The sequence below is a fragment of the Xanthomonas sp. NCPPB 2632 genome (assembly GCF_041228075.2).
Lineage (GTDB): Bacteria > Pseudomonadota > Gammaproteobacteria > Xanthomonadales > Rhodanobacteraceae > Luteibacter.
The window spans coordinates 4,722,844-4,837,835 of record NZ_CM192979.1 but is presented as its reverse complement, the minus strand read 5'-3'; the positions used below and the strand labels follow the sequence as shown (position 1 = coordinate 4,837,835).

98 protein-coding genes and 1 riboswitch (2 of these 99 only partly in view) are annotated in these 114,992 nt (G+C 67.1%); of the genes, 51 read left to right on the top strand and 47 right to left on the bottom strand.

Annotated elements, in window-relative coordinates; all coding sequences use genetic code 11:
• Positions 1-355, top strand: partial view of an IS5 family transposase gene (locus AB8808_RS20790; protein ID WP_369925597.1) — the 3' end only. It extends 626 nt beyond the left edge of the window; the window shows 355 of its 981 coding nt (coding positions 627-981); its start codon lies beyond the left edge, outside the window; the stop codon is at positions 353-355.
• 651 nt (positions 356-1,006) lie between these two features.
• Entirely contained in the window at positions 1,007-1,375 is a 369-nt protein-coding gene (locus AB8808_RS20785; protein ID WP_185754227.1) for a DUF4279 domain-containing protein, read from the top strand.
• A gap of 162 nt (positions 1,376-1,537) precedes the next feature.
• Here AB8808_RS20785 and rbsB read toward each other — a convergent pair whose 3' ends face one another.
• The 14 genes from rbsB to AB8808_RS20715 all read right to left on the bottom strand — a co-directional run bounded on the left by rbsB (position 1,538) and on the right by AB8808_RS20715 (position 12,706).
• On the bottom strand, positions 1,538-2,473 hold the full coding sequence (gene rbsB / locus AB8808_RS20780) for a ribose ABC transporter substrate-binding protein RbsB (protein ID WP_036138706.1): 936 nt from the start codon (positions 2,471-2,473) through the stop codon (positions 1,538-1,540).
• A gap of 20 nt (positions 2,474-2,493) precedes the next feature.
• On the bottom strand, positions 2,494-3,438 hold the full coding sequence (locus tag AB8808_RS20775) for an ABC transporter permease subunit (RefSeq protein ID WP_036138709.1): 945 nt from the start codon (positions 3,436-3,438) through the stop codon (positions 2,494-2,496).
• Position 3,439: 1 nt separating this feature from the next.
• Positions 3,440-4,927 (bottom strand): sugar ABC transporter ATP-binding protein, encoded by a 1,488-nt coding sequence (locus AB8808_RS20770; protein WP_369925593.1) that lies wholly within the window; start codon positions 4,925-4,927, stop codon positions 3,440-3,442.
• A complete protein-coding gene (rbsD, locus tag AB8808_RS20765; RefSeq protein WP_369925591.1) occupies positions 4,927-5,325 on the bottom strand; it encodes a D-ribose pyranase in 399 nt (132 codons plus the stop codon). The genes AB8808_RS20770 and rbsD overlap by 1 nt, the downstream gene beginning before the upstream one ends.
• Complete coding sequence (gene rbsK / locus AB8808_RS20760) at positions 5,322-6,218, bottom strand: ribokinase (protein ID WP_369925589.1); 897 nt, start codon at positions 6,216-6,218, stop codon at positions 5,322-5,324. Before rbsK ends, rbsD begins: the two co-directional genes overlap by 4 nt.
• A gap of 111 nt (positions 6,219-6,329) precedes the next feature.
• Positions 6,330-6,683 (bottom strand): gamma-butyrobetaine hydroxylase family protein, encoded by a 354-nt coding sequence (locus AB8808_RS20755; RefSeq protein WP_285403422.1) that lies wholly within the window; start codon positions 6,681-6,683, stop codon positions 6,330-6,332.
• Between the two features lie 144 nt (positions 6,684-6,827).
• Positions 6,828-7,445 (bottom strand): hypothetical protein, encoded by a 618-nt coding sequence (locus tag AB8808_RS20750; protein WP_036138719.1) that lies wholly within the window; start codon positions 7,443-7,445, stop codon positions 6,828-6,830.
• 39 nt (positions 7,446-7,484) lie between these two features.
• Positions 7,485-8,825, bottom strand: coding sequence for an ATP-dependent protease ATPase subunit HslU (gene hslU, locus AB8808_RS20745; protein WP_036138721.1), 1,341 nt, complete (start codon positions 8,823-8,825; stop codon positions 7,485-7,487).
• 4 nt (positions 8,826-8,829) lie between these two features.
• A complete protein-coding gene (gene hslV / locus AB8808_RS20740; RefSeq protein ID WP_285403419.1) occupies positions 8,830-9,363 on the bottom strand; it encodes an ATP-dependent protease subunit HslV in 534 nt (177 codons plus the stop codon).
• A gap of 91 nt (positions 9,364-9,454) precedes the next feature.
• Positions 9,455-10,369 (bottom strand): tyrosine recombinase XerC, encoded by a 915-nt coding sequence (locus AB8808_RS20735; RefSeq protein WP_369925585.1) that lies wholly within the window; start codon positions 10,367-10,369, stop codon positions 9,455-9,457.
• Positions 10,366-11,052, bottom strand: coding sequence for a DUF484 family protein (locus tag AB8808_RS20730; RefSeq protein WP_369925582.1), 687 nt, complete (start codon positions 11,050-11,052; stop codon positions 10,366-10,368). Before AB8808_RS20730 ends, AB8808_RS20735 begins: the two co-directional genes overlap by 4 nt.
• A gap of 82 nt (positions 11,053-11,134) precedes the next feature.
• Positions 11,135-11,962 (bottom strand): diaminopimelate epimerase, encoded by an 828-nt coding sequence (dapF, locus tag AB8808_RS20725; RefSeq protein WP_369925580.1) that lies wholly within the window; start codon positions 11,960-11,962, stop codon positions 11,135-11,137.
• A 7-nt stretch (positions 11,963-11,969) separates the two neighbouring features.
• Positions 11,970-12,191, bottom strand: coding sequence for an LPS translocon maturation chaperone LptM (gene lptM, locus AB8808_RS20720; RefSeq protein ID WP_285403415.1), 222 nt, complete (start codon positions 12,189-12,191; stop codon positions 11,970-11,972).
• A gap of 44 nt (positions 12,192-12,235) precedes the next feature.
• Complete coding sequence (locus AB8808_RS20715) at positions 12,236-12,706, bottom strand: GNAT family N-acetyltransferase (RefSeq protein ID WP_036138737.1); 471 nt, start codon at positions 12,704-12,706, stop codon at positions 12,236-12,238.
• Between the two features lie 239 nt (positions 12,707-12,945).
• Here AB8808_RS20715 and AB8808_RS20710 point away from each other — a divergent pair, with 239 nt between their 5' ends.
• Positions 12,946-14,430, top strand: coding sequence for a RimK family ATP-grasp domain-containing protein (locus tag AB8808_RS20710; RefSeq protein ID WP_369925576.1), 1,485 nt, complete (start codon positions 12,946-12,948; stop codon positions 14,428-14,430).
• Between the two features lie 8 nt (positions 14,431-14,438).
• Here the strand turns inward: AB8808_RS20710 and AB8808_RS20705 are convergent, their stop codons facing one another.
• On the bottom strand, positions 14,439-14,657 hold the full coding sequence (locus tag AB8808_RS20705; protein ID WP_036138742.1) for a hypothetical protein: 219 nt from the start codon (positions 14,655-14,657) through the stop codon (positions 14,439-14,441).
• Between the two features lie 108 nt (positions 14,658-14,765).
• Here AB8808_RS20705 and AB8808_RS20700 point away from each other — a divergent pair, with 108 nt between their 5' ends.
• Complete coding sequence (locus AB8808_RS20700; protein ID WP_369925574.1) at positions 14,766-15,314, top strand: lipocalin family protein; 549 nt, start codon at positions 14,766-14,768, stop codon at positions 15,312-15,314.
• A 77-nt stretch (positions 15,315-15,391) separates the two neighbouring features.
• Complete coding sequence (aroE, locus tag AB8808_RS20695; protein ID WP_369925573.1) at positions 15,392-16,222, top strand: shikimate dehydrogenase; 831 nt, start codon at positions 15,392-15,394, stop codon at positions 16,220-16,222.
• A gap of 34 nt (positions 16,223-16,256) precedes the next feature.
• On the opposite strand, the gene AB8808_RS20690 is transcribed toward aroE, so the two are convergent.
• Positions 16,257-17,756: a hypothetical protein gene (locus AB8808_RS20690; RefSeq protein WP_369925572.1), complete on the bottom strand. Its 1,500-nt coding sequence runs from the start codon at positions 17,754-17,756 to the stop codon at positions 16,257-16,259.
• A gap of 215 nt (positions 17,757-17,971) precedes the next feature.
• Between AB8808_RS20690 and AB8808_RS20685 the strand changes: the two genes are divergently transcribed.
• The 9 genes from AB8808_RS20685 (at position 17,972) to AB8808_RS20645 (ending at position 27,007) form a co-directional block, all read left to right on the top strand.
• The gene (locus AB8808_RS20685; RefSeq protein ID WP_506193236.1) at positions 17,972-18,229 is read left to right on the top strand and encodes a YkgJ family cysteine cluster protein; all 258 of its coding nucleotides are present in this window, start codon (positions 17,972-17,974) and stop codon (positions 18,227-18,229) included.
• A gap of 213 nt (positions 18,230-18,442) precedes the next feature.
• Entirely contained in the window at positions 18,443-20,743 is a 2,301-nt protein-coding gene (locus AB8808_RS20680) for a TonB-dependent receptor (RefSeq protein ID WP_369925571.1), read from the top strand.
• Positions 20,744-20,861: 118 nt separating this feature from the next.
• A complete protein-coding gene (locus AB8808_RS20675; protein WP_369925569.1) occupies positions 20,862-21,392 on the top strand; it encodes an energy transducer TonB in 531 nt (176 codons plus the stop codon).
• Positions 21,393-21,429: 37 nt separating this feature from the next.
• Entirely contained in the window at positions 21,430-21,963 is a 534-nt protein-coding gene (locus AB8808_RS20670; protein WP_036138753.1) for a gamma carbonic anhydrase family protein, read from the top strand.
• 92 nt (positions 21,964-22,055) lie between these two features.
• The gene (locus AB8808_RS20665) at positions 22,056-24,110 is read left to right on the top strand and encodes a M3 family metallopeptidase (RefSeq protein WP_369925566.1); all 2,055 of its coding nucleotides are present in this window, start codon (positions 22,056-22,058) and stop codon (positions 24,108-24,110) included.
• Between the two features lie 56 nt (positions 24,111-24,166).
• Positions 24,167-24,934, top strand: a complete 768-nt coding sequence (xth, locus tag AB8808_RS20660; RefSeq protein ID WP_369925564.1) for an exodeoxyribonuclease III — start codon at positions 24,167-24,169, stop codon at positions 24,932-24,934.
• On the top strand, positions 24,931-25,602 hold the full coding sequence (locus AB8808_RS20655; RefSeq protein WP_036138760.1) for a YecA/YgfB family protein: 672 nt from the start codon (positions 24,931-24,933) through the stop codon (positions 25,600-25,602). Before xth ends, AB8808_RS20655 begins: the two co-directional genes overlap by 4 nt.
• Before the next feature lie 92 nt (positions 25,603-25,694).
• Positions 25,695-26,525: a pirin family protein gene (locus AB8808_RS20650; protein ID WP_369925562.1), complete on the top strand. Its 831-nt coding sequence runs from the start codon at positions 25,695-25,697 to the stop codon at positions 26,523-26,525.
• A gap of 113 nt (positions 26,526-26,638) precedes the next feature.
• Positions 26,639-27,007, top strand: a complete 369-nt coding sequence (locus AB8808_RS20645) for a hypothetical protein (protein ID WP_369925560.1) — start codon at positions 26,639-26,641, stop codon at positions 27,005-27,007.
• Here AB8808_RS20645 and AB8808_RS20640 read toward each other — a convergent pair.
• The 10 genes from AB8808_RS20640 to AB8808_RS20595 all read right to left on the bottom strand — a co-directional run bounded on the left by AB8808_RS20640 (position 27,004) and on the right by AB8808_RS20595 (position 41,177).
• Positions 27,004-29,814, bottom strand: a complete 2,811-nt coding sequence (locus AB8808_RS20640) for a glycoside hydrolase family 15 protein (RefSeq protein WP_369925558.1) — start codon at positions 29,812-29,814, stop codon at positions 27,004-27,006. The two genes, AB8808_RS20645 and AB8808_RS20640, sit on opposite strands and share 4 nt — an antisense overlap.
• 4 nt (positions 29,815-29,818) lie before the next feature.
• A complete protein-coding gene (locus AB8808_RS20635) occupies positions 29,819-30,640 on the bottom strand; it encodes a carbohydrate ABC transporter permease (protein WP_036138768.1) in 822 nt (273 codons plus the stop codon).
• A complete protein-coding gene (locus AB8808_RS20630; RefSeq protein WP_369925555.1) occupies positions 30,637-31,515 on the bottom strand; it encodes a carbohydrate ABC transporter permease in 879 nt (292 codons plus the stop codon). Before AB8808_RS20630 ends, AB8808_RS20635 begins: the two co-directional genes overlap by 4 nt.
• The gene (locus AB8808_RS20625) at positions 31,512-32,753 is read right to left on the bottom strand and encodes a sugar ABC transporter substrate-binding protein (protein ID WP_369931299.1); all 1,242 of its coding nucleotides are present in this window, start codon (positions 32,751-32,753) and stop codon (positions 31,512-31,514) included. The genes AB8808_RS20630 and AB8808_RS20625 overlap by 4 nt, the downstream gene beginning before the upstream one ends.
• Positions 32,754-32,797: 44 nt before the next feature.
• Positions 32,798-34,282, bottom strand: coding sequence for a glucoamylase family protein (locus AB8808_RS20620; protein ID WP_369925553.1), 1,485 nt, complete (start codon positions 34,280-34,282; stop codon positions 32,798-32,800).
• Between the two features lie 232 nt (positions 34,283-34,514).
• Positions 34,515-37,550: a TonB-dependent receptor gene (locus AB8808_RS20615; protein WP_369925551.1), complete on the bottom strand. Its 3,036-nt coding sequence runs from the start codon at positions 37,548-37,550 to the stop codon at positions 34,515-34,517.
• 242 nt (positions 37,551-37,792) lie between these two features.
• Positions 37,793-38,782, bottom strand: coding sequence for a LacI family DNA-binding transcriptional regulator (locus AB8808_RS20610; protein WP_506193280.1), 990 nt, complete (start codon positions 38,780-38,782; stop codon positions 37,793-37,795).
• A 298-nt stretch (positions 38,783-39,080) separates the two neighbouring features.
• Positions 39,081-40,640 (bottom strand): PepSY-associated TM helix domain-containing protein, encoded by a 1,560-nt coding sequence (locus AB8808_RS20605; RefSeq protein WP_369925547.1) that lies wholly within the window; start codon positions 40,638-40,640, stop codon positions 39,081-39,083.
• Positions 40,641-40,644: 4 nt separating this feature from the next.
• Positions 40,645-40,908 carry a hypothetical protein gene (locus tag AB8808_RS20600; protein WP_369925545.1) on the bottom strand — a complete coding sequence of 88 codons (264 nt, stop codon included), beginning with the start codon at positions 40,906-40,908 and terminating at the stop codon, positions 40,645-40,647.
• Complete coding sequence (locus AB8808_RS20595; protein ID WP_369925543.1) at positions 40,908-41,177, bottom strand: hypothetical protein; 270 nt, start codon at positions 41,175-41,177, stop codon at positions 40,908-40,910. Before AB8808_RS20595 ends, AB8808_RS20600 begins: the two co-directional genes overlap by 1 nt.
• A 368-nt stretch (positions 41,178-41,545) precedes the next feature.
• Between AB8808_RS20595 and AB8808_RS20590 the strand changes: the two genes are divergently transcribed.
• From AB8808_RS20590 to AB8808_RS20550, 9 genes are all read left to right on the top strand, one after another.
• Positions 41,546-41,980, top strand: coding sequence for an SPFH domain-containing protein (locus AB8808_RS20590; protein WP_369925541.1), 435 nt, complete (start codon positions 41,546-41,548; stop codon positions 41,978-41,980).
• 82 nt (positions 41,981-42,062) lie between these two features.
• Complete coding sequence (gene rsmG / locus AB8808_RS20585) at positions 42,063-42,704, top strand: 16S rRNA (guanine(527)-N(7))-methyltransferase RsmG (protein WP_369925539.1); 642 nt, start codon at positions 42,063-42,065, stop codon at positions 42,702-42,704.
• Between the two features lie 55 nt (positions 42,705-42,759).
• Complete coding sequence (locus tag AB8808_RS20580; protein ID WP_369925537.1) at positions 42,760-43,275, top strand: ParC-related protein; 516 nt, start codon at positions 42,760-42,762, stop codon at positions 43,273-43,275.
• Positions 43,276-43,285: 10 nt separating this feature from the next.
• Positions 43,286-43,624, top strand: a complete 339-nt coding sequence (locus AB8808_RS20575) for a hypothetical protein (protein ID WP_369925535.1) — start codon at positions 43,286-43,288, stop codon at positions 43,622-43,624.
• 180 nt (positions 43,625-43,804) lie between these two features.
• Positions 43,805-44,647 carry a ParA family protein gene (locus AB8808_RS20570; protein ID WP_036138789.1) on the top strand — a complete coding sequence of 281 codons (843 nt, stop codon included), beginning with the start codon at positions 43,805-43,807 and terminating at the stop codon, positions 44,645-44,647.
• A gap of 9 nt (positions 44,648-44,656) precedes the next feature.
• Positions 44,657-45,532 (top strand): ParB/RepB/Spo0J family partition protein, encoded by an 876-nt coding sequence (locus AB8808_RS20565; RefSeq protein WP_285403392.1) that lies wholly within the window; start codon positions 44,657-44,659, stop codon positions 45,530-45,532.
• 24 nt (positions 45,533-45,556) lie between these two features.
• A complete protein-coding gene (locus tag AB8808_RS20560; protein WP_036138792.1) occupies positions 45,557-46,090 on the top strand; it encodes a sigma-70 family RNA polymerase sigma factor in 534 nt (177 codons plus the stop codon).
• Positions 46,087-46,824, top strand: a complete 738-nt coding sequence (locus AB8808_RS20555) for a DUF3379 family protein (RefSeq protein ID WP_285403390.1) — start codon at positions 46,087-46,089, stop codon at positions 46,822-46,824. The genes AB8808_RS20560 and AB8808_RS20555 overlap by 4 nt, the downstream gene beginning before the upstream one ends.
• Positions 46,825-46,905: 81 nt before the next feature.
• Positions 46,906-47,622, top strand: a complete 717-nt coding sequence (locus AB8808_RS20550; protein WP_369925529.1) for a glycosyltransferase — start codon at positions 46,906-46,908, stop codon at positions 47,620-47,622.
• A 301-nt stretch (positions 47,623-47,923) separates the two neighbouring features.
• Here AB8808_RS20550 and AB8808_RS20545 read toward each other — a convergent pair whose 3' ends face one another.
• Together AB8808_RS20545 and AB8808_RS20540 are read right to left on the bottom strand one after the other, a co-directional pair.
• Positions 47,924-48,904: a patatin-like phospholipase family protein gene (locus AB8808_RS20545; RefSeq protein ID WP_369925527.1), complete on the bottom strand. Its 981-nt coding sequence runs from the start codon at positions 48,902-48,904 to the stop codon at positions 47,924-47,926.
• 13 nt (positions 48,905-48,917) lie between these two features.
• Positions 48,918-49,910, bottom strand: a complete 993-nt coding sequence (locus AB8808_RS20540) for a helix-turn-helix transcriptional regulator (RefSeq protein WP_036138794.1) — start codon at positions 49,908-49,910, stop codon at positions 48,918-48,920.
• 194 nt (positions 49,911-50,104) lie between these two features.
• Here AB8808_RS20540 and AB8808_RS20535 point away from each other — a divergent pair, with 194 nt between their 5' ends.
• Both AB8808_RS20535 and AB8808_RS20530 read left to right on the top strand, forming a co-directional pair.
• Positions 50,105-51,031 carry a hypothetical protein gene (locus AB8808_RS20535; protein ID WP_285403387.1) on the top strand — a complete coding sequence of 309 codons (927 nt, stop codon included), beginning with the start codon at positions 50,105-50,107 and terminating at the stop codon, positions 51,029-51,031.
• 85 nt (positions 51,032-51,116) lie between these two features.
• Positions 51,117-51,995, top strand: coding sequence for a DUF481 domain-containing protein (locus AB8808_RS20530; protein ID WP_285403386.1), 879 nt, complete (start codon positions 51,117-51,119; stop codon positions 51,993-51,995).
• A 28-nt stretch (positions 51,996-52,023) separates the two neighbouring features.
• On the opposite strand, the gene hemC is transcribed toward AB8808_RS20530, so the two are convergent.
• The gene (gene hemC, locus AB8808_RS20525; RefSeq protein ID WP_285403385.1) at positions 52,024-52,944 is read right to left on the bottom strand and encodes a hydroxymethylbilane synthase; all 921 of its coding nucleotides are present in this window, start codon (positions 52,942-52,944) and stop codon (positions 52,024-52,026) included.
• A gap of 86 nt (positions 52,945-53,030) precedes the next feature.
• Positions 53,031-53,747 carry a LytR/AlgR family response regulator transcription factor gene (locus AB8808_RS20520; RefSeq protein ID WP_285403384.1) on the bottom strand — a complete coding sequence of 239 codons (717 nt, stop codon included), beginning with the start codon at positions 53,745-53,747 and terminating at the stop codon, positions 53,031-53,033.
• A 166-nt stretch (positions 53,748-53,913) separates the two neighbouring features.
• Between AB8808_RS20520 and AB8808_RS20515 the strand changes: the two genes are divergently transcribed.
• Together AB8808_RS20515 and AB8808_RS20510 are read left to right on the top strand one after the other, a co-directional pair.
• Complete coding sequence (locus tag AB8808_RS20515; RefSeq protein ID WP_369925523.1) at positions 53,914-54,978, top strand: hypothetical protein; 1,065 nt, start codon at positions 53,914-53,916, stop codon at positions 54,976-54,978.
• A 74-nt stretch (positions 54,979-55,052) separates the two neighbouring features.
• Positions 55,053-56,114: a hypothetical protein gene (locus tag AB8808_RS20510; protein ID WP_369925521.1), complete on the top strand. Its 1,062-nt coding sequence runs from the start codon at positions 55,053-55,055 to the stop codon at positions 56,112-56,114.
• Here AB8808_RS20510 and AB8808_RS20505 read toward each other — a convergent pair.
• Positions 56,098-57,180, bottom strand: a complete 1,083-nt coding sequence (locus AB8808_RS20505) for a sensor histidine kinase (protein ID WP_369925519.1) — start codon at positions 57,178-57,180, stop codon at positions 56,098-56,100. The genes AB8808_RS20510 and AB8808_RS20505 overlap by 17 nt on opposite strands.
• Before the next feature lie 40 nt (positions 57,181-57,220).
• Positions 57,221-57,886, bottom strand: a complete 666-nt coding sequence (locus AB8808_RS20500; protein WP_369925517.1) for an alpha/beta hydrolase — start codon at positions 57,884-57,886, stop codon at positions 57,221-57,223.
• A 175-nt stretch (positions 57,887-58,061) separates the two neighbouring features.
• Here AB8808_RS20500 and AB8808_RS20495 point away from each other — a divergent pair, with 175 nt between their 5' ends.
• Both AB8808_RS20495 and AB8808_RS20490 read left to right on the top strand, forming a co-directional pair.
• Positions 58,062-59,144: a hypothetical protein gene (locus AB8808_RS20495; protein WP_285403379.1), complete on the top strand. Its 1,083-nt coding sequence runs from the start codon at positions 58,062-58,064 to the stop codon at positions 59,142-59,144.
• Between the two features lie 129 nt (positions 59,145-59,273).
• Positions 59,274-62,108, top strand: a complete 2,835-nt coding sequence (locus AB8808_RS20490) for a TonB-dependent receptor domain-containing protein (protein ID WP_369925514.1) — start codon at positions 59,274-59,276, stop codon at positions 62,106-62,108.
• Positions 62,109-62,115: 7 nt separating this feature from the next.
• Here the strand turns inward: AB8808_RS20490 and AB8808_RS20485 are convergent, their stop codons facing one another.
• From AB8808_RS20485 to AB8808_RS20475, 3 genes are all read right to left on the bottom strand, one after another.
• A complete protein-coding gene (locus AB8808_RS20485) occupies positions 62,116-63,102 on the bottom strand; it encodes a FecR family protein (protein WP_369925512.1) in 987 nt (328 codons plus the stop codon).
• Positions 63,099-63,644, bottom strand: a complete 546-nt coding sequence (locus AB8808_RS20480) for an RNA polymerase sigma factor (RefSeq protein ID WP_369925510.1) — start codon at positions 63,642-63,644, stop codon at positions 63,099-63,101. Before AB8808_RS20480 ends, AB8808_RS20485 begins: the two co-directional genes overlap by 4 nt.
• 163 nt (positions 63,645-63,807) lie before the next feature.
• Complete coding sequence (locus tag AB8808_RS20475; RefSeq protein WP_369925508.1) at positions 63,808-65,922, bottom strand: prolyl oligopeptidase family serine peptidase; 2,115 nt, start codon at positions 65,920-65,922, stop codon at positions 63,808-63,810.
• 449 nt (positions 65,923-66,371) lie between these two features.
• Here AB8808_RS20475 and kdpF point away from each other — a divergent pair, with 449 nt between their 5' ends.
• The 8 genes from kdpF (at position 66,372) to AB8808_RS20435 (ending at position 75,955) form a co-directional block, all read left to right on the top strand.
• Positions 66,372-66,464, top strand: coding sequence for a K(+)-transporting ATPase subunit F (gene kdpF, locus AB8808_RS20470; RefSeq protein ID WP_081916356.1), 93 nt, complete (start codon positions 66,372-66,374; stop codon positions 66,462-66,464).
• Positions 66,461-68,182, top strand: coding sequence for a potassium-transporting ATPase subunit KdpA (gene kdpA, locus AB8808_RS20465; protein ID WP_369925506.1), 1,722 nt, complete (start codon positions 66,461-66,463; stop codon positions 68,180-68,182). The genes kdpF and kdpA overlap by 4 nt, the downstream gene beginning before the upstream one ends.
• 3 nt (positions 68,183-68,185) lie before the next feature.
• The gene (kdpB, locus tag AB8808_RS20460; RefSeq protein WP_369925504.1) at positions 68,186-70,264 is read left to right on the top strand and encodes a potassium-transporting ATPase subunit KdpB; all 2,079 of its coding nucleotides are present in this window, start codon (positions 68,186-68,188) and stop codon (positions 70,262-70,264) included.
• 17 nt (positions 70,265-70,281) lie between these two features.
• Positions 70,282-70,488: a hypothetical protein gene (locus AB8808_RS20455; RefSeq protein ID WP_369925502.1), complete on the top strand. Its 207-nt coding sequence runs from the start codon at positions 70,282-70,284 to the stop codon at positions 70,486-70,488.
• A gap of 61 nt (positions 70,489-70,549) precedes the next feature.
• On the top strand, positions 70,550-71,968 hold the full coding sequence (locus AB8808_RS20450; protein ID WP_369925500.1) for an outer membrane beta-barrel protein: 1,419 nt from the start codon (positions 70,550-70,552) through the stop codon (positions 71,966-71,968).
• Between the two features lie 10 nt (positions 71,969-71,978).
• Positions 71,979-72,554 carry a potassium-transporting ATPase subunit KdpC gene (gene kdpC / locus AB8808_RS20445; protein WP_036138824.1) on the top strand — a complete coding sequence of 192 codons (576 nt, stop codon included), beginning with the start codon at positions 71,979-71,981 and terminating at the stop codon, positions 72,552-72,554.
• A 42-nt stretch (positions 72,555-72,596) separates the two neighbouring features.
• Positions 72,597-75,254: an ATP-binding protein gene (locus AB8808_RS20440; protein WP_369925498.1), complete on the top strand. Its 2,658-nt coding sequence runs from the start codon at positions 72,597-72,599 to the stop codon at positions 75,252-75,254.
• A complete protein-coding gene (locus tag AB8808_RS20435) occupies positions 75,251-75,955 on the top strand; it encodes a response regulator (protein ID WP_369925496.1) in 705 nt (234 codons plus the stop codon). Before AB8808_RS20440 ends, AB8808_RS20435 begins: the two co-directional genes overlap by 4 nt.
• Positions 75,956-75,991: 36 nt before the next feature.
• Here AB8808_RS20435 and AB8808_RS20430 read toward each other — a convergent pair whose 3' ends face one another.
• A complete protein-coding gene (locus AB8808_RS20430) occupies positions 75,992-76,798 on the bottom strand; it encodes an AraC family transcriptional regulator (protein ID WP_369925494.1) in 807 nt (268 codons plus the stop codon).
• 144 nt (positions 76,799-76,942) lie between these two features.
• On the opposite strand from AB8808_RS20430, the gene AB8808_RS20425 reads away from it, so the two are divergent.
• From AB8808_RS20425 to AB8808_RS20405, 5 genes are all read left to right on the top strand, one after another.
• Positions 76,943-77,185 (top strand): hypothetical protein, encoded by a 243-nt coding sequence (locus AB8808_RS20425; RefSeq protein ID WP_369925492.1) that lies wholly within the window; start codon positions 76,943-76,945, stop codon positions 77,183-77,185.
• Between the two features lie 77 nt (positions 77,186-77,262).
• The gene (locus tag AB8808_RS20420; RefSeq protein WP_369925491.1) at positions 77,263-77,721 is read left to right on the top strand and encodes a MarR family winged helix-turn-helix transcriptional regulator; all 459 of its coding nucleotides are present in this window, start codon (positions 77,263-77,265) and stop codon (positions 77,719-77,721) included.
• Between the two features lie 23 nt (positions 77,722-77,744).
• Positions 77,745-79,208: an efflux transporter outer membrane subunit gene (locus AB8808_RS20415; RefSeq protein ID WP_369925490.1), complete on the top strand. Its 1,464-nt coding sequence runs from the start codon at positions 77,745-77,747 to the stop codon at positions 79,206-79,208.
• A 24-nt stretch (positions 79,209-79,232) separates the two neighbouring features.
• On the top strand, positions 79,233-80,447 hold the full coding sequence (locus AB8808_RS20410; protein WP_369925488.1) for an HlyD family secretion protein: 1,215 nt from the start codon (positions 79,233-79,235) through the stop codon (positions 80,445-80,447).
• A gap of 12 nt (positions 80,448-80,459) precedes the next feature.
• A complete protein-coding gene (locus AB8808_RS20405) occupies positions 80,460-81,986 on the top strand; it encodes a DHA2 family efflux MFS transporter permease subunit (protein ID WP_369925484.1) in 1,527 nt (508 codons plus the stop codon).
• Between the two features lie 685 nt (positions 81,987-82,671).
• Here the strand turns inward: AB8808_RS20405 and AB8808_RS20400 are convergent.
• The gene (locus tag AB8808_RS20400; RefSeq protein WP_036138845.1) at positions 82,672-83,205 is read right to left on the bottom strand and encodes an acyloxyacyl hydrolase; all 534 of its coding nucleotides are present in this window, start codon (positions 83,203-83,205) and stop codon (positions 82,672-82,674) included.
• A gap of 189 nt (positions 83,206-83,394) precedes the next feature.
• Here AB8808_RS20400 and AB8808_RS20395 point away from each other — a divergent pair, with 189 nt between their 5' ends.
• The gene (locus AB8808_RS20395; protein WP_369925482.1) at positions 83,395-86,400 is read left to right on the top strand and encodes a putative bifunctional diguanylate cyclase/phosphodiesterase; all 3,006 of its coding nucleotides are present in this window, start codon (positions 83,395-83,397) and stop codon (positions 86,398-86,400) included.
• A gap of 77 nt (positions 86,401-86,477) precedes the next feature.
• On the top strand, positions 86,478-87,878 hold the full coding sequence (locus AB8808_RS20390; protein ID WP_369925480.1) for an MATE family efflux transporter: 1,401 nt from the start codon (positions 86,478-86,480) through the stop codon (positions 87,876-87,878).
• 189 nt (positions 87,879-88,067) lie between these two features.
• Here the strand turns inward: AB8808_RS20390 and AB8808_RS20385 are convergent, their stop codons facing one another.
• The 5 genes from AB8808_RS20385 to AB8808_RS20365 form a co-directional block, all read right to left on the bottom strand.
• A complete protein-coding gene (locus AB8808_RS20385) occupies positions 88,068-91,232 on the bottom strand; it encodes an efflux RND transporter permease subunit (protein WP_369925478.1) in 3,165 nt (1,054 codons plus the stop codon).
• Positions 91,233-91,377: 145 nt separating this feature from the next.
• On the bottom strand, positions 91,378-93,276 hold the full coding sequence (locus AB8808_RS20380; RefSeq protein ID WP_369925475.1) for a TonB-dependent receptor domain-containing protein: 1,899 nt from the start codon (positions 93,274-93,276) through the stop codon (positions 91,378-91,380).
• A gap of 156 nt (positions 93,277-93,432) precedes the next feature.
• Positions 93,433-93,666, bottom strand: a riboswitch (cobalamin riboswitch).
• 42 nt (positions 93,667-93,708) lie between these two features.
• Positions 93,709-94,857 carry an N-acetylglucosamine-6-phosphate deacetylase gene (gene nagA / locus AB8808_RS20375; RefSeq protein ID WP_369925473.1) on the bottom strand — a complete coding sequence of 383 codons (1,149 nt, stop codon included), beginning with the start codon at positions 94,855-94,857 and terminating at the stop codon, positions 93,709-93,711.
• 27 nt (positions 94,858-94,884) lie between these two features.
• Positions 94,885-95,919 carry an SIS domain-containing protein gene (locus tag AB8808_RS20370; RefSeq protein ID WP_369925471.1) on the bottom strand — a complete coding sequence of 345 codons (1,035 nt, stop codon included), beginning with the start codon at positions 95,917-95,919 and terminating at the stop codon, positions 94,885-94,887.
• 16 nt (positions 95,920-95,935) lie between these two features.
• Positions 95,936-96,688: a GntR family transcriptional regulator gene (locus AB8808_RS20365; RefSeq protein ID WP_036138859.1), complete on the bottom strand. Its 753-nt coding sequence runs from the start codon at positions 96,686-96,688 to the stop codon at positions 95,936-95,938.
• A 234-nt stretch (positions 96,689-96,922) separates the two neighbouring features.
• Here AB8808_RS20365 and zwf point away from each other — a divergent pair, with 234 nt between their 5' ends.
• Genes zwf through eda form a run of 4 tightly spaced genes read left to right on the top strand, consistent with a single transcriptional unit; the run spans position 96,923 to position 101,627 of the window.
• Positions 96,923-98,395 (top strand): glucose-6-phosphate dehydrogenase, encoded by a 1,473-nt coding sequence (gene zwf, locus AB8808_RS20360; RefSeq protein WP_369925469.1) that lies wholly within the window; start codon positions 96,923-96,925, stop codon positions 98,393-98,395.
• Positions 98,392-99,093 (top strand): 6-phosphogluconolactonase, encoded by a 702-nt coding sequence (gene pgl / locus AB8808_RS20355; RefSeq protein ID WP_369925467.1) that lies wholly within the window; start codon positions 98,392-98,394, stop codon positions 99,091-99,093. The genes zwf and pgl overlap by 4 nt, the downstream gene beginning before the upstream one ends.
• Before the next feature lie 58 nt (positions 99,094-99,151).
• Complete coding sequence (gene edd / locus AB8808_RS20350; protein WP_285403353.1) at positions 99,152-100,963, top strand: phosphogluconate dehydratase; 1,812 nt, start codon at positions 99,152-99,154, stop codon at positions 100,961-100,963.
• A gap of 19 nt (positions 100,964-100,982) precedes the next feature.
• Positions 100,983-101,627, top strand: a complete 645-nt coding sequence (gene eda / locus AB8808_RS20345; RefSeq protein WP_369925466.1) for a bifunctional 4-hydroxy-2-oxoglutarate aldolase/2-dehydro-3-deoxy-phosphogluconate aldolase — start codon at positions 100,983-100,985, stop codon at positions 101,625-101,627.
• 206 nt (positions 101,628-101,833) lie between these two features.
• Here eda and AB8808_RS20340 read toward each other — a convergent pair whose 3' ends face one another.
• From AB8808_RS20340 to AB8808_RS20325, 4 genes are all read right to left on the bottom strand, one after another.
• A complete protein-coding gene (locus AB8808_RS20340) occupies positions 101,834-102,721 on the bottom strand; it encodes an EamA family transporter (RefSeq protein ID WP_369925464.1) in 888 nt (295 codons plus the stop codon).
• A gap of 52 nt (positions 102,722-102,773) precedes the next feature.
• Positions 102,774-104,264, bottom strand: a complete 1,491-nt coding sequence (gene proP / locus AB8808_RS20335) for a glycine betaine/L-proline transporter ProP (RefSeq protein ID WP_369925462.1) — start codon at positions 104,262-104,264, stop codon at positions 102,774-102,776.
• 188 nt (positions 104,265-104,452) lie between these two features.
• A complete protein-coding gene (locus tag AB8808_RS20330; RefSeq protein ID WP_369925460.1) occupies positions 104,453-105,493 on the bottom strand; it encodes a LacI family DNA-binding transcriptional regulator in 1,041 nt (346 codons plus the stop codon).
• Positions 105,494-105,560: 67 nt separating this feature from the next.
• Positions 105,561-106,850, bottom strand: coding sequence for a sugar MFS transporter (locus AB8808_RS20325; protein WP_036138879.1), 1,290 nt, complete (start codon positions 106,848-106,850; stop codon positions 105,561-105,563).
• A gap of 326 nt (positions 106,851-107,176) precedes the next feature.
• Here AB8808_RS20325 and glk point away from each other — a divergent pair, with 326 nt between their 5' ends.
• From glk to AB8808_RS20310, 3 genes are all read left to right on the top strand, one after another.
• Complete coding sequence (glk, locus tag AB8808_RS20320) at positions 107,177-108,202, top strand: glucokinase (protein WP_369925458.1); 1,026 nt, start codon at positions 107,177-107,179, stop codon at positions 108,200-108,202.
• Positions 108,203-108,319: 117 nt separating this feature from the next.
• Positions 108,320-111,052, top strand: a complete 2,733-nt coding sequence (locus AB8808_RS20315; protein WP_369925456.1) for a TonB-dependent receptor — start codon at positions 108,320-108,322, stop codon at positions 111,050-111,052.
• A 190-nt stretch (positions 111,053-111,242) separates the two neighbouring features.
• The gene (locus AB8808_RS20310; protein ID WP_369925455.1) at positions 111,243-113,519 is read left to right on the top strand and encodes a family 20 glycosylhydrolase; all 2,277 of its coding nucleotides are present in this window, start codon (positions 111,243-111,245) and stop codon (positions 113,517-113,519) included.
• Between the two features lie 189 nt (positions 113,520-113,708).
• On the opposite strand, the gene AB8808_RS20305 is transcribed toward AB8808_RS20310, so the two are convergent.
• Positions 113,709-114,992, bottom strand: partial view of a DEAD/DEAH box helicase gene (locus AB8808_RS20305; RefSeq protein ID WP_369925453.1) — the 3' end only. It continues 3,018 nt past the right edge of the window; 1,284 of the gene's 4,302 nt are visible here — the last part of the coding sequence; its start codon lies off the right edge, out of view; it ends in the stop codon at positions 113,709-113,711.

Below are 114,992 nucleotides of genomic sequence, written 5' to 3'. Positions count from 1 at the left end.
GTTGCTGCACGGCGAAGAACGAACCGTTTATGCCGATGCGGGCTACCGGGGAGCAGAAAAGCGTGTAGCGAAGCGGGGGCTTATGTGGCACATCGCAGCGCAGCGCGGGAGAGTCAAGGCGATGCCTGAAGGTGCATGGAAAGAAGCCACCAAGCATGTCGAATACCTCAAGGCCGCGATACGAGCCAAGGTCGAACACCCGTTCCGGGTGATCAAGCGACAGTTCGGCTATCAGAAGACACGGTTCAAGGGGCTGGCCAAAAACACGGCGCAGGTATTGACGTTGTTTGCGCTGTCAAATCTGTGGATGGTGCGACGAACCTTGCTCCTGTCCGCAGGGGAGGTGCGTCTGTGACGCCGAACACAGGCGTTGATCAGGGCTCAGGCTGAACCAGCGACAGGGAAAACAGTACTTCCGCTCCTTCTTTGCCCGGCATCAACTGATGTGCATGCCGTTGCGTATAGACGTCCGTTTTATGCTTCATAGATCAGAGTATCCCTAGCGGAAGCGATTCGCCATCTGCTCCTAAAAGCGTGACTCAGCTTCCGGTAGTCCCAGTAACAGTTACCCTTCCTAGGGCTACGAGGACAGTTCCGCGAGCACCCGTGATACCCGTACCAATGATTGTTGCTCAAGTTGCCGTAGCTGGGTTGTTCTTCGTCGACTCGAACACGTTTAACGAATGGGCCTTCGATCACCATAGCTGCTACGGATCAATCAGCTGCGGTACAAGTGTTTCTCCGCTGGTATTTAACCTGCCTCCGGGCGTCTGGCCTGCGGACAAGGGTGCCGAGGAATGGGGCCGACGTAGTGGGCTAGGTACGGCTGAAGGGCGTCGTCGTTTTCATGGAATAAAGCAGAGCGACGGTACACACGGTGGAGGTAAAGCCGACTGGGGTGTCAATCCAGATACTGGCGAGGTCTACGATCCTGAAGGAGAGGTCTATGGAAACCTTGGCGACTGAAGTCTTGCTCGAGGTGTCGTTGTACATAAGCGGAAGAACGATGAGCATCGACGACGTATCGCTTGCATTAGGGGCAGCCGCGTCTAAAGCAACCCTGCGTGGCACACCGCGGACACGTGCTCCCGATGCGCCTGTTTACAACACTACAACGTGGCAGTTGGCTCGAAAGTCTCGTCATGCTGACGTGAGTAATGAGCTCCTTGCCTTGCTTCAGCAAATTAAGAGCAATGTACGTCCCGGTGAGCTGAAAAATGTGGACGAGGCATTCGTCGACGTGTTTATGGCCCAGACGGTCGCAAACGGAACGTTGGGTTCATCCATCGAATGCGAGCTGTCGCCCGAGGCACTTGATGCCCTGTCCAGGCTTGGCGCTCCCGTGCGCTTTTCCATGTGCAACGTAGAGCCGTAGTGGTGTAACGGATCATAGTTGCGGAGCAAAAGAGGAACCGATAAAACTGCGATAACATTTCATCCATGACGTTATGTGGATCGCCCACATCGTGGGCTCCTACATGAAAAAGGCCGGGCATCTTGGGATGGCCCGGCCTTTTCATTTCACTTGCTGGCGCGCTTATTCTTTCGTCAGGAGCTTCAGCGGCACCGCGATGGACTTCTCCACCGGCTGCTTGTCGATGAGCTTCTTCGCGGTTTCCACGCCGAGCTTGCCGATCTCTTCCGGCTGCTGCGCCACCGTGGCGGCCATGCTGCCGTTCTGCACGGCGGTCTTGCCGTCCGGTGTGCCGTCGAAGCCGACCACCAGCACCTTCTTGTTCTTGCCGGCCAGCGCCTGTACCGCACCGAGGGCCATCTCGTCGTTCTGGGCGAAGATCGCCTGGACGTCGCTGTTGCCCTGCAGGAGGTTCTCGCTGACCGAGAGGCCCTGCGCACGGTCGAAGTTGGCCGGCTGCTGCGCGACGATCTTCATGCCCGTGGTGGCCACTTCGTCGTCGAAGCCCTTGCCGCGCTCACGTGCCGCCGAGGTGCCGGCCACGCCCTGCAGTTCGATGATGTTGCCCTTGCCGTTCAGCGCCTTGGCCAGGTAGTCGGCCGCCATCTTGCCGCCGGCGATGTTGTCGGACGCGATGTGCGACGCGACTTCGGCACCGTCGACACCACGGTCGAGCGTCACCACCGGGATGTTGGCGCGCTGCGCGGACTGCACGGCACCAGCCAGGGCGGAGGAATCGGTGGGATTGAGCAGGATGACCGAGACGCGCTTCTGGATCAGGTCTTCCACCGACGAGATCTGCCGGGCCGGGTCGTCCTGCGCGTCCACGACCACCAGCTGCACGCCGGCGTCCTTGGCGGCTTTCTCGGCGCCGTTCTTCAGTTCGACGAAGAACGGGTTGTTCTGCGTCGACAACGCGAGACCGACCACGGGCGTGCCCGAGGGCGCGGCACCGCCGGCGGTGGACGCCGCCGCCGGCGCGGATTCGCCGGGACCTTGCTGGGAGCAGGCGGCGAGCAGCGTGGCCGCGGCCGCTGCGAAGAAAGTGAGCTTGCGCATGGTGTGTGTCCTCGTGGGGGTTACTGCCGCCTGTCGAGCAGGACGGCGATCAGGATGACGATGCCCTTCACCACCTGCTGGTAGAAGGAGCTGACGCCGAGCAGGTTGAGACCGTTGTTGAGGAAGCCGATCAGCAGGGCACCCACCAGCGTGCCGAACAGCCAGCCGCGGCCGCCGGACAGGCTGGTACCGCCGAGCACCACGGCGGCGATCGCGTCCAGCTCGTAACCGGAGCCGGCGGTGGCCTGCGCGGAATAGAGGCGCGAGGTGAGTACCACGCCGGCAAACGCGGAGAGGAGACCGGACAAACCGTAGATCGCCAGTTTCATCGGCGAGATGCGCACGCCGGACAAGCGCGCGGCTTCTTCGTTGCCGCCGATGGCCACGACGTGGCGGCCGAACACCGTGCCGCGCAGGAGGAACGCGCAGACGACGAAGGCGACGAACATCCAGATGACCGGCAGCGGCACCAGGTTGGCGACGTAGCCACCGCCCAGCAAGGCGAATCCGGGATTGGTGACGGGGATGGGACTGCCCTGCGTGTACGACAGCGTGACGCCGCGCAGCAGGGTCATCGTGCCCAGCGTGGCGATGAAGGGCGCCACCTTGCCCCACGACACCAGCACGCCGTTGACGATGCCCAGCAGCAGGCCGAGGCCCAGGCCGGCGCCCACGGACAGCACCATGCCGTGGCCCGCCGCCATCAGGCCCGCCGTGACCGCGCCGGTGAGGGCGAGGATGGCGCCGACCGAAAGATCGATGCCGCCGGCCAGGATCACGAAGGTCATGCCGAAGGCGATCAGCGCATTGATCGACACCTGCCGCAATACCGTCAGCAGGTTGCCCGTGGAAAGGAAATCCGGGCTCATGATCGAGAGGACGATGAAGAGCAGGATCAGGCCGATCACCGAGCCGAGGCGCTGCATGAGCGTGGCGGCGCGGCTCCAGTCGAGGGGGAATGTCATGTCACTTGCCTCCGGTCGCGGCGGTCATCACGGCTTCCTGGGTGGCGCCGTGGGCATCGAGCAGGGCCGTGGCACGACCTTCGTGCATGACCAGGATGCGATCGCTCATGGCGAGCACTTCCGGCAGTTCCGAGGAGATCATGAGAATGGCCACGCCCTGTTCCGCGAGTTGATTGATGATGTTGTAGATCTCGGCCTTGCCGCCGACGTCGACGCCGCGCGTGGGTTCATCCAGGATGAGCACGCTCGGTTTCAACGCCAGCCACTTGGCCAAAACCACCTTCTGCTGGTTGCCGCCGGAGAGCGCGCGGACATCCAGTTCCATGTCGCGGGTGCGAATCTTCAGGGCGTCGATAAGGCCGCGCGTCTGTTTTTTCTCGCCCGGCCGATCGACCAGGCCGGCATGCGAGGGCACACGCGGCAGGCTGACGTTTTCGCGCAGGCTCATGTCCAGCACCAGGCCCTGGGCCTTGCGGTCTTCGGTGACGAAACCGAAGCCGGCCTGGATCGCTTCGGTGGGCGTCTTCGGGGTCATCGGCACGCCGTCGAGCGACACCGTGCCCGCCTCGGTCCGGTCCAGGCCGAACAGCAGGCGGGCCAGTTCGGTACGGCCCGCGCCGAGCAGGCCGGCCACGCCCAGCACTTCGCCCGCATGCAGGTCGAAGCTCACGTCCTTCACCATGCCGCCGGTGAGGTGCTCGATCTTGAGCCGGACCGCGCCGATGGATGCGCCGCGCGTGGGGAAGCGCGCCTCCAGGGTGCGCCCTACCATCATCTTCACCACCTCGTCGAAGGCCAGGCCCTCGACATCGCGCGTGCCGACGAAGTGGCCGTCGCGCAGGATGGAGATGCGATCGCACAGCGCGAAGATTTCTTCCATGCGGTGCGACACGTAGACGATGCCGGTGCCCTGCGCGCGCAGTTCGCGGATCAGGTTGAACAGTGTGCCGGTTTCGCTTTCGGTCAGTGCGGCGGTCGGCTCGTCCATGATCAGCACGCGCGCGTTCTGGCCAAGCGCGCGTGCGATCTCCACCATCTGCTGCTGGCCGACCGAGAGGCGTTCGATCCGTGTATCCGGATCGAGCCGGGGCATGCCGACGCGGGCCAGCCAGGCCAGTGCGGTGCGCGTCATCGCCTTGCGGTCGAGCAGACCGAACCGTTGCAGCTCGCGACCCAGGAACAGGTTGTCCGCGATGCTGAGCGACGGGATGAGATTCAGTTCCTGGTGGATGATGGCGATGCCGTGTTTCTCGGCATCGGCGGGCGAGGCGATCGTCACCGGCTGGCCGTCCACCTCGATGGTGCCCTGGTCCGGCGCGTAGATCCCCGTGAGGATCTTCATCAGGGTGGATTTGCCCGCGCCGTTCTCGCCCATCAACGCGTGCACTTCGCCGCGGACGAGTTCGAAGGCCACGCCTTCCAGCACCTTCACCGGACCGAACGCCTTGTGGATGTCCTGCATCCTTACCAGTGGTGCGGGTGCGCTCATCAGAAGGTCACGCCGGCATGCAGGATGATGTTGGCGTACGGCGCGGCTTCGCCCGTACGGACCACGGCGACCGCGCGACTGCACAGCCGCTTGAAATCCTCGTGGCTGACCTCGGAACGTTCGAGGCCTCCCTGCGAAAGGCGATCGGCCAGCGCGACCATGGCCGGGTTGCGCTCATGGATCTCTGCCGCCAGGGTGAAGGCCTCCACCGCCAGCTCCGTGTAGACCGCCTCGAACACATCCATGAAGCTCGGCACGCCCGGTAGCACCGCCAGGTCGATGCAGCGGACGCCTGGCGGCACGGGCAGGCCGACGTCGGCGATCACCAGCGTATCGGTGTGCCCCATGGCCGCGATGACGCGGTTGAGTTCGGCATGCAGCAGGCCGTGACGTCTCATCGATGGGTCTCCAGGAAGGTCGCCACTTCGTCGGCGCGGGGCATGCCACCCTGGGCGCCCAGCCGTGACACGGCGATCGCGGCGGTGGCGCAGGCCTTGCGCACCGCCTCGGCCAGCCCCTCGGCAAGGAACACGGCGAGCGCGGCGTTGAAGGTGTCGCCGGCGCCCGTGCTGTCCACTGCCTCGACCGCAAACCCGGCCTGGTGGTGCGGCGTGTCGTCGGTGTCGCGGAACCAGGCTCCCTCGGCGCCGCGGGTTAGCACGACCGGGCACGGCGCCAGGCGCATGAGTTCGCGGAAATCGGTGTCGCCGGGCTGGCCCAGCACCGTGGCCAGCTCGTGCTGGTTGGGCGTGAGGAAGCGCACGTGCGTCAGCCACTCGCGCGGCAGCGGTTGCGCGGGTGCGGGGTTGAGGATGACCGGTACGCCCTCGTCGTGCGCGATGCGCAGCGTGGCCTCCACGGCGTCCAGCGGAATTTCCAGCTGTACCAGCAGCGCGTCGGCACCGCGGAAGGTTTCGCGGGCGGCTTCGACATGGGCCGGCGTGACACGACCGTTCGCGGCGGGCACCACCACGATCTGGTTTTCGCCGCCGGCCACGGTGATGGAGGCGGTGCCACTGCCGATGCCGGCCACACGCGTGACGTGGGTGACATCGATACCTTCCGCGACCAGGCCGTCGTAGAGCTGCGTGCCGAACGCGTCGTCGCCCACGCAGCCCACCATGCTCACCGAAGCGCCCAGCCGCGCCGCGGCCACCGCCTGGTTGGCGCCCTTGCCGCCGGGAATGGTGAGGAAGCGTTCGCCGGTCAGCGTTTCACCCGGCGCGGGAAAGCGCGGTGCGAGCGTGACCAGGTCCATGTTGATACTGCCGACGACAACGATTCGCGTCATGCCTGAAGGTGCTCCGGGAAGTGACCGCGCAACGTCCGTGCTGTCGCCGGGTGGGATGGCGCGCAAATATACGCCTTTGCGCGTGTGTTGGCTTTCACACGCGCGCCGTCGTCAGCGCGACAGGCCCCTGGCGTCCAGTTCGGCGAGGTAGGCGGGCCACGACGTTTCGTAGGCGCGGCCGAGGTCGTAGAGGGTGTCCCAGCCGAAGATGCCGCTGGCGTGGCCGTCGTCGAAGCGGATCAGCACGCCGTAATGGCCGGTGGGCTCCAGTGCCGTGATCCCGACCTCGCGCTTGCCGTGCACCAGCACCTTCTGGCCCGGGCCATGGCCCTGGACCTCGGCGCTGGGGGAGTTCACGCGCAGGTATTCGCACGGCAGCTCGAAGCGCTCACCGTTGTCGAAGACCACGTCGAGCCGGCGAGACGCCGCGTGCAGGATGATGTCGAGGGGACGCGGGCGGGACATGGGCAGGGTACGAAAACCGTGTAGGAGCGCACGATGTGCGCGAATCAGCGTGTCCGATAGACAGACGGCCGGCACGTTACGCATACGTCCATCACGGACGTTTTATCGCGCACATCGTGCGCTCCTACATGGCCTATCGGGGCATCAGGGCGCGCGGCCGAAACCGTCGCCGGTGCCCTGCTCCAGCGGGGGCGGCGTGCCGGCCACGGCGAGCAGGGAGGTGGCGTAGGCGTCTTCCATGCTCACGGTGGAGACTTCATCCCACGAGAAGAACGACGGCTCGCGCAGCCATTCCGCGTCGGGGGTGATCTCCTGCATATTGAAGCCATCGTCTTCCACGCTGACCAGCCGGCCGATGTAGCAGACCTCCGACTCTTCCTCGCTGTCGACATGCACACCGATGACCGGCGCGTGCGCCGCGGCGGCCTGGATGACCTGCGAGATGTCGTCGAGGGGGAAGTCGGCCGGCGGCGTGGGCTGGATGCCCTTCAGTGCCAGCGCCTTCTCGAGGAAGCCGGCATGTTTGTCCGGCGCCTCGAATTCGGAGATGTCGCGGTGCCGCATGATGTACATGCCGTCGTAGCTGACACCGTCGCCGATGACCCACAACAGGAAGAACTCGCGGCCGACCCCGCCGACATAGCCGCAGAAGCTGCCATGCTCGAGTTCGCCGCGCCACAGACGTACCAACTGGCGGCTGTCCTGCGCTTCACGCAGGCTGGCTCGCTGGCCGTTCGTTTTGAGTTGAATAACCTTGCCCATATACGTCAACAGTTTAGCAGATGGGGTGCCGTTCGATGTTTAGAGGATGTAACGGCTCAAATCCTCGTCCTTGACCAGCGAAGCCAGGTTTTTATCGACATATTCGGCGTCGATCAAGTAATTTTCGCCGGATTTATCCGCAGCTTCGAAAGAGATCCGCTCCAGCAGCCGCTCCATCACCGTGTGCAGGCGACGGGCGCCGATGTTCTCGGTCCGCTCGTTTACCTGAAACGCCACGTCGGCCAGGCGATCCACGCCCGTGTCGGTGAACTCCAGCGTGACGCCCTCGGTGTGCAGCAGCGCAACATATTGCTTGGTCAGGGCGTTGTTCGGCTCGCGCAGGATGCGCTTGAAGTCGTCCACCGACAGCGCGCTCAGCTCCACGCGGATCGGCAGGCGCCCCTGCAGTTCGGGGATCAGGTCGGATGGCTTGGCCAGCGAGAACGCGCCCGACGCGATGAACAGGATATGGTCGGTCTTGATCGAACCATACTTGGTCGACACGGTGGAGCCTTCGACCAGCGGCAGCAGGTCGCGCTGCACGCCTTCACGGCTCACACCCGCCCCACCCCATTCCGAACGCTGCGCGACCTTGTCGATCTCGTCGATGAAGACGATACCGTTCTGCTCGGCGATATCCACGGCGCGGCTGCGCAGTTCCTCGTCGTTGAGCAGCTTGCCGGCTTCTTCTTCCACCAGCAGCGGCCGTGCCGCGCGAATGGTCAGCTTGCGCTTCTGCGACTTGGCGCCGCCCATGTTCTGGAACATCTTGCCCAGCTGCTGGCTCATTTCCTCCATGCCCGGCGGGGTCATGATCTCCACGCCCACGTTCACCGCGAAATCCAGTTCGATCTCGCGGTCGTCCAGTGCGCCCTCGCGCAGTTGCTTGCGCAGCTTCTGGCGGGTGTCGCTGTCGATGGCGGTGACGTTGGAACCGGTGTCGTCCCAGCCGGTGGCCGCCTGGCGCCTCGGGAGAAGTGCATCCAGCAGGCGATCCTCGGCGGCATCCTCGGCCTGGCTGCGCACGCGGGTCTTGGCCTGGTCGCGCACCAGCTTGTAGGACACATCGGCCAGGTCGCGGATGATCGATTCCACATCCTTGCCGACGTAGCCCACCTCGGTGAACTTGGTGGCCTCCACCTTCACGAACGGCGCGTTGGCCAGGGTGGCCAGGCGACGCGCGATCTCGGTCTTGCCGACGCCCGTGGGGCCGATCATCAGGATGTTCTTCGGCGTGACTTCCTCGCGCATGCCCGGTTCCAGCTGCATGCGCCGCCAGCGGTTGCGCAGCGCGATGGCGACGGCTCGCTTGGCATCGTTCTGGCCGATGATGAAGCGGTCCAGTTCGTTGACGATCTCGCGGGGGGTGAGTTCGGACATGGGTTCAGAGCTCTTCGATCGAGGTGTTGTGATTGGTATAGATGCAGATGTCGCCAGCGATCTTGAGCGCTTTCTCGACGATGGTGCGTGCGTCCAGTGCCGTGTTTTCCATCAGGGCCAGGGCCGCCGACTGGGCGTAGGGCCCGCCGGAGCCGATGGCGATCAGGCCGTGCTCGGGCTCCAGCACGTCGCCGTTGCCGGAGATCAGCAGGGACGCCTCCTTGTCGGCCACGGCCAGCATGGCTTCCAGGCGGCCCAGGCGGCGGTCGGTCCGCCATTCCTTGGCCATCTCCACCGCGGAGCGCGTGAGGTTGCCGCCGTGCTTGACCAGCTTCTCCTCGAACAGCTCGAACAGGGTGAAGGCGTCGGCGGTGGCGCCGGCGAATCCGGCCAGCACGTCGCCCTTGCCGAGGCGTCGCACCTTGCGGGCGTTGGCCTTCATCACGGTGTTGCCGAGGGTGACCTGTCCGTCACTGCCGATGACGACCTTGCCGTCGCGGCGGACGCAGACGATGGTCGTTGCGTGCATCGGGTCCATAGCGCGTTCCTTGGGGGAGTCGGCTAGAGGTGGGGATGGCGCGGGAGGGGTGCAAGGTCGGCCCTCGCGGAGGATGCGGGTCGGCGCGTGCCTAGTCGTGCTTGCGCTTGGCGCGCGGGTGCGCCGCGTCGTAGACCCGGGCCAGGTGCTGGAAGTCGAGATGCGTGTAGATCTGCGTAGTGGCGATATCGGCGTGGCCGAGCAGTTCCTGCACGGAACGCAGGTCGCCGGAGGATTCCAGCATGTGGCTGGCGAAGGTATGCCGGAGCATGTGCGGGTGCACGCGCTTGGCCTGACCGCTGGACAGCTTGACCATGCGCAGCTGCACGGCCCGCGGCCCGATCGGTCCGCCGCCACGGCCCTTGAACACCGGCTGTTCCGGCCCGGCCTCGCCCAGGGCGGCCAGGGCGCGCAGCGCCGCCACCGCGAAACGTCCCACGGGCAGGATGCGTGTCTTGTTGCCCTTGCCCAGTACGCGTACCTGGCCGTCGTCCAGGTCCAGGTCGCCCCAGCGCAGGCCGCACAGTTCGGACAGGCGCAACCCGCTGGAATAGAACAGTTCCAGCATGGCCGAGTCGCGCGGGGCCAGCGAACCGCCCAGCGTGGTCTCGACCAGCTCCTTGGCTTCGTCCGCATCCAGCACCACGGGCAGCTTGCGACGCACCTTGGGGCCGCGAACGCCGGCCGTGGGGTCGTGGGCGAGCTGGCCCTCGCGCGTGAGGTAACGGAACAGCGTGCGGAACGCGGACAGCAACCGTTGCAGGCTGGTGGGCTCCAGTCCCTTCGGCCGCTTGCCGTCCTTGTCCGGCGGCGGCCGGTGCAGGCGGGCGGTCAGCGAGCGCAGCCGGTCGGGCGTCAGCTCGTCGAACGAGGCCAGACGCTCGGCCTCCATGTACGCAACCAGCTTGTCGAGGTCGCGACGGTAGGCCGCCAGCGTATGCGGCGACGGCGCCCGCTCGGCCGCGAAGTGCCGCAGGAAGGCCTCCACCGCCTCGCGGGGGGTCACGCGGCCTTCCGCGCCCGTTCGATGGCGGAGCCGACCGTGGTCGAGATCATGTTGAGGAACAACGTGCCCATGCCGGGGTGGAAGCGATCCGCGTCGGCACTGCCGATCGCCAGGATCGCATCGGGTCCCACGCGCATGAGCGCGGCCGATCGCACCTCGGGGGCGTCGTCGCCAAACAGCCGCTGCAGTTTTTCCGGCGCGAGGCGCCCGGCTACCGGGTCGCCGTGCTCGAGGAACGAGGTGAATTCCGGCAGGCCGGCGGAGCCGCGCGGTTCGCGCAGCAGCCAGGGCTCGTCGGGCAGGCCGGCCAGGTTGCCGAAGAAGACCAGGCGGACGCGCTCCGACTGGAAATCCTCTTTCAGGCGGTGGACCACGTTGCGGACCGTTTCCTCGACATCGCGCGCGCTGAGCAGGGCCAGCATCAGCCCATGCACACGACGCATCAGGGTCTCGTTGTCGCCGGCGATACCGGTGAGCTCCTTCAGGCGGCGCTCCAGCTCGGCGTTCTTCTCGCGCAGCCCGCGCAGCTGGTGGACGGCCAGCGACGCGGCGGGGCCGTTGCTGCTGGGCAGCGTCAGCGCGTTGGCCAGGTCAGGATAATCGGCCAGGAAGTCCGGATGCCGCCGCAGGTAGGACGCGACGGTGGTTGGCTTGATGTCGCCGTCGATCGCGGTATCGGTCATGGGTGTTTCCTCGGTCGCATGCGTGCGGGTAGACAGGAGCCGACCCGGAATGGAAGCAGTGTGCCGCGTTATGGCGCGGGCGTCACACCTCGCCTTCGAAGACGAAGGCGGCGGGGCCGGTCATCCACAGCGTATGGCCGGGGCCTTGCCACTCGATGGTGAGCGAGCCGCCGGGCAGCTCCACTTCGACGACGGGCCCGGCCAAGCCGAGCGCGTGCGCCGCGGCGGCGGCGGCACAGGCGCCGGTGCCACAGGCCCGGGTCCAGCCGCTGCCACGCTCGTGCACACGCAGCCGGATGCGCCCCGGTCCCGAACGCTGGGCAAAGCCGATGTTGGCGCCCTCGGTGAACACGGCATGGGTGGTCAGTCGCGGACCGAGGCGATCGACACGGGGATCGTCGACATCGTCGACGAACACCACGGCATGGGGGTTGCCCATGGACACGGCGGCGAAGCTGACGTCCTCACCGTCCAGGGCCAGCGTATAGGTGGCCTGCGCGGGACGGTCGAGCGGCACGGCGGCGGGCAGGAAGTCCGGCTCGCCCATGTCGACGCGAACATGCCCTGTCGCCAGCACGCGCACCGTAACCGGGCCCGACGGGCTTTCCAGCCGGATATCCGTGTCGCGCTCGATCGCCCCGTCGCGGTAGAGCCACGCGGCGACGCAGCGCACGCCGTTGCCGCACTGGCCGGACGGGCTGCCGTCGGCATTCCATATGCCGTAGTAGAACGCGCAGGACGCGTCGCGCGGTGGCTCGATGCTGATCAGCTGGTCGAAGCCGATGCCGGTGTGGCGATCGGCCAGGGCGGCGATGCGGGAGGGCGCGGGCACGCGTCCCGCATCCTCGCGCCAGTCGACGATCACGAAATCGTTGCCGATCCCATGCATCTTGGTGAAGCGCGACGGCATGGCGGGATTACGGCTGGACGGAGGAGTTGAACGGTGTGCGTGCCGTGCTGGCCGGTGCCGGCGACCCGGCGGTGGTGGTCGCATGGGCGGGCTGCGCACCGGCTTGCGGCGTCACCGCCCCGGCGGGCGCGGGCGGTGGCGGGAAATAGAGGTTGCCCTTCTGGCCACAGCCGGACAGGCCGGCGGCGAGCGTGGCGGCGAAGGCGACGGGCAGGATCAGTCGGCGCATGGGCTTCTTTCCCGGAAACGGCGGCCAGTATAGCCCCGGCCCGGTCAAAGCGCCTTTTCGAAGCGCAGCGCGTCCGTGCCGTCGGCATAGTAGGCCGTGTACGCCCCGATCCGTTCGTAGCCGAGGTGCTCGTACAGGTCGATGGCCACGGTGTTGTCCGTGCGGACTTCCAGCCGCAGCACCCGGCAGCCGCGTGAGCGTGCGGTGTCTTCGGCGGCGTGGATCAGCGCCGACCCCACGCCCTTGCCCCGCGCCTGTGGCGTGGTCGCCAGCGAATACAGACGTGCCACCGTGGTGGCCTTGCGGAAGAACACCACGGCGGTTCCCAGGAAACGCCGATGGTTGGCACTGGCTACCAGCACCAGCGCAGTCTGCGAGTCCAGGTGCTTGCGGTACTGGGCACGGCTCAGCCGGTCCTGCGCGAAACTGGATGCCTCGAGTGCGACGAGATCGTCGAGATCGCTGACCTCGGCGCGTCGAACGCGCACCGCGGCGGTAACCGGGGGTGGACGCATGCGCTTGGGGACTCCGGCGCTGGAGGAAGGGGAACGGCTTGCGGCCGTGCGGGGATACGGCAAGCGCGGCACTGTAGACCTCGGGCTGCGGCGGATCAATGACTTTTTCATGAATTCGATCATAGGAACGCGCGTGCCCCGCTTGTGCGGGGCGGCACCGCGGCACACACTGCGCCACCGGTGAAACGCGCGGCTCCCGGTGGAGCCTGTACGAAGCCTTCGCCGTCCATCGAGGTCACATGAGCCGGCTCGTCATCGTCGTGGAAAAAGCCTCCGACTGGGGCTCGTACTATCCGTCCGCGAACGTCGTCAGCGCCATGGACTACCTGCGCGAGCCGATCGGCAGCGACGACGAGCGCGCCCACGTCATCAACCTGTGCCGCAGCTACAAGTACCTGGGCACGGGCTATTACGTATCGCTGCTCGCCGAAGCGCGCGGGCACAAGGTCATTCCGTCGGTGCGCACGGTGAACGATCTTCGTCGCCGCTCGCTCTACGGCCTGGACATCGACGACCTCAACCAGAAGCTGGCCAATTTCCTGCCCGCCGGCGGACGCGACACCACCGACTTCGGCGTGCTGGTGTACTTCGGCGAGACGGCCTACCCGGACCTGCAGGATCTTGCGAGGCAACTGTTCGAGATATTCCCCTGCCCGTTGATGCGCATCGAGTTCCATCGCGAGCGCATGTGGCAGGTGGCGGCGATCAAGCCGGTGGGCCTGCATACGCTGGACGACGCGCAGGAAGACGCGTTTGCCCAAGCGCTGGACAAGTTCTCGAAGAAGCTGTGGCGCAAGCCGCGCGCGCGACGTCGCTACCGTTACGACATCGCGATGCTGGTGGACCCCGACGAAGCGATGCCGCCGTCCAACAAGAAGGCGCTGAAGCAGTTCATCGAGGCGGGCAAGCACCTCGGTATCGAAGTGGACCCGATCGGCAGGAACGACTACCAGCGACTGGCTGAGTACGACGGCCTGTTCATCCGTGAGACCACCGCCAGCGACAACCACACCTATCGTTTCGCCCACCGTGCCGAGAAGGAAGGCATGGTGGTGATGGACGACCCGACATCCATCCTGCGCTGCACGAACAAGATCTTCCTGAACGACCTGATGGTGGCGCGCAAGCTGGCCACGCCGATCACCGAGATCATCTACCGCGACGACCCGCGGCGCCTGCGTGAACTGCCCGATCGGCTCGGGCTGCCCATCGTGCTGAAGATTCCCGATGGGTCGTTCTCCCGCGGCGTGGTGAAGGTGGAAACGCGCGAGGCGTTGCAGAAGGCCGCCGGCGAACTGTTCTCGCACAGCGCGCTGCTGATCGCGCAGGAATACCTCTACACGGAGTACGACTGGCGTATCGGCGTGCTCAACCACGAGGCGCTGTACGCCTGCCAGTACTTCATGTCACGCGGCCACTGGCAGATCTACAACCACGGCGCGAAAGGCACGGCCAAGTCCGGTGGCTTCCGCACCGTGCCCGTGCGCGAGGCGCCCCCCGAAGTCGTCAAGCTGGCGCTCAAGGCGACGCAGACCATCGGTGATGGCCTATACGGGGTGGACCTGAAACAGGTCGGCGACCGCCCGGTGGTGATCGAGGTCAACGACAACCCGTCGATCGACGCGGGGGTAGAGGACGCCTACCTGGGTGAAGACCTCTACCTGCGGATCATGCAGGAGTTCCTCCGCCGCCTGGAGCGCAAGCGGCTGGGCATCCACGCCTGACCCTCGGGTCACCGACGGAACAGCGACGCCAGCAGTTGCAGCGGCAGGCCCGGTTTCATCGCCACCAGCACGCTGGCCGGTGCCAGCAGCAGCCAGAACGCAGGCGTCCAGCCCAGCGTGTCGCTGTGCCCGGACAACGGCGTGACCAGCAAGACCAGGGCGCCCAGGCCCATCCAGGCCATGGCGATCAGTGCACGGATACGGCGGGGCGAGAGCGTGTCGTTCATGGCGGGCTTCCGGGGGACGAGGTGTCGATGGACAGGCTAGGTGCCGCCCGTCTCACAGGCCGCGACGCGTTGACCCGCTTTTGATCCCCTCGGGCGGAAGCTGGACCCATGAACAGAATCCCGATGGCGTTACTCATGGCGGCCGGCATGGCCACGGCTTCGTGCGCGGCCGACGCACCGCTCAAGGCGGTGGACCACGTCGACCTGCCGCGCTACATGGGCACCTGGCACGTGATCGGCGCCATCCCGAACATGTTCGAGAAGGGCAAGGTCGCCACGGCGGACGAATACCGCCTGAAGCCCGATGGCACCATCGAGAACATCTACCATTACCGGAAGGGCTTCGATAAACCGGAGAAGACCTGGAACGGCAAGGCCTGGCTGCCCGATCCCAAGGACACGGCCCGCTGGAAGGTGCAGCTGCTGTGGCCCTTCCGCTCCGACTACATCATCCTCGCGCTGGATCCGGAGTACCGCGTGACCATGGTCGGCCTGCCCTCGCGCAAGCTGCTGTGGATCATGTCCAAGGACAGGACGCTGGAAGAGGGTGCCTATCAGCGGCTGATCGACCAGGCACGCCAGCAGGGTTTTCCGGTGGAGCAGATGCGCAAGGTGCCCCAGCGCGCCGAGGATGTCGGCAAGCCGGGATTCCAGTGACGGTTGCTGACCGGTAACGGTTGCTAGACTGCGCCCCCACGGACGCGTGAGTCCGGATCGAGAGCCCAGGAGCCTCCATGAGCGCTGAAGCGCATCGTTACGCCGTGTTCGGTCAGCCGATCGCGCATTCGCTGTCCCCGCAGATCCATGTGGCTTTCGCCGAGCAACTGGGTATCCGGCTGGGCTATGAAACCATCGATGCGGCGCCGTCCGGGTTCGCGGACGCCGTGCGCCGTTTCTTCGACGACGGTGGCCTGGGTGCCAATATCACCCTGCCGCACAAGGAAGCCGCTTTCGCCCTGGCCCAGGAACATACGGAGGATGCCTCGCGTGTCGGCGCGGCCAATACGCTCACCTCGCTGGTCGGCGGCCGGGTCCAGGCGCACAACACCGACGGCAGCGGTTTCGTGCGCGACATCACCGAACGCCATTCGCTCGACCTGCGCGGTCACGACGCCCTCCTCCTGGGTGCCGGCGGCGCGGCTAAGGCGGTGGCCTGGGCCCTGCTCGATGCCGGCGTGAAGACGCTGACCATCGTCAACCGCACGCCGGAGCGAGCCGACGCGCTGGCCGATGCCATCGGCGAACCGGCGCGATGCCATACGCGCTACTGGGATGGCCTGGACGGCGAGTGCTTCGATCTCGTGGTCAATGCGACGTCCATCGGCGTCACCGGCGGCAGCTTCGACCTGCCGATGTCGATCCTGCAAGATCACGCCACCTGCTACGACCTGTGCTACGGCACGGCCTCGGCCAGCTTCAAGGGCTGGGCTACCGCCGCCGGTACGCACTATTTCTGCGATGGTCTTGGCATGCTAGTCGAACAGGCCGCCGACGCGTTCGAACGCTGGCATGGGCAGCGGCCGGATACCGATCCGGTGTACGAGGCGCTTCGCCAGCGCTTCTGAACGGGGACGTCGCAGCGTCTTTCGTGCCCGAGGCTTACTGCCCCTTCGCTTTGGCCGCCCAGCCGGCGGGCAACTGGCCCAGGCCATGTTTGTTGAACTTGCGCTGCACGTATTCGCCCAGATCGGACTTGCCCTTGGCCTGACCGCGGAGGGCGGCTGCCACGGCTGCGCTCATGCGCGACGTGGCAATCTGCCCGACGAGTGCGTGTCCACCCTGCTTACGCAGCTTCTCCACGGTGTCCATCTGCGGGAACAGAGACGTGAGGTGGGCACCTAGCCCCCTCATGTCCAACGCCGTGTTTTCCTGCTTGGCTTGCCACTTGCGCGCCATGGCCTCTGCCATGATGCCTGTCCCCACGTCGTGCGTCGGCACGTTGAGCGCCTCCTTTCCGAAGGCGGTCGTCGTTTCGTTGAAGCGGAGCAGGCTTGCCGTGACTTGCGCCTGATCGCTATAGGTCTTACCACGCCACGTATTCTTTCCCGGGGTGGGACTGAGCGAATCGCTGCCTCCTTTGACTAAGGCCTTGTTCGCTCGCCCGAGGTCGGAGGCGCCGTCCAGCCGTGGAAAGAGGTTCTTGTACGTGGTGCTCATGTCACCCGAGGGGGTGGCTATGTACTGCTCCCAGCTCGTACCCTTCGTCGGCGCTATCTGCGAGGTGCGGGTTTCGTACGTGCGCGCCGTGCTGCCTCCCGGACGAATCACGAAGGGCTGGGATTCCCACGTCGCCGACTGGAGGGTCTTCAGCTTTTTCACCCGCACCGTTTCCTCCGGATGGAAGCCGCCCCTGAACGAGGTGTCGGGCGTCGGCAGCTTCACGCCATCGGGGACTGGTCCCAGGCCGTGCTTGTCGAACTTGCGTTTCACGTAGCCCTCGACGTCCGCCACGCCCTTGTTGGTCGCGCGTAGACCTGCCTTGCGCGCAGCGAGCCGTCGCGACTTCTCCACTTGCTGAAGTACCGTTGTAACTCCGTGTTTGCGCATCTTCTCGACAGAGTCGAGTTGCGGATACTTCCGCTTGAGCCTGGTGTGCAGATGGCTCGTATCCAGCGTGGTCTGCCTGCTCCTGGCCGCCCACTTGCGCCCGAGCACCTCGGCCATCATGCCAGCGCCCACGTCGTGCGAGGGGTGGTCGATCGCCTCGCCGCCAAAGGCCGTTGTCGTCTCGTTGATACGAAACAAGCTGGCTGCCGTGCTTGCCGCCTTCTCAGCGAGCGTCGAAGGCGAGAGCCCCGTACCCGACACCAGCGCCTTGTTGGCGCGGGTCAGCTGGTTCACGGAATCCATGGTCGCGAACAGCTCGACGTACTTGGTGCTCAAGGTACGGAGCGGCGTCTTCGCCACGTGCTGGGTCCATGTCATGCCCTGACTGGGCATGGCATGCGTGGTGGTGCCTTCGTAGACGCCGAACAACGATCCTTGCGGCCGGATGACGAAGGGCTGCATCTGCTGGATGAAGTCGTGTGCCTGACTCAGACTCCGCGCCTGCGGCATTTGGGTCGGGTTGAGCGCACCCGTGAACGAGCGGAAATCCATGGTCCCCTTCCCTTTGCCCGGATCGGGCCATGCTGTGTCCAGCAACTAATCTAGGACAGACATGACCGGCCCGGGAAAGGTTGGCGCACGGATTGCCGAATTTACAGGACGGTCTCGTGCCCGCTAAGCCCCGGTGCCTTGGCCTGCGGTCGCCCGTGTGCCTGGCGGCCGCATTGCGTACCATGCCTGTCCACTCGCCACGTTTGCCTGCCTGGATGTCGATCCACTGTCGCCTGGGCTGCGGTGCCTGTTGCATCGCGCCCTCCATCAGCTCGCCCATTCCCGGCATGCCTCACGGCAAGCCGGCCGGCGTGCGTTGCATCCAGCTGACCGAGGACAACCTGTGCGCGATCTTCGGGCGGCCGGAGAGGCCGAAGGTGTGTGGTGGGTTGCGGGCGGAGGTGTCGATGTGTGGTGGTGATCGGCAGCATGCGTTGCGGTGGCTGGGGGAGCTCGAGGCCGCTACGCGTTGATCGCGGACATCGTCCGCTCCTACCGGGCTGCCGAGGGTTGATCGCGGACATCGTCCGCTCCTACGGGGATCGGTGCGATCTGGCTGGTGTCGGCGGGATGTGGGTGCAGGATATTGCGATGTTACGTCGTCAACCAGCCGTCATCTGCGGGTAAAGCGGCGTACATGCGCAACCGTGAGTCTCACGGGTTTACTCCTGAAGGGGATCGACCCGATGTCGTTCGCACGTGCCTCGCTTCGCCGTACCGCTCTCGCCACGGCGCTGGCCCTGTCCCTGCATGCCGGCCTGGCCCAGGCCGCCGATGACGACAAGGCGGCTCCGGCCGCGGATGTCGCCACCACCAGCAAGGATGCGAAGCAACTGGACGCCGTCTCCGTGATCGCTCCTGGTGAAACCCGCCAGGTGCAGAGCATCGGCACGGAGGAGATCCTTCGTCAGCAGACGCCGGGTAGCAGCGCGTTGAAAGCGCTGGACAAGTTGCCGGGCGTGCAGTTCCAGTCGGCCGACCCGTGGGGTGCGTACGAGTGGTCCACGCAGATCACGCTGCACGGCTTCGACCAGTCGCGCCTGGGCTTCACGCTGGACGGCATCCCACTGGGCACGATGAGCTATGGCGTCAGCAATGGGTTACAGGTGACCCGTGCGATCACCTCGGACAACCTCGCCACCGTGGAACTGGCGCAGGGCGCCGGCGCGCTTGGTACCGCGTCCAGCACCAACCTCGGCGGCACGGTGCAGTTCTATTCGGCCGATCCGGACATGACCCCGGGCGTGCGCTTCAACCAGGTGATCGGTTCCGACGCCACAAAGCGCACCTTCGTGCGCGCGGACAGCGGCGACCACGGCGGTTTCTCGATGTACGTGTCGTTCGACCATGCCGATACCGACAAGTGGAAGGGCTACGGCGACCAGAAATCCAACCAGGCGAACCTGAAGGCGCTGTACCAGTGGGGTGACGGCAACCGCGTCAGCCTGTTCGTGGACAGCAGCAAGCGTAAGGAATACGACTACATGGACCTGTCCCTCACCAGCCAGAAGGTGCTGGGCTGGGACTTCGACTACTCGCAGCCGGACTGGAACACGGCCGTGGGCATCGCCAATGCGCTGAACGGCAAGGGCGCGTACCCCGCCTCGCTGAACGGCCTGCCGGCCGACTACGACAAGGGCGACGCCACGTACTATGCGGGCGGCGGCATCCGTCGGGACACGCTGGCCGGCTTGTCGGGTTCGTTCAACCTCGGTGGCGCCACGCTCGACACCACGGGCTACTACCACGCCGACCGCGGCGAGGGTCAGTGGGCCACGCCGTACCAGGCCTCGTCGCCCACCGTGCCGCTGTCCATGCGTACCACGGACTATGGCCTGGACCGCTACGGCGTGACCTCGGCGCTGAAGTTCACGCTGGGCAACCACGATCTGGAAGTGGGCGTGTGGGGCGAGGACGCCAACACCAACCAGGAGCGCAACTTCTTCACGCTGACCGGCCCGTACACGGCGCTGTATACGTTCTACAACGACCAGGCGCCGTTCCTGCGCGGGTTCCTTCAGCATTATGAAACCCGCACCCGCATGGGCTACGCGGAGGATACCGTCCACCTGCTGGACGACGCGCTCACCATCAACTTCGGTGCGAAGTCGCTGAGCGTAACTACGGATGCGACCTCACTGGTGCCGACCAGCGCCTTCGCGCAGGGCCAGATGAAGGCGAGCAAGGGCTTCCTCCCGCAGGCCGGTATCGACTACAAGCTCGACGCCAACCAGGACGTCTACGGCTCGTATGCGAAGAACATCGCGGCCTACGGGTTCACGCCGTTCGGTACCTCGCAGGCGTCGTTCGATGCGGCCAAGAGCCAGCTGAAGCCCGAGGAGTCGCAGACCTGGCAGGCCGGCTATCGCGCCCATGGCGACACCTTCGAGGCGTCGGTGGGCGTGTTCTACACGCGCTTCGCGAACCGCCTGCTCGTGACCACGCCGTGCCCGGCCGTGGTCACCTGCGCCTCCTCGCTCAACAACGTGGGTGACGTGAAGAGCAAGGGCGCGGATCTCGCCTTCCTGTGGAAGCCGGTAGACGGCCTCAGCTGGCTCAACTCGCTCTCGTACAACGACTCGAAGTACCAGGACGACTACCAGAGCTCCGGCACGGTCCCCACCGCCGACAAGTACGTGGTCGGTGTGCCGAAGACCATGTTCTCCAGCTCGATCAACTACGCGTTCTCGGGCTGGCGCGCCAACCTCGAGGCCAAGTACACGGGCCGTCGCTACATCACCTACACCAACGATTCCTCGGTGCCTTCCTACTGGGTAGCCAACGCCGGCATCGCCTACGACTTCGGCGTCGTGTCGGTGTTCAAGGCGCTGAGCATCGGGGCCAACGTGACCAACCTGTTCAACAAGCACTACTTCGCGTCGACGGGCACCAACGGTTACCAGGCGTACGACGCGCAGGGTTACAACCAGACCTTGATGGCGAGCGCGCCGCGGCAGTATTTCGTCAACCTCGACGCGCGTTTCTGAGATAGCCGCGACCTGCCGTCGCGGTATTGCAACAGTCCGGCGGCACCATGGCCCGCCCGCGGGGGCCGTCCGACAGGGGGACGGCCTGGTTGCGGGCGGTCCTCCCCCGGATATCCCCATGTCTAAGCTATCCATCGCCGCGGTGCCCCGCCGCGCGATCCTTACCCTCGCCATCGCAGTCGCGGCGGTCGCGGGTACCTTGGTGTTCATCATGCAGCAGCGGTCGCATGCCATGTCCACCCCCAGCCTTGACGATATCGCGACGCCCGCCCCCACCGCGGGCGCCGACGCTTCAGGCGTGACCATTCTGCTCGGGCTGGCGCGCGATGCCACGCGTGACGGCCGGCTGATCGCTCCCGAAGGCAACAACGCCTACGAGTACTACCTCAGCGTGCTGCAGCTGGACGCCAACAACGCCACCGCCCAGGACGCGTTGCGCGAAACGCTGCCGTTCGCCTCCCAGGAAATCGAGCGGCAGATCAACCGTCGGGAACTGCAGGACGCCCGTCGCGAGATCGCCCTGCTGCGCGATTACGACCCGACCAACTACACGCTGATCATCCTGGGGGCCAAGCTCGATGCCCAGCAGCAGGTGGTCACCGCCGAGGACGAGGCGCGGGCCGAGCAGATGCGGCGCCGTAACGGCTGACCGCGCCGCGGACAGGGCGCGGGGTTAGAATCGCGCCATGTCGAATCCGATCCGGCCCTTCAAGGGCATCCTTCCCCGCCTCGGCGCCCGCGTGTATGTCGACCCGGCGTCCACCGTCATCGGCGATGTCGAGCTCGCCGACGATGTCTCGGTGTGGCCGGGCGCGGTGGCTCGCGGCGATGTGCACCATATCCGTATCGGCGCCCGCAGCAACCTCCAGGACGGCGCCATCATCCACGTCACCCACGATGGTCCGTACAGCCCGGGCGGTTTCCCGACCCTCATCGGCGAGGACGTCACCATCGGCCATGGCGCGGTGATCCACGCCTGCACTATCGAGGACGCCTGCCTGATCGGCATGCACGCCACCGTGCTCGATGGTGCCGTGGTGAAGAAACACGGCTTCGTCGGCGCGGGCACGGTCATTCCGCCCGGCAAGGTGGTCGGCGAGCGCGAGCTCTGGCTGGGCAATCCCGGCAAGCTGGTGCGCGTGCTGAGCGATCGGCAGGTAGAGCAGTTGTATTACTCGGCGGCCAATTACGTGCGCCTCAAGGACGACTACCTGGCCTGATCGCCCCTGAATGCCGGGGCGGGCCCCACGTGTTGCCGCTTGATTTGCCTCCGCGCGGGCTCCACGCTGGGCGCCTGAGAGGAGATGAACCCATGGATACCCGCACCAATCCGCTGTTGGACCCGCAGGCCCTGCCGACGTTCTCGGCCATTCGTCCCGAGCACGTCGAGCCCGCCATCGACAGCCTCATCGCCGCCGAGCGCGCCGCCATCGATGCCATCGCCGCGGCCGGCGCGCCGCGCGACTTCGAGCACGTGATCCTGGCCCAGGAACGCCTGGACCAGGCCATGTCGCGGGCCTGGTCGCCGGTAAGCCACCTGCACTCGGTGGCCGACTCGGAGGCCCTGCGCAAGGCGCACGGCGCCGCGGAAGAGAAACTCACCGAACACGGCATGGAAGTGGGCCAGAACCGCGACCTCTACGCCGCCGTGCAGGCCGTGGCCGACCGGCCGGATTTCGCCGGCCTGCCCGTCGCCGCGCGTGCGGCGGTCGAGCACGCCCTGCGCGACTTCCGCCTGTCCGGCGTGGCGCTGGAAGAACCGGCGCGCACGCGTTTCCGCGAGATCGGCGTGGAGCTTTCCCGCCTCACCACCGAGTTCTCCAACGCCGTGCTGGATGCGTCCGAGGCCTGGCACAAGCACATCACCGACGAGCGCGACTTGGCCGGCATCCCCGCTTCCGGACGCGCCGTGTTGCGTGAATACGCCCGCGAGGAAAAGCTCGACGGCTATCTGGTCACGCTCAAGCAACCCAGCGTCCAGGCGGTGCTCACCTACGCGGAGAACCGCGACCTGCGCGAGGCGGTCTACTACGCCTACCAGACCCGCGCGTCCGACCAGGGCCCGGACAAGGGCAAGTTCGACAACTCCGCGCGCATCGAAAAAATCGTCGCGCTGCGGCACGAGGCCGCGCAACTGCTCGGCTTCGCCAATGCGGCCGAAGAGTCGCTGGCGACCAAGATGGCCACTTCGACCGACGCGGTGTTGACCTTCCTGCGCGACCTCGCGGCCCGTGCCAGGCCGGTGGCGAAGAAGGAACTGGAAGAACTGCGCCGCTTCGCCGCCGACGAACTGAAGATCGACAACCTCGAACCCTGGGACGTGGGTTTCGCGGCCGAACGCCTGCGCCAGCAGCGCTATGCGCTGGACGAGGAACAGATCAAACCGTATTTCCCGGCCTCGGCCGCCATCGACGGCCTGTTCATGGTGGTGGAGCGCCTTTATGGCGTGCGCTTCGTGCCGCGCGACGACATCGACACCTGGAACAAGGACGTGAAGTACTACGACCTGGTGAACGCCGACGGCAGCGTGTTCGCCGGGGCCTACCTCGACATGTACGCCCGCTCGGGCAAGCGCGGCGGTGCCTGGATGGACGTGGCCGTGTCGCGCTTCCGCGACGGTGACGAACTGCAACTGCCGGTGGCGTACCTCACCTGCAACTTCCCGCCGCCCACCGACGGCGCGCCGGCCCTGCTCACCCACGACGACGTGCTCACGCTGTTCCACGAATTCGGCCACGGGCTGCACCACATGTTGACCGAGGTGGATATTCCCTCGATCAGCGGCATCGAGGGCGTGGAATGGGATGCCGTGGAGCTGCCCAGCCAGTTCATGGAGAATTTCGCCTGGGATCGCAACGCCCTGCGCGAGTTCGCCCGGCATTACCAGACCGGCGAGCCGCTGCCGGACGATCTGTACCAGCGGATGCTCGATGCGCGGCATTTCCATGCCGGCCTCTTCCTCGTCCGCCAGCTGGAATTCGGCCTGTTCGACTTCCTGTTGCACCGGGATTACGACCCGGCGGTGGGCGCGCGTCCCCTGGACGTCCTGGAGAAAGTGCGCCATGAAGTGGCCGTGCTGCATCCGCCGGCATGGCAGCGTTTTCCGCACGCGTTCACCCATGTCTTCGCGGGCGGCTATTCGGCCGGCTACTACAGCTACCTGTGGGCCGAGGTGCTTTCCGCGGATGCGTTCGAACCGTTCGAACCGTTCGAACAGGCCGGCGTGCTGGACCGGGCCACGGGCGAGCGCTTCCGGAAGGAAGTGCTGGCGGTCGGCTCCACGCGGCCGGCCCTGGACTCCTTCGTGGCCTTCCGTGGTCGCGAGCCGCGGCCGGACGCCCTGCTTCGCAGCTACGGCCTGGCCTGATCGCACGGCCCCGCGCGGCGTCATGGCGCCGCGCGGCTTTCCTTTACAATGGCGCCATGAAGATCGCTTCGTGGAACGTCAATTCGCTCAAGGTTCGCCTGCCCCACCTCCAGCAATGGCTGGCCGAGGTGCAGCCGGATATCGTCGCGCTGCAGGAAACCAAGCTCACCGACGATAAATTCCCCGTCGACGAGATCGCCGCGATGGGCTATCGCTCGGTGTTCTCCGGGCAGAAAACCTATAACGGCGTCGCCCTCCTCGCACGGGGCGAACTGGCCGATGTCGTCACCGATATCCCGGGCCTGGACGATCCGCAGCGCCGCATCCTGGCCGCCACGGTCGGCGATATCCGCGTGGTCGATCTGTACGTGGTGAACGGCAAGGCGCTGGGCGACGAAAAATACACCTACAAGCTCGAATGGCTGGCGCGGGTTCGCGACTTCCTCGAAGGCGAGCGTGCCCGCCACGAGAAACTGGTGGTCCTGGGCGACTTCAACATCTGCCGGGACGACCGCGACGTGTACGACCCGGTCGCCTGGGGCGAGGACATCTTCTGCTCGCCGCCGGAACGCGCCGCCCTGCAGGCCCTGTTCGATATCGGTCTGCATGACAGCTTCCGTCTCTTCAACGAGGACGCCGGTCTTTTCAGCTGGTGGGACTACCGGCAAGCGGCCTTCCGCCGCAACATGGGCCTGCGGATCGACCTCATCTTGATCAGCGATGCGCTGAAATCCCTGGCCACCTCGTCGATCGTCGACAAGGCGCCGCGGAAGTGGGAACAACCATCCGACCATGCGCCCGTCGTGCTGGAGCTGCAGCTTTGAATACCCCCAAATCCGAATGGCCGCGTTCGCTGGACGACGCGGAACTCGAAAAACTCGACATCTACCTGCGTGCCCACGGTAACGACGGCGACCTGATGCTCGACGGCGTGCATGGCCTGCTTTCGGCCATCGCCATCGGGCCGCTCGAGGTGAAGCCGGAAGAATGGCTGCACGAGGTGCTGCACGACGCCTTCGAGGACGAAGACGAAGGCAACGCCGTGCTGGCGCTGCTTGCCCAACTCAACGACTCCATCAGCGCGGAACTGGACGTCGACGCCTACGAGCCGATCCTCGGCGAGATCGACACCGACGAAGGCCCCATGCTGTCGGCGGGCGGCTGGTGCGAGGGCTTCAGCCGCGGCATCGATATGCGCGCGCAGCTGTGGGAAACCCGGCTGGCCGAAGATCCCACCCTGATGCAGCTGCTCGGCCCCATCATGGCGCTGGCAGTGGACGAGGGTGTGCTGCAGGCCGACGCGGAGTTCGAGAAACTCACCGACGAGGAATACGACGAGTGCCTGGGCCAGCTGCCCGAGGTGCTAAACGCGGTCGGTGAATACTGGCGTACCAACGGCCCCACGGAAGACGAGCTCAAGGCGATGACGCGCCCGCGCAGCGAAGCCGAGGACGGCCCACCCCGGCAGCGCTCCGGCCACTGGGTGCACTGACGACGCGGGCGAAACGGATCGTTCGCCCCACGAGGCTTGGTCTGGTGCCCGACAACCGGCATCTTGGTGGGCATCGACACCGGAGTACCGTCATGACCCAACGAACTATCGCGCGCCGCGTTCGCGGCATGGATACCGCCGACGGCGCCGGCGTGAAGCTCAAGCGTGTGATCGGCCAGCCGGCGCTGGACATGCTGGACCCGTTCCTGCTGCTGGATGAATTCCGTTCCGACCAGGCTGGCGACTACATCGAAGGCTTTCCCGATCATCCCCATCGCGGCTTCGAAACCGTGACCTACATGCTCGCCGGGCGCATGCAACACGGCGACAACCAGGGCAATCGCGGCGACCTGGGTCCGGGCAGCGTCCAGTGGATGACCGCGGGCAGCGGCCTGGTCCATTCGGAAATGCCGCAGCAGGAGGCCGGGCTGATGTGGGGCTTCCAGCTGTGGGTGAACCTGCCGGCCGCCGACAAGATGACCGCACCGCGCTACCAGGACATCCCGCCGGGCGACATCCCGGTGGTACAGCCGGCGCCCGGCGTGACCGTACGCGTGATTGCCGGTGAGCTGGAAGGTGTCAGCGGCCCCGTGGCGGGTATCGCCACGCAGCCGGTGTACCTGGACATCGCGTTGGCTGCCGGTGCGCACTACGACCTGGGCCTGCCCGCCGGGCACAGCGCGTTCGCCTATGTGTTCGACGGCACCGCCGCCCGGGTGGCCGGCGAGTCGCTGGCACGCAGCGAACTGGCGGTGCTCACGGAAGGCGAAGCCCTGAGCCTTGCCGCCGTCGAGGCCGCCCGTGTGCTGGTCGTGGCAGGGCGTCCCCTGCGCGAACCGGTGGCGCGCTACGGCCCGTTCGTCATGAACACCCAGGCGCAGATCCACGAGGCCATCGCCGATTTCCGTGCAGGGAAATTCTGATCGCACCGGCTGAAACTGAACGGCCCGGTGAAGTTCCCCGGGCCGTTTAGCCTTCAGACCGGATGCCATCGCTAGCATCGGCACCCTACGCATTCGCGAGGAATTCATTGCCCATGCGCTTTTTGCTCACGGTCGTACCGATTACCGCGGCGCTCATCATCGCCGCCTGTTCACCCTCGTCGCCTGACGCGGCCTCCGCCACTGCGCCGCCTGCGGCGTCGTCGGCCGCTGCCGATGCCACACCGGCCCCTGGTAAGAATGCGCCGGCGAACCCCGCGCTGGGCTCGCCCGGGTGGTACGCCTGGGTGGACAAGACCCTGGCGGTCAGCGACGACGGTCACGGCCCGCGGCCAGATACGCCTGCCTGGAACCAGGCCGTGAACGCGAAGCTGGGCCAGGAGGCGCCGCAGTCGGCGCCCGGGTCACTCGAGTGGCAGCAGGCGGTGGATGCCCTGCTGCGCACCCGCGTCGCCACGCACTAGGAGCGCGGCGGCTTCGTGGCCGTGCCGGTGGCTTCCATCGGCACGGTATACGTCGTGACGCCCCGCCGCAGCTTCACCTCGCCCGAAGGCAACGAGAGCACCAGGCCGCCGGGAGGGTCTATCGGTTGGGTCAGCGTCAGCGTGGCCGTTCCGCCGGTGGCCTTCAACGTATAGCCGAGACGTCCGTACGGCGTGCGCAGGTCGCGTAGCGCGATGCCGTCGCCGGCCAGCCACGCCGGCTGCACCCCCGCCGCGAGCACCATCGACTCGTCGGATGGGCGATCGTAGGCGAACAGGTCGAGCGCGGAACGGACATAGTCCGAGGCGATCCACGCGTGCGGCATGTCGCCGACGAAGCGCGGCTCGCGGGGGTCCCGCCCGACCACTTCAGCCCACTGGTTCCAGGCCTGCGGTCGCCGGTCGGCGAAGAAGAAGGCGATCAGGTCGCCCACGCGATTCCGCCAGCCGAGGCGGACGAAGCTGGCGATCGTGCGCAGTTCGTAGGGCGTGTAGTCCTTCCAGGCCACGCTGCCGTCGCGTCGCGCCACGAAGGCCCGCCAGTATTTCTCGAACGTGGCGTCCACCAGGGCCTTGGGCAACCGCGCCTGCTCGCCACCCGGCGACAGGGCAATGGTGGTGGATGTGGCGTCGAAGTCGCCCAGTTCGGCCGATCCCGGAATGAAGTCGATGCCTTTCTCGCGGACCGCCGCGACGATGGACGCATGCAGGTCGTCGCGGAACTGGTCGCGCGAGGCACGGAACGCCGTCTGCCGATCGGTCTGCCCGAGCACGCCGGCCAGTGCCACCGCATCGTCGTAGCCCTTGAGCGCCCAGAAATCGTCCCAGTACGAATGCATCGGCTTGGTCGAATAGCCTTCGTGGCTGATCGACGCCGGCATCAGGCCGTACAGAGCACGGTCGGGGCCCTGCAAACGCCCGGCCTGACGCTCGCCAGCGCGTAGCGTTTCCATGTAATCGACGGCGCGCACCACGTACGGCCACAGGCTTTCCAGCGTGGCGCGATCGTGCGTGTAGCGCCACAGCTCAGCCACGCTGAAGATCAGTTCGCCCTGGCTGTCGTTCTCGGGTACAGGATCCGACCCGCGCGCGTCGACGCAGCAGGGCACCTTGCCGTTGGTGAACTGGTGCGGTGCATACCAGCGGATGAACTCGCCGGCGACGTCCTCGTGGCCGGTACGCAGCAGGCCCTCCAGCATCATCGCGCCATCGCGCACCCAGGTGCGCGAATACGAGCGGGTACCCGGCTGCAACGCGGAGCCGTCACGCGAGATGAGGATCTGCGCGACACCGCTGCGCATCGTGTCGACCAGCGGCTGGGCCTGCGTCGGCACGCGTATCGCGACACGGTCCAGCTTGTCGCGCCACAACGCCGCCACGGCATCGGCATGGCTGGCCAGCCAGTGGCCGGCATCCGCCGGCAGCGGGATGTCGTCGTCCTGCTTGACGGGAATCACCAGGCCCAGATCGACATGGCCGTGGGCCGGCACGTGCACGTCGTATAGCAGGGCGCCCTGGCCGAAGCCGTCGTCGGCATGCAGCGAGCGTGTCGTCGGGCGCTCGCCCGCATCGAGTCGTTCGCTGAGCGTCTTTGGCGTGTTACCGCTGGCGACGAAGCTCGTGGTCGCCTGCAAGGGCACGACCTTGCGCGTGCCGTTCACCACCAGCGCATGGCCGTCCCAGGCGAGGTCATGGATCGGGCTGGTGCCCCCCGGCGCATTGAGGAACTGCGTGGGTGGATTGACCTGGAAGGGACGCGCGGCCAGGGCGAGCGTGACGTCACGCGCGGTGTCTCCCGCGTTATTCACGCGGTAGCCGACCACCAGCTGCGAGGCGCCGGCGGCGCCCTGCGCGAACGCGGTGGTGGTGAGCGAGAGGTCACCCTTCGTCCACTGCACGGACGGCAGCGGCAGGTAGCGGTCGCGCAACCACTGCGTGGTGCTGACGTCGGCCCATGTGACCAGCGCGCCGCGATCGATCAGGAACGGTTCGAGGGAGAAGCCGCCGCGGGTGACCTCCACCGCGCCGTCCTCCGAGATCAGCGCGGAATCGCGGCTGCCGCCATCCACACCGACGATCGTCCAGTACGACTGCTCGCCGGAAAAGCCGCGCGGGTAGAGCCCGCGACGCACGTGTTTGGCGCGCTCCTCGAACACCGCATTGGCAGTGGCTGCGGGCGTGGGCACGGCTTCGGGAGGCCGCGCGGTCAGGGTGAGGTTGTCGAAGCACACCGAGCCGCGGTTCGCGGTGGGCGGCATAGCGTCGCGCGCACCCGGTATAGCGGCCTGGCCGTGCGCCTCCTTGTAGACGACGAACTCCACCTCGCGCGTGTGGCGCAGCGTGCGGTCCGCAACCGGGCCCCAGGCGAAGGAGACCTGGCGACTGGTCGCCTGCATGGACTGCCAGGCATCGGTCGGGACGAAGCCGGGCTGCTGGAACCACCACACGTTGTCGCCGCTGTCGTCGATCAGTTTCAGCTGCAGCGTGTTGGGCGGCATGCTGCCGCGCACGTCGAAGCCCAGCGCGAAACCCGTGGGGAAATCCAGAGGCAGCGTCTTGCGGATCGAGGCCGCACCGGACACGCCGTTGAAATCGTAATCCAGGCAGATCGCCTGCCCGGTCTTGCCGGCCACGGTGCGCAGCGAGGCGGAGACGTCGTCGGTGTGCGTGGCGGTCCAGCCGGCGGTGGTGTCGAAACCGTCGAGCAGGCGGGGGGTGTCCTCGCCTTGCGCGGGCAGGGTGACGACGGCCGCCGACAGCAGCAGCGAAAGCGAGGCGAGGCGTGACATGGTCCTATCCCTTGACGCTGCCCATCAGCAGGCCTTCGAGGTAATAACGCTGCAAGGCGAGGAACAGCACCAGTACCGGCAGGATGGTGACGACGGAGCCGGCCATCATCAGCTCGCTGTCCTGCACGTGCTCGCGCGACAGCGATGCCAGGGCGATGGGCAGCGTGTAGTGCTCCTGCCCGGTCAGCGCGATCAGCGGCCACATGAAGTCGTTCCACGCGGCCAGGAAGGTGAAGATCGCCAGCGTCACCATGATCGGTTTCAACAGCGGCATGACGATGGTGGCGAAGATGCGGAACTCGCCGGCGCCGTCGATGCGCGCCGCTTCCATCAGGTCGTTCGGGATGCCGCTGGCGTACTGCCTGACCAGGAAGATGCCGAAGATGGTGGCCAGCGCGGGCACGATCACGGCACCGTAGGTGTTGACCAGGCCCATGTACTTCAACAGCAGGAACAACGGCAGCATGGCCACCTGCGCGGGAATCACCAGCGCGCCCAGCAGCAGCTGGAAGAGGCGCTGGCGCCCCTTGAACTCCAGCTTGGCGAAGGCATAACCGGCCATGAGGTTGAACGCCAGCGAGACCACGGTGATCGCCGTGGAGATCAGCAGGCTGTTGAGCAGGTAACGGCCCATGCCTGCGTTGAGGAACAGCTGGCGGTAGTTGCCCAGCGTCCAGTGCGTCGGCAGCACGGGCGGCGGCAGGGCGCTGGCCTCGCCGGGTGTCATGAACGACACCGACAGCATGTAAAGCAGTGGCGCGAGCGCGATGCCGGCCGCGCCGATCAGCAGTCCGTTGATGAGGGCCTTGGCGATACGCGGGCTCATGCGGGCTCTCCCTGTTTCGACAGCCGGAGCATGGCGGCGGTGACGGCGAACATGATGACGAAGAGGATGAACGCCACCGCGGAAGCGGAACCGAGGTTCCACCACTTGAAGCCTTCTTCGTACATCAGGTACAGCACCGAGGTGGTGCTTTGCAGCGGGCCGCCTTCGGTCATGACATACGGTTCGGCGAACAACTGGAAGTAGCCCGACACGGTGAGGATGCTCACCATCACCATCGTGGGCTTGAGCATCGGCAGGGTGATGTGGCGGAACTGCGCCATGGCCGAGGCGCCGTCGATGCGCGCAGCCTCGTACAGGTCACCCGGAATGGCCTGCAGCCCCGCCATGAAGATGATCATGTTGTAGCCGAAGTTCTTCCACACCGCGAACAGGATGATCGTGGGCATGGCCCAGTGCGGATCGCCCAGCCAGTCCACCGTGGGCACGCCCAGGTTGTCCAGCACGTAGTTGATCAGGCCGTACTTGGTGTTGAACAGGTAGCGCCAGATCACGGCCACCGCCACGACGGTCGTGACGACGGGCGCGAACAGCGCGGTGCGGAAGAACGGCTTGAACCGCGCCATGGGCGAGTTCAGCAGCATGGCCGAACCCAGCGAGGCCATCAGCGACAACGGTACGCCTACCACCACGAAATACACGGTGTGACCCAGCGCCGACCAGAACAACGGCCGCTGCAACAGCGACCAGTAATTCTGCAGGGCGACGAAGCGCAGGTTGCGGATGTCCGCCAGCGCGTAGAGGTCGTAATCGGTGACCGAAAGCACCAGCGCCGCGATCACCGGCAGCAGGAAGAACAATCCGAGGACGATCATCGCGGGTGCGATGAACAGCCAGGCGGCGCGGGACGTAGTCATGGGCTTGCCTTGTGGCCGTGGTCGAGCATCCAGCGGCGTTTTTCGAGGAGGCGGTCGGCACGGCGATCGATCTCGGCAGCGGCCTCGTCCACCGTGAGGTCGCCATGCGCGGCTTGCGCGGCGACGAGCTGCATCTCGGTGACGATGCGTTCCCACTCCGCCACGGGCGGGGTCGGCTTGGCGCGGTCCAGCTGGTCGCGGAAAGCCGTGGCCTTGTCGTCATCCTTCAGCGCCGGGGCCTCCCACGACGAGCGGCGCGGCGGCATGTCGCCGAGGATCTGGTAGAACCGCTCCTGGATGGCCGGACGCGACAGGAACTCGATCAACGCCCAGGCATCGTCCTTGTGTTGCGAGCGACGGAAGATCACCAGGCTGGAACCACCCGCGTTGGACGCGCCCGGACCGTTGGGCCCCGGTAGCGCCACCGTACCCCAGTCGCCTTGCTGCTCCGGCGGCAGGCGGTGGCGGAACTCGCCGATGTTCCACGGGCCGGACAGGTAGAACGCATAGAAACCCTGGCCGAACGCGGCCCAGGGATTACCCACGCCGACGTTGGTCATCATCGGCGCCTGCTGGTCCTTGAAGATCGACACGTAGAACGCCAGCGCCTTCCTGAACCCCGGGCTGCGGAAATTGCCGTAGCGTCCGCCGTCGCGCAGCAGCGGATCGTCCTGCTGCAAGGCAAGCGCCAGCAGCTGCTCGAACTCGTTGGTGGGCAGCAGCACGCCGTAGGTGGTGCCGCGCGGCTGAGCCAGCTTGACCATCATCGCCTGCCACTCGGCCCAGTCGCGTGGCGGGTGGTCGTAGCCCACCCTGGCCAGCAGGTCTTTCCGGTAGAACAGCAGGCGCGTGTCCACATACCAGGGCACGCCGTACAGGTGGCCGTCGATGACGTTGGTGGACCAGATCGCGGGGAAATAGTCCTTCGGATCGACCACCTTCGACATGGCGACGCGTGCATCCAGTGGCTCGATCGCCTCCAGCGCCACCATCTCCGGCACCCAGGTGTTACCCACCTGGGTGATATCGGGCGTGGAGTCGCCGGCATACGCCGTCAACAGCTTCTGGTGCGCGGCGGTGAGCGGCAGCTGCTGCACTTCCACGTGCAGCCCGGGATGCTCGCGCTCGAACTCGGGCAGCAGCTTGGCCACGGCTTCGCCTTCGCGCCCGATGGTCCAGAACTGCAGCGTGCGCGTGCCGGCCGGCGGCTTGGCGCACGCCAGCAGCGCGGCGGTCATCACCACGCAGGCCGCCGCTTGGCGCAGGTAACGGGTCGCGCGCTTCACCACAGGTCGGCGGCCGTTTCGGCGTCCAGCCAGCCGCCCGAGAAGCCCGCGCGCTGCAATCCCTTGCGGATGTACGGGTTCTTCTTCATCACGCTCCACACGAAGTCGCTGCGGTAGTTCTCGATCATCAGCACGATCGGGCCCTGGTCGATGCCCAGGTGCACGGTATCGGCCCAGCCGAAGCCCGGGATGATCCGGCCCGTACGCACTTCCGTGCGGGTGTCGAAGGTGAGGTTGAACGCGTCCACGAAGCCGTACTTCGTGTAGATGTTCTGGCCGTACTTCTTCTTCATTTCCTGCAGCGCCGGTATGACGATCTCCGGCGCGAACGCGATGGAGCCGCCGGCGGCCGTCGGCACCAGGGTGCCGTCGTCGGAGATGTAGTCCAGGCCGGCGCCGCGCGCCGTGTAGCCCTGGTAGGTGCGCTCGCGGTCGCCCTGCTTGACGATCAGGCCACCGGGGCCGTTGCTCGCGGTCAGGCCCCAGACGTTCTTGCCGTAGCCGTTCCAGCCGCCGGGGTTGGCGATCGCATAGGCCTGCTGCGAGTACGCGGCGCGGCGGCTGTTCTCGAAGTAGTCCATGTCGTGCGCCCGGCCCCACGCATCGCGGATGCCGCGGAAGTCGACCCAGGTATGGCTGTACTGGTGCCCGAACAGCGGCGCGAAATTGAGGAAGGTCTGCCCGTGGAACTCGCCCCAGGTCTTGTCGTAGGTCTTGGTCCAGGCCTGCCACGCGTCCTCGCCGACCGGGTGGGTGGGTGAGCCCAGCGCCAGGATGTAGACCAGCATGCCTTCGTTATAGCCCGCCCAGTCGTGCGGGATCATCTTGCCGCCGGGTGTCCAGCCCATGCTGATCAACGGCGCGTTGTTCTGCGCCCACGGCCAGTCCACGCGACGATAGATCTGGTCGGCGATGTCGCGGATTTCCTTTTCCTTCGCATCGTCACGGTCGTAGTAGCTCTGCGCGAACAGCACGCCGCCCAGCAGCAGCGTGGTATCCACGGTGGACACCTCGACCCAGCGGGCCTCGCGCTTGCCGGTCTGCATGTCCAGGAAGTGGTAGAAGAACCCGTGGAAGCCGGTGGCGTCGTCCTCGGAATCGTTCTGTGGCGCATCGCGGAAGAACCGCAGCGTGGCCAGCGTGCGGTCCACCGCCTGCTCACGCGTGATGTAGCCGCGTTCCACGCCCACGCCATAGGCGGTAAGGCCGAAGCCCACCGAGGCGATGGAAGCGAACGACTGCGTCGGGTAGTGGTCCGGCACCAGGCCGTTGACCGGATTGCCGCTGTCCCAGAACCACTGGAAGGTGCGTTTTTCCAGGTCGACGATCATGGGGGGGACGGGGTGCAGGTCTTTCAGGGTTGCCACGGATGGCGCGTGCTTGGTCATGGCCGGTGCCTTCTGTGCCATCGCCAGCGGGACGGCGCAGGCGAGCAGGGCGCCCATGGTGAGGGAAAGACGCTTGATCGTGTTGACTTGCATGACGTGAATCCTGGCGCTTGCGAGGCACGGAACGCACGGTGGGGCCGTCGTCGTCGTGGTTGCCTTCCTCGTGAGGGAGCGCAGGCGATCCTGGCTTGCGCGCGTAAACGTTTACGGCTACAGGGAAAATAAAAGTCCCGAAGGACCGGGTCTCCCATAAAAGAAGCGCCCGCGGGGAGACTCGCGGGCGCCAAAGTATGGCGCATCCGGCGAACCGGATGCGCCGGGTGGATCAGAACTTCAGGCCGACGGTGAAGCGGGCGGTACGTGGCACGAAGACGATGTTGCCCTTCTTGTTGTAGGCCACCGGCTGGCTGTTGAGCTCGCCGTTCGAACCCCAGTTCGTGTTGTAGTCGGCGAAGTTCTGCCAGTTGAACAGGTTCAGGATGTCGAAGCGCGCATAGATCTTCGTGTTTTCGCCGAGGATGAAGTCCTTGGTGAGCTGCAGGTCGACGTCGCGGTAGCCCCAGATGTTGCCGCCGACGAGGAACTTCGAACCGCTCGGCGTCGCCGAAACCGGTACGCAGGTCGATCCATCGGCGAACGTGGCGCCGTAGCAGGCAACATCGTTCTTCGGCAGCGGTGTGGCCAGCGTCAGCTTGATCGACCCACTGATGCCCCACGGCAGGTCCAGGGCGCCCGTGGCCACGAAGCGATGCTTCGACACGGCGTTGGACGTGATGAACGGATAGTCGTTGAGCGTCGGATAATCGAACGAGTAATGCTCGTTGATATCGCGGTTCTGCTTGGCGTGCGAGAAGGTGTAGGCGAAGCTGGTGCTCCAGCCGGACTCCTTCGTGTACGGCTTCTGGGCCGACAGCAGGACCTGGGTGGTACGCGTGGCGATACCGTTGTCACCGAGGATCAGGCCACCCACGTTCGGGATGGGCTGGTCACCCGCGCTGGCGCCGCCCGGCGTGGCGAAGTAGCTGCCGTTCGGCAGGCGGTTGCCGAGGGTGAATGCGAAACCGTCGCGGCTGAGCACGCGCGTCACCGTGGCATCGGTCTGCCAGTCGCCGATCGTGTTCGACATGCCCAGGCTGAACTGGTCGCTGTAAGGCGCCTTCAGCTTGTTGTTGAGCATGTCGACTTCCTGGCCGGAGTTGCCACCGACCAGATAATTCTGCAGTACGCCCTGACCACCCAGGAAGGCCGGGTTGAAGGGGACGCAGGTCGACGAGGTCGTATCGCACGGATGGCCCGGCACGTTGAAGCGCAGCGTGGTCTGCGGCAAGGCCTGCTTGGTCACTTCCGTCTGCAGGTAGTCGAAGAGGTTACGGTCGTACGCGCGGCCGGCGCCACCGTGGAACACGTGGGCTTCGTCGCCGAACAGGTCGTAGGAGAAGCCGAGGCGCGGCTGCCAGGCGCCGCGGAAGTTCTTCCGATTGTGACCATTGCTGGTGTAGTCGCCGATGTTCACGCCGCCCGCGGCGAGTGCGTCGCCATAGGTCTCACCCGGCGCGGCGCCCGCATACGGGTTCTGCGCATTGATCGCATCGAGCACGCGCTGCGACGTGACGAAGTTGGTGTAGGAGGGGTTGGCCTCGTAGTCCCAGCGCACACCGAGGTTCAGCGTGAGCTTGTCGTTGACGGACCAGTCGTCCTGGGCAAACACGCCGTACTGGCGAGCCGTGGTCTTCGCCACGCCATCCTGGCCCGGCAGTGCGGACGCGTAGAACACCTGCCACGGCTCCGCCGAGGTGCCCTGGCCCGGGCGCACGTCGTAGAAGAACTGCGGGTTCTGCGCGGCCACGTCCGACGCCTTCAGTTCGACCGACTTGAACTTGTAGCCCAACTTGACGACGTGATCGCCCTGCCACTCCAGATTGTTGAACGTGAAGGTATCCGAGATGCTCGGACCTTCCTGGCTCTTGTTCTGGGTCGCACGGGGGTCGGCGGCGCCGGTCGTGATGATCGTCGGGTTCTGGTTGTTCGCGATGTCCTGCGGATACGAATACGTGTAGCCGTTGCCGATCTGCAGCGGGTTGGCGGCGACGTAGGCGTTCTCGTAAGCGAGGATCAGCTCGTTGTACCAGCTGTCACCGCTGTGGGCCCACTTGAAGGTGCCACGCGTGTCGTGGTTCTCGCCTTGCGTACCGGCGGACGCGGCTGTGCCGGTACCGGTGCCGCCGAGCTGCGTCTCGCGGCGCACCTGCGTGCTCACCTCGATACGGTCGCGGTCGGTCAGTTCCCAGTCGATCTTGCCGAAGTACAGCTTCTCGTCGAACGTGAGGTTCGAGGAGCCAAGCTGGGACTGGACGTTCGCCGGCAGGTCGTTCTCGATGTTGGCGACGCCGACGGCATTGGGCGTGACGGAGATCGGCGTATTGAATTTCTTCTGCTCGTAGGCGATGAAGAAATGCATCTTGTCCTTGATGATCGGACCGCCGAGCGCGAAACCGTATTCCTTGGATTCCGAATCGACCTTGCCGTTGGTCTTCTCGATCGGCGTGCGGTTACGGAACGCGTCGTTCGTGTAGGTGCCGAACACCTCACCGTGGAACTCGTTCGTACCCGATTTCGTCTCGGCGGTGATCGCCGCGGACGAGACCTGGTCGTATTCGGCCTTGTAGTTGTTGGTGATGACCTTGTATTCGCCGATGGCCAGCTGCGGGAACGGGTTGCCCTGGCTGCCGTTCTGGCCAGAAACACCGCCTTCCTTCACGTAGCTCTTCTGGCTCACGCCGTCGATGTAGACGTTGGTCGAGCTGGTGTTCATCGCGCCGCCGCGCAGCGACGTGTTGCCCTTGGCATCCACGTTGAAGACCATGCCCGGCACGGTGTCTGCGAACTCGAGGAAGTTACGCGAGACCTGCGGAATGGTAGCGATCTGGTGCAGCGAGATCGTCTGGCCCACTTCGGGCGTCTTCACTTCCTGCACCGTCGTCGCCGAAACCGACACGCCTTCCATGCTGGTGGCGTTGGCGGCGGTCGCCGACGCGCCCTGCGCGGGCGCGGCAAGATTGACGGTCGCCGTGGAGGCCACGGTCAGGGTGATGTTCTGTTCCGTACCCGGACCGGCATCCACCTTGTACGAGGCGGGCGGCAGACCGTTGATGACATACGAGCCGTCCTGGCCGGCCGTGGCGTGGCGGGTCAGGCCGGTCTGCGGGTTGAACACCGTGACGTTGGCGCCCGGCGTGGCTTTACCGCGCAACGTGGCGTTGGCGCTCTGCGCCATGACCATGCCAGGCGCGATCGCGGTGGCGACGGCGGCGGCAATCACGCTGACCAGCAGCTTCTTCTTCAGATGCATCGACGCTTTCATTTGTTTTCCCCTCTCCCAAATCTTCTTGTGTGTGTTGTCCGGCCCAGCCGGGCGCGTTTCACGGTGGTCGACGTTGATGTCGTGACGCGGTGGGCGTGCCACTTTTCTTCGTTGAGAGCGTTCTGCCCCCGTGTAAGGCGCCGGTGCCGCAAGGCGGACCGGTGACCGTGCTGTGAGTCCTGCTGTGTCGCCGTCCTGATACATCCAGCCACGGCCCGGCAAGCCGTGTAGCGATGGGCCGGTCAGGCCCGTCGTCGTAGCGTGTCGTTACCGCCGCAGGAGGCACGGACGACCAGTTCGGTGCCGACGACACGCGGTTCTGGCGTGGCGTCGTCGGGCGATTCGATCATGCCGGCGAGGCGTGCCAGCGCCGCTTCGCCCAACTCGGCGATGCGGATGCGCACGGTGGTCAGCGGCGGTGAGACGTAACGCGCCATGGGAATATCGTCGAAGCCGGCCACGGCGATGTCCTCGGGCGTGCGCACCCGGGCCTCGGCCAGGGCAGACAGGCAGCCGATGGCCATCATGTCGTTGGCGGCGAAGATCGCATCCGGGCGCGGCACCATGGCCAGCGCCTGCTTGCCGGCGCGGTAGCCCGATTCCTCGGTGAAGTCGCCCGGCAGGATGGCAGCCCGGTCGCCCAGGCCCGCGGCGCTCAGCGCGGTGCGGTAACCACGGCAGCGCTCCTGCACGTCGTGGTTCACTTCCGGGCCGGCGATGAACACGATGCGCTTTCGGCCCAGGCCGAGCAGGTGCTCGACCATCGCCTTCGCGCCGCCGAAGTCGTCCACGTCCAGCGAGGCCTGCCGCTCGGAGCGGACATGGCTGTTGATGAGGACGGTGGGGACTACCACGGGCAGGTTTTCTTCCAGGAACGCCTCGTCCGCGTGCGGCGACATCACCAGCAGGCCGTCCACGCGGCCCTGCATGGAGCGCAGTGCGATCGCGGCCTCGGTGGCGTCGCCGTGGGAGCTGGACACCAGCAGGTAAAGGCCACGGGCGCGCGCGGCGAGGTCGATGCCACGGATCAGTTCGGACCAGAACGCGCCGTGCAGGTCGGGCAGCAGGGCCCCGATGGTCTGCGTGCGACGGGTGATCAGGCTGCGGGCACCGCTGTGCGGGACATAACGCAGGCGAGCGGCCACGTCGCGGATACGCTTCTGCGTTTCCGCCGTAACGCCACTGTGCCCGTTGAGCGCGCGCGAGACCGATGCCACCGATACGTTGGCCATCCTCGCGACGTCTTTGATCGTCACACTCACGTCGTTCCTGCCCTCTACCCCTGCCCCTCAAGGGGCTGACGGCGCGGAACGTAAACGTTTTCATGGCACCTTGTAAAGCCTGCGAAATCAAGCGGTTGCTGCGGTGCGACAGGAACCCATGACGGTGGCAATACCACTATGTGAAGAGAAGCCGAAAAACCTGTGAAGACAATAGGTTGACTGGTACGCAAAACATTGCTGCGACGCAGCATCGATAGGCTTTGGAAACACGACGTTTGTTAATAACTGTCGTGCTCAGTAACGTGCGTTACGTCGACGCCCACACGCTGCAAGGGTCTCCCTTCACCGCGCGCTGGCGGGTCGCCAAGGCGAGCCAGGCAAAGCCGATACCCATCGCGATGGCGACGATATCCACGCCAAGTACGGTGTAACGACCTTCCGCCAGCGTCCGCAGCAGCCGCTCCCCGTGCAGCACCATGTCCAGCGCGCCGACCGCGATGCTGACCGCCGCCGTGGCCGCCAGCAGCTCGACCGCCGCCCTGGCGGGACGGCGCCAGAAGGTCCAGATGAGGGCCAGCGCGAATGTGCCGAAGCACACGGGCTGGACGATGTCCGTGCCCTCGGTGCCCGCCACGGACCCGAGCAGGTTGCCGAGGAAAGTGCAGGAAATCGCGAAGCACGCGCCGATGCACACCCCGACCGTGGCCGTCGCCATGGCGCGCACCTTCAACGGCTGGTCGGCCTGGCGCCGTTTGCGGCGGGTCTCGATGTACAGCAGGTTGCCCGAATAGAACAGGAAGGCACCGGCCAGTCCGAGCAGGAAATACAGCCAGCGCAGCGACAGCGAGCCGAACGTGCCGAAGTGCAGGCCGAAGATGGCGGCATAGGTCGCGTGATTGGCATCGCGTGCGCCACTGACCTGGACCTTCAGCACCCGGCCGTCCACGGCGTCGAGCGACACCATGCCGTATTCGCCCAGGGTCTTCGTGGAGGTGCCGCGTACCTCGGCGGCGGCCCCCGTATGCCCGTAATGCACGTAGCGCATGTAGTCGGGCTCGAAATCCGCCGCGCCGGCGGCCAGGGCGGCCTGGCGGGCGCGCGCGCCGAGTTCCGCCGGGGTCAGCATGACGGCGCTGCCCCCGCCGTCCCGGGTCTCGGGCAGCGCGCTGGTCATGCGCTCGAATGCGCCCATCAGCTTGCCGTCGAAGGCCACGGTGTTGAAGGCCACCAGCATCACCAGGGTGAGGCACAGCAGCGCCCCGGTGATGGCGAAGATGATGTGGAACGGCAGGCTGAGGATACCGATGACGTTGTGCGCGTCCTGCCACAGCCGTTTCAGGTTGTGCCCGGGGCGCAGCGCGAACAGCTCGCGCACCAGGTTGGGCAGGTGGATCAGCAGGCCCGTGAGCAGGGCCAGGCCATAGATGACGCTCACGATACCCATCAGGTAGATACCGATCTGCGGGATACCGAGGTCGTAATGCAGCTCGTAGATGAAGTCGGCCAGACCGTGTTCGTGGTCTTCGGCGTCGCGCGCGGCGGTGTCGTCCAGCGATTGCACGCGCCAGCTGCCGTCTTTCTCCATCCAGTATGCGGCCACCTCGTGCGACGGATGGTCCGCCGGATAGGTGACGCCGATGCTCTCCCGTGCGGCCGGGTGTTTCGCGACGATGTCGGCCAGCATGCGGTGGGCCCGGTCCATGGTGTCCGCGCGGGCCATCTCGGCGCGGGGCATGGCCCAGGTGTCGATCTCGTCGTGGAACATGGTCAGCGCGCCCGCGTAGAACGCGATGAACAGCGCGAAGCCGGCCAGCAGGCCGGTCCAGGTGTGCACGAGGGTAAAGGTGCGGAGCGTGTTGGCTTTCATCGTCTCAGAGCCCCGGCAACATGTGCTTGGCCGCCCACAGCGCGCCAAAGGCGACCAGGTTGGCGATCGCCAGCCAGCCCCAGGCATGCCGGCCGCTGCGGAACAGATAGGTAGCGGCCATGATCCCGATCCATAGCGGGAAGAAAGCCATCATGACGGGCAGCGTCACCGCTTCGCTGGAGCCGGGCCATACCCAGATGACAAGGGCGATGAGCGCCATCGACAGTGTCAGGCCCAGCAGGATGCCGGCGAATGTCCTGGCAAGCATCAGCGCGGCTTCCGGGGAGCGGCCGGGCGAATCATCCAGGTGATGTAAGGCCACGCTACCGCGCCGAGCATGAGCGCGGTCAAGGCGGAGAAGATGCCCGGTAGCGAGGTTTCCGAGCCGATCCATGCCATGAGCGCCAGGGCGGCGAATGCCCAGGCGGCCACGCGAGCGGCCCGGCCAAGGGGACGGGCCAGCAGGCGCTGGTTATGCGAGCACACATAGGCGAAGGCCATGGCGAGCAGCGCCGCCAGGCAACCGAGGACATTCATGAAGCGCACACCGGGCAAGTTACTGATTGATAATTATTATCATTTGAGTGTGGGCGGTCAACGCGACCGGCGATTGCCGCGCCGTGCCGTATGGGGCGTAAATCCGCCGGGCGCCGGCCCGTAGGAAACATCTCAAAGGGGTGTCGACGGCGGCGATCTCGCCCGTGCACCAATGCCGACCCCCTGGTCACGTTTCGACCAGTGCTCAAGTTTTGACCAAACCGTCCGCTAACTGAACATGGGTGTTTGGTGAAACTAGCGTTAACCCGACCCGTTAAATTAGAATTAACACCCTACCGATCATCGCCCTGGCCCATGTGCTTACGCGATGCGACAGGAAAAGCCGATAAGCCATTGATGTAAATATCATGTTGACCACGACCCTCATCGCAACGACCTTGATTGCCTTCGCTTTTGCAGCGGCGTCGGTCAGGCGTATTCCCGAGGGCCAGGTCTACAGCGTGCGTCGCCTGGGTCGTGCGCCGTCGTTGCTTGCCGCCGGCACGCATGTGGTGCTGCCGATGATCGATCGCGTTGCGCACAAGATCGACCTTGGCGGGCAGGTGCTGCGCTTCGACGGTGGCACCGTCTATTGGCAGGTCCTGGAGCCGGAAGCCGCCGACGAAGTGATCGACGACGCCCCCGAGCTGATCCGCAGCAATGTGGTGGCCGCGCTGCGTGATTCCTCCACGGCGCACCAGATCGACCGTCGGGCCTTCGGCACCCAGCTCAAGCACGCCGTCAACGGTTCGCTGCGCTCGCGCGGCATGCTGGTGACCCGCGTGGAGCTCGACGCGGCCTGATCCTCCGGGACGTAACCGGCGAACGCTGGCGGCCAAGCGCCATGCCTTCCATACTTGCGGTTTCCCGATGTCCCGGTGCCGCATGACCACCCGCGAAGCCCTGCAATCCCGACTCGAACGCGGCATCGCCGCCCTGGGCATTGCGCTGCCCGACGACGCTGTCGGCCGCCTGCTGGACTATCGGGAACTGCTCGAACGCTGGAACACGGCCTATAACCTCACCGCCGTGCGCGACGCGGACGAGATGGTGACGCGTCACCTGCTCGACTCGCTGGCCGTGGTCCCCTTCGCCCAGGGTCGCACGCTGGCCGATCTGGGCACCGGGCCGGGGCTGCCAGGCATTCCGCTGGCCATCGCCGAGCCGGCGCGCGAGGTGCTGATGGTGGACTCCAACGGCAAGAAGGTCCGCTTCCTCCGCGAAGCGATCCGCTCGCTGAAGCTCGGCAACGGTCGTGCCCTGCAGAGCCGTGTCGAGGAGGTGGAAGGGAGCTTCGAATGCATCACGGCACGCGCCTTCGCCAGCCTGGCCGACATGCTCGGCTGGGGCGGCCACCTGCTGGCGCCCGGCGGCGTATGGCTGGCGATGAAGGGCAAGCACCCGGGGGACGAACTGGCCGGCGTGCCGGCCGGATTCACGGTGGAGGCCATCCATGCCTTGAGCGTGCCCGATGTCGAGGGTGAGCGTCACCTGGTCGTTATAAGGCGCGTCGCACCGGCCAGCTAACAGGCTGCTTTGGACTTTAAACCCAAGCCGGATTAGTATTAATTGGTAACCATATATGCATATCTTGGTGACCGGCATGGCTCAAACGATCAAGCTCGAGAACCTTCGCGACCTCGTCTCCATGGGCGCAGTGAAGACCGCAACCATCCTGGGCCAAAAAGGTGGATACGCGGTCCTGGCGAACATGGGCATGCACGAGCGCATCCTCGCGAATAGGGCGGGCCAGGTAAAAATGTTCGCCACGACCGATACCGCCGTGAAGGAGCTTTCGCGCCTGGGCCTTTCGTCGTTTTTCGTCGACATCTCGCAGTACGAGAAGGGATTGCTTCGTGCGCCTCGCACCGATGTGACCGAACGGGCAAAGCTTGCAGCGGCCGCCCTGGACCGTGACACATGGTTTCGCGCCCAGGTCGAAGAAGCACTGGAGAAAGAGCGGCTGGGCACCGCTACCTGGCACAGTCACGACGACGTGTGGGCCGCCGTGAAGGAGGCTGCCGGGAAAGCTGCGGTAGGTGATGCTGCCCAACCAGCATCCTCGAGAAAGACCGCGGGATCACGCGGGCGCAAATAAGGAACGTAGCGTGGCGCTTCTGTATGAGGACTTGGCCAGAGGCGATCTGGTCGACGCGGCACGGTATGCCGTGCTTATCGAGCATCCCAATCCCCTCGCGTACGTCGCTGCCCTCGAGGCACGTATGCTGACGATGCACGACAACAAAAATCCCGGCGTTGTCGGCCGTACGCCCGGCACCATGGAATGGATACTGTTGCCGACCGACTACATCGCGGTAGTTAAGTGGACGACGAAAACCGATGTAAGGGTCTACCGAGTGCTTCCTTCAAAGAAGATGAAAGAGCCCCGGCAAAAAACCGTTGCCGGCCGGGCTGACGCCCGATCGGGCACAAGGAAGATCCCGTAGCCGAGCTACGGGTCCTGGCTAACGGTGGCATCGGGTATCGCTGGCAGGGACACCATGGCAGGCCAGCCAGTCCCCGTGGACTGCCGCACCCGATCCGGCCCTGGACGACGTCACCTAGGGCGAACCGCCCGTCGATGCTACGCTAACGCCCTTTCCGCGCACGGCAGCAAACGACAGCCCATGGCCCGCATTATCGCAGTCGCCAACCAGAAGGGCGGCGTTGGCAAGACCACCACTTCCGTCAATCTCGCCGCGGCCCTGGCCGCCGCGAAGCGCAAGGTGCTGCTCGTCGACCTGGACCCGCAGGGCAACGCGACCATGGCTTCGGGCGTGGACAAGTACAACACCAAGCCCAACGGCTGCGAAGTGTTGCTCGACGAGGCGCCCATCGCCGACGTGCTGGTCCGTACCGAGGCGGCGTTCGACCTGTTGCCGGGCAATGGCGACCTCACCGCCGCCGAGCTGAAGCTGATGGACGGCATGGCGCGCGAGCACCGCCTGAAGGATCAGCTGGCCAAGGTGGCCGACCGCTACGACAGCATCATCATCGACTGCCCGCCGTCCCTGCACCTCCTCACGCTCAACGCGTTGACGGCCGCCGATGGCGTGCTGATCCCGGTGCAGTGCGAATATTTCGCGCTGGAAGGGCTGTCGAGCCTGCTCGATACCATCTCTGCGGTACGCCAGCGCCTCAACCCCCAACTGGAGGTCGAAGGCCTGCTGCGCACCATGTACGACGTGCGCAACAACCTCGGCAACGAGGTCTCGGCACAGCTCACCCAGCATTTCGGCGACCAGGTGCTGCGCTCGATCATCCCGCGCAACGTGCGCCTGGCCGAGGCGCCCAGCCACGGCCAGCCGATCCACCTGTACGATCGCGGCTCGCGTGGCGCCATCGCGTATATCGGCCTGGCCGGCGAGATCATCCGCCGCGACCGGGCCCGCGCCGCTGCCGCGAGTGGCGACACGGCCGTGGAGCCGGGCGACGAAGCGGCGCCCGACGCCGCCACGACCACTTCTTGAGGACGACCCATGGCAGCAGCTAAGAAACGTGGTCTGGGCCGTGGCCTGGATGCCCTGCTCGGTGGCGGTGGCGGTCCGGACGCCGCGCCCTCCGTGATCGAGCAGGAAGGCGAGCTGCGCCTTCTGCCCATCCAGCAGATCCAGGCCGGCAAGTACCAGCCGCGCAGGCACTGGAACGATGAAGCCCTGGACGAACTGGCCGCCTCGATCAAGGCCCAGGGCCTGATCCAGCCGGTGGTCGTCCGCGCCATCGGCAAGAACAGCTATGAGTTGATCGCGGGTGAGCGGCGCTGGCGCGCGGCCCAGCGCGCCTCCATGAGCGAGATTCCCGCGCTGGTCAAGGACGTGCCCGAGCAGTCTGTGCTGGCCATGGCGCTGATCGAGAACATCCAGCGCCAGGAACTGACCCCGCTGGAGGAAGCCCAGGCGCTGCAGCGGCTGATCGACGAATTCGACCTCACCCACCAGCAGGCCGCCGATGCCGTGGGCCGCTCGCGCGCCGCCGTGTCCAACCTGCTGCGTCTGACCGAGCTTCCCGAATCGATCAAGCAGCTGCTGGACGAGGGCAAGCTGGAAATGGGCCATGCCCGTGCTTTGCTCACCCTGCCGGCCACCGTCGCCGAACCGCTGGCGCTGGAAGCCGCCCGTCGCGGGTGGACCGTGCGCGAGCTGGAGGAAGCCGCACGCCGGGCCCAGCTGGCGCCCAAGGGCAAGGCCAAGGCGGGCGGCGCGGCTGATCCGAACATCGCCAACCTGGAGCGTGAGCTGGCCGAGCGCTTCGCCACGCGGGTGGAACTGGCCCACGGGCGCGGTGGCAAGGGCAAGCTGGTGATCCACTACCACAGCCTGGACGAGCTGGACGGCATCCTGAGCAAGGTCCGCTGAGCGGACTGCTGAAAGGAAGTACGCATGCCGCCGGTCCATAAGGACGTGAACCCGAAGCAGCGCCAGTACGAAGCCATGGTGCGCGCCCTGTCGGCCGACCTTTACCGGTTCGCCTTCTGGCTGTCGCGCTCCGAAACCGTCGCCCAGGATCTGGTCCAGGAGACCTTCCTGCGCGCGTGGAAAAACCTCGACGCCTTGCGCGATGCCGAGTCCGCCAAGCCGTGGCTGATCACCATCCTGCGCCGCGAGCATGCCCGGCTTTACGAGCGCAAACGTTTCGACACGGTGGAGCTCGACGACAGCGTCGCCGAGGATGCCGCCTTCGCCAGCCCCGAACGCAGTGGCGATGCCGCCCAGGTCCGCGACGCCATGCTGAAACTGCCCGAGAAATACCGTGAACCCCTGGCCATGCAGGTGCTGGGCGGCATGAGCTGCGAGGAAATCGCCGAGGCGACCCACCAGCAGCCTGGTGCTGTTATGACCCAGCTGTTCCGCGCGCGCCAGCGGCTCAAGGCGATGCTGGGTGGACGCGCCGCCGCCGACGGAGGCCGCGCATGAACTGCCTCGAGTTCCGCCGCCGGATCACCGCCGAGCCGCGCTCGCGCGATGCCGCCCTGCTGGCGCACAGGGATGCCTGCCAGGAGGGCTGCGCGCCGTTCTGGCAGCGCGCGCAGCGCTTCGAGGACGACATGGAAACCGCGTTGTCCGCGATCTCCGTGCCCGACGGCCTGGCCGACCGCATCCTGCTCGCCCAGGCCACGCAGGAGCGGCGCCGTCAGGTGGGCCATCGCCGTGCCTGGATGGCCATGGCCGCCTCCGTGCTGATCGCCTTCGGTGGCGTGGGCCTGCTCTGGCGGTATACGGATGCCCACTCGTTGCCCGCCCTGGCGGTCGCGCACATGCCGGGTGAGATGGATGCGCTGGCGATGACCCGGCCGATCACCGATGCCCAGGTCGAAGCCGGCTTCGTGGGGCGCGCCACGCGGCTCAGGGGGCCGGCACCCGCCGGCGTCACCTACGTGCACGACTGCACGGTGGGCCCGTATCCGGCCGTGCACCTGGTCACCCGGATGAACGATGAGCCCGTCGTCGCCCTCTATATGCCGGCCATGAAGACGGATGCTTCGGAGGAGTTCCATCGCGACGGCTGGGACGGTCGCCAGATCGCCCTGGCCGGCGGCACGCTGGTGGTGATGGCGCGGGGCGCCAGCCGCGGCACCATGGACGCCGTGGCACGCGGCTGGCAGCAGGCTATCGAGGGGCCGGTCGCCCCGGTTGTCGGACAGATCTGAACGAACGGCCGCCCTCGCGGCCCCATGCGGCGCCCGTTGCGCGATAATGCCGGCCCGAATCCACCAGCCCACGGAAACGCGATGACCGACCTCGCCGTGGTCGTGCCCGTCTTCAACGAGCGCGACAACATCCCGCCCCTCCTCGCCGAGATCGCTTCGGCGCTGCGCGGCCGGGTCGACTTCGAGATCATCTACGTCGACGACGACAGCACCGACGACAGCGTCGCCGTGCTCACCGCCGCGCGTGCGCAGTACCCGGAGCTGCGGATCATCCGCCACCTGACCCGCAGCGGTCAGAGCACCGCGGTATGGAATGGTGTCCGCGCCGCGCGCGCACCGTGGATCGCCACGCTGGACGGCGACGGCCAGAACGATCCGGCCGATATCCCCAAGCTGCTGGCCGCGCGCGCCGGCGCCGGTCCGGAACTCAAACTGTTCGCCGGCTGGCGCGTCACCCGCCGCGACAGCTTCAACAAGCGCATCTCGTCGAAGGTGGCCAACGCGGTGCGCTCGCGCATGCTCCAGGACAGCACGCCCGATACCGGCTGTGGCCTGAAGCTGTTCGAACGCGAGACCTTCATGCGCCTGCCCTACTTCGACCACATGCACCGCTACCTGCCGGCGCTGGTCAAGCGTGCCGGCTTCGCCAGCCAGAGCGTGCCCGTGGGCCACCGCCCGCGCACCGCCGGCACCTCGAAGTACGGCATGCTGGACCGCCTCTGGGTCGGCCTGGCCGACCTCCGCGGCGTGGCCTGGCTCATGCGCCGCGCCAAAGTCACCCGCACCCAAGAGGTGTAGGAGCGCACGATGTGCGCGATCCGTCTACGTAGGGAACGGCGAGGGAAGCCAACAGCCCCAAAATCAAAGGCGTTTCCGTGACCCCAACAAAGCGCGCTCCTGCACCGCGACGAAGCAGACGCAGCCGAACGTAAAAAAAGAACGTGGTCGTGTGTGTGTAAGAGAAACGGCGGTTTCGAGGGTGGAAAAAGAGCCGAGGATGGGGGGGCGGAAACGCCTTTGCTTTGTGGGCGCTTGGCTTCCCTCGCCTTACCTGCGTAGACGGATCGCGCACATCGTGCGCTCCTACAGGCACCGGTACCTACTCAGAGGGATCGCGCACAGCGTGCAGGTTTTTTTGGATCTGGCGGGGTTGCCAGGTGTCCAGCATCTGTTGGGTGCGCACGCGGCCCAGCTCGATCAGCTCGCGGGCGCGGTAGAACTCGTACACCGTGGAGACGTTGCGCGGTATCTCGATGAGCAGGTCGGGCGGGTACGCGGCCAGGCGCAGGCGCGACAGGTTGGCCTGCATCAGGTCCATCGACTGGGTCATCAGGTCGAAGGCACCGGGGTCCTTGAGCTTGGGCTTGCCTTCGCCGACCGGCAGCCCACGGCGACCGAACAGTCGGCCCAGCCTCGCGCTGTAACCGTCGTCGGCCCCGGCCGTCACGTTCTTCTCCGGTGGCTGCTGCATCTCGGCCGCGCCGTCCACGCTTACCGCGATGACGTAATCGACGTCCTCGCGCATCAGCGGCAGCACCGGCAGCGGGTTGAGCAGCGCGCCGTCCACCAGGCGCCGGCCTTCGTGGGTATAGGGACGGAACAGGGTGGGGATGGCGATAGAGGCACGGATCGCGTCGAACAGTGGCCCCCGGGTCAGCCAGACCTCGCGCTCACGGTCGATGTCCGTGGCCACGGCCGTATAGGCGATCGGCAGTTCCTCGATGTTGACCTCGCCGATCAGCTCGCGCAGCGCGGCCATGATCCGGTCGCCCTTGATGAAACCACCACCGGAAAAGCTCCAGTCGACCAGGCGCAGCACGTCGAAACGCGCCAGCGTCGAGACCCAGTCGCGGTAGATATCCAGCTTGCCCATGCCGTAGATGCCGCCGATCAGCGCGCCCATCGACGTGCCGGCGATGGCGACGATCTCGAAACCCCGTTCCTCCAGCACCTCGATGGCGCCGATGTGGGCGAGTCCCTTGGCCGCCCCCGCCCCCAGGGCCAGGGCGACGCGCGGCTTGCGCGGTTCAGCGAGCGTGGCGGGCAGTGCGCCGGTCTCGGCAATATCGAAATCGCTCATGGACCGCGCGCGCTCAGTGGGAGTGGTTCGAACCGTTCTGGTAACCGGACAGCGCCAGTTGCAGCAGGATCTTCATTTCCTCGCGCAGTGGCAGCGGCGCGACGATTTCGGCGTCGGGGCCGTACTTCAGCACGTCCATCAGCAACTCGCGCGAGTTGGAGTAAGGCACCTTGAGCTCGTAGCGGCCATCGCCCAGCCACTCGCCCTTCTGCTGGGAGTGCCAGTGTTCGTCGGCGACCCAGCGCGCGGCGTGCGACGAGAAACGGATGGTGGCCCAGGCCTTGGGCTTGCCGGCGAAGATGCCGTAGCTGGAGGCGAGCAGGTCGTTGAGTTCGGCGTCCTCCACGTCCCTGGCCGGGGCATCCAGCGCCTGCGGCTCGGCGATGCGATCCACGGCGAAGCTGCGCAGGGCCTCGCGATCGTGGTCCCAGACGTCCAGGTACCAGTTGTCGCGGTAATGGGTGAGGCGCTGGGGCGAGACGGTCCGCTTGGTGTCGGAATTGGTGGTGCGCGCGCGGTAGCGGAAGCTGACCTGGCGCCGCTCCAGCGTGGCACCGGCGACGATCCGGAATACCTGCTGGTCCATCGTGCGCGCGCCCCAGGAGATCACCCGGATGCGATCCACCGGCAGTGCCTTGCCGCTGCCGTGGTCGGACAGCAGGCGCTCGATGCGGGCCTTGAACGGGGCCAGCGCACCGGCGAGCACGCCCGGATCGGAACGGCCGATCAACTCGTTCAACGCCATCAGCGCCGCCAGCTCGTCGCTGGTCAGCCACAGGCCGGGTAGTTCGAAGGAATCGCCTTCGTCCGCCTCGTAACGGAAGGAAGCCTGGTCGCCGGCGACGCTTTGCACCGGGGCACCCAGGGCATCGCGCAAGAAGGCCACATCTCGATAGAGGGTGGCGCGCGAGCACTCCAGTTCGTCCATCAACCGGGACAGGGGCACCGGGTAATGCGCGGACTTCAGCAGGCGGTGCAGGGTAAGAATGCGCTCGTAGCGGTCCATGGGTGTCGCCGGCAGGAGGAGCGTGGGGAAGTGTGTCCGCGCAGGCGTGACGCCCGTATCTACGCAGGCCAAGCATGGCGGCGCCCGGCGCCGTCCGCAAGGGAGTCTCGCCCGCCGCGCGACCGTGGGTTTGCGCCCGGGACGATAAGGCGCAAAAATGTGCCTTTGCGATTCGCCGAAGGCCTTTTTCGACCATGGCGGAACCCAACGACGCCGCCGTCGCGCTGGACCCTCTGGGCCGGCATGACGAAACCACGCCCGCGCGCAGCCTGTTCTCTACCTCCGTGGTGGTGATCCAGGCCTGCACGGCGGCGGGCTATGGCCTGTGGATGGTGCTCGGCACCGCCCTGGCGCTGGGTTTGTACCCCGACGGCCGTGGCGAGGTCCTGGTGCCGCTGTCGATCGGCCTGGTGCTGGTCAGCCTGGGCCTGGTGTCCACCTGCCTGCGGCTGCCCTTTGCCCCCGAGTGGCACGGATGGAATCCGGTGAAGCGGATGATGCCCACGCCCGAGGGCATGGTGGCGATGGCCAACTACCTGCCGATGCTCGCGCTGGCCGGCCTGGCCCGGGGCGGCAACGACTTCTGGGCCACCCGCCTCGCCGGAGCGGCCCTCATGCTCTGCAGCCTGGCCACCCTGGTCTACACGGCACGCAGCGTGTCGCGTCACCTGCCGCCGTCGGTGGCCTCCGTGGCCAATGCGCTGCCGCTGGGCCGTACCGTCTCCGCCTTGTTCGCCGGTGGGTTGTGGTTCTGGCTGTGTGTGGCGCTGCAGACCGAGATGCCGATCAATCCGCTCAACCCCTGGCGACTCGCCCTGCTTGCCGTGGCGCTGGCGCTGGGTGTCGTGGAGGGCATGCGTTGGCGCGCGCTGCGGCAACTGGCGGAGGAGCGCGGTGCCGTGCACCGCCTTGAAACCGGGCGCACCGCGGTCTCCCTGCTGGCCTGGCGCTTCGCCGTGGCGGCGCTGTCAGTGGGGTTGCCGTGCGTGTTGCTGGTATCGCACCCGGCCGGACACCTGTTGCCCGTCGCGGCGGGTCTGGCCGCGTTAAGCTGCGTTATCGGTCAATGTCTCGAACAGCGGCTGTACGGGCGGGCCTATGTTTACTGGGTGAACGACTGACCTCGCAGCGAGGCGCGTTCCACCCGGCCTGGCCATCCAGACGGCCGCGGTTCCTTCGGTTTTCCATTCCATCTACGGGTCGACGATGAAACAACTCCTTCTCGCCACGCTCGTCCTTGCCGCGCTGCCGCTCGCCGCGTCGGCCCAGGACGCCACTGCCAACCCCACCTCGACGCCGGACCAGAATGCCGACGCCTCGAAGAACGGTGGCTGGACCGGCTCCGGCGAATTCGGCTTCGCGTCCTCGCGCGGCAACTCGCGGTCGGAAAACGCCAACGCCAAGCTCGGTTTCAACCAGGAAAACGAGCTGTGGAAGAACAACTTCTACCTCAACGGCCTGCGCTCCAAGGGTGAGGTCACGGTGGACGACCAGAACGGCAACCCCATCGACAAGTTCAGCACCACCGCCAACCGCTACGACACCGGCGCCTCGGTGGGCTACAAGTTCGACCCGCGCAGCTACGTGGTCACGGCCGCCCGCTACGAGCACGACGATTTCGGCGCCAACCTGTGGCAGGGCATCATCTCGGTAGGCTACGGCTACATCGCCCTGAAGAACGAGCGTGCGGAGCTCTCCTTCGAAATCGGTCCCGGTTTCAAGCGCTACCAGCCCGCGAAGACCACCCGGCAGGCGACCAACCCGGACGGCACGCCGGCTTTCGAGCCCGGCGGCGTCGTGCCCCTGGAAGAAACCTACAAGCCCGATGCCGAAAGCGAAGTGGTCGGCCGCAGCCTGATCAACGCCAAGTACCGCATTACCGACAACACGGCGGTGGAAGACACGCTGCTGGTGGAAGCGGGCTCGAAGAACCAGTACTACCAGAACGACATCGGCCTCTCGGTCAGCATGACCAAGAAGCTGGCGCTGAAGATCGGTTACCAGATTCGCTACAACAGCGACACGCTGCCCGGCACGGTCAGCACCGACAAGCTGACCACGACCAACCTCGTCTACAACTTCTGACGGCGCCGGAGCGCGGCCTGCCGCGCTCCTACCGCTGCGGCTGAAGCAGGGCGGCAGCGCCCTGGTCGAGTAGCATGGCGGCCACCTGGTGACCCAGGGTCACGGGATCGTCGGTGGTGCTGTCGGCCTGGGCGTGCAGCAGTTCGCCGGTCAGCGCGTCGCCCACCATGCCATGCAGGGTCAGGCCGTACTCGGCCACGACGCACCACGCGCCGATGGCGACGGCACAGCTGCCACCCAGGCGCTCGTTCATGGCGCGCTCGGCGTTCACCGCCAGCAAGGTGTCGGGGTCGGTCAGGGCGCCCAGCAGTCCGGCCACCCGTGCATCGCCCAGGCGCGATTCCACGGCGATGGCGCCCTGCCCGGGTGCGGGCAGCCAGTCGGGGCTGGCCAGCCGCGTGGTGATGCGATGGGCCATACCCAGGCGCTCCACGCCCGCGCAGGCCAGGATGATCGCGTCGTAGTGGCCTTCGTCCAGTTTCGCCAGCCGCGTGTTGACGTTGCCGCGAAGGTCGAGCAGTTGCAGGTCGCCCCGTACCGCGCGCAGCTGGGCCTGCCGGCGCAGCGACGAGGTGCCCACGCGCGCGCCGTTGGGCAGGTCGGCCAGCGTCGCGTAGTGGTTGCTGATGAAGGCGTCGGCCGCGTCCGCGCGCGGCAGGATGGCCGACAACTCGAAGCCCGGCTCCAGCGCGGCCGGCACATCCTTGAGCGAGTGCACCGCGATGTCCGCGCGGCCGTCCTGCATCGCCACTTCCAGCTCCTTGAGGAACAGGCCCTTGCCGCCGATGGTGGCCAGCGAGCGGTCGAGGATCTCGTCGCCGCGCGTGGACAGCGGCACCAGCTCCACCACGAGTCCCGGATGCGCCTGGCGCAGGAGGACGGCCACGTGCTCGGCCTGCCACAGGGCCAGCGCGCTCTTGCGCGTGGCGATACGAAGCGGTGGGGTCATGGGATCCTGGCGGCGGCTCGGGCGAAACGGTGATTGTCCCGCAAACCGCCATCGCGTGCAGCGCGACGGGGTGTCGCGCGGGGCATTCAGCCGCCTTCGGCTCGCAGCAGCTGGCGCACGGCGGGCAGGTTGCGCCGGCTGACTTCCGGGGTCACCTCCGTGCCTGCCAGGCGCGCCAGCACGCGCCCGTCGGCCAGCGACTTCAGGCCCAGCAGGCGCGTGCGCGGCACCAGGCAGTTGCGGTGCAGGCGAACCAGGCGGTCGGGATGCGCGGTCTCCAGCTGGCGCAGCGACTCGTCGATCAGCCACATGCCGGCCGCGTGGTGCACCTCGACGTATTTGTCGTCGGCGAGCAGGTACAGCACATCGCCCAGTGCCACCCGTACCTCATCGTTGCCGCTGCGTGCGCGCAGCCAGGCCCCGCGCGTGGGTAGCGATGCCTGGGGGCGGCGCGCGGCGGCGCGGTCCAGCGCGTCGCCCAGTCGTTCGGCGCGCACCGGCTTGAGCAGGTAGTCGGTGGCGCCGAGGTCGAAGGCGCTCACGGCGTGCTGTTCGTAGGCGGTGCAGAAGATCACCTGCGGCCGTTCCGCCATGGCCGCCAGCTGCCGGGCCACGGCCGTGCCGGACAGGCCGGGCATCTCCACGTCCAGCAGCACCACGTCGGGCCGCAGCGACAGGCAGGCGTCGAGCGTGGCGTCGCCGTCGGCGGACTCGCCGACGATCTCGACCTCGCCACGCGCCGCCAGCAGCACCCTCAGGCGCGCACGGGCCAGCGGCTCGTCATCGGCGATCAGGACGCGCATGCGCCGGGCTCCGGGTGGAAAGCGTCGATGCTATCAGCGTCGCCGGCGACGCACGTGACCGGCAGGCGGGTGCGGGAGTGAGACGCGGGTCACGGTGTGGGCAGGCCCGGCCCGCGTTGTTCTCCTGGAGAGGGGACACATCACGCTACCTATCCGAGGATTCATGATGATATCGAGCAAGCGTAGTCCTTCCGCGCGATCGGCCTGTCGTGCCGTATCGCTGGCCACCGTCGGCGTGCTTGCTGTCGCCGCGGCGACAGTGCAAGCGCAAGCGGGCATGCCTTCCATCCCGGCGCAGGCCCAGGCCCAGGCGTCCGCCCGCTGGCACGATACGCTTACCGTCCAGGGTCCTCCTGACGCGGGCTGCTACAGCGCGTTGTTCCCCAGTGCCATATGGACGCCTGAACGGTGCGCGCCGCCACCGAAGCACGTGTCGCCGCCCGTCCATAAGGTCGTGGACTCCCGTACGGGCCGGGTCACCCTGCAGGCCGTCGCACCGACCACCGGCAACGGCAACGATTACGCCGCGCAGACGAACGGTCTTACCCGCAGCGCCGTGGGTAGTTTCCCGGCGGTCACGGGCGTTAACGCCGGCGGTACGCAGCCCTACACGCTGCAGATCAACACGACCACGGGCAGCAATCCGGCCGCGTGTCCCCAGTACGGTTACTCATCGTGCAGTACCTGGCAGCAGTTCCTCTATGACACCGGCGATGGCGAAGGCGCTTCGGTCTATATCCAGGACTGGCTCTACGTGGGCAGTGCCTCCGAGTACGCCAGCAAGGGTTGCCCGGCGGACTGGACGCCTTACGCGGACGATCAGGCCTGCTATCGCAACAGCGATGCGATCTCCGTCGGCTACTTCCCGCTCGCCAGCCTGGGCAGCATGCGTCTCAGCGGTGTTGCCAACCAGAACGGCAGGGATGTCGTAACGCTGACGGTAAACGGAAAGTCATTCACGGCCTCGCAGCCGGCCACCACCCTCGACATCGCCAGGATCTGGAAGCAGTCGGAGTTCAACGTCTTCGGCTACGGCGGGGACAAACCGCTGGTGACGTTCAATCCGGGCTCCACGGTGAACGTGCGCCTGAACGTCGTCGACGGTAGCACCAACGCACCGAACTGCCTGCAGAACGCCGGTACGACCTTCGAGCAGAACAACCTCACGCTGGGTAGCTGCACGGCTTCGGGCGGCACGTCTCCGGGCATCCAGTTCAGCGAGTCCAACTAACGACAGGGTCAGTCACCGTTCCTGCCTGCGCAGGGGCGGTGCCATCACGCCATACCACTTCCTGAGGAACCGCCATGATCTCGAGTAAGAACCACCACGCTGCGCCGACCGTTCGTCGGGCCCTGTTGATCGCCATCATCAGCGGCTCCCCCTTCGCCGCCATGGCGCAGGTGCCCGTCGATACCGTGGCCGTCGAAGCCCGGGCACAGGCCATGACGCACTGGCATGACACGCTGATCGCCCAGGGGCCGCCGAGTACCGGCTGCTATCGCGCCTCGTTTCCCAGCTCTGCATGGACCGCCGAAACGTGCGCCCCGCCGCCGAAGCGCATGTTTCCGTCGGGTCACAGAACGACACGCGACACGCGGGCCGGGCAGGTGACTCAGGCGGCCGTCCAACCGCTGGACGCAGGCAACGGCGTCGACTATGCCGCACAGACCACCGGCCTGACGCGCAGCGCCGTGGGCAGTTTTCCGAAGGTGAGCGGCGTCGACAGCGGCGGCTCGCAGACCTACACCTTGCAGATGAACACCACCTCCGCAAGCAATCCGGGTGCATGCACGCAATACGGCTTTTCCACCTGCGAGACCTGGCAGCAGTTCATCTACGACACCAACGACGGCAGCGCCACCGGCATCGGCATCTACATGCAGGACTGGTTCTACGTCGGCAGCGCATCGGAGTACAAGAGCAAGGGGTGCCCGGATGGCTGGGGTGCCTACGCGGAACAGCAAGCGTGCTATCGCAACAGCAAGGAAGTGGCGCTGGCCTACGTGCCCCTGTCCAGCCTCGGCAGCGTACGCCTGGCCGGCGCCGCCAACCAGAACGGCAAGGACGTGGTGACGTTCACCGTCAACGGCACCGTGCATGCCGTGTCCCAGCCCGCCAGCACGCTCAACATCGGCAAGATCTGGAAAGAGACGGAGTTCAACGTCATCGGGGGAACGCCTCCCGCCGTGTCGTTCAACTCGGGATCCCACGTGAACGTGCGCCTCGACGTGGTCGACAGCACCACCAATGCGCCGGCCTGCCTGGCCAACGCCGGCACGACGGCGGAAACGAACAACCTTAACCTCGGTCCGTGCACCGCCGCCGGCGGCACGTCACCGAATATCCAGTTCAGCGAGTCCAACTAGCGCGGCGGGGAAGCAACCGCTGACCGGGCTCCGGGAGGAACACCGTGACGACGAACCTGTCGTCATGGCTTTCCGTGCGTACGCTGGCGCGTTGTCCGAAATGGTAGGCGACGCGCTCGCGGACGTTGCGCAACCCGTGCCCCGTGCCGGGGTTGGCGGATGACCCGGGCAGCGTGTTTTCGATGACGATTTCCACCCCGCCGGGCACGCGATGCCCGGCGAGGCGGATGCGCCCGCCATGGCGGCTGGGCTGGATACCGTGGCGGACCGCATTTTCCACCAGCGGTTGCAGCAACAGGCGTGGCAGCGGCAGGTCGACCGGGACGTCGATGGCGCGTTCGACGTGCAGGCGGTCGCCCAGGCGCAGCGCTTCGATATCCAGGTAGCGATCCACCAGCATCCACTCCTCGCCCAGCGTACCGAGGGACTCGTGATCGGTGCCCAGTGCCGCGCGGAACAGCTCGGCCAGGTTTTCCACGGTGCGCTCGGCGGCATCCGGATCGACCCGGATCAGGGCGGCCACCGCGTTCATGCTGTTGAACAGGAAATGGGGCCGGATGCGCGCCTGCAAGGCCGCCACCTGCGCCTGCGCGGCGGTCGCCACGCGCACCTGCCACTGCGCCACCACGTAGAAATAACGAAGCAGCCCCGCTCCGAGCAGGCCGGTGGCGATGCTGGCATCACGGACGAAGCGCACGCGGGAGACCGGGGTCATGCCGGTGTGGATGCTGTGGTCCACCCAGCCGATCACCGCGGCGCTCACGCCGACGAGCAGCACCAGCAGCAGCCACACGGCGGCATACGGCAGCAGGCCGGGCAGCCGTTGCATCCAGGGGGTCAGCTTGCACAGGGCCACGGTCAGCAGCACCGCCAGCCAGCTGGTGAAAAGCACCGCCGTGCCGTAATCGCCGAGGTCGCCCCGGCTGCCGGGCGCCAGCCACATCAGCGTGACGGTGAGCGCGCCGACCACCAGTAACGCGAACAGCACCGGCAGGCTGCAGAAATCGGGCAGCGGCGCCGAGGGCGGGCGCGGAACCGGGGCGGTGTCGTCGGGAGCGGCGGGCATGGCGGGAGTATGCCGGAAGGCCCGCTGACCTCGCGCGGCTTCAGCGGTCGGTGAAGCGGTGCCCCAGCCAGGCACGGATGTCCGCGATCTCCGGCAGGCTGACCTGGTGGGCCATGGGGTAGCTGTGCCAGTCCACGTGGTGGCCCAGCGCTTCGAGCGCCTGTCGCGAGTGCTCGGCCAGTGCCATCGGCACGACGGGGTCGGCGCTGCCGTGGCCCCAGAAAAGGGGCGTGGAGCGGTTCGCGTCGCTGCGTTCCGCTTCCAGCGTATCCGCCAGGGGCAGATAGGCCGACAGAACGAGCAGGCCGGCCAGCGCCTCTCTGTGGCGCAGGCCGGCGCAGAGGGTCATGGCGCCGCCCTGCGAGAAACCGGCGAGGATGATGTGGTCGGCCGGCACCCCGCGGTCGACCTCACGTGCGATCAGCGTATCCACCTCGTGGATCGACGCATGGATGCCCTCGGCATCCTGTTTATCCGCGATGGACACGCCCTTGATGTCGTACCACGCCCGCATCGGCACGCCGTTGTTCACCGTGACCGGGCGCACCGGCGCGTGCGGGAAGACGAAGCGGATGGGGGGCCAGGACGGATCGACCAGCTCGGGCACGATGGGCGCGAAGTCGTTGCCATCGGCGCCGAGCCCGTGCAGCCAGAGGACCGTCCAGGTGGGCGACGGGCCGGTTTCCTTCTCGACAGTGGGGAGCATGGCGTGTTTCCGGATTCGAAGACCCCCGATGCTACCAGTCGCCTCCGGGGCAGGACATGCGCTGCCCGGCACGCACGAAAGTGTGACGCAGTTCACGGGGTGGACGCCTCCGGCTCCCGTTTCAGGAGAAGGGGAAAGACCAGGGCAACCTTTTATTCGCTAGTGAGGACTCACCATGCTTTCGAGCAATCGCTTCTGTGCGACGCCGTTCATCCGCCGTGCGCTGCTGGCCGCCATCGTTGCCGGCCTTCCCGGCGCTGCCGCGTTCGCGCAGCCGGCTACCGACCAGATGGCCGCGCAGGCCCATGCCCAGGCCGTCGCCGGCTGGCACGACAACCTCACCGCGCAGGGCGCGCCCAGCACCGGCTGCTACCGCGCCTCGTTCCCCAGCAACACGTGGACGGCCGAACAGTGCGCGCCGCCGCCGAAGCTCATGTCGGCCGCCATCCTGACCGCTGCCACGAAGGCGGCCGTCGCGGCGCACAAGGGTCGTGTCACCCCGCAGGCCGCGACGAGCGGTACCCTCACCACCGGCAACGGCAACGACTACGCCGCGAAGACCGGCGGCTTCACGAAAACCGCGGTGGGTACGTTCCCGACGGTGACCGGCGTCAACAGTGGCGGCTCGCAGAACTATTCGTTGCAGATCAACACCGACATCGGCAGCAACCCGACCACCTGCAGCCAGTTCGGCTACAGCAGCTGCCAGACCTGGGAGCAGTTCATCTATGCCACCGACGATGGCAACGGCCCCGTCGCGTTCATCCAGAACTGGTTCTTCGCCGGTAGCGATTCCGAATACAACAGCCAGGGTTGCCCGTCGGGCTGGAACGCCTACCCGGACCAGGACGCCTGCTACAGGAACAGCAACGCCGTGTCGGTGAGCTACGTGCCGCTTGCCAACCTCGCCAGCATCCGACTGACCGGTGCGGCCAACCAGAGCGGCAAGGACAGCGTGACCTTCACCATCAACGGCACGGCCCACACGGTGTCCGAATCGGCCACCACGCTTAACATCGGCAAGATCTGGAAGCAGTCCGAGTTCAATATTTTCGGTAACGATTCGTCGCAGCCCCTGGTGTCGTTCAACCGTGGCTCGAAGTTGAACGTGCGTGTCGGCGTGACGGACGGCAGCACCAGCGCGCCCACCTGCCTGTCGGGCGCCGGTACGACGTTCGAGCAGAACAACCTGGCACTCGGTTCCTGCACGGCCTCCGGCGGCTCGTCGCCGGCGATCCAGTTCAGCGAATCCAACTAAAGCCGCATGCGTAAACAGGGCGGGTCGTGCCGAGGTTGACAGCCTCGCGCGACCCGCGCTGAATACGGGGTCCACGGAGGGGATGCCACACGCATGCCGTTGCGACCCAGGGGACGTCCGTTTTGCCGCATGGCCCTGGTCGTGACCATGGCGGCTGCCCCGTGTTCCGCGGTCGCCGGGGAATCGTCCCCGCCGCGCGCCTTCCATATCGCCGCGGGCAAACTGGACGATGTGCTACAGGCGTTCACTCGCGACAGCGGCATCGAGTTGCTGTATCCCGCCGACACGGTGCATACCCTGGACAGCCCGGGCGTCACCGCCGTCACCACCGATCGCGACGCCTTGGATCGCCTGCTCCGCGGTACCGGCCTGGCCGTGGTTCCCGCGGGCGAACGGGCCTTCGTCCTGCGCGCCAGTCCGCTCGGTATCCATCCGCCCGGTGCGCGAGCCCCGAGCAAGGCGCCCGTCGCCGTACCGCTGGAACCGGTGGAGGTTACCGGCACCCATATCCGTCGCACCGAGATGGAAACGGCGTCGCCCGTCACGGTGATCAGCCGCGAGCAGATCGATCGCGGCGGCTACGAAACCCTCTACGACCTGCTTCGCGCGCAGCCCGGTCTGCGCGTGGTGAACGCGGGCGTGGGCGTGTCCAACGTCGCGCTGTTCCAGAACAACGGACTGGCCGGCGCCACCGGCGCGTCGTCCGTGGACCTGCGTGGCCTGGGCTCGTACGCCACGCTGGTGCTGGTGGACGGGCACCGGCTGGCAGGTTACGGACTGGCGCAGGACGACCTGGGTACGGTCACCGACCTCAACGGCATACCGCTGGCCATGGTGGATCACGTGGACATCCTGCGCGACGGCGCCTCGGCCATCTACGGCTCCGACGCCATGGCCGGCGTCATCAACATCGTGCTGCGCAAGAAGCTGGACGGCGTGCGCGCCTCGTTGGCCACGGGTCTTTCCACGCGCGGTGACGCCTTGCAGCGTCGCGTCTCGGCCAGCCTGGGCGGTCGCCTCGGCGAGCATGGCAACCTCCTGCTGATGGTGGACAGCCTCGACCGGGCACCCACGCTGGGTCGTGACCGTGCATGGAGCCGCCCGGCGCAGGCGGCGACGGCGTCGAACGGCCCCGAGGCGGCCGACGACTTCTACCTGCAGGGAGCGCAGCTGCGCTCGCAGGCGGCCGACTGCACGGGACCCATCCCGACGGGCGATAGCCGCTGCGTCGATGCATCGTCCGCGCAGACCACGGTGCAGACCGGCATGCGTAGCCACGCGATGTACCTGCATGCGGACCGGACGATCGGTGAGGTGCAGGCCTATGCGGATCTTCGCTGGACGTCGCAGAAGCAGCGCCAGCAGACCGCGCCGCTGAAGTACAACGTGGTGCTTCCCGCCGGCACGTCGGTCAATCCGGATGACGCCTCGCGCATTTTCTATGGCTATCGCTTCGACGACGTGGGGCCCGTGCGCGATGTCACCACGTCGGACACGTACGTGTTCACCGCCGGCTTGCATGGGCCATGGGGTGACGGCGACTGGCACGTCGATGTGGACGGGCAACGCGGCAGCTACGACGACTATCTCGGCGGCCTCTTGCCGTCCGACAGCCTGACCCGTGCGCTGGACGATGGCAGCTACCAGCTGAAGCGACGCAACGCCCCGTCCCTGCTCACCACCCTGTCACCCACGGCGAACCGGCATGCACGCAGCGCGCGCGATGCCCTGCGTTTCCAGACGACCCACCCGCTGGCGACCCTGGCGGGCGGCCCGCTCGTGGTCACGGCCGGTGCGGAAGTCGCCAGCGATCGCCTCGACGACCGACCGGATGCGCTGCTGACCTCCGGCCGGGTGTTCCAGTTCGTCAGTCCAAGCGATCGCTCGGCCAGCCGCTGGACCACATCGGCTTATGCGGAAGCCAATGCACCGCTGACGTCGCGGCTGGAGGTCGGCCTGGCGTGGCGGGTCGACCGGTCCGAGGGCTACGGCAACGCGTTTTCGCCCAAGGCGACGCTACGCTGGAACGTGACCGGGACACTCACGGCGCGCGCGACATGGGCTCGCGGCTACCGTGCGCCCGCCACCCTGGACCTCAGTCGTGCGTCGCCCAGCTACCCGAACGGCTTCCTGCTTGACGTACCGGACAGCCTGCTGCCGTGCCGGGTGCTGGCGGTGCCCGCCACCGACGCCAACACCTGCTACCTGACGATGTCCACGGTACGTAACCGGGACCTGCGGCCGGAAACCTCGCACAGCCACACGCTCGGCCTGGTATGGGCCCCGTCGCCGGCGGCCAGTCTCGCGCTGGACTATTTCGCACTGCGTCGCGACCACGAGATCGACAGCCTGCCGTTGTCGTACGCCCTCACCCATCCGGAGGCGTACCCGCAAGCCTTCGCACGTGATGCGTCCGGTGAACTGACCGGGCTACGGCAACAATGGGTGAACCTGGGTCACACCAGCGCCCGCACCCTCGATGTGGACGGCGAGTTCCGACTGGTCGACCGGCCGGCCTGGGGCGTGGACCTGAAAGTCACGGGCAGCTACCTGTGGCAGCTGGACCGGCAGACCTTCGATGGCACGCCCGTCGCCCAGGGTGCCGGGTACGCCTCGCAACCGCGCTGGACCGGCCTGGCCGAGGTCGTGCTGCACACGGGCGACTGGACCGTGTCCGCCAACGCGCGTTACACGGGCCGCTATCGCAATGCGCAGTCGTCGATCGACCCGCTGGGTTGCGAAACGGACGGCGGCACCGCCGTGCACTGTTCCACGCCGGATTTCATCCTCGTGGATGCGGGCCTCGCCTATCGCGGTGTGCCGCGCTGGACATTCGCGCTCAACCTGCACAACGTGTTCGACCACGCCCCCGTCTACTACGGCTCCCCCGGTATCGCCTACAACCCGCTATTCGACGATGTCATCGGCCGGGCCTGGTTGGGCACGGTATCGTTCCGACTGTGACCGCCGCTCAGCGCAGCACCGCGGCGGCGCCATCGTGCAGCACCACCGTGCCGTCTCCGAGTCGCTCGGGCCGCAACTGCCAGCCCGTCACCAGCGCACTGACCAGGGCATCCTGGTCGCCGGCGTGAAAACTGCCGCTGACGCGCAGCTCGCCCATGCCGGCGTTGGCAAGGGTGATCCGGCGCGACGCGTAACGGTTCATCGTGGCCAGCAGGTCGGCCAGTCGCTCGCCGCGAAAGACCAGCCGGCCGTTGGTCCAGCCTTCGGCTTCCGCGGTATCCAGGGGCAGCGTCTCGTCCAGGTGGCCGTCCGCCGCCACGCGCACCGACTGAGTGTGGGTGAGCGTGCGCGTGGCCGGCAGCCGCGCATCGGACACCGTCACCTGACCCTCCAGCAGCGCGACACGCGTGCCGGCATCGTTCCGGTCCACCTGGAACGTGGTCCCGATGTCGTGCACGCGCACGTCGCCCGCGCGCACCTCGAAGGGCGCCTCGGCCTTGCCGACCTGGAACTGGGCGCGCCCCCGCTCGAGCAGCACCTGGCGCAACCCTCCGTCGAACCGGATGGCAGCTTGCGTGCCGGCATCCATCACCATGCGGGTGCCGTCGGGCAGCGTCACCGTGGCGATGTGGGTCTGCGTGGCGTAATCGGCGGTGACCATCGGCGTGCGCAGGTACCACCACACGGCGGGCAGGGCGACCAGCAATGCCGCGGCCACCGCCGCGCTGCCGAACCACCAGCGCCGCGCCGTCCGCCGCCGTGCCGTATCGCGCAGGGCCCTGCGCGAAGCCGCGCGCAGCATATCGTTGTCGCGCAGGCGCCGCGCCATGTCGTGCAGCTGGCGCGCGGCACGGTAGGCCGGCCGGTGGGCCGGGTCGCGCGCGCACCAGGCGTCGAACGCTGCGGCTTCGGCTGGACCCGCGTGTGGCGCATCCAGCCGGGCTACCCAGCCTTCGGCCGTGTCGGGAATATCCGCTGTATGTGAGGGTGTCATGCTTGCGAAACCACGGATGAGAGGTGATGCCCGACTTGTTTACGAAGAAGGCCCAGGGCCTTGCCGATGTGCTTTTCGACGGCCTTGACGGAGATGCCGCAATGCGCGGCCACTTCCGTATAACTCATGCCTTCGATGCGGTTGAGCAGGTAGATGTCGCGACAGCGGGATGGCAGGCACATCAGGGCGCGCTGCACCTCCTCCAGAGCACGCAGCGTATCCAGGGCCTGACCCGGGTCGGGCCCCGGGGCCGCGATGGCCTCGGCATAGATATCCACATCCACATGGTGGGATGCACGGTGCGACTGTGCCCGCCGCGCACGATCGGTGATGACGTTCACGGCGATGCGATACAGCAGCGCCGGCCACGACTCCGGCGGTTCATCCCGGTAGCGGATCAGGCGCACGAAACTCTCCTGCGCCACTTCCTGGGCTTCGTCCTCGGTGGCGACACGATGGCGCAGGAAGCCCGCCAGCGGCGCACGCTGTTCGCGCACGAACTGGTCGAAGGCCATCCCGGCCTGGCGTTCCTCAGCGGTCACCCGCACCACCTGTCAGCAGGACGTCCTGCCCGGGACCACGCACAGCTCATGCATCGACGCGCTCGCACCTCACCCGACATGAAGTCATCGGAAGCTATAACGCAGCCGGCACGCAGCCCCCCTACCTCGTGGCGGGGGCGGCGGCCTTCGGGTCGGTCCGGGCTTATTCGCCCAGGCCCAGCTCGGTGGCGAAGAACGTCAGCTGCAGCGCGGCGTTGCCGACACGCTGGCTGAAGGGCGCGCCGATGCCGTGGCCGGCGTTCATCCGGGTCAGCAGCAACACCGGCTGGCCCGAGGTGGTGGCGTCCTGCAACGCGGCGGCGAACTTGCGCGATTGCCACGGTGCCACGCGCGGGTCGTTGGCGCCGGTGGCCAGCAGCACGGCCGGATACTTCGTGCCCGGCTTGACGTTGTGCAGCGGTGAATAGGCCAGCATGGCGCGGGCGACGACCGGGTCGGTCGTGCTGCCGTACTCGCTGACGTTGTAGGGGCCGTTGGCGAAGGCGGTCATATGGCGTGGCACATCGTAGATACCCACGGCGCCGACCACGGCGCGGTACTGCTCCGGGTGTTGCGTGAGCGCTGCGCCCATCAGCAGGCCACCGTTGCTACCGCCCAGGATGCCCAGGTGAGCGCGATCGGTCCACTTCGTATCCAGCAGCGCCTGCGACGCCGCGAAGAAATCGTCGAACACGTTCTGCTTGTTCTGCTTCTGGCCCTGTGCGTGCCAGGCCTCGCCGAACTCGTTGCCACCGCGGATGTTCGCATAGGCCAGCACGCCGCCGCGCTCCAGCCAGGCGAGGTTGGCGCCGACGAAAACCGGCGTGACCGGCAGCCCGAAGCCGCCGTAGCTGTAGAGGATGGTCGGACGCTTGCCATTGGGCGTGGTGCCCTCCATGGCGATGACGGTCACGGGAATCTTCGTGCCATCTTTCGACACGCCGTCGATGCGTGACACTTTCACCTTCGAGTAGTCGGCCGCCGCCTTCACTTCGAAGACGGTCTTCAAGGCGCCGGTGGCGCCGTCGTATTCCACCCAGTGGGTGGGCGTGGTCCAGCCGGCATAGCTGAGCAGGGCCTTGTTCTGGCCGGCCTCGGAGGCCACGCCGCCGATGGTGATGCCGGTGGCCGGCAGGGGCACGCGGCGCACGAAACCGGCCTTGCCGTCGTACTGGTCGGCCCACCAGTCCGGCCCGACACTGCGGACCACCAGGAAGCCGTCGCCCAGCGCGGAGACATGCTGGATGGCGCCTTCGCCCTGGGCGAGCAGGTCGGTGGCCTTGCCGTCCGTGCCGATGGCGACCAGCTTGCCGCGCGGCGCGCCGGCAAAGCTGGCGACGACCAGGCGGTCGCCCACCCAGGCGGCCGAGCGCGCATCGGCCTCGCGACCCAGCATGCGCTGGAACGCGCCGGTGCCCCGGCGCAGGTAGACCTCGGCGGGGCCGCCGTCGCCTTCGTTGGCGAGCAGCGCGGTCGAGGCGCCGCCCTTGCCTTCCAGAAGGATGTATTCGGCCACGTGCGAATAGCCCTTGCCGAAGACCACGCGGTCGGCAGTGGCGGGCTGGCCGAGCGTGTGGTGGGCCAGCACGGCGTCGAACTCGCGCAGCGGTTGCCCCTTGGCCGGTGCCTCGAAGCGCGCGTAGGTGACGCCCTTTTCGTCGGCGTCCCAGGCCAGGGCCTGCGGGGTGGTGCCGCCGCCGGCCAGCGGCAGCAGGTCGGGCAGCGCCTTGCCGGTCGTGGTGTCCAGCACATGGATGGTGGTCAGCTCGCTACCGCCCTCGGCCGTGCCGTAGGCCAGGTAGCGGCCGCTCGGCGAGGGCCAGTACTCGGTGATGGCGGTGTTGCCGTCGCCCAGATTGGGATCGACCAGCGTGCGGGTCGGGCCGTCCGGCCAGGCCTTGGCCACCAGCAGGGGCTGCGCCTGCGGCGGGGTGTTCTCGAAATAGAACAGGGTGCCGCCGGCCAGGGTCGGCGAGCTGCGCGTGGTGGACGTGATGGCCAGTTCGCGCACGCGGGCGCTCAGGGCCTTGGCCAGCGGCATCGCGCCGATGGTGGCTTCGGTGTAGGCGTTCTGCGCGTCGATCCATTGCTTCACGTCCGGCGCATCGGGGTTTTCCAGCCAGCGGTACGGATCGTTGACCGGCTGCCCGGCCAGGGTTTCCGAGACCATGTGCTTCGGCGTGGCCGGCGGCGGGTTGGCGGTCGCCGGGGTGGCCGCATGGGCGCCACAGGCGACGAAGAGGCTGACGGCAAGCAGTCGGGGAACGAAGGCGCGCATGGACTCTCTACTCCGGAACGGAAGGGGAATGCGAACGGCACACGATGCGTGAAACGAAAACGCTGCGTCAATCATGCCGTGTAGGAGCGCGCGATGCGCGCGACATGTTTTCGCGAAACCTCGGGGCTGGCGCGCCAGCTCCGGGGCATGGCCTCAAAACATGTCGCGCGCATCGCGCGCTCCTACATGTGGCCGGACCGCATGCAGGGGCCGACCGTACGGCACCGGGCCTCAGGGTACGACACGCGCCAGATTTTACGAAGACGTTACGCACCCATGCCGGCGCGATACACCGTAAATATCGCGTAAGACGAACAATGCGCTCCGTCCTCTCCGCCGGAACGCACCCGTGGAACTTCTGTACGTCCTTCTCGTCATCGTGCTGTGCGCGCTGACGATCGGCTTCCTCATGATCTGCGACCGGCTTGGCCGGCGCTGAGGAATCCCCCATGTCCCTCATCTACATCGTGGCCACGGCCATCGCGGTCGCCCTGACCGGCTACCTCTGCGTGGCCCTGCTCAAGCCGGAGTGGTTCGAATGACCGCCAACGGCATGCTCCAGATGGCTCTTTTCTTTGCCGTGCTGCTCGCCCTGGTCAAGCCGGTGGGCCAGTACATGGCCCTGGTCTTCTCCGACGAACCGAACCGGGTAACCCGTTTCGGCGGTGGCATCGAGCGTTTCCTCTATCGCCTGGCCGGCATCCGTGCCGACGAGGACATGCGCTGGACGCGCTATGCCATCGCCATGCTGGTGTTCAACGTGGCGGGCCTGGCCATCGTCTACCTGCTGCAGCGCACGCAGCAGTGGCTGCCGCTGAACCCGCAGCATTTCGCGGCCGTGGCGCCCGATTCGGCGATGAACACCGCCATCAGCTTCGCCAGCAACACCAACTGGCAGGGCTATGCCGGCGAGTCGACCATGAGCTACCTCACCCAGGCGCTCGGACTGTCGGTGCAGAACTTCCTCTCGGCGGCCACCGGCATCGCCGTGCTCATCGCGGTGGTGCGCGGCTTCAGCCGTCGTGCCGCCGCGGCCGTGGGCAATTTCTGGGTCGACGTGACCCGCGCCACCCTCTATGTGCTGCTGCCGTTCTCGCTGGTGCTGGCGCTGCTGCTGGTATCGCAGGGTGTGGTGCAGAACCTGGCCACCTACGTGGACGTCACCACGCTGCAGCACGGCACGCAGACGCTGCCGATGGGCCCGGCCGCCTCGCAGATCGCCATCAAGATGCTCGGCACCAACGGCGGCGGTTTCTTCAACGCCAACTCGGCGCATCCGTTCGAGAACCCCACCCCGTTTTCCAACTTCCTGCAGATGCTGTCGATCTTCCTGATCCCCGCGTCGCTCTGCTACACGTTCGGCCGCATGGTCGGCGACCGTCGCCAGGGTTGGGCCATCCTGGCCACCATGATGCTGATCTTCGTACCGCTGGCCGTGGGCCTGGTGGCCGCGGAACAGGCGGGCAACCCGGTGCTGCACGGCCTGGCCATCGATGCGCAGGCCTCGGCCACCCAGGCCGGCGGCAACATGGAAGGCAAGGAAACCCGCTTCGGCATCGCCGCCTCCGGCCTGTTCGCGGCGATCACCACCGCCGCGTCGTGCGGTGCGGTCAATGCGATGCACGATTCGCTGACGCCGCTGGGCGGCCTGGTGCCGATGTGGCTGATGCAGCTGGGCGAGGTGATCTTCGGCGGCGTTGGCTCCGGTCTGTACGGCATGCTGGCTTTCGCCGTGGTCGCCGTGTTCATCGCGGGGCTGATGGTGGGCCGTACGCCGGAATACCTCGGCAAGAAGATCGAGGCCTACGAGATGAAGATGGCCAGCCTGGCCGTGCTGCTGCCCTGCGCCCTGGTGGTGATCGGCACCGCGGTGGCGGTGATGTCGCCCGCCGGTGTGGCCGGTGTGTCCAATCCGGGAGCGCACGGTTTCAGCGAGATGCTTTACGCGGTCAGCTCGGCGTCGAACAACAACGGCAGCGCCTTCGGCGGACTCTCGGCCAACACGCCCTTCTGGAACGTGTTGCTCGGTATCTGCATGTTCCTGGCGCGCTTCCCGCTGGCCATCGCCATGCTGGCCATGGCCGGGTCGCTCGCCGCCAAGCGTCACGTCCCCGCATCCACCGGCACCCTGCCGACGCATACGCCGCTGTTCGTCGCGCTGCTGGCCTGCGTCGTCATCGTCGTCGGCGCACTGACCTTCCTTCCGGCACTGGCCCTCGGGCCCATCGCCGAACAACTGATGTCCGCCACGGGCCCCTGATCCATGACTACCCTAGCCCACGACAAGCCGCGCGGTTTCGACCGCGCGCTGGTGACCCGCGCCCTCGGTGACGCCTTCCGCAAGCTCTCGCCGCGCCAGCAGTTCCGCAATCCGGTGATGTTCGTCGTCTTCGTATGCAGTGTGCTGACCACCCTCTTGTGGGTGCAGGCGCTGGCGGGCCACGGCGAAGCCTCTGCCACCTTCGTTTTCTGGGTGGCGCTGTGGCTGTGGTTCACCCTGCTGTTCGCCAACTTCGCCGAGGCGCTGGCCGAAGGTCGCGGCAAGGCCCAGGCCGATGCGCTGCGCGGTTCGCGCCGCGACGTGGCCGCGAAGAAGCTCGCCTCCGCCGATCGCGACGCGGTCGTTACCTCGACGCCGTCGAGCGACCTGCGTACCGGCCACTTCGTGCTGGTGGAAGCCGGCGACACCGTACCCGGCGACGGCGAGGTGGTGGTCGGCGCGGCCAGCGTGGACGAAAGCGCCATCACCGGCGAATCCGCGCCCGTGATCCGGGAATCCGGTGGCGACCGCAGCGCGGTGACCGGCGGTACGCGCGTGCTCTCCGACTGGCTGGTGGTGCGCATCACCAGCAACCCGGGCGAGAGCTTCCTCGACCGCATGATCTCGATGGTGGAAGGCGCCTCGCGGCGCAAGACACCCAACGAGATCGCGCTGACCATCCTGCTGGCCAAGTTCACGCTGATCTTCCTGCTGGCTTGCGCCACGCTGCTGCCGTACTCGATCTACAGCGTGCAGGCCGCCGGCGTGGGCAGTCCCATCTCGCTCACCGTGCTGATCGCCCTGCTGGTGTGCCTGATTCCCACCACCATTGGCGCCCTGCTCTCGGCCATCGGCATTGCCGGCATGGACCGGATGATCCGCGCCAACGTCATCGCCACGTCCGGACGTGCGGTGGAAGCCGCGGGCGATGTGGACGTGCTGCTGCTGGACAAGACCGGCACGATCACGCTGGGCAACCGCCAGGCCGTGGCCTTCCATCCGGCACCGGGTATCGAGGAGCGCGAGCTGGCCGAAGCCGCCGAGCTCGCCTCGCGCGCCGACGAAACGCCGGAAGGCCGCAGCATCGTCACCCTCGCCGCGCGTTTCGTGGCCCTGTCCACCTCGCGTCCGGTCACCGACCGCGGCGCCGTGTTCGTGCCCTTCACCGCGCAGACCCGCATGAGCGGCGTCGATGTCGGCACACGGCATGTCCGCAAGGGCGCCATGGATGCCGTGGAGCGCTACCTGGATGCGCAGGACAGCCACATGCCGCCGCTGGTCCGCCGCATGGCAGAGGACGTCGCCCGTCGCGGTGCCACGCCGCTGATCGTGGTGGACGGCGCGCTCACCCTCGGTGTCGTGGAACTGAAGGACATCGTCAAGGAAGGCATCAAGGAGCGCTTCGCCGAGATGCGCCGCATGGGCATCCGCACGGTGATGGTCACCGGCGACAACCCGCTGACCGCCGCGGCCATCGCCGCCGAGGCCGGCGTGGACGATTTCCTCGCCGAGGCGACGCCGGAAGCGAAGCTGAAGCTGATCCGTGACATCCAGGCCGAGAACCGTCTGGTCGCCATGTGCGGCGACGGCACCAACGACGCGCCGGCGTTGGCCCAGGCGGATGTCGCGGTGGCCATGAACAGCGGTACGCAGGCGGCGAAGGAAGCCGGCAACATGGTCGACCTGGATTCCAACCCGACCAAGCTGATCGAGGTGGTGGGCATCGGCAAGCAGATGCTGATCACCCGCGGTGCGCTGACCACCTTCTCCATCGCCAACGATATCGCGAAGTACTTCGCGATCATCCCCGCCGCCTTCGCCACCACGTATCCCGCGCTCAACACGTTGAACGTGATGCACCTGGCCACGCCGCAGAGCGCGATCCTGTCGGCGGTGATCTTCAACGCGCTGATCATCGTCTTCCTGATTCCGCTGGCGCTCAAGGGCGTGGCCTATCGCGCGCTGGGCGCCGCCGCGCTGCTGCGACGCAACCTGCTGGTGTACGGGCTGGGCGGCGTGGTCGTGCCCTTCATCGGCATCAAGCTGATCGACATGTTGCTGGTCCTGGTCGGACTGGCGTAACCCCGAGGCCCACTGCCATGCATTGCGTGAAGCTCACCGTACTCATCGAAGACAGCGCCGACCTGGACATGGAAGTACGCGTCGTCGCCCCGGATACGCCTGCTCCGATGGCACGCGCCACCGCGGCGGCACCGATCAGCCTCGTGCGTACCGCTGCCGTGCCGTCGCCACCGCCGCGTCGCGACGAAGACGATTACGCCCTCGGCGGTTACGCCGGCATCTGAACCAACGCCCCATCCTCCCACTATCGAAAAGGGGTCCCGAAAGGGATCGGTAAAACACGCCATGCGCACCACTCGTTACGCTCTTCTCGCCGCCCTGCTCGCCCTCGCTCCCGTCACCCGGGCCATGGCTTCCGGCAGCGACGACTGTTCCCAGGGCTTCGGCGCCCGCTTCGCCGCGGCCTATCGCGAAGATGCCCAGCCGGCCGACCCGAACGCACCGCCGCCGGCCCGTCGCGGCCTGGATTCGCCGTTGGCCTCGCCGCCGTTTCCGTCCGCCGAATGGCAGCTGGGCGGCGTGGCCTACCCGATCGGCGTGCCCAACCTGAATTCGCAGTACCCGCTGGAAAAGGCCATGGCCTGCAACCGCGTGGGCCGCTGGCTGAAGGACAACCGGATCGAGGTGTACGGCTGGCTCAACGCGTCCGCCAACCTGAGCAGTTCGTCGCACACGAACTACCCGTTGTCGTACGCCGTGCGTCCGAACCGCGTGGAGTTCAACCAGGCGCTGCTGCGCATCGAGCGCCTGCCGGACACCGTGCAGACCGACCATGTGGACTGGGGCTTCCACCTGGATAACCTTTACGGTTACGACTACCACTTCACCACGATGAAAGGCGTGCTCAGCAACCAGTTGCTGAACAACCCCAAGCCCGACCAGCCGCTCAACGGCAAGATCAACGGCTACGACCCGATGCTGTTCTACGGGGATATCTACCTGCCGCATATCGCCGAGGGCATGGTGGTACGCATCGGTCGCTGGCTGTCGCTGCCGGACATCGAGGCGCAGTTCTCGCCCAACAACTACCTGGTGACGCATTCCATCCTCTACACGGTGGACCCGTATACGCAGATGGGTGTCATGACCACCACGCGCCTCAACGCGCAGTGGACCGTGCAGGTGGGCTTGAACGGTGGCAACGACACCGCGATCTGGAACCACCAGTCGCGCCCGACGTTGCAGGCCTGCGTGCGCTGGGTTTCGGCCAGTAACGACGACATGCTCTATACCTGCGCCAACAGCGTCAACCGTTCCGACTACAACTACAACAACGTGCAGATGTACGTCAGTACCTGGGGCCACCGCTTCAGCGACCGCGTGCACATCCTCACCGAGGCGTACTACATGTACGGCCGGCAGATTCCGGGTTATGGCCCGGGCTTCGACAACCAGGTGGCCGGTTCGTCGCCGCTGCCGGGCAAGGCCGCGGAGTACGGCATCGTGAACTATCTCAACGTGGCGATCGATCCGAAGAACATGATCTCGTTCCGCAACGAGTTCTACAACGACCAGAAGGGCCAGCGCACCGGCTTCCCCACGCGCTACACCAGCCACACGCTCGGCATGACGCACTGGGTCACGCAGGACCTGGAGATTCGTCCGGAGCTGCGCTACGAGAAGTCGTACGACGTCGATGCCTATGACGGCGGCCGCAAGGACAACCAGGTGACCGCGCTCGTCGACGCGATCTGGCACTACTGAGGAAGCACGCATGACTACCCTGCTACGCAATGCCATCGTCCTGCTCCTGCTGATGACCGCGGTTACCGGCGTGGCCTATCCCGCCGTCGTCGGTGGCCTGGCCGCGGTGCTGTTTCCGTCACAGGCCGCGGGTAGCCTGGTGACGCGCGACAACGTGCCGGTCGGCTCCGCGCTGATCGGCCAGTCGTTCACTGCGCCGCGTTACATCTGGGGCCGCCCGTCGGCCACCACGCCCGTGCCGAACAACGCCGCCGCGTCCACCGGTTCCAACCTCGGCCCGAGCAACCCGGCGCTGGCGGATGCGGTGAAACAGCGGATCGCCGCGCTGCGCGCCGCCGATCCGGGCAACGACGCGCCGGTGCCGGTGGACCTGGTCACGGCGTCGGCCAGCGGACTGGATCCGGAGATCAGCCCGGCCGCGGCGACGTTCCAGGCCAATCGTGTCGCGCGTGCGCGGCAGATTCCCGCGGACACCGTGCGCCGGCTGATCGCCGAAAACACCCAGGGTCGCCAGTTCGGCGTACTGGGCGAGCCACGGGTCAACGTGCTGGCGCTCAACCTGGCGCTGGATGCCGCGACGCGCTGACCGGTTCCGCTACTCTTGTCCCACTCCTCCCGGCCACACCCCATGAACGATGTGCGAGACGCCCGCGCCGACGCGCTGCTCAACGCGGTGAACGAGGAGGACGGCCAGCGGCTGAAGATCTTCCTCGGCGCCGCGCCCGGCGTGGGCAAGACCTTCGCCATGCTCTCGGCGGCGCGGGACCTGAAGCGCCAGGGCATCGACGTGGTGGTGGGGCTGGTGGAGACGCATGGCCGCAGCGAGACGGCGGCGCTGCTGGAGGGCATCGAGGTGCTGCCGACGCGGCCGGTGCGTTATGCCGGCCGCGAGTTTCGCGAGTTCGACCTGGAGGCCGCGCTGGCGCGCAAGCCGGCGGTGATCCTGGTCGATGAACTGGCCCACACCAATTTGCCCGGCGGTCGCCATGCACGCCGCTGGCAGGATATCGCCGAACTGCTCGATGCCGGCCTGGAGGTCTACACCGCACTCAACGTGCAGCATGTGGAAAGCCTCAACGACCAGGTGCGGCGGATCACCAACGTGGCCGTGCGCGAAACGGTGCCCGACGCGTTCCTCGACCGCGCACGCGACATCGTGCTGATCGACCTGCCGCCGCGCGAACTGATCGCCCGCCTGAAGCAGGGCAAGGTCTACGTGCCGGAAACCGCCGCCGTGGCACTGGACGCGTTCTTCTCGCCGACCAACCTGGCCGCCCTGCGCGAACTGGCGGTGGAAACCGTGGCCTCGCACGTGGACAGCGACCTGCGCGAGCACATGCTGGCGCGCGGCGATGCGATGCCGGTGCGCCGGCGGGTCATGGCGGCCATCGACGGGCATGGGCAGAGCGAATACCTGGTGCGGATCACGCGACGCATCGCCGAGCGCCGCGGTGCGCCGTGGAGCGTGCTGTTCGTCGACCGGGGCGGCATGGACGGCGCCCGCCGTGAGCGCGTGGACGCGGCGATGCGCCTGGCCCGTCGCCTGGGTGGCGAAGCGGTGATCCTGCGTGGGCATGCGGTGGCCGACGAGCTGATGGCCTGGGCCGATCGCGAAGGCGTGGGCCAGATCATCGTCGGCCGCACGCGCGAACGGCCCATCGCGCGCCGGCTGGGCTATTCGCTCACGCAGCAGCTGCTCACGCGCGGCGCGCACCTGGAACTGACCATCGTGGCCACGCCGACGCAGCGCGCGCAGTCGCGCCGGCGGCTGCGCGTGGAGGATGCGGGGTCGCGCCGCGACTACGGTTTCGCCACGGCCACCATCGCGGTGGCGATGGCGTTGTCGTTCATCGCCGACCGTTTCCTCTCCGTGGCCAACCTCTCGCTGATCTTCCTCACGGCGGTGCTGATCGTGGCGGTGCGCACGCGCATGGCCGTGGCGGTCTATGCCGCGCTGCTCAGTTTCTTCGGCTACAACTTCTTCTTCGCGCCACCCCGCTACACGCTGGCCATCGCCAACGCGGACGACGTGCTGGCGGTCACCCTGTTCCTCGTCGCGGCGCTGGTCTGCAGCCGCCTGGCTACCCGGCTGGCCGGGCAGGTGACCTCGTTGCGGGCGGCACAGGTGCGCGGCCGTGCCCTGGTGGCGCTGGGCCAGCAGCTGGCCACCAGCGCCGATGCCGATGCCGTGCGTGTTGCGGGCGCGCAGGCGCTGGCCCGTGCGCTGGACATCGATGTCGCCATCCTGGCCCGCGATGCTTCGGGCGCGCTCGTGGTCGCCAGTGCCGCGCCGGCACCGTTTCCGTTGTCGGCCCAGGACATGGCGGCGGCGGACTGGTGCGAGAGCCATGCCGAGCCCGCGGGTCGCTATACCGACACGCTGCACGGTGCGTCGTGCTGGGTGCTGCCGCTGGGCAGCGAGCAACAGCGCGGCGGCGTGGCGGCGCTGCGTTTCCCGCAGGGCACCCGTGAACCGGATGCCGACCACCGGGGCCTGGCGCTGGCGATGATCCAGGATATCGGCCAGGCTCTGGACCGCGCACGCCTGGCCAGCGAACTGGAAAGCGCGCGCGTGCAGGGCGAGACAGAGCGCCTGCGCAACGCGCTGCTGTCGTCGGTCTCGCACGACCTGCGCTCGCCGCTGGCGTCCATGATCGGCTCGGCCGGCACGCTGCTCAGCTACGAGGACCAGCTTCCCGCCAGCGAACGCCACGAGCTGCTGGAAGCCATTCTCGGCGAGGGCCAGCGGCTGGATCGCTACATCCAGAACCTGCTGGACATGACCCGCCTCGGCCACGGCACGCTCAAGCTCACGCGTGACTGGGTGGACGCGGGCGAGATCGTTGCGGCCGCGGTGTCGCGCATGCGCAAGCTGTTTCCCGAGGTGCGCGTCGATGTGCACCTGCCGCGCGACACGATCCTGCTGCACGTGCATCCGGCCCTGGTCGAGCAGGCGCTGTTCAACATCCTGGAAAACGCCGGCCGCTTCACGCCGCCCGGCGACCCGGTGCGGGTCACGGTCAGCAGCGAGGTCGGCCGGCTGCGCGTGGACGTGGCCGACCGCGGCCCGGGCATTCCCGAGGACGAGCGGGCGCGCATCTTCGACATGTTCTATTCGGTGTCGCGGGGCGATCGCGGCGGCAAGGGCACCGGGCTGGGCCTGGCGATCTGCCGCGGGATGATCGGCGCGCACGGCGGTAGCGTGGAGGCCTTGCCCCACGTCGGCGGAGGCACGACCATTCGGGTCTCGCTGCCCCTGCCGCCGCCGCCCGACGAGACCGCATGACTCCGACTCCCTCGGCTCCCCGTGTCCTGGTGATCGACGACGAGGCACAGATCCGCCGCTTCCTCGACATCGGCCTGCGCGCCGAGGGCTACCAGGTGCTGCTGGCCGCCACCGGCCAGGAAGGCCTGGGCCTGGCGGCCACGCAGTCGCCCGATGTGGTGGTGCTCGATATCGGCCTGCCCGACATGGAAGGCCACGAGGTGCTGCGCGAGATCCGCCAGTGGACCCAGGTGCCCGTGCTGATGCTGTCGGTGCGCGACACCGAGGCCGAGAAGGTCCGCGCGCTGGATGGCGGTGCCAACGATTACGTGACCAAGCCGTTCGGCATCCAGGAACTGATGGCGCGCCTGCGCGTGCTGCTGCGCCAGGCGGCGAAGGGCGGCGAGGCCGAAGCCGCCGTGCGTTATGACGACGGCCGCCTCGCCGTGGACCTGGCCCGGCGCGAGGTGCTGCTCGACGGCGCAGCCGTGGCCCTCACGCGCAAGGAATTCGCCGTGCTGTCGCTGCTGGTGCGGCACCCCGGCCGTGTGGTCAGCCAGCAGCAGATCCTGCGCGATGTGTGGGGGCCCACGCATACCCAGGACACGCACTACCTGCGCATCGTGATGGGCAAGCTGCGGCAAAAGCTGGGCGACGACCCCGCCGCGCCGCGCTGGCTGAAAACCGAGCCCGGCGTGGGCTACCGCTTCCCGGCCGGCTGACCCGCCCGCAGCGGACCCGCCGGGGCACCGCCGGGCTCAGGCGCCGGCCGCCTGCCTGGCGAGGTAACGCCCCGGGGAATCGCCGAACGCCTTGCGGAACATCGCCACGAACGCGCTGGGCGTGGCGTAGCCCAGCGCATCGGATACCACCGCCACCGGCTCGCCCGTGGCCAGCCGTTCCAGTGCCCGGGTGAGGCGCGCCTGCTGGCGCCACTGGGCCACGCTGCACTGGGTTTCCTGACGGAAGATGCGCGTCAGCGTGCGGGTGGACATGCCGGCCCAGGTCGCCCACTCCTCGATGCTGCGCGTGTCCTCGGGGTGCTCGAACATGGCGACGGCCACGCGGCGCAGGCGGCGGTCGATCGGCATGGGCAGGTGCAGCGACTCCACCGGCGCGCGCTGTAATTCGTCCAGCAACACCGCGAACAGGCGTTCCCGCGCCGGATCGGGCGCGAAGATCTCGACCGGCCAGGTGGCCGCGCGCTTGATGATGGAGCGGACCAGGTCATTGACGCCGACCACGCAGGGCCGGTCGGGCAGGCCGACCGCCGCGCAGGGCGCGATGAACACGCCCCAGGCATGGGTAGGGCCGGTCATGCTCACCGTGTGCATCGTGCCGGGCGGCATCCAGCCCGCGCGATGCGGTGGCAAAAGATACGAGCCATGCTCCGTGCGGTTGGTGACGAAGCCTTCTTCCACGTAGAAGAACTGGCCCCGCACGTGGCTGTGCCAGTCCACCTCCATCAGCGGTAATCGGCCGCGTGCCTCGTAGGCGACCAAGGGCGGGCCGTCCGCTCGTTCGAGCAGGGCGTGGATCACCTCGTGGTCCCGGCTGGAATGCATGTTGGCCGACACTCGCTATAAATTGGCCGAGTAACGATATCAGGCCTATACCCGTCATGGCTAATATCTGTCTACTCAAGTATCTGTATGTCTGCCGCCGAAACCTGCGGCGCCAGGCGGGATACCCGACGAAGGAGACCCCCCATGATCCGTCTCGTCACACATGATTTCAGCGAGGCCAGCGAAGGCCAGGAAGCTGGCGAAGCCCTGGTGACCTTCGTCGCCTGCGCCCACGCCATGCTCGACCCCGGCACCCCGGAAGACCAGGTCCGGCGCCTTGAACCGAGGCTGTTGGCCCAGTTGCCCACCCTGCGGGCGCTCGGTGTCTTCGACCTGTTCGAGGTGCGCGACCCGGCGCTGGCGGCCCTGCTGGCCGACGAAGCATGAGCTAAAACCGACACGGTAATATATGCCTGACGTATATTTGCCTTGACAACTATATTTAGAGCAATAGAATGCGTGGCATGTCCACGTCTTCGTTCCCGCTCTGCGACACGCCCGACAGCCTCGGTGCACTTATCGGCATGGTGCGCAGCGAAATCGTCCGGGCGATCGAGTCCGACCTGGCGGCCCAGGGCACGGACCTGAAGTTCACCCAGTTCCACGTGCTCAAGCGCCTCGCCATCGCCGGTCCCATGACCGCGACGGAGCTGGCCCGGGCCGTGGATCTGGACGGGGGCGCGATGACACGCCAGCTCGACCAGCTGGAGACCAAGGGTTACCTGCGTCGCCAGCCGCACGCGCAGGACCGCCGCGCGTTGCGCATCGATCTCACCGAGGCCGGCGTGGCGCTGTGGAAACACCTGCACGAAAGCAACCTCGCCACCCTGGAACGCGCCCAGAAGACGCTGACCCAGGACGAGCGCGACAAGCTGCACGACTACCTGGGGCGCGTGCTCAACGCGCTTCGCGAAAAGAACTGAACCTACGTCCGAGGCAAAACGCAATGCGTCTGCACACACTCGTGGCGGCCGTCGGGGCCGCGTTGATCCTCTCCGGCTGCGTCACCAGCCGTGGCCTGGATCCGCAAGGCACGCTGACCGATCCGTCCACCCTCCACGCCGGGCGCAGCCTGGCGAAGGTTCCCGTCTCCCCGGCCGGCTGGCCGGCGGCCGACTGGTGGACGGGGCTGGGTGACAGCCAGCTTTCCTCGTTGATCGAGGAAGCCCTGAAGGACAACCCCGACCTGGCCACCGCCAGTGCGCGCGTGCGCCAGGCCCAGGCCCAGGCCGGCTCGGCCGACGCCACGCGCGGGCCCACGCTCAACGTGGGCGGCGGCGCGGCCGGCGCGCACCTGCCGGGCTCGCTGCTGCCCGATCCGCCGGGCAACCATTTCTCGTGGACGAAGTACGGCTACGGCAGCTTCAACTGGGATCTGGACCTGTGGGGCGGGCGTCGCGCCGCGTTCGAGGCGGCCGTGGGTTCGCAGCGGGCCGCCGAGGTGGACATGCGCGCCGCGCGCATCGAGATCTCGACCAATGTCGCCCGCGCCTACGTGCAACTCGGGTACGGCTTCACCCAGCTGGATGTGGCCCACGCCGAATTGGATCGCACCCACGCATCGCAGAAGCTGACCGTGCAGCGCGTCGCCGCGGGCGTCGATAACCAGATGCAGGTCAAGCAGGCGGACAGCGAAGTGGCCTCGGCCGAGCGCGAGGTGGCGGTAGCGCAGCGCGCCATCGACAGCGCCCGCAGCTCGCTCAGCGTGCTGCTGGGCAAAGGTCCGGATCGTGGCCTGGACATCGTGCGTCCCGCCGCCTTGAGTCCGGCCGCTGTCGCCATCCCGGCCAACCTGCCGGCCGACCTGCTCGGTCATCGCGCCGACCTGGTCGCCGCCCGTTGGCGGGTCGAGGCCGCCTCGAAGGACATCGTCTCGGCCAAGGCGCGTTTCCTGCCCAACGTGACGCTGGGCGTGCTGGCGGCGCAGCTGGCCGGCGGGTCGGAAAACCTGTTCGCCTCGCAGGCACGCTTCTGGCAGGTGCTGCCGGCGTTCTCGCTGCCCATCTTCGACGGTGGCCGCCTGCGCGCCAACCTGGCCGGCAAGGATGCGGACTACGACCTGGCCGTCGCGCAATACAACACCACCCTGGTGGGTGCGCTCAACGAAGTGCAGGACGAACTGTCCGCCCTCGACTCCCTGGGCACGCAGATCCAGGCCCAGCAGCGCGCGCAAGACGCCGCACAGCAGGCTTACGACCTGTCGCAGCAGCGCTACAAGGCAGGCGTCGGCAGCTACCTCGAGTCGCTGGTGGTACGCCAGCAGCTGCTCGAGGCCGAGCAGCGCACGGCGTCGCTGAAGGCGCAGCAGGTCGACACCTCCGTCCAACTGATCCAGGCACTGGGGGGCGGATTCCGCCCCTCGGCCGACGACGCTTCCGTCGCCGCCGCCAGCACGCCGGCAACCCCTTAAGAAATCGTCCCGAGGCCGCTTCCGATGTCACAAGAAACCACCGCCCCCGCTGGCGCCGTCGTCGCGCCGCCCCCGAAGAGCCGTCGCGGGTTCTTCCTCAAACTGCTGTTGCTCGTGGTCATCCTCGCCCTCATCGGCTGGGTGATCTGGTACTTCGTGGACGGCCGCTGGTACGAAGAGACCGACGACGCCTATGTCAATGGCAACGTGGTGCAGATCACCCCGCAGATCGCCGGCACTGTGACGTCGATCGGCGCCGACGACGGCGACCTGGTCCACCAGGGCGACGTGCTGGTCAAGCTCGATCCCAGCGATGCCGAGGTCGCGCTCGAGAGCGCGCGTGCCAACCTGGCCAACACCGTGCGTCGCGTGCGTGGCCTGTATAACAACGTGACCTCGGCGCAGGCCGATGTCGCGGTACGCAAGACCGCGGTGGACCGTGCGCGGCAGGACTACAACCGCCGCCGCGACCTCGCCAAGACGGGTGCCATTTCCGCCGAGGAACTCTCGCACGCCGCCGATACGCTGACCTCCGCGGAAAGCAGCCTGGCCTCCGCGAAGCAGTCGTACAGCAGCAACAAGGTGCTGGTCGACGACACCGTCGTCTCGTCCCATCCGGACGTGCGTGCGGCTGCCGCGAAGCTGCGTTCGGCCTACCTCGACTTCGTGCGCGCCACGCTGGTGGCGCCGGTGGACGGTTACGTCGCCAAGCGCAGCGTACAGGTCGGCCAGCGCGTGCAGCCGGGTGCGGCGCTGATGGCCGTGGTGCCGCTGCACGATGTGTGGATCGACGCCAACTTCAAGGAAACCCAGCTGACCCACATGCGCATCGGCCAGCCGGTGGACGTCACGGCCGACGTGTACGGCGGCGACACCGTGTACAAGGCGAAGATCCGCAGCCTGGGCGTCGGCAGCGGCAGCGCGTTCTCCATCCTGCCGGCGCAGAACGCCACGGGTAACTGGATCAAGATCGTGCAGCGCGTGCCGGTGCGCGTGGTGTTCACCGATCCCAAGCAGCTGGACGACAAGCCGCTGCGCCTGGGCCTGTCCACCAAGGTCACGGTGTCGCTGCACGACCAGAACGGCGCGTTGCTGGCGAAGCAGTCGCCCACGCAGCCCGAGTTCAGCACGCCGATCTACGACAAACAGCTGGCCGATGCCGACAAGGACATCGCGCGCGTGATCCACGAGAACACGTCCGCGGGTGAAGGCGCCGAGCAGCAGCAGGCCCCGAAGTAAGGGAGAGGGCTCATGAGCACCGAATTTCGACCGCCCAACCTGGCGCTGTCCACGGTCGGGCTATCGCTCGCGACCTTCATGCAGGTGCTCGATACGACGATCGCCAACGTGTCGCTGCCCACCATCGCGGGCAACCTGGGCGTCAGTTCCAACCAGAGCACCTGGGTGATCACCTCGTTCGCGGTGAGCAACGCCATCGCGCTGCCGCTCACCGGCTTCCTCACCCGTCGCTTCGGTGAGACCAAGCTGTTCGTCTGGGCCACGCTGCTGTTCTCGCTGGCGTCGTTCCTGTGCGGCATCGCGCAGAGCATGACGATGCTGATCGTGTTCCGCGCCATCCAGGGTGCGGTAGCCGGCCCGATGTACCCGATCACGCAGAGCCTGCTGATCTCGATTTATCCACCGGCCAAACGCGGCATGGCGCTCGCGCTGCTGGCGATGGTCACCGTCGTGGCGCCTATCGCCGGCCCCATCCTCGGCGGCTGGATCACCGACAACTACACCTGGCCGTGGATCTTCTTCATCAATGTGCCCATCGGCATGTTCGCCAGCTTCGTGGTAGCCAACCAGATGAAGGGCCGGCCGGAAGTGACCGAGAAGCCGAAGGTCGACTACGTGGGCCTGATCACGCTCATCGTCGGCGTGGGTGCCTTGCAGGTGGTGCTCGACAAGGGCAACGACGAGGACTGGTTCAACTCGCCGTTCATCGTGATCACCGCGATCATTGCCGCGATCGGCCTGGCCGTGTTCCTGATCTGGGAACTCACCGACAAGGACCCGATCGTCAACCTCAAGCTGTTCCGCCATCGCAACTTCGCCATGGGCACCCTGTGCCTGGTGCTGGCCTACGCGGCGTTCTTCGCCATCGGCCTGCTGGTGCCGCAATGGTTGCAACGCAACGTGGGTTACACCTCGACCTGGGCGGGACTGGCGGCGGCACCGCTGGGCATCATCCCGGTGATCCTCACGCCGTTCGTGGGTAAGTATGCGCACAAGTTCGACCTGCGCATCCTGGCGTCGGGCGCGTTCGTGGTCATGGGCGCGACCTGCTTCATGCGTTCGGACTTCTATCTGCAGATCGACTTCTACAGCGTGGCGATGGTCCAGCTGATCCAGGGCCTGGGTGTGGCGTTGTTCTTCATGCCGGTGCTGAGCATCCTGCTGTCCGACCTGCAACCCCGGGAGATCGCCGCGGGCTCCGGCCTGGCGACCTTCCTGCGCACGCTGGGCGGCAGCTTCGCCGCGTCGATCACCACGTTCCTGTGGGACCGCCGGGCCATCGTGCACCACGAGCGCCTGGCGGAGAACTTCACCCCGTTCAATCCGAACACCACGCAGGCCATGGCCCAGATCGGTCGAGGCGATCCGCAATACGCGGCTTCGTCGGTCAACGCGATGATCACCAACCAGGCGTACCAGATCTCGTTCAACGAAGTGTTCTACCTGCTGGGCTTCGTCTTCGTCGCGCTGATCTTCGTGGTGTGGCTGGCCAAGCCGCCGTTCGCGGCCAAGGCGGGGCCGGCGGCTTCGGGGCATTGAGCGGTGGTTTGCCTTCGGTGTTGTGTTTGGTCCTAAAGCTTTAAAGCTTTAAGGCCTTGCGGTCGTGGAGCAAGAGCCGGCGGGTAGCCCCCTCGGTGCCACGCCTGCGGCGACCCGTCGTGGAAAGCCGCTAGCGCGGCCGTGTCTTTGATTCGCGCACATCGTGCGCTCCTACCCGCGGCCGTATGTCTATTGCCCTACGGGCCCGGGTCGGGCAGGTTGTGGAACGCGTGATCCGCCGGCGGTGTAGGAGCGCACGATGTGCGCGAACCCTCAACACACCTAAGGGCACCGATGCCGTGAGCAACAGGCAAGCGAGCGTTCCCGGCTACGAAGCAAAACCCGGCTTTTTGCTCTCCCCACACGCAACCTCAGTCATCGAAAGAGCCGGCGGGTGCCACCCTCGTGGCCGGTAGCCGCAGGCGAGGGCTTCGAACGGAAAAGGCCCGAAGGGGGCCGGCCAGGACGGCCGGCCATTTTTGCTGAGCCATGGATGGCGAATCAAAAATCCCCGTTCGAAGCCCGACCCGTGCCCGAAGGGCAATAAGTAAACGGACGCGCCAGCGGCCCTTCCCTTTCGGGTCGCCGCAGGCGTGGCCACGAGGGTGGCACCCGCCGGCTCTTGCTCCACGACCCAAGGCCAAACGCGATGCCGAAGGCTATCCCCCTCCTCAACACGAAAAACTCAGATATCGAACCCAATACCCACCAGCCCCATGGTCTCCCCCCGATTCGGCTCCTGGAAGCTCCCGTTGGAGATATGGCGGATCTGGAAGCTGATGTTCTTGTACTGCCAGCCCAGGGTGCTGACGAACTCGTAGCCGCTGGACAGCGCCTGCGTGCGCCCGCCCGCCGTGCCGGCGACCTGGAAGCTGAAGAAGAACGGACGGTACCAGTCACCCTCGCTGCCATAGTGGAGACGCGCACCGGCAGCGCCCACCCAGACATTGTTGGTGACGCCGGGACGGGACTGTTCGTAGCGACCGATGTCGCGCCCCTTCACGTAGCCGATCGACACGTCGGGTGACCAGGTGAAGCGACTACCCCCCATCGGGCGGGCGTCGAACACCGACTCGATGAAGAAGACATTGGTGCCGTAACTGTCCATGTAGCTGCGGCCACCCTGCAGCTCGATGTGGGTTTCGGCGGCCGCGGGGATGGACACGGCGGCAAGGGAAAGCGCGGCGAGAGCGCCGAGGGCGAGGCGGGACGAACGCATGGCAGGGGAAGGTCCTTGTGCTGGGACGTGTTTATGAACCGGATGGTTCGGTAAATAGTGTTGAGCGGGCGTGAAAAAAGGGGGAGGGCGAAATCTTTCTCGTTCAAGCCGCGTCCTTCCGTGCCGTTACAGGACGACGAGGCTTCGCAAGGGCGGGCCAGGACCACGACCCGAGGAGGCGGCAATACGGTGGCGACCGCGACGGCACAGGGAGCGACCAAGACCCGCGCCCATACCATCCGTCTGGCGATCTGGGCCGTTTGTGTCGCGCTTTCGCTCGGCATCGCCGCGCTGGTCGCGGGCCTGCAGATGCAGGAATACGCGCGCATGCTGGCGACCAGCCAGCGTCAGGTCGCAGCGTCGGCCAATGGCGTGGTCAGACTGCTCGACCAACAGGTGGATGCCAGCCTGGGCCCCCTGTTGGCACTGCGTAACGAGGTCGATGGCCCCGATATTTCGGAGTTGCGCGCCAACCTTGCCGAGGTGCAGGCGCGGCACCCGGAGTTGCCCAATTTCCTGGCCCTCGACGCGCGCGGCACGGTCATCGCCTCCACGCACACGCCGGTCTACGACTGGGTCCCGATGCTGGCCGCTCCGCGGCGGATGGCCCTGGGTGCCAGCGTCCGGGTAGCCATCGGTGAGACGGAAGGATCCGGGTCGGCCTTACGCATCCTGGTGGACTCTCGAGTGGTGGAGCCGGCCGCCTTCGGTACGGTGATCCGCGCGGAGCGCATGCGCGACGCGATGCGCCTGACCATGCTGGGCAACACGGCCGAGATGACGATCTTCTCGCCGTCCGGCCGTGTGTTCACCAGCAATGGCGAGGGGCCGGTCAGGGCTTGGACCGCGGGTAACGTGGCCCCCGGCAGCACGGGCTTCGTCGACGACCCGGAGCGTATCGCGGCCTGGGCCGCCTCCACCGTCTACCCGTTCGTGGCCCGGTCCTCGGTCGATCGCTCGGCCGTGCTGGCGGACTGGTGGACGCAGGCCCGGCAGACCCTGCTGGCCACGCTGGCCCTGGTGCTGCTCATCCATCTCTTCGCCACCGCGTCCGACCGGGCCTACCGGAAGCAGTCGCGGCTGTTCGACGCGCTGTCACGCACGGCGCGGCACCTGGGCGACGTGCAGCGGACCGGTCACATCGGCCTGTGGGAGGCCGACCTGACCTCCGGCGAGATCGTCTGGTCCGGCCAGGTCCACCAGATCACCGGCCACCCTCCTGATCGCGTGGTGGTGCGTCGTGGCACGTACTACAAGCTGGTCCACCCCGACGACCAGGCCGGTATCGTCGCGTGGGTGGACCGCTTCGCCAGCGAGGACGGCCCGCTCGAGTTCGAGCACCGGCTGTGCCGCGTGGATGGCCAGGAAGTGCGGGTCGCCCTGCGCGCCTCGCGGATCACCGACGAAGAAGGTCGGCCCGTCCTGGCCGGGACGATCGCCGAGGTCACCGTGCTCCACGAAACGCGCCGACGGCTGGAGGACACCGATCGCGATCTCGCCGCCAGCGCCGCCGCCTACCGTCAGTTGCTGGCGCGCGTGCCGCTGCCGCTGGCCATCGTGCGTGACGACGGCATCGAGTACGCCAATCCGCGCGCGGAAGAACGCCTGGGCAGCAGCGGCGAGACCCTGGTCGGCCGCCGCGTGGACGGCTTCATGGACGATGACGCGCTGGCGGTGCTGCGTGCCGGGTCGCCCGATGGCGCCAACCTCATCGCGTGGCTCAATCCCGACCACGGCATGCCGTTCGAGGCCGAACTGGCCCTGTCCGATTACCGTGACACCAAGGGCGACGGCACGCTGGTTATCATGCGTGACGTCACCGAGCAGCGCCGTTACGAAGAGCGCCTCAACCACCAGGCGACGCACGACGAACTGACCGGGCTACCCAACCGGCGCGCCCTGCGCGAGAAACTCGACGAGCTGGTGACCGAAAGCGTGCGCGAGGGCTCGGGCCTGATGGTCCTGTTCATCGACCTGGACCACTTCAAGGTCATCAACGACGCGCTCGGCCATGCGCTGGGTGACCAGGTGCTGCGCGACGTCACCCTGCGCCTGGGCGATGCGCTGGACGGCTTGGGTCATGTGGGCCGTTTCGGCGGCGACGAGTTCGTGGCGATGCTGCCCTTCACCAGCCATCCGGCCACGGCCATGGACGTGCTGCCGCGTATCCAGCGCGCCATCGAGGAGCCGCTGACCGTGGGTGGCACCATGCAGCGCCTGAAGTGCAGCATGGGCGTGGCCTTCGCCACCCGCGACGGCGCCGATGCCGATACGTTGATTCGCAATGCCGACACGGCCATGTACGTGGCCAAGCGCTCGGGCCGGCACACGTGGAAGCGCTACGCGGCCGACATGCATGCCACCGCCATGGCGCGTCTCACCGTGCTCACGCGGCTGTCCGGCGTCAACCTGGACAACGAGCTGTCGCTGGCCTGGCAGACGCAGCACTCGGGTGACGATGGCCGGGTGATCGGCGTGGAAGCGCTGTTGCGCTGGCCGTCCGCACCGGCGGATCTGGCCGGCAACGACAAGCTCGTGCCCCTGCTGGAAGAAACCGGCGCCATCGTGCAGATCGGCCAGTGGGTGCTGCGCGAGGCCTGCCGCCAGCAGCGACTGGTGTTCGATCGCCTGGGCCCCGGGTGTCGCATCGCGGTGAACGTCTCCGCCCAGCAGCTGGTGCACACCGACCTGGTCGCGGAGGTGCGCATGGCCCTGGCCGAGACCGGCGCCAGTGCGTCCTCGCTGGAACTGGAACTGACCGAAAGCGCGTTCATGCAGGAGCCCGAGCGCGCCATCCGGACCCTGCACGAGCTGCGCGCCATGGGCGTGAGCATCTCACTGGACGACTTCGGCACCGGCTACTCCAACCTGACCTACCTCTCGCGGTTGCCGCTGGACAAGATCAAGGTGGATCGCCACTTCACCGCCAGCCTGCTCGACGACGATGTCGACGCATCGATCTGCCGATCCATCATCTTCCTCGCCCGCAGCCTCAACCTGGAAGTGGTGGCGGAAGGCGTGGAAACCGAAAGCCAGCGGCGCTGGCTGCTGGGCGAAGGGTGCGTGGCGATGCAGGGCTACCTGTTCGCCCGTCCGGTGTCGATCGACGCGCTGGAAGCCAGCCTGTGCGGCAACGGCGCCGTCGAGGACTGGTCGTCCGCGATGGTCGCCACGGGCTCGCCGGGCGGCGATTGACGCACGGTTTGCTCCGGGTAAAACTGCGCCCTCCTTCCCCTTCGGCCGTAGCCATGCCCACCCATCGGCGACGAGGCGTGACCCCGCCGCGTGGCACGCTGACCGAAGGTCCGATCGTCAGCACGCTGTTGCGTTTCTCGCTGCCCATCCTGGGCGCCAACGTGCTGCAGTCGCTCAATGCGTCGGTGAACGCGGTCTGGATCGGCCACTTCCTCGGCGAGGCCGCGTTCGCGGCAACCTCGAACGCCAACCTGATCCTGTTCTTCCTGCTGGGCGTGGTCTTCGGCGTGGGCATGGCCACCACGATCATGGTCGGCCAGACGCTGGGGGCGAACGACGTGCCCGAGGCGCGGCGCGTGGTGGGCACGGGGCTCGGTTTCTTCGTCGTGATGTCGCTGCTGGTCGCGCTGGGCGGCTTCGTCGCCACGCCGGTCATGCTCGCCGCCATGGGCACGCCGCACGACGCGCTGCCCTATGCCACGGCGTACCTGCGCATCATCTTCGTCGCCCTGCCGGCGATGTACCTGTACACCTTCCTCATGATGACGCTGCGTGGCGCGGGCGATTCGCGCATGCCCTTCGCCTTCATGCTGCTGTCGGTGGTGCTGGACGTCGCGCTCAATCCGCTGCTCATCTTCGGCCTGGGCCCGGTACCCGCCATGGGTATCGCCGGCTCGGCGGTGGCCACGCTGATCGCGCAGGTGGTCTCGCTGCTGGCGCTGGTCGGCTGGCTATACCGGCGACGCCATTTCCTGTGCATCGGCCGCCACGAACTGCACCTGTTGCTGCCCCGGCCCGTGCTGCTCAAGCAGCTGCTGCTCAAGGGCCTGCCGATGGGCGCGCAGATGATCGTTATCTCCTCGTCGGCCATCATCATGATGTCGCTGGTCAACCGGCACGGTTCGCAGACCACGGCGGCCTACGGCGCCGCCGCGCAGTTGTGGACCTATATCCAGATGCCTGCGCTGGCGATCGGCTCGGCGGTGTCGTCGATGGTGGCGCAGAACGTGGGGGCGCGGCGCTGGGATCGCGTCGCCGGCATCGGCCGCGCGGGCATCCTTACCAACTTCCTGCTCACCGGCACGCTGGTGCTGGTGATCTACCTGTTCAACCGGGCGGCGCTGGCGCTGTTCCTGGGCGAGGACAGTTCCGCCATCGGCATCGCACAGCACCTCAACCACATCGTGGTCTGGTCGTTCCTGCTGTTCGGCGTCACCTTCGTGATGTTCGGCGTGGTGCGCGCCACCGGCGCGGTGATGCTGCCGCTGGTGGTGCTGGTCATCGCGATGTGGGTGGTGCGCTATCCGTTCGCCGCTTTCCTCGAACCGTACTGGGGCGCGGACGCCATCTGGTGGAGCTTCCCCGTGGGCTCGCTGGTGTCGCTCGCCATCACGGCGGTGTATTACCGCCGCGGCAGCTGGAAGCGCGCAGCAATATTGCCGCCCAGCGTAGGAGCGCACGATGTGCGCGAACCCTAAACCTATTCCCGGCGAATGAAGCCACCCATCCGCACAGGCGAGCGCTTCCGTGCATCCGGTATATGCTCTTTCGGGCGCACGGAACCGACTTCACGCGTGTGAGGTTGCGGCATCGATCGTTTTTTGCGGTGATGAGGGTTCGCGCACGAGCGTGCGCTCCTACATGCGGGTTTTTACGTACGTCTTTTTTTACACGCGTTTCTTGCGAAGGCGTTTCCAGCGCTTGTAGCGGCGCTTGAGCATGCGGCGGTGTATCCGCGTGGCCTTGCGTTCCTTGCGGTCGTGGTTCCACAGGTAGATGGCGGGCGTGCTCAGCAGCGTCAGCATCTGCGAGACCAGCAGGCCGCCGACGATGGCGATGCCCAGGGGACGGCGCATCTCGGAGCCCACGCCGAAGCCGATGGCCAGCGGCAGTGCCGCGCCCATGGCGACCAGCGTGGTCATCGTGATCGGGCGGAAGCGCACCAGCGCGGCCTGGCGGATGGCCTCCACGGGCGACATGCCGTGCTCGCGCTCGGCGACCAGGGCGAAGTCGACCATCAGGATCGCGTTCTTCTTCACGATGCCGATCAGCAGCAGTACGGAGATGATCGCCATCAGCGTGAGCTGCGTCTGTGTGACCAGCATGGCCAGGAACGCACCTGCGCCAGCGGCCGGCAGGGTAGAGATGATCGTCAGCGGGTGCCCCAGACTCTCGTAGAGGATGCCCAGCACGATGTATACGGCCAGGATGGCGCCGATGAGCAGCACCATACCGTTGGACTGTGCATCGCGTATGCGCTGGTTGGTGCCTGTGACGTCCATGCGAATGCCGCCGGGAAGATGGATGCGGCGTACGGCCTCCTCTGCCAGCGCGGTGCCCTTGTCTGCGGTGATCTTCGGCGCGAGGTTGTACGTGATATCCGCCGATTCAAGCTGATTCTGATGCGTGACCGCCATGGGTGCGGCTATCGGGTCGATGCTGGCAACGGCCGAGAGCGGAATCATCTTGCCGACCGAATTCTTCACGTAGGTATTGAGCAGTGAATCCGGGCTCACCTCCTGCGCGGCGGCCGCGGTAAGCACCACCCAGTACTGGTTGATGTCCGAATAGATGATCGACACCTGGCGCTGGCCGAACGCGTTGTAAAGGGCCGAGTCGACCATGCCCATGCCCACGTTGAGCCGGCCGGCGGCATTGCGGTCCACGGTGAGCATCTGCTGCTTGCCGACGACGTCGAAGTCGCTGCCCACGTTACGGAACTCGGGCATGCTGCGCATCTCGCGCACCAGCTTCAACGTCCACGGCTGCAGTGGCTCACCGCCGGTGCTGATCAGCTGGAAGGAATACTGCCCGCGGTTGCTGTTGCCTCCGCCGCCGCCGAGGAACTGCAACGGATTCATGAAGACCTGGACATCGGCGAGCTTGTCGTATTCCTTGCCCTTGCGCTCCATGAATTCCTTGATGGACTCGCGGCGCTGGCCTGGAGCACTGCCCTTGGGCTTGAGGTCGACGAACATGGTGCCGGTGTTGCCCACGCCTCCGCCGTTGCCGTCACCGAGGATCGTCGTTACGTCGGCTACCGACGGGTCGTTCTGCATCATTTCGCCGACACGTTTCATGCGGCGTGCCAGTTCCGTGGGCGAGATGTTGGCATCGGCACTGACTTCGCCCTGGAGCATGCCCGTGTCCTCATCGGGCATGAAATTGCCGCCGGCGGTCTTCACCACGGCAAAGGCCAGCCCGAACGTCGCCACCAGGAGGATCAGCGGTTGCCAGCGCATCACTCGTCGGTGATGCATGGCCCAGTCCAGGCCACGCTCATAGAATCGCAGGAACCCGCGATCGAATCGCTCCAGTGCACGCTCCACTCGCCCGGGTTGCCGATCCGGTGCGTCGTGCTTCAGGTAGCGTGCGCACAGCGCCGGTGTCAGGGTGAGAGATACCGCGGCGGAGATCAATACCGCCGCGGTCAGGGTCACGGAAAACTCCCGCAACAGCTTGGTGAGCAGATTGTTGCCAAACAACAGCGGCGCGAACACGGCAACCAGCGACAGCGTGATCGACATGACGGTGAAGCCGATTTCGCGTACGCCCTCCAGCGCGGCCGCCATCGGACGCGCACCGGCTTCCATGTGCCGCACGATGTTCTCGATGACCACGATGGCATCGTCTACGACGAAGCCGATGCAAAGCACCAGTGCCATCAACGACATCGTGTTGAGCGTATAGCCAAGCGACCACATGATGACGAACGCGCCCGCCAGTGACAGCGGCACGCTCAACGTGGCGATGAGCGTCGGCCCGAGCCTGCGCAGGAACACCATCATGACCAGGAAGACCATCACGATGCTGATCAGCAGTGCCACCTTGACCTCGTGCAGCGCCGAGCGGGTGGTCTGGGTGAGGTCGAAGATGGGCGTGACCTGCACATCGGCCGGCAACATCGAGCGGAATCGTGGCAGTGCCGCGCGTACCGCATCGGCGGTGGCGATGGCATTCGCCTCCGGCCGCTTGTTCATCTGCATGGTCACGGCGCGCTCGCCCTGGAACCATGCAGCCTGGTTTTCGTCCTGCTGGCCATCGTAGACGCGGGCGATGTCCGATAGCCGCACCGGCACGCCGTTGCGCATGGCAATCAGGATCGTGCCGAAGTCTTTCGCATCACGCAGGCTGTCGGTGGCAGTCACCGTCATCTGGCTACGACCGTCGGATAGCACGCCCTGCGGGGAGGTGACGTTGGCCGCGTTGAGCGCGTTGGAGACGTCGTTGGCAGTCAGGTTCTTGGACGATAGAGCGCGGGTATCCAGCTCCACGCGCACGGCGTGCGGTGTGCCACCGAACACCTGCACCCGGGATACGCCATCGATCTGTGCTACCGCCGGTCGGATGAGCGTGTCTACCACGTCGTATAGCTTGTCGGGGGGCAACGTCTTCGATGTGAAGGTCACCAGCAGCACGGGGATCTGGCCGGTGTCGAACTTGAAGTATTGCGGCGGCGACGGCATGCCGGCCGGCAGGTCGGCGGCAGCTGCGTTGATCGCGGCCTGCACGTCGCGCGCCGCCGAGTCGGTGGAGCGGTCCATGGTGAAACGAACGCGCACCTGGCCATTGCCTTCTGTGCTGCTCGAGTACATCTGGTCGACGCCCGGGACCTGGCCCAGGTGACGCTCGAGGGGGGCGACGACCGTCGATGCCATGGTCTGTGCGTTGGCACCGGGCATCTGCGCCACGACGACCACGACGGGCACGTCGACGGTCGGCAGCGCTGCTACGCCGAGCAGCATGTAGGCGATGCAACCGCACAGCACCAGTCCCGCCGCAAGCAGCGAGGTTCCGACGGGCCGACGGATGAAGGGAGCGAAAACGTTCACGGCACTTCCTGTGGCCGCGGGAAGGTATACCCGCGCGCCCCGACTTTATGACGTCTGGCCTTCCTTGTGGCGTGTGCCTTTAGGGGGGCCCCTGCCGGAAGGCAGGGGTACCCCGTTTGCCGGCGGGAGCCGCCGGCAGGCCGGATCAGCGCAGGGGCGAGAAGCGCAGGGTGAGGTAATACGTGCGGCCCAGCTGGTTGTAGTACGCCGCCGTTTCGTAGCGTTTATCGGCAACGTTCGCGACGCGGCCCTGCACGCTCCAGGCGTCGTCCAGGTGCCAGGTGGCGCGCACGTCGGCGGTGGTGTAGCCACCCAGGCGCGTGGTGTTGGCCGGATCGTCGTAGCTGTAGCCCGAGGCGTAGACCGAGCCGCCCAGCGTGAACGCGCCCAGGTCCCTGTCCAGGTCCACCCGGCCGGTGCGGCGGGGGCGACGGGCCAGCAGGTTGTCCTTTTCCGTGCCGCTGTCACGGTCCAGCGGCTGCTGCAGCGTGAGGTAGCCGCGCACGTGCCAGCCGTCCAGGTCGGCGCCCACCTGCCCTTCGATACCGCGCAGGCGCGCCTTGCTGACGTTGATCGGCAGGAAATCGGCGTCGGAGCCGATCAGGTCGTCCACCTGGGTCTGGTACGCGTTGACCGCCCAGGTCCAGATGCCGGGGCGGCTGGACAGTCCGATTTCGGCCGTGCGGGATTTTTCCGGCTTCAGGTTCGGCACGGACGGACCGTACGGGTAGTACTCGTCGTTGAACGTCGGCGCATGGAAGGCGGTGCCGTACGAGGCCGTGATCTTCATGCCCTCGTCGAAGCGGTAGCCGTAGGCCGCCGAGCCGGTGGTGTGGTTGCCGAACTGCGTGTTGTGGTCGTGGCGCGCGGACAGCTGAATCTCGTGCGGGCCGAACACGCCCTGGTACAGCGCGAACACACCGGTGTTGTTGCGGGTGTCCTTCAGGTACGGCGTATCGCTCTTGAGCTTTTCCTGCTGGTAATCGACGCCGGCGGTCAGCGTCTGCCCGGCCGCCAGTGTGATGTCGTTCTGCCAGGAGGCCTGGTTGCGCCTGGAATACAGGTAGCCCGTACGGACCTTGTCGGCGCCGGTGACGAGGTTGCCGAGGCCGTCGTAGTACTTCTTCTGCGCGCCGTTGAGGTAGTTGTCCGCCCTATCCTGGTTCTGGCCCAGGCTGACCGACATGCGCCAGGCCGACAGCACGTCGAACGCCAGGTTCGCACCGGCCACCTGCTGCGAGCGCCGGGTCAGGTTCTGGAAATCGCCGTCGTATTCGATGTCGCCCTTGCTGCGCAGCCAGCTGCCGGTGAGTTCGGTGCCGTTATCCCAGCGGTAGCCGCCGGAGAGCGCGCCGTTGTAGGTGCGGTAGGCGTCGTGGTCCGGCTCGTCGGTGAAGCAGCCCTTGAACGCGTCGGCCGCACCAACGCGGCAGGCGTTGATCCCCGCGGTGTACTGGCCGCCCAGGCTGGCGTTGTACCAGCCGTGCGTGGTGCCGCCCGAGAGACCCACCTGCCCGGCGGTGTAGCCGTGGCTGCCGCCGCTGATCGACAGGCTGGGCGTGGGCGCTTCGCCGGCCTGGCCGCGACGGGTGAAGATCTGGATGACGCCGCCGATGGCATCCGAGCCGTACAGGCTGGAGCGCGGGCCACGGACCACCTCGATATGGTCGATCTGCTCGACCGGCAGCTGCTCGTACGCGGGCAGGCCGGCACCCACGGTACCCACGCGCACGCCGTCCACCAGCACCAGCGTGTGTGCCGAGTTGCTGCCGCGCATGAAGAGCGAGGTCTGCTGGCCCAGGCCGCCCGTGTTGGTCATGGTCACGCCGGGCAGGCCGGCCAGCAGGTCCTGCACGTTGCGGGGCTGCAGGCGCTCGATGTCCTCGCGGCTGATGACGGTGACCGGGGCCAGCACCTCGTCGAGCGGGGTGGGCGCGCGGTTGGCGGTGACCACCACCGGGTCGAGGGTACTGTTGGGTGCGTCGGCCGCGTGGGCAGCGACGATCGTCGACAGCAGGGCCGTCGCGAGCAGGGTCTTCTTCATGGAACGGGTTTCCTCCGCCGCTGGTGCGGCAATGCGTAGCCTCAACAGGCGCGCGGGAGGACACAACGACGAACGGCACCGGGCAACACCCGGATGACTGTCCGGATTCGCCCTCCGCGAATCGCCGATAACGGGACGGCGCCCGCGCTTGAAAGCGCAGGATTCGCCGATCGGGCCGGTCTCCGGACTCGCGCTGGCCCGAGGGCATCACACCGGCGCCTTCCCGCTTGCGCAGTGGCTGTGGCCGGTGGATGGAGCCGTTCTGGGCGGCTCCTCACGCTTACCGTTGCGGGGGCAGTGCCGGCCTTGCCACGCGTGTGGCGCACCGGCTTCCCGTTTCATCCCCGCCCGCTTCAGGCCGGCGGGGACACCCGAACAACGCAATGTTAACGCCTGGCCCGCGCGGAAGCGAGCCAGTGCGGCGGCGTCGGATCAGGCGGCGTAGACGCGCTCGCCGCCGATCCAGGTTTCGGCCACCGTGTGGTCGTCGTCCATCACCACGAAGTCGGCGCGATAGCCGGCCGCGATGTGGCCGTGGGTGGCTTCCAGCCCGAGGAAGGCGGCCGGATAGGTGGAGGCCATGCGGGCCGCCTCGGCGTAGTCCACGCCTACCATCTCCACCGTGTTGCGCACCGCGGTGGCCATGTCCAGCGCGGAGCCGGCCAGCGTGCCGTCGGCCGTCTGGCAGACGCCGTCGCGGACGGTGATCGTCTCGCCCTTCAGGACGAAGTTCGGATCGTCCGACCCCACGGGTGGCATGGCGTCGGTGACCAGCATCATCTTCTGCGGCGCCTTGGCCGCGATGGCGACACGCAGCGAACTCGGGTGCACGTGGTGGCCGTCGACGATCAGGCCACACCAGCTGGCGGCGTCTTCCAGCGCGGCGCCGACCACGCCGGGCTCGCGGCTGGTGAACGGCGTCATCGCGTTGAACAGGTGCGTGAAGCCACGCACGCCGGTCGCCAGGGCCTGGCGGGTGGTGTCGTAGTCGGCGGCCGTATGGCCGGCCGCCACGATCACGCCATTGGCGACCAGCTGTTGCAGCACCGCCGTCGAGGCGCGCTCGGGCGCTAGCGTCAGCAGCGTGACGCCACCGTGCCGCCGGGCGACCATGGCCACGTCGTCGGCGTCGGCGATACGGAACTTGGCCGGATCGTGCACGCCCTTGCGCTCGGGTGCGATGAACGGGCCTTCGAGGTGGATGCCGAGCACACCCGGCACGCCCTGGGCCACGGCATCGTTCACCGCGTCGATGGCCTTCGCCATCACCGCGGCATCGTCGCTGATCAGGGTGGGCAGGAAGCCGGTGGTGCCGAACTTCGCGTGCGCCTGCCCGATGCGACGGATGGTCTCGACGGTGGGCACGTCGTTGAACAGTACGCCGCCGCCGCCGTTGACCTGGCAATCGATGAAGCCTGGCAGCAGCGCGCGGCCACCGAGGTCGTGGCGTTCGGCCGCGCGCACGCGGGGATCGGACGGCAACGCCAGCCCGGTGATGGTGCCGCCGTCGATCAGCACGGCAAAGCCACCCTGGAAGCCGTTATCGGTCAGCACGCGGCCGTTGACGAGGGCGATGGTCATGGCGATTCCTATACGTGGGACGAGAGGTCAGACGGTCTCGGTGACCTTGTTGAGGTGCGGCGGCACGTCGGGGTTGAAACCGCGCGCCAGCGCCAGCGCGGCCGTGGCGCGGTAGAAACTCTGCACGGTGATCAGCGGTGCGGCGATGGGCGCGGTGGCGACCAGCGGCAGCACGCCCTCGCCCGTGGCGCCGGGTGCGGCGATCCACACGTTGGCGCCGCGCTTGCGGAACTCCGCCGCGATCTCCAGCACGCCGGGCAGCGTGTCGTCGTTCTGCGCAAAAAACAGCACGGGGAAATGCGGGCCGACCAGGGCCATCGGGCCGTGTTTCACCTCGGCCGCGCTGAAGGCCTCGGCGTGCAGGTTGCAGGTTTCCTTGAACTTCAGCGCGGCTTCCAGCGCGCCGGCAAAGCCGAAACCGCGGCCGACCACGAACAGGTTGTGCGCATCGACCAGGCCCTCGGTAAGTGCCGACCAGTCCGCGTCCCAGCCCTGGCGAAGCTGCGCGGGCAGGGCCGTGATGGCGTCGGCGATCTCGGCGCGGCCGCTCCAGCGGGCGGCGATGTGCAGGATCGCGAACAGCGCGCCCAGGTAGCTCTTGGTCGCGGCGACGCTGGTTTCCGGGCCCGCGTGCAACGGCACGACCACGTCGGCCACGTCGGCCAGCGGGGAATCCACCACGTTGACCAGGGCGACCACATAGGCGCCGGCCTTCTTCGCGGCCTCCGCGTTGCGCACCAGGTCGGGGCTCTTGCCCGACTGCGAGACGGCGAGGTACAGCGCGCCGTCGAGGCGCTGTGCCGCGTGATAGATGGAGGTGACCGACGGCGAGGCCGACGCGGTGACCACGCCCAGCTGGGTTTCGAACACGTACTTGGCGTACATCGCCGCGTGGTCGGAACTGCCGCGGGCGCAGGTGATGACCATGCGCGGGGGCTGGGCACGAAGCCGGTCGGCAAGGGCGCCGATCACGCTTTCGTTGAGGGCGAGCTGCCGTTCGACCACCTCGGCCGTCTCGTGCGCTTCGCGGTACATCAGGGTGTCTTGCGGCTGGGTGGTCATAGAAGTGGTGTGCCCGTCAGTCGCTTTGCAGTTCGGCGACGAAGTCGTAGATGTCCCCGCGATACCAGGAACAGGTGAATTCGACGATGCGGCCGTCGTCGAGAAAACTGCGCCGCTCGATGTTCAGGCCGGCGCTGCCGGCACCGAGCCGGAGCAGCCGGGTCTGGGCCGGGCCCAGCACCACCGCGCGCAGGCGTTGCAGCGCGCGCCGCGGGCGATTGCCCAGCGTGTCGAGCGCTTCGTAGAGGGAATCCTCGACCAGGCTGGGGTCGGGCAGCAGGCTGAGCGGCACGGCGCTGCGCTCGATCGCCAGGGGCTCGTCGCCGGCATAGCGCAGGCGGTGAAGGCGCACCACCTGGGTGCCGGGCGAGAGGTTCATCGCCATGGCTTCCTCGGGGGTGACCTCGCCGATGGCCCGCTCGAAGAACTCCGAGCGCGGGTTGAGCCCGCGGGCGCGAAGATCCTCGGTGAAGCTGGTCATCCGCGACAGCGGCTTGACGATGCGCTCGGAGACGAAGGTGCCGGCGCCATGGCGCTGGGTGAGCAGGCCATCTTCGACCAGCCCGCCGATGGCCTTGCGCACGGTGACCCGGGACAGGGTGAGGGCCCTGGCCAGGTCGCGTTCGCTGGGCAGTGCGTGGCCGACCTGCACCTCGCCGTTCTCGATCACCGTGCGGATGGCCCGGCGCAGGCGCATGTACGCCAGCGGCTGCCGGGCGGCCGGGTCGTGCTGCAGGCGCTGGTACTCGGCGACGAGGGCGGTTTCCATGCCGGGAAGATACCAATCCACAACCACTGCGGCAAGACTCATTCGCGCGTCTCACAAAGCCTTTGGATTCAAACGCCTGTTTGCACGATCCAAATCAGGAAAGTAAACGTTTGCGCCGGTGGCGCGCCGATCTCCCGAGGCGAAATGTCGCGCCGATTGGTACGGGGCTGGTACGTCCTGGTATGTCACTGGTACGATCCTCCGGCACCCTCCCGTTTTGCAAAGGCCACTGTCGTGAGCGCCCAACTCCTCCCGATCGAACCCTTCGACCTCGTCATTTTCGGCGGCACCGGCGACCTGGCCGTGCGCAAGCTCCTGCCCGCGATGTGCCAGCGTTTCGTGGATGGCCAGATCCAGCCGCGCAGCCGCATCCTCGGCGTCGCCCGCGAGGGCCTGGACGATGCCGGCTACCGCGACCTGGTGCGCGGTTCGGTCGAGCAGGGCGTCGCCCATGTCGCCCCCGCCCAGCTCGAGGCGTTCATCGCCATGGTGGGCTACCTCTCGCTGGACGCACGCAAGGAAGAAGGCTGGGACGACTTTTCCGCCCTGATGCAGGTGGAGCCCAACCACATCCGCGTGTTCTACCTGTCGACCGCGCCGGACATCTTCACCGACATCTGCCAGCGCCTCGGCGCGCTTGGCTTCAACGGCGCCCGTTCGCGCGTGGTGTTGGAAAAACCCATCGGGCGCGACCTGGAAAGCGCCAACGCCATCAACGATGCCGTGGCCCGCGTCTTCAACGAATCGCAGACCTACCGGATCGACCATTACCTGGGCAAGGAAACGGTGCAGAACCTGCTGGCGCTGCGCTTCGGCAACGCCCTGTTCGAGCCGCTGTGGAACGCCCAGCACATCGACCACGTGCAGATCACCGTCGCCGAGACGGTCGGCGTCGGCCATCGCGCGGGTTACTACGACCGCGCCGGCGCCCTGCGCGACATGGTCCAGAACCACATCCTGCAGTTGGTCTGCATGCTCGCCATGGAGCCGCCGTCGTCGCTGGCGCCGGACGCCGTGCGCGACGAGAAACTCAAGGTGCTGCGGTCGCTGCGCCCCATCGACGCCAGCAACGCCGCCCAGCTGACGGTACGCGGGCAGTACCGCGCCGGTGCAGCCGAAGGCCAGGGCGTGCGGGGCTACCTCGACGAGCTGGGCAGCGACCAGTCGCGCACCGAGACCTTCGTCGCCCTCAAGGCGGAGATCGGCAACTGGCGCTGGGCGGGTGTGCCGTTCTACCTGCGCACCGGCAAGCGCCTGCCCAGCCGGGTCTCGGAGATCGTGGTGACGTTCCGTGCGTTGCCGCATTCCATCTTCGATCCCACCAACGGTGCGCTGCTGCCCAACCGCCTGACGCTGCGCCTGCAGCCGGACGAAGGCGTCAAGCTGTGGCTCACCATCAAACATCCGGGTCCGGGTGGCCTGCGCCTGCGCCACGTGCCGCTCGACATGAGCTTCGCGGCGGCGTTCGGCGTGCAGCAGCCCGACGCCTACGAACGGCTGATCCTCGACGTCGTGCGTGGAAACCCCACCCTGTTCATGCGCCGCGACGAAGTGGAAGCGGCATGGAACTGGGCGGGTCCCATTCTCGACGCCTGGGAAGCCGGCGGTGACACGCCGAAGCCGTATACCGCGGGTACCTGGGGTCCGAGCGCCGCCGTGGCGCTCATCGAACGCGATGGCCGCACCTGGGCCGAGGACGCAGCATGAACGCCACGATCCACAAGCACGATTTCGCCGACAAGCTCACCCTTGCCGACCAACTGGCCCGGGACATCGCCGGCAAGCTGGAAGCCGCCGTCAAGGCGCGCGGCAAGGCCAGCCTCGCCGTGTCCGGCGGCAGCACGCCGAAGCAGATGTTCGCCGTACTCGCCCAGCAGGAGATCGACTGGTCCAAGGTCACCATCACGCTCGTCGACGAGCGCTGGGTGGACGAGGACAACGAACGCTCCAACGCCGCCCTGGTCAAGGATCACCTGATCCGGCACGAGGCCCACGTGGCGGCGTTCCAGCCGTTGTTCGACAAGTCGCACGCCGACGACGTGGACGCCGCGCTGGATGCCGTGGGCGAGCGTGTCGATGCACTCGGCAAGCCGTTCGACGTGGTCGTGCTCGGCATGGGTCCGGACGGCCATACGGCCTCGTTCTTTCCCGGTGGCGACCACCTGGCCGAGGCACTCGACCTGAAGGGCACGCAAAGCGTGCTGTCCATGCGTGCCGAGGGCGCGGGTGAACCACGCATCACCCTCAGCCTGCCACGCCTGCTCGATACGCGCACGCTCTACCTGCACATCGAAGGCGCCGACAAGAAGGACGTGCTGGCCAAGGCCGAGGCCGGCGCGGACCTGCCGATCGCCGCGGTGCTCACGCAGGATCGTGTCCCGGTGGATATCTACTGGGCCGCCTGATCATCGTTAAATCGCCGCGCGATAACCGCGCGGCACCTCGCCGCTCCGGACACATGTCATGACCATCCATCCCATCGTCGCCGAGGTGACGCAGCGCATCGTCGAGCGCAGCCGTGCAACGCGCACGGCCTACCTGGCCAGGATCGACGCCGCGCGCGGCAAGGGCGCGAAGCGCCACCACCTGTCCTGCGGCAACCTTGCCCACGGCTTCGCCGCCTGCGGCGAGAACGACAAGGACGCGCTGCGCAACGGCCACGCCTCCAACATCGCGATCGTCACCTCGTACAACGACATGCTCTCGGCCCACCAGCCCTACGAGCGCTATCCCGAACTGATCCGCCAGGCCGCACGCACGCTGGGTGCCACGGCGCAGGTGGCCGGTGGCGTGCCGGCCATGTGCGACGGCGTGACCCAGGGCCGCCCCGGCATGGAGCTGTCGCTGTTCTCGCGCGACCTGATCGCCATGGCCACCGCGGTGTCGCTGTCGCATGATATGTACGAGGGTGCCCTGTACCTGGGCATCTGCGACAAGATCGTGCCGGGTATGCTGATCGGCGCGCTGAGCTTCGGCCACCTGGCCAGTGCGTTCGTGCCGTCGGGCCCGATGCCGTCGGGTATTCCCAACGAAGAAAAATCCAAGGTCCGCCAGGCGTTCGCCGCCGGCAAGGCCACGCGCGCCGAACTGCTCGATGCCGAGGCCCGCTCGTACCACGGCTCGGGCACGTGCACCTTCTACGGCACCGCCAACTCCAACCAGATGCTGATGGAGATCATGGGCCTGCACCTGCCGGGCGCCAGCTTCGAGGCGCCGGATACCCCGCTGCGCGACGCGCTGACCCGCGCCACGGTGGCGCGCGTGCTGGCGATCGACACGCTGGGCGACGACTATCGCCCCATCGGCCGCATCGTCGACGAGCGCGCCGTGGTCAACGGTGTCATCGGCCTGCACGCCACGGGCGGTTCGACCAATCACCTGCTGCACCTCGTGGCCATCGCGCGCGCGGCCGGCGTGGAACTGCGCTGGGACGACTTCGACGCGTTGTCCGCCGTGGTGCCCCTGCTGGCGCGCGTCTACCCGAACGGCTACGCCGACGTGAACCACTTCCACGATGCCGGCGGCATGGCTTTCCTCATGGACCAGCTGCTGGACGCCGGCCTGCTGCATGGCGACGTCGACACCATCATGGGCCACGGCCTGGACGCCTACCGCCATTTGCCGGTGCTGGAAGGCGACACGCTGACCTGGAAGCCGGTGTCGAAGGAAAGCGGCAATCGCGGCGTGCTGCGCACGATGGCGGAGCCGTTCCGTCACGACGGCGGCCTGCGCATGCTCAAGGGCAACGTCGGCCGCGGCGTCATCAAGGTGTCGTCGGTGCCGGACGATCGCATGGTGATCGAGGCGCCGGCCATCGTCTTCGACGAACAGGACGACGTCAAAGCCGCGTTCGACCGCGGCGAGCTGGATCGCGATTTCATCGCCGTGGTGCGCTTCCAGGGCCCGCGTGCGCGCGGCATGCCCGAGCTGCACAAGCTGACACCGACGCTCAGCCTGCTGCAGGATCGCGGCCACCGCGTGGCGCTGCTGACCGACGGCCGCATGTCCGGCGCGTCGGGTCGTGTACCCGCGGCCATCCATGTCACGCCCGAGGCGGAAGCCGGCGGCCCCATCGCGCGCATCCGCACGGGTGACATGGTGCGCCTGGATGCCGTGGCCGGCAGCATCGAGGTGCTGGTGCCTACGGACGAGTGGGAACGTCGCGTTCCCGAACAGATCGACCTGGCGGTGCACCACACCGGCATGGGTCGCGAACTTTTCGCCATGTTCCGTCAGTCCGCCGTCACGGCCGACCTCGGTGCCGGCGTCTTCTGATTCACCGGAGCAGTACCTGATGAGCAACGAAGCGAAGCAACAGAGTGTCGAATCCGCGTTGCGCCTGGCGCCCGTGGTGCCGGTGGTCATCATCGAGGACGCCTCCAAGGCCGTGGGCATGGCGCGCGCGCTGGTGGCCGGCGGGGTTCCCGCCATCGAAGTCACCCTGCGCACGCCGGCGGCCCTCGACGCCGTGCGGGCGATCGCCGCGGAAGTGGAAGGCGCCTTCGTCGGCGTGGGCACCGTGCTGACGGCGCGCGATCTCGAGAACGCGTTCAAGGCCGGCGCGAAGTTTGCCGTGTCGCCCGGCAGTTCACCCCGCCTGCTCGATGCCGCCGACGACCACGAACTGCCGCTGCTGCCCGGCGCGGCCACGTCCAGTGAAGCCATGGCCTTGCTGGAACGCGGGTATCGCTTCCAGAAGTTCTTTCCCGCCGTGCCGGCCGGTGGCCCGAAGCTGATCGGCGCCTGGGCCAGCCCGTTGCCGCAGATCCATTTCTGTCCTACCGGTGGTATCAGCCTGGCCAATGCGCCGGATTTTCTTTCGCTGCCTAACGTCGTGTGCGTCGGTGGATCGTGGCTTACGCCTGCCAAGCTTCTTGCGATGTCGGATTGGGCGGCCATCGAAGCATTGGCGCGCGAGGCGGCGCAGTTGGGTCGCTGAGTTGGTTTGAGCTATTGGGGATCGGGGGGGGCGGGGATCGCCCACATCGTGGGCTCCTACGGGGTTTCGATGCGTTGCCGTGGCGTGGGATCGCCCACATCGTGGGCTCCTACCGGGGGCATCGATGCGGTGGGGTCGGCAACCGTTGCGGTGGTGGCGGTTGTAGGAGCCCACGATGTGGGCGATCCACGCGTACCGTGCGGCGATCAGCCCGCCATCACCGCAATCGCCCCCAGCGCCACCACCAATCCGCCCCAGTTGATCCACGACAGCTTCTCGCGAAACGCCAGCGCACCCACCAGCGCGCCGAGCACCATCACGCCCACGTTCATCGCCGCGAACACCCGCGACGGATCGTTCGGCAAGGCGATGTGCGCGCGTACGTAGAACAGGATGTTGGCGAAGTTGGCCGCGCCCAGCACGACGCCGAAAACGATGCTACGCCACGACAAGGCCGCCGCGCCGGCGATGGCGCGGCCGACGACGACCAGCCAGCAAAGCACCATGGCGATCAGGAACGAGACCAGTAGCGCACTGGCGAACGGCGCACCGGCCTTGGCCAGCAGCTTGAAACACAGGTCGATCACGCCGAAGCCGGTGAACACCGCCAGGGGTGCAAGCCAACCCGCGCGAGCCGTGGTGCCGTCCGCTTTGCCGCCCACGCTGCCGTGTTCGAAGCCGCCGCGATCGCGCCGCCAGATCACGCAGACCACGGCCACCAGCGCCAGCGCGATGCCGGCCAGTTTGCGCGTCGTGGCGGGTTCGCCCAGCAGCGCGAAGGCGGCGATCAGCGGAATCACCAGCGACAGCCGTTGCGCCACGTCGGTGCGCACGATGCCTGCGGCGCGCACCGAGCGCGCCAGCATGAGGAAGATGGCGGGCAGGAACACGCCGAGCAGGAGCAGCGGCGCATAGGTCGCCGGCGCGGCGATGGCGGCGTCCGGGCGGGCATCCAGCAGCAGCCAGGCCAGGGCCGCGGCCACCACGTAGTTGGTGGCCACGGCCTGGACCATGTCGACCTGGCCACGCCGCGCCAGCTTCAGCAGGATGGAAACGGCCACGCTGAACGCGATGGCGAGGACGACATAGACCATGGACAGTGCCACCGAGGGGACGAAGACGCGCAGGATCGCACGTCACGTCATGTCACGCGGCGTGACCTTCGATCACAGCGCGCTCGGGCACCGACGGCAAGGCCTCGTCCACCGTCAGTGGCGCGTCGCCGGCCAGCAGTTCCGTCGCCTCGGCATGATCGGCCACCGCCGGCGGCGAACCGCGCAAGGGCATGCCGGCCGTTTCGCGCACGAACAGCATGGTGACCAGTCCGATCACGGACGCGCCCATCAGGTAGTAGGCGGGCAACAGCGGATCGCCCGTGCGCTCCACCAGCCACGCGGTAACCAGCGGCGTGGTGCCGCCGAACAGCGAGACCGACACGTTGAACGCGATCGACAGCGCGCTATAGCGCACCGGCGTGTAGAACAACGCCGGTAGCGTGGCGGGCATCGTGCTGGTGAAACACACCAGGGCCACGCCCAGGCCCATCAGGCCGGCGAAGATCAGCCAGTCGTTACCGGTGCCCACCAGCCACAGGCACGGGATGGCGAGGACGAACATCGCCACGCACGCGCCGATGATCATCGGCCGACGCCCAAGGCGATCACTGAAGAAGCCGCCCACCACGTTCAGCGGCATCATCACCAGCATGACGATGAGGATCAGCAGCAAGCCCTTGGCCTCGCTGTAGCCGAGCGTCACCGTGAGGTAACTGGGCATGTAGGTCAGCAGCATGTAATCGGTGACGTTGAACACCAGCACCAGCCCGATGCATTTCAGCAGCTGCGGCCCATGCACCGAGACCAGCTCCTTCAGCGACACGCGCGAAGAGTCGCCGGCCGCTTCCATGGCATCGGCATGCGCCTTGAACGCCGGTGTCTCCTCCAGCTTCATGCGCATATAGAGGCCAAGCAGGCCGAGCGGGCCGGCGACGAGGAACGGCACGCGCCAGCCCCAGTCGAGCATCTGCTCCGCACTGAGCAGGGTGGTCAGCGCGGTAACCACGCCCGCGCCGGCGATGTAACCGCCCAGCGTGCCGAACTCCAGCCAGCTACCCATCTGCCCGCGGCGTGCATCGGTGGAATATTCGGCGATGAAGGTGGCCGCACCGCCGTATTCACCGCCCGTGGAAAAGCCCTGCAACAGTCGCGCGAGCAACAGCAGGGCCGGCGCCCACAGGCCGATGGCGTCGTAACCGGGAATCAGGCCGATCGAGAACGTGCCCGCCGCCATCATGATCATGGTCGCCGCCAGCACCTTCTGCCGCCCGAAGCGGTCGCCCATCGGGCCGAACACCAGGCCGCCGATGGGGCGCACCAGGAACGCCACGGTGAACGTGGCGAAGGTGGCGATCACCTGCGCCGCGGGGCTGCTGCCGGGGAAGAACACGTGCCCCAGGGTGACGGCCAGGTAGCCGTAGACGCCGAAATCGAACCACTCCATGGCGTTGCCCAGCGCGGCAGCACCCACGGCACGTTTCAACATGGCCTGGTCGACGATGGTCAGGTCGTCGGGTTTGAGGTGTTTGCGACGGCGATGGAACCAGCCGAAATGGGCTTCGTGCCCGTGGCGATCTTGCATGGATGTTTGATCCTGTCACGCGAGCGGGCACAGCACGAGGTAGCCGGTGCTTGCCGCCCAAGGGAAAGGGATGCGCCGCGCCAGACGGCGGCGCGCGAACGGTCCATCAAAGGGACGCGTGGTTGCCGGCAGGTTGCATCGAAGCACGACGCGGCGCGGACAACCCCGGAAGTATACGTAAAACGGTGTTAAGCGCCCGTAGGCGGGCGACGCGGCGCCGTGGAACCGCGCACGACGAGATCGGGACTGAAGCCCTCGTTGCCCAGCGCGTGCGCGGGGTCGTCGTGCTCGATCTCGGCGATCAGGCGTTGCGCGGCATGGCGTCCGATTTCCTCGGTGTTCTGCCGCGCGGTGGTCAGTGCCGGCCACGATTGCTTGGAGAACGGACTGTCCTCGAAGCCGGCGATCGACAGCTCCCAGGGCACATCCACCCCGCCCGAGCGCGCTGCGGCCAGCACGCCGGCGGCGATCTCGTCGTTGGAACCGAAGATGGCGGTGGGCGGTTCCTTCAGCGCCAGCAACCGGCGTGCGCCACGAAAACCGTCGTCGAACGAGTAGTCGCCCTCGACCACCAGTTTCCGGTCCACGGGCAGGCCGTATTCGCGCAGGGCATCTTCATACCCCTGGTAGCGCTCCGGGCTGGATCGATGCTCCTTGCCGCCCCACAGGAAACCGATGCGGTGGTGGCCCAGCTGGATCAGGTGCTCGGTGATGGCGTAGGCGGCGTCGCGGTCGTCCACGAACACGCACGGCCAGCCGTCTTTCGGATCCTGTCGGGCGGAAATGATGCGTACGAAGGCCACCTTCTGCTCGGTGAGCGCCGTCAGCAGTGCCGGCTGCTCCGACATCGGCGGACACAGCACCAGGCCAGCCAGGCGGTTGCGCCTGACCAGGTCGCACAACTGTTCCGCAAGCCGCGGCACGGACGAATCGCACGGGTGGATCTGCAGGCCGAAGCCACGCTCGCGGCACACGGACAGCACGCCGTTCTGCATGGCGATCACGTAGTGCGCGTTGGGGTTGTCGTAGACCAGGCCCAGGGCATAGGTGCGCTGGCTGCGCAGGCTGCGTGCGGCCTGGTCGGGCTGGTAATCCAGCGCATCGATGGCACGCTGCACCTTCTCGCGGGTGCGCGCATGCACGGATGCCTCGTGGTTGATGACACGGGAGACGGTCTTCAGCGACACGCCGGCCCGCTCGGCCACGTCCTTGATGGTGGGACTACGCAATCGACGAACCTCGTAAGCAAGACGGCCATCCTACTGGATGGCCGTCGTCGAGCGAAGATGCCGCGGCTTACGTGCGGGCGTGCTGGCCCACCCGGTGGCCGGCCGCGCCGTAGTAAAGGATGTACAGGTAGCACGGCACCATCAGGCAGAGGAACACGGCCTGGAAGTCGTGGGTCTGCTTCAGGTGCGCGAACAGCTGCGGGATGACCGCGCCACCGGCGATGCCCATGATGAGGAAGGCCGAGCCGAACTCGGTCAGGCGCCCCAGGCCCTTGATCGCCAGCGGGAAGATCGCCGGCCACATCATGGCGTTGGCGAAGCCCAGCGCGGCGACGAAGGCGACCGACGTGTAACCCGTGGTGACATAGGTGCCGATGGAGAACAGCACGCCCAGGATCGCGGAGATCGCCAGGTAGCGCTGCTGCGAGACGAACTTCGGGATCAGCAGCAGGCCGGCGATGTAGCCCAGCAGCATGGCGAACAGCGTGTACGAGGTGAAGTGCTTGGTGTCCTCGGGCGTCATGCCGAAGCCCTGGCCGTAGGTGCCGATGGCGTCGCCGGCCATCACTTCCACGCCCACGTAGACGAACAGGCACAGCACGCCCAGCCACAGGTGCGGGAAGCTGAAGACGCTGCCCTTGTCGTGGCCGATCGCGCGCTCGGAGTTGTCGTGCGAGGCGCGAATCTCCGGCAGCGAGGAACGCACCACCCAGATCGCCAGTACCACCAACAGGGCGGCCATCACCATGTACGGCATATGCACCTTGGCGGCGAAGGCGGCCAGCAGGGCATCCTTCTCGCCCGGCGTGGCAGCCGCGGCGATCTGCTTGTCGAAGGTGCCGATGTTGCTCATCACCACCGCACCGAAGACGAACGGCGCCAGCGCGCCGGCGATCTTGTTGCAGATGCCCATGAACGCGATGCGCTGCGCCGCGCTGTCGATCGGGCCGAGGATGGAGATATACGGGTTAGACGCCGTCTGCAGCAGCGAAAGACCCGCGCCGATGACGAACAGACCGACCAGCGCGCCGGGGTAGATGCGCATGGTGACGAACTGGCCGAACAGCACCGCACCGATGGCCATGACGAACAGGCCCAGGCCCATGCCCTTCTTCATGCCGGTGCGCTTGAGGATGAACGACGAAGGCAGGGCGAGGAAGAAGTAGGACAGGTAGAACGCCATCGGCACGAGGAAGGCGTTGACGTCGTCCAGGTTGAAGGCCAGCTTGACGAAGGTGATCAGCGGGCCGTTGAGCCAGGTCACGAAGCCGAAGATGAAGAACAGGACGCCGATGATGATCATCGGGACCAGGCTGGAATGGCGCGTCTCTTCGACGGCGACCGGTGTGGACGACATGACTTACCCCTCGTTGTTGAACCCCGAATTGTCCCTTTATTGACTCGGCCGCGTAACGTTGTCAATCGGCAGCGAGGTTCTTGCGAAACCAGGGGCACCGTGTTGCGACTTTCGATGTGGCGGCGCGTCACGAGCCTTGCGGCATGGGAGCCGCCGTCGCAGCGGCGTGCGCAAAGGCATGCATCGCGTGCAGCCGCCCTGTGGTGCGGATCATTCCTGTTGCAGCGCGTTATGGATTCCACGTTGTCCTAGCCATTTGTCCTGTTGACAACGTTGTCATCGCGCTCACAGACTCATGGCGAATCAGGGGCACCAAGGGGCAAGGCGTGGGCGAATCGGCCAACCAGCGGGACATCGTGCGTGCGTCGCGTAGCGGGGCGTTCATCGCCGCCGACGTGGGCGGCACGCATGCCCGCATCGGCCTGGTGCGCCGGCCGCCGGGCGCCGCGACCATCGACGTGCTGCATTACGAGCGTTATGCCTGTGCCGACTGGCCCAGCCTCACCGCGGTGCTGCAGGATTTCATCGGCCGTCTGGACGACCGCGACGCCATCGAGCATTGCGCGGTCGCCAGCGCCGGTTATGTGCTGGGCGATGCCATCGTCAACGAGAACCTGCCCTGGCCGGTGTCCATCGGCGATATCCGCGACACGCTGGGCCTGCACGGGCTGGCGGTGGTCAACGACTTCGAAGCGGTGGCCTACGCCTGCCAGTTCCTGCGCAGCCACGAGACCACGCCGATCATCCATACCGCCGCCGAGCCCGCCGTGGGTCCGATCCTGGTGATGGGACCGGGCACGGGCCTGGGCTCCGCGGTGCTCCTGCCGGGATCGCCGCACGCGACCGTGCTGGCGACGGAAGCCGGACAGATCTCGTTCGCGCCGGGCAACCCGCGCGAGGTGGCCATCCTCGGTGAGCTCGCCCGCGGCCGTGACTACGTGTCGTACGAAACCGCGCTGTCCGGCCCTGGCCTGGTCAATCTCTACCGCGCCACGTCGACGCTGCGCGGGTCGGCCGCCACGCTGACCACGCCGGCGGCCGTGACCGCCGCCGCGCTCGATGGCAGTGATGTCGCGGCGGTCGAGGCACTGGATGTGTTCTGCGGCGTGCTGGGCAGTTTCGTCGGCGACCTGGCCATGCTTTACGGCGCGCGTGGCGGTGTGTTCCTGGCCGGGGGCATCCTTCCCCGCATCCGCGACCACCTGATCGCCAGCAGCTTCGCCAACAGGTTTTTCAACAAGGGCGTCATGCGTCCCTTTCTCCAGCAAGTGCCGGTACGGCTGATGGACCATGGGCAGTTGGGGGTGATCGGTGCCGCCGGTCTCTACCTGCACGGTTCGAGCGTCCAGTGAAGGGTGGGAAAGGCAGGCAGGCTCGGCAAACCACGGGGTCGCAAGACCTTTCGATAGCAACACAGCACGGCGCGGTCGCGAAACCCGTCGACGCTATTCCTCTGAGGGGAGGACACCATGTCGCATCGTAGAAACCTGCTCACGGCGAGCATCATCGCCGGATTGTGTTGTTTCACCGGTATGGCCGCCGCGCAGGACGCGCCGGTCCCGCCTGCGAAACCGCAGACCGCCCAGGAGAAAGCGGACGCCGAGAAGGCGGCGCAGCTCGAGGGCATCACCGTCACCGGCATCAGGGCAAGCCTCGAGAAGTCGCTGGACACCAAGCGCAACGCGGACGCCATCGTCGAGGCGGTCACCGCCGAGGACATCGGCAAGTTCCCGAACACCAACGTCGCCGAGGCGATGACGCAGATTCCCGGCGTCACCATCGATCGCCAGTTCGGCCAGGGCGACCGCGTGTCGATCGACGGCACCGATCCCAGCCTCAACCTCACCTTCCTCAACGGGCAGCCGGTGTCGCAGACGCCGTGGCAGTACGGCGCGCAGCCGAACCGCGGTTTCGACTTCACCATGCTCGCCCCGGAAATCGTCGGCCGCCTGGAAGTCTACAAGTCGCCCGAGGCGCGCCTGACCGAAGGTAGCCTGGGCGGCACCGTGCTGCTGCACACGCTGAAGCCGCTGGACCTGCCCGCCAACACGGTGCGCGGTTCGTTCGGCCTCAACTACAACGACCAGGGCACGCCGGGCACGCGTCCGAACGGCTCGGCGCTGTACAGCTGGAAAAACGATGCCAACACCTTCGGCATGGTCACCTCCATCCAGCATTACGAAGAGAAGATCGATCGCCAGGGTTTCGAGATCTTCAGTTACAGCCCGGTGTCCAAGTGGGCGTCCAGCCCGGCGGTCGCCGCAGGCATCGCCAACGGTTCGCTCGATCCCAACGCCAAGGTGCCCGACGAGATCAACTCGGCGTGGTTCCAGCAGAAGCGCAAGCGCGACACCGCCACGCTCGGTTTCCAGATCCGTCCCACGGACAACTGGGACATCGACATCAACAACCTGTTCGTGCGCGAGAATTTCGACAACTGGAACCAGTCGCTGTATCCGTTCACCGGCGCCACGCCGGGTAACGTGACCAGCTTCAACCAGGGCCCGAACGGCGTCGTCACCGGCGGCCATGTCTGCGGCAACGACGATCCGGCCTGCCCGGCCATCGCGCAGAACACCTTCGACAGCAACATCCGCAAGTCGGTGGTCCGCACCGTGGCCCACGACCTGAAGTCCACCTTCCACGGCGATGGCTGGCAGCTGGCGGGCGCGGCGGGTTACAGCAAGGCACGCAACGACAACATCTCCCAGGCGGTGATGGAGCCGGTCTACGCGGGCGGCTACACCTGGGACATCAACAAGGGCTTCAACTTCGACAGCCCGGCCGCGGCGCGCAACCCGGCCAACTGGCACATGGGCGACGTGCCCGGCCTGGGCGGCTGGCCCGGCAACTACGGCGACTACTCCGCGCAGTCGCGTGACACGTACGGCCAGCTGGACTTCTCGAAGTACTTCGACGGCTTCTTCAACGAAGTGGCCGTGGGCTACCGCTGGAACCGTCACGAAGAAGGCATGCAGGCGCATGTCTACGGTGGCAACGCACCGACCAACCTGCAGGACCTCGGCTTCGGCGGCTACACCGACACGCTGGATGCGCTGGGTGGCCTGGACGGTTCCGCCAGCCACGTGATGCCGGACCGTAACGCCCAGTACGCCTGGGTGCGCAACACCAACGGCGGCAACGAGGACCCGGGCACATACCTCAACGGCACGTACAAGCTGCTGGAGAAGACCAACGCGGCCTATGTGCAGGGCAACTTCGCCGGCGGCGGCTTCCACGGCAACATCGGCGTGCGCTACGTGGACACCAAGACCGACGGCACCGGCTTCAACTACAGCGGCGCGCCCGTGCTGCCTGCCCCGGCCGGTTCGTGGCAGACCTCGTCGCGCACGTCGAAGAACTGGCTGCCCAGCCTCAACGTGGCCTACGACCTCACCGATGAAGTGGTGCTGCGTGCCGCGGCGGCGAAGGTCATCGCCCGCCCGCCGTACAACATGCAGGTGAACAACCTGTTCCTCAACGACTCGGTGCTGACCGGCTCGGGCGGCAACCCGGACCTGAAGGACTACAAGTCGAAGAACTACTCGCTGTCCGCGGAGTGGTATTTCGCGCCGCAGTCTTATGTCGCAGTCACCGGCTTCCTCAAGCAGATCGACAACTACACGGTGGTCGATTCGGCCAACGAGCGGCAGTTCAACTCGGGCCTGGTCAACGATCCGACCACGTTCGCCCGCCAGGTGGCGCAGGGCCTGTGCACGGCCGACGGCTTCTGCACGTACTCCATCAGCCGGCCGCGCAACACCGGCTCGGGCAAGGTGCGCGGCGGCAGCATCAGCTACCAGCAGGCGTTCGGCGACACCGGCTTCGGCACCACGGCCAGCTACACCTACGCCAAGGGCACGCTCGATTCCGGCGGATCGCTGCCGTACAACTCGAAGAACGCGTACTCGCTCAGCCCGTACTACGAGATGGGCCCGTTCAGTGCCCGCGTGACGTACAACTGGCGCAGCAAGTACCTTGCCGGCGGCTACATCGCCGGTGCGCCGCCGGCCACCACGGCCGACTACGGCGACCTGGGCGCGACGCTGGGCTGGAAGCTCAACAAGAACGTGTCGTTCACGCTCGCCGGCATGAACCTGACCAACGAGACGTACAAGCAGTACCTCACGGTCACCTCGTTGCCGGTGGCCAAGTACACAACCGGCCGCCGCTACATGGCCTCGGTGCACTTCGACCTCTGATCGGCGGTAAGTCTTCCGCGGCCATGGATGGCCGCCACCCTGATGCTTCATTCCCCTTCGGGCCCGACGATGCGACGTATCGGGCCCGTTTTTTTGGGTGACGTTGGCACCCGGTACGAATGCCCTTTCCACCGGCGTCGGCGTTCGCCACAATCGGGAACGCCGTGCCTTGCACAACCCGGAGTCATCGATGCGCCGTACCCTCCTGCTCGTCCTGGTTGTCGGCCTCAGCGCCTGTGCCCAGCAGCCACCCAAACGCGATGCGGGCCCCATCGACGACACACCGCTTTCCCTCATCCCGCAGCCTGCGCACATGCAGCGGCTGCCGGGGCGCTACAAGCTCGACCCGAAGGCGTCCATCACCGTGACGCCGGGCGATACCGCGGCCCGGCATGTGGCCGCCCAGTTGCAGGGGTGGGTCCGCCAGGCGCGTGGCATCACGCTCGCCATCGTCGAAGGCAAACCGCGCGGCGGCGGCATCGTGCTGGCCACCAGCGCGGCGATCAAGGGCCGCGAAGCCTACACGCTGGATGTGGACGGCAACGGTGTGCGCATCGCCGCCAACGACGAGACCGGGCTTTACTACGGCGCGGTGACCTATACGCAACTGCTGACCGACCCCGCCGCCCAGGCCGGCGTGCCGGGCCTGCATATCGTCGACGCGCCGCGCTTCGAATGGCGCGGCCTGATGCTCGACTCCAGCCGACACTTCCAGTCGGTGAGCGAGATCGAGCACCTGCTCGACCAGATGGCGATGCACAAGCTCAACACGTTCCACTGGCACCTCACCGACGACCAGGGCTGGCGGCTGCAGATCACCAAATACCCGAAGCTGACCGAGGTGGGTGCCTGCCGCAAACCCGTGGGTCCCGACATCGCGCTGACCGGGAGTGCCGATACACCGTACTGCGGTTTCTACACGCAGGACGAAGCGAAGCAGATCGTCGCCTATGCGGCCGAGCGACACATCACCGTCGTACCGGAAATCGAGATGCCAGGCCATGCGCAGGCCGCTGTCGCTGCGTATCCGAAGCTGGGCAACGGCAGGAAGCTGACCGTGTCGTCCGACTGGGGCGTCAACACCGCGCTGTTCAACACCGACGACGCCACCTTCGTGGTTCTGCAGGACGTGCTGGACGAGGTGATGGCGATCTTCCCCTCCACCTATATTCATGTCGGTGGCGACGAGGCGGCCAAGGACGAGTGGGAACACTCGAAATCCGTGCAGGCGCGGATGAAGACGCTGGGCATCACCGACGAAGAAAAAATGCAGGGCTGGTTCGTCGCGCGTATCGGCGACTATCTGGAAGCGCACGGCCGTCGCCTGATCGGCTGGGACGAAATCCTCGACGGCAAGGTGCCGGCCAGCGCCACCGTCATGTCATGGCGCGGTACCGCCGGTGCGATCAAGGCCGCCAATGCCGGGCACGACGTGGTCATGGCACCGTCGCCCACGCTGTACCTGGATCGCCTGCAATCCACGCTGCCCGACGAACCGGCAGGCCGCCCTTCGGGACAGACGCTGAAAACCATCTACGACTTCGACCCCGTTCCCGCTGGCATCGCGCCGGACAAGGCGCAGCACGTGCTCGGCGAGCAGGTCACCGTGTTCACCGAATACCTGCCGGACTGGTACAGCACGCAGCATGCGATTTTTCCGCGCATGGCGGCGGTGGCCGAGCGCACCTGGTCGCCCAGGGCGGACTGGAGCAACTTCATCGCGCGCCTGCCCGCACAGATGGCGCGCTACCGCGCGGCGGGCATCGTGCCGGCCGACGGCGTGTTCGCCGTGGCGATCGCCAGCGAAGCCACGGCCGACGGCAAGGCACGCGTCACCCTGTCCAACCAGAGCGGCTATGGCACGATCCGCTACACCACCGACGGCACCGCACCCACCTCGCAGTCCACCGCGTACACCGCGCCGTTCGATGTGGCGTTGCCGACGACCGTGCGCGCCAATACGTTCCAGAACGGCTTCGGCCTGGCCGGCCCACGCGATCGCAGCATCGATGCGGCGTCGCTCCTGCATCGCACCAGCGATGGACTCGACACGTGCACCGACAAGCTGGCGCTGCGGCTATCCGCGGTCAACGCGGTGGATGGTGTGCGCCCGGTCCACAAGGTGGACATCATGGACACCTGCTGGATGTGGAAGGGCGTGAACCTCGATGGCCGCTACGGCATCGACATCACGGTCGACCGCCTGCCCTACAACTACGCCCTGTGGAAGGACGCGGCCGGCATCGTGTCGCGCAAGGCACGCTCGGCGGCTGGCGAGATCGAGGTACACCAGGACACCTGCACCGGCCCGAAACTCGCCACGCTGCCACTGGCCAAGGCGAAGGACGGCCGCGCCACGCTGCAAGGCACGCTACCCAAGCGCGAAGGCACGCACGACCTCTGCTTCGTCATCACCGGCAAGCCCGGCCCGAAGCTATGGGTGATCGGGGATGTACAACTGCGTTAAGAAGCAAACAGCCATGTAGGAGCGCACGATGTGCGCGATAGCCGTGCCGCACCGTCGAGCGATGAAGCGCGCCGTCGAACGATGACGTTGAACGGTGGGGTCGCCCGATGGGTGGGCGCGTCGCCGCGTTGTTGGTTTTTCGCGCACATCGTGCGCTCCTACCTACGGCGGCAGGTGGGTGGTGGGGGATCACGCGAACGCGGCGGGGAATGTCGCATGGCGTTGCAGGGCCTTGCGGGCGTCGCGTTCGTCGTCGCCTTCCAGCGGCGTGAGTGCGACGAACTTGCCGGCCATCATGGCGGCCAGCGGCACGCCGTCGCGGATGGCGATGCGGTTGCCGATCACCGCGGGCACCTTGGCGCCGGCGATGATGGCGCCGACCAGGTTGGCCGGGTCCGTGCCGGCGATGCAGACGATATCGCCGTCGTGATCGCGATGGCGGATCTGGCGCAGTGCCGGCAGGGCCTCGGGCAGGGCGAACTGCTCGCCGACCAGGCCGTCGACGAAGCGGCCCCCGCGGATCTCGCCACGGGCTTCCAGGCGGTGGTACACGCGCCGCAACTCGCGCCACGACGGCAGCCAACTGGCCTCGCGCTCAAGGATCTTCCAGCTGACCACGCCGTAACGCCGAAGCAGCGTGCGGGCGATGTGCTCCAGGCCATCGGCGTCGTTGCGCTCGTCGCGCGGGCGCCGCGCCAGCGACCAGCGGCCCGCGTCCTCGATGCCACTGAGCATGTGTCGGCGGCTGCGTCGCTGGCGGCTGCCGTTACGCTTGGCGGCGGGCAGCAACAGCGCGCGCAGGCCGGCGAAGCTGTCGGCGGTGACGCGTCCGGCCGCCACCAGTTCGCCCAGCGCGTCTTCCAGCTCCGTGCGTAGCAGGCGGGTGGTCGTGGCGATCTCGTCGAAGAACAGGGCGCCGTCGTCGCGCAGTGCGTCGGCGACGGCCTGCGCACGCGACGACAGCGCGGTTTCGCTTTCGGTAAACGGCACGGCGGCGGACCAGATCGGCAACTGCCGCCGCGGCAGCAGCACGATGGGCGTGGCGCGTACCGGCCCGCCGCTGCCCGTACCCAGGCGCAGCCGGCTCCACACCACGCGTCCGGCGCGGCACAGGTCGTCCAGCCAGCCGATGCCGTAGTCGCCCACGCGTGCGGGCAGCAGTTCCGCTTCCCACGAACCCGCGGCCGCCTCGAAACCCTCCAGCTGTGCGATGACGCCAGCCAGCGCATCGGGGCCGGCCACCTGCGTGGCGCGGGTCAGGTGCTGCCAGTCGAGCAGGAAGCGCAGGTAGTCGCGTGGCGCCACGGGCTCGATCTCGCGCCGCAGCCGACCGATCGTGTAGCGGTGGATACGGGCCAGCAGGTGGCGCTCGCACCATTCCGTCCCGGTGACACCGGGCGAGAACGGCCCGCGCATGACATAGCCCTCGGTTTCGAGTGAGGTCAGCGCCCGTTCCACGTCGCTCACGGCGAC

Excerpts from the sequence above, each read along its gene's own strand:
- AB8808_RS20515 (WP_369925523.1), top strand. The coding sequence starts at position 53,914 with ATGATATCGAGCAAGCGTAGTCCTTCCGCGCGATCGGCCTGTCGTGCC.
- AB8808_RS20570 (WP_036138789.1), top strand. The coding sequence starts at position 43,805 with ATGGCCCGCATTATCGCAGTCGCCAACCAGAAGGGCGGCGTTGGCAAG.
- xth (WP_369925564.1), top strand. The coding sequence starts at position 24,167 with ATGAAGATCGCTTCGTGGAACGTCAATTCGCTCAAGGTTCGCCTGCCC.
- AB8808_RS20405 (WP_369925484.1), top strand. The coding sequence starts at position 80,460 with ATGAGCACCGAATTTCGACCGCCCAACCTGGCGCTGTCCACGGTCGGG.
- AB8808_RS20680 (WP_369925571.1), top strand. The coding sequence starts at position 18,443 with ATGTCGTTCGCACGTGCCTCGCTTCGCCGTACCGCTCTCGCCACGGCG.
- rbsB (WP_036138706.1), bottom strand. The coding sequence starts at position 2,473 with ATGCGCAAGCTCACTTTCTTCGCAGCGGCCGCGGCCACGCTGCTCGCC.
- AB8808_RS20685 (WP_506193236.1), top strand. The coding sequence starts at position 17,972 with ATGTCGATCCACTGTCGCCTGGGCTGCGGTGCCTGTTGCATCGCGCCC.
- AB8808_RS20340 (WP_369925464.1), bottom strand. The coding sequence starts at position 102,721 with ATGGTCTATGTCGTCCTCGCCATCGCGTTCAGCGTGGCCGTTTCCATC.
- AB8808_RS20705 (WP_036138742.1), bottom strand. The coding sequence starts at position 14,657 with ATGAACGACACGCTCTCGCCCCGCCGTATCCGTGCACTGATCGCCATG.
- AB8808_RS20495 (WP_285403379.1), top strand. The coding sequence starts at position 58,062 with ATGCTTTCGAGCAATCGCTTCTGTGCGACGCCGTTCATCCGCCGTGCG.
- AB8808_RS20670 (WP_036138753.1), top strand. The coding sequence starts at position 21,430 with ATGTCGAATCCGATCCGGCCCTTCAAGGGCATCCTTCCCCGCCTCGGC.
- pgl (WP_369925467.1), top strand. The coding sequence starts at position 98,392 with ATGAACGCCACGATCCACAAGCACGATTTCGCCGACAAGCTCACCCTT.
- hslU (WP_036138721.1), bottom strand. The coding sequence starts at position 8,825 with ATGTCCGAACTCACCCCCCGCGAGATCGTCAACGAACTGGACCGCTTC.
- AB8808_RS20540 (WP_036138794.1), bottom strand. The coding sequence starts at position 49,910 with ATGGACCGCTACGAGCGCATTCTTACCCTGCACCGCCTGCTGAAGTCC.
- AB8808_RS20485 (WP_369925512.1), bottom strand. The coding sequence starts at position 63,102 with ATGACACCCTCACATACAGCGGATATTCCCGACACGGCCGAAGGCTGG.
- AB8808_RS20315 (WP_369925456.1), top strand. The coding sequence starts at position 108,320 with ATGTCGCATCGTAGAAACCTGCTCACGGCGAGCATCATCGCCGGATTG.
- AB8808_RS20625 (WP_369931299.1), bottom strand. The coding sequence starts at position 32,753 with ATGACCGCCGCGCTGCTGGCGTGCGCCAAGCCGCCGGCCGGCACGCGC.
- AB8808_RS20455 (WP_369925502.1), top strand. The coding sequence starts at position 70,282 with ATGCATTGCGTGAAGCTCACCGTACTCATCGAAGACAGCGCCGACCTG.
- proP (WP_369925462.1), bottom strand. The coding sequence starts at position 104,264 with ATGCAAGATCGCCACGGGCACGAAGCCCATTTCGGCTGGTTCCATCGC.
- AB8808_RS20635 (WP_036138768.1), bottom strand. The coding sequence starts at position 30,640 with ATGAGCCCGCGTATCGCCAAGGCCCTCATCAACGGACTGCTGATCGGC.
- AB8808_RS20365 (WP_036138859.1), bottom strand. The coding sequence starts at position 96,688 with ATGGAAACCGCCCTCGTCGCCGAGTACCAGCGCCTGCAGCACGACCCG.
- AB8808_RS20550 (WP_369925529.1), top strand. The coding sequence starts at position 46,906 with ATGACCGACCTCGCCGTGGTCGTGCCCGTCTTCAACGAGCGCGACAAC.
- hslV (WP_285403419.1), bottom strand. The coding sequence starts at position 9,363 with ATGGACCCGATGCACGCAACGACCATCGTCTGCGTCCGCCGCGACGGC.
- eda (WP_369925466.1), top strand. The coding sequence starts at position 100,983 with ATGAGCAACGAAGCGAAGCAACAGAGTGTCGAATCCGCGTTGCGCCTG.
- AB8808_RS20755 (WP_285403422.1), bottom strand. The coding sequence starts at position 6,683 with ATGTCCCGCCCGCGTCCCCTCGACATCATCCTGCACGCGGCGTCTCGC.
- AB8808_RS20520 (WP_285403384.1), bottom strand. The coding sequence starts at position 53,747 with ATGCGCGTCCTGATCGCCGATGACGAGCCGCTGGCCCGTGCGCGCCTG.
- dapF (WP_369925580.1), bottom strand. The coding sequence starts at position 11,962 with ATGCCGTCGCGCTTCACCAAGATGCATGGGATCGGCAACGATTTCGTG.
- AB8808_RS20425 (WP_369925492.1), top strand. The coding sequence starts at position 76,943 with ATGATCCGTCTCGTCACACATGATTTCAGCGAGGCCAGCGAAGGCCAG.
- AB8808_RS20775 (WP_036138709.1), bottom strand. The coding sequence starts at position 3,438 with ATGACATTCCCCCTCGACTGGAGCCGCGCCGCCACGCTCATGCAGCGC.
- AB8808_RS20665 (WP_369925566.1), top strand. The coding sequence starts at position 22,056 with ATGGATACCCGCACCAATCCGCTGTTGGACCCGCAGGCCCTGCCGACG.
- AB8808_RS20560 (WP_036138792.1), top strand. The coding sequence starts at position 45,557 with ATGCCGCCGGTCCATAAGGACGTGAACCCGAAGCAGCGCCAGTACGAA.
- AB8808_RS20435 (WP_369925496.1), top strand. The coding sequence starts at position 75,251 with ATGACTCCGACTCCCTCGGCTCCCCGTGTCCTGGTGATCGACGACGAG.
- AB8808_RS20565 (WP_285403392.1), top strand. The coding sequence starts at position 44,657 with ATGGCAGCAGCTAAGAAACGTGGTCTGGGCCGTGGCCTGGATGCCCTG.
- AB8808_RS20615 (WP_369925551.1), bottom strand. The coding sequence starts at position 37,550 with ATGAAAGCGTCGATGCATCTGAAGAAGAAGCTGCTGGTCAGCGTGATT.
- AB8808_RS20380 (WP_369925475.1), bottom strand. The coding sequence starts at position 93,276 with ATGAAGAAGACCCTGCTCGCGACGGCCCTGCTGTCGACGATCGTCGCT.
- AB8808_RS20500 (WP_369925517.1), bottom strand. The coding sequence starts at position 57,886 with ATGCTCCCCACTGTCGAGAAGGAAACCGGCCCGTCGCCCACCTGGACG.
- rsmG (WP_369925539.1), top strand. The coding sequence starts at position 42,063 with ATGACCACCCGCGAAGCCCTGCAATCCCGACTCGAACGCGGCATCGCC.
- AB8808_RS20555 (WP_285403390.1), top strand. The coding sequence starts at position 46,087 with ATGAACTGCCTCGAGTTCCGCCGCCGGATCACCGCCGAGCCGCGCTCG.
- AB8808_RS20640 (WP_369925558.1), bottom strand. The coding sequence starts at position 29,814 with ATGTCACGCCTCGCCTCGCTTTCGCTGCTGCTGTCGGCGGCCGTCGTC.
- AB8808_RS20750 (WP_036138719.1), bottom strand. The coding sequence starts at position 7,445 with ATGGGCAAGGTTATTCAACTCAAAACGAACGGCCAGCGAGCCAGCCTG.
- AB8808_RS20420 (WP_369925491.1), top strand. The coding sequence starts at position 77,263 with ATGTCCACGTCTTCGTTCCCGCTCTGCGACACGCCCGACAGCCTCGGT.
- AB8808_RS20700 (WP_369925574.1), top strand. The coding sequence starts at position 14,766 with ATGAACAGAATCCCGATGGCGTTACTCATGGCGGCCGGCATGGCCACG.
- AB8808_RS20310 (WP_369925455.1), top strand. The coding sequence starts at position 111,243 with ATGCGCCGTACCCTCCTGCTCGTCCTGGTTGTCGGCCTCAGCGCCTGT.
- AB8808_RS20475 (WP_369925508.1), bottom strand. The coding sequence starts at position 65,922 with ATGCGCGCCTTCGTTCCCCGACTGCTTGCCGTCAGCCTCTTCGTCGCC.
- kdpC (WP_036138824.1), top strand. The coding sequence starts at position 71,979 with ATGACTACCCTGCTACGCAATGCCATCGTCCTGCTCCTGCTGATGACC.
- AB8808_RS20620 (WP_369925553.1), bottom strand. The coding sequence starts at position 34,282 with ATGCAAGTCAACACGATCAAGCGTCTTTCCCTCACCATGGGCGCCCTG.
- AB8808_RS20590 (WP_369925541.1), top strand. The coding sequence starts at position 41,546 with ATGTTGACCACGACCCTCATCGCAACGACCTTGATTGCCTTCGCTTTT.
- AB8808_RS20510 (WP_369925521.1), top strand. The coding sequence starts at position 55,053 with ATGATCTCGAGTAAGAACCACCACGCTGCGCCGACCGTTCGTCGGGCC.
- kdpF (WP_081916356.1), top strand. The coding sequence starts at position 66,372 with ATGTCCCTCATCTACATCGTGGCCACGGCCATCGCGGTCGCCCTGACC.
- hemC (WP_285403385.1), bottom strand. The coding sequence starts at position 52,944 with ATGACCCCACCGCTTCGTATCGCCACGCGCAAGAGCGCGCTGGCCCTG.
- AB8808_RS20630 (WP_369925555.1), bottom strand. The coding sequence starts at position 31,515 with ATGACTACGTCCCGCGCCGCCTGGCTGTTCATCGCACCCGCGATGATC.
- nagA (WP_369925473.1), bottom strand. The coding sequence starts at position 94,857 with ATGACCATCGCCCTCGTCAACGGCCGCGTGCTGACCGATAACGGCTTC.
- AB8808_RS20595 (WP_369925543.1), bottom strand. The coding sequence starts at position 41,177 with ATGAATGTCCTCGGTTGCCTGGCGGCGCTGCTCGCCATGGCCTTCGCC.
- AB8808_RS20610 (WP_506193280.1), bottom strand. The coding sequence starts at position 38,782 with ATGGCCAACGTATCGGTGGCATCGGTCTCGCGCGCGCTCAACGGGCAC.
- aroE (WP_369925573.1), top strand. The coding sequence starts at position 15,392 with ATGAGCGCTGAAGCGCATCGTTACGCCGTGTTCGGTCAGCCGATCGCG.
- AB8808_RS20710 (WP_369925576.1), top strand. The coding sequence starts at position 12,946 with ATGAGCCGGCTCGTCATCGTCGTGGAAAAAGCCTCCGACTGGGGCTCG.
- AB8808_RS20645 (WP_369925560.1), top strand. The coding sequence starts at position 26,639 with ATGCGCTTTTTGCTCACGGTCGTACCGATTACCGCGGCGCTCATCATC.
- kdpB (WP_369925504.1), top strand. The coding sequence starts at position 68,186 with ATGACTACCCTAGCCCACGACAAGCCGCGCGGTTTCGACCGCGCGCTG.
- AB8808_RS20325 (WP_036138879.1), bottom strand. The coding sequence starts at position 106,850 with ATGTCGTCCACACCGGTCGCCGTCGAAGAGACGCGCCATTCCAGCCTG.
- AB8808_RS20415 (WP_369925490.1), top strand. The coding sequence starts at position 77,745 with ATGCGTCTGCACACACTCGTGGCGGCCGTCGGGGCCGCGTTGATCCTC.
- AB8808_RS20440 (WP_369925498.1), top strand. The coding sequence starts at position 72,597 with ATGAACGATGTGCGAGACGCCCGCGCCGACGCGCTGCTCAACGCGGTG.
- AB8808_RS20370 (WP_369925471.1), bottom strand. The coding sequence starts at position 95,919 with ATGACCACCCAGCCGCAAGACACCCTGATGTACCGCGAAGCGCACGAG.
- AB8808_RS20690 (WP_369925572.1), bottom strand. The coding sequence starts at position 17,756 with ATGGATTTCCGCTCGTTCACGGGTGCGCTCAACCCGACCCAAATGCCG.
- AB8808_RS20675 (WP_369925569.1), top strand. The coding sequence starts at position 20,862 with ATGTCTAAGCTATCCATCGCCGCGGTGCCCCGCCGCGCGATCCTTACC.
- AB8808_RS20730 (WP_369925582.1), bottom strand. The coding sequence starts at position 11,052 with ATGACCGATACCGCGATCGACGGCGACATCAAGCCAACCACCGTCGCG.
- edd (WP_285403353.1), top strand. The coding sequence starts at position 99,152 with ATGACCATCCATCCCATCGTCGCCGAGGTGACGCAGCGCATCGTCGAG.
- AB8808_RS20650 (WP_369925562.1), top strand. The coding sequence starts at position 25,695 with ATGACCCAACGAACTATCGCGCGCCGCGTTCGCGGCATGGATACCGCC.
- AB8808_RS20580 (WP_369925537.1), top strand. The coding sequence starts at position 42,760 with ATGCATATCTTGGTGACCGGCATGGCTCAAACGATCAAGCTCGAGAAC.
- AB8808_RS20505 (WP_369925519.1), bottom strand. The coding sequence starts at position 57,180 with ATGCCCGCCGCTCCCGACGACACCGCCCCGGTTCCGCGCCCGCCCTCG.
- AB8808_RS20600 (WP_369925545.1), bottom strand. The coding sequence starts at position 40,908 with ATGCTTGCCAGGACATTCGCCGGCATCCTGCTGGGCCTGACACTGTCG.
- rbsK (WP_369925589.1), bottom strand. The coding sequence starts at position 6,218 with ATGACGCGAATCGTTGTCGTCGGCAGTATCAACATGGACCTGGTCACG.
- AB8808_RS20715 (WP_036138737.1), bottom strand. The coding sequence starts at position 12,706 with ATGCGTCCACCCCCGGTTACCGCCGCGGTGCGCGTTCGACGCGCCGAG.
- kdpA (WP_369925506.1), top strand. The coding sequence starts at position 66,461 with ATGACCGCCAACGGCATGCTCCAGATGGCTCTTTTCTTTGCCGTGCTG.
- AB8808_RS20450 (WP_369925500.1), top strand. The coding sequence starts at position 70,550 with ATGCGCACCACTCGTTACGCTCTTCTCGCCGCCCTGCTCGCCCTCGCT.
- AB8808_RS20785 (WP_185754227.1), top strand. The coding sequence starts at position 1,007 with ATGAGCATCGACGACGTATCGCTTGCATTAGGGGCAGCCGCGTCTAAA.
- AB8808_RS20535 (WP_285403387.1), top strand. The coding sequence starts at position 50,105 with ATGGCGGAACCCAACGACGCCGCCGTCGCGCTGGACCCTCTGGGCCGG.
- rbsD (WP_369925591.1), bottom strand. The coding sequence starts at position 5,325 with ATGAGACGTCACGGCCTGCTGCATGCCGAACTCAACCGCGTCATCGCG.
- AB8808_RS20770 (WP_369925593.1), bottom strand. The coding sequence starts at position 4,927 with ATGAGCGCACCCGCACCACTGGTAAGGATGCAGGACATCCACAAGGCG.
- AB8808_RS20410 (WP_369925488.1), top strand. The coding sequence starts at position 79,233 with ATGTCACAAGAAACCACCGCCCCCGCTGGCGCCGTCGTCGCGCCGCCC.
- AB8808_RS20400 (WP_036138845.1), bottom strand. The coding sequence starts at position 83,205 with ATGCGTTCGTCCCGCCTCGCCCTCGGCGCTCTCGCCGCGCTTTCCCTT.
- AB8808_RS20545 (WP_369925527.1), bottom strand. The coding sequence starts at position 48,904 with ATGAGCGATTTCGATATTGCCGAGACCGGCGCACTGCCCGCCACGCTC.
- lptM (WP_285403415.1), bottom strand. The coding sequence starts at position 12,191 with ATGCGCCGACTGATCCTGCCCGTCGCCTTCGCCGCCACGCTCGCCGCC.
- AB8808_RS20530 (WP_285403386.1), top strand. The coding sequence starts at position 51,117 with ATGAAACAACTCCTTCTCGCCACGCTCGTCCTTGCCGCGCTGCCGCTC.
- AB8808_RS20430 (WP_369925494.1), bottom strand. The coding sequence starts at position 76,798 with ATGCATTCCAGCCGGGACCACGAGGTGATCCACGCCCTGCTCGAACGA.
- AB8808_RS20605 (WP_369925547.1), bottom strand. The coding sequence starts at position 40,640 with ATGAAAGCCAACACGCTCCGCACCTTTACCCTCGTGCACACCTGGACC.
- AB8808_RS20490 (WP_369925514.1), top strand. The coding sequence starts at position 59,274 with ATGGCCCTGGTCGTGACCATGGCGGCTGCCCCGTGTTCCGCGGTCGCC.